Here is a 115,343-nt window from a genome sequence, read left to right as displayed (position 1 = left end):
CCACTGGCTTCGATTTGGCGCTTGATGGAAGCCACCGCACGGTCCAATTCAGAACGCATGATGACGTTGTCATCGACCACCGCCACGATTTCATCCAGCAACTGTTGTGCTGGTGCCACTGCGGTGATGAATAAAAATATGAATGATGTCATTTTTTTCATGATTAAAAGACCTCTTGGTATCCTGCTATGGTTTGTTTCAGTATGCGTCTTGGGTTGCGGCCCAGCGAGCCCAAGCCATTGAATTGTATTTCCAGATAGATGCCGTTGTTGGATTGACCGGATTCATCGGTCAAATAATGTCGGCCCATCACCCGAAAGGCCCAACAGCAGTTTTTGCGCTCATAACCAAACAGCGCTTCAATCGTTTTGTGATCGCGGGTGGAATAATTCCATCGCGCAATCAGGCGGTGTTGGTCTTTGATGGGGATCACAAATGAGGTGTCAAACTGTTCCAACTGATTGCGTCGAAACCGATAGGCAAAGTTGAGCACACTGTTGTTGGCCCCTTTGCGTTGCACCCGCAACAAGCCCCGTTCAATCTCTTCGGCCGACTGGTCATAATGCAAACTCAATCCAGCATTCCAATACCGCGTCAAAAAGTGATTGTATTCGATGATCAATGGAGATTTCGTTAAATCCTCAGGCTGATTGATGATTTGCACCAGCTGATCATCGAAATATTTGATTTGACCGATGGTGGCGTTCCAAAGTTCACTGCCATCGGCTGCAAAGCTGCGGTGGGTGATGGCAGCGGCCACTTGATTCATGTCTGATTGTCGGTCGGCACCGGAAAAGCGATTGGTTTGGAACAACAAGGAAGAACCAAAGGTCAGTTCACGGCTGTCGAAGATGGGCATGTCGGTTTGATCCCGCTCTGGCGCATAGACATAGAACAACCGAGGCTCCAATGACTTGAACCCGCCTGACGGCATGGCTTTCTCAAAGCTCATGCCCAGATCCACCGAGGCAATGGGTAGGTTGCGCGACAAGTCCTCGCGGTCGTCATCAAACTGGTAATGGGTGCTGCGGTACTGCAGCTTGGGTTTGATGTAGCCCCAGGCATTGGACCATTGTTTCTCAATCCAAGGCGTGATGTCACTGCGCCACGCACCCACCGAGTCTTCCCGGTAAAAATTCACCAGCTCGGTGCGCACCCCGTAGTTGAGTTGTTGTTGGTAATTGTAATCAAACCAAGAGTATGAGATCTCTGGTAAGGTTTGGTAGGGTTCATTGCTGGCGGTGATGTTTTGGCTCAACACCTGATAGTCATTGATGCCGGCAAAAAAGCGCCAGTTCAAACCGTCTCCACGGACGTTGATGGCACTGCGCAGATAGGGTGTGGAGGCGATGTATGAGCTGTTGGAAAAATCCTCGTAGTACTGCGAATCGGTGACGTGGTTGAGGTCACTGCTGAACAACCAGCGATCGGCAAAGCGGGTTTGGTGGCGGTAATCAATCAAGCCACGATCGCGGTCTCTGCGGTCATCATTGGGCAAATACGTGCCTTCAAAAGTGCCGCGTGAACGGGCCGACAAATAGCGAAACTCCGCGCCCAACATGACGCCGTGCTGTTGCAGGAAACGCGGCACCAAGGTGGCATCCACCTGGGGCGAGATGTTGATGTAGTACGGCAACGACAAATCCAAGCCGGTGTTGTCTGAGTATGAAATGCCGGGCACCAACAGGCCAGTGCGGCGGTCATTGTTCAACGGCAGTTTGGCCCATGGCAGGTACAGAATCGGCACGTCTTTGAAACGCAAGCTGACGCCACGGAACGTGCCCATGCCAGCTTGGTGGTCCAGGTCAGCCGATTTGGCCACAATTTCCCAGTCCCGCTGTTCAGGAGAACAGGTGGAAAAGGTCAAGCGGTTCAATTGTGATTGGTCGTCATTGAGCTGCATGCGGTCTGCTTGCCCATTGAAGTCGGAGTCCATTAAAAAGAAATTGACCCCGCCCAAATCAGCAGTGCGTTGCACTGAATCAAAGTGGATGTTGTCGGCACTGATGCGTTGTGTGCTGTTTTGCAGCAACACCCCGCCCTCACTGTCAAACACCTGTTGTTGTTGAAAGTAATGCAAGCGTGGCGTCATCAAACGGAGGTCGTCTTGCATGATGCACACATCACCATCCAACAAAAACTCACCTTCGCCCAAGCGCGCCGAACGTTTGGCCAACAAGCCAATTTTACCTGGTGTCACCGTTTGACTGACACAATGGCGTTGTTCCGGGGTCAACAACACATCGACGGCCGGACATGAGGCCACCTGTGCATCGGCCACAACGCAAAACTGTAAACTGAAAATGACGCCGGTCAGCGCCTGCAATGAACGATTCTTCAAACTAGTACCAAGGCAATTGTAAACTTTTATAATATGTGTTTTACATTCTCAATCGCCTATTTTAATATGGTTACAGGCAAATGTCCCCCACGGATATTTATTATTTATACAGTGACCACTGATTGTGACAACAGCCAGCTTTCGGTCACCTCAAACAGAGAGAGTTTTTAATCATGGCAGGAAAATTTTGCATTACAAGAGGTAAAGACGGTAAAGATTATTTTGTGTTGAAAGCAGGCAATGGTGAAGTGATTTTACAATCACAAGGCTACAGCTCGGCTTCTGGTTGCGAAAATGGCATTGAGTCAGTCCGGGCCAACGCCGGTGACGAATCCAAATTTGAATGCCGCGAAGCCAAAGACGGTCGCACCTACTTCGTCCTGAAAGCCAACAACGGCCAGGAAATCGGTCGCTCGCAAATGTACAAGACCGACAGCGGTTGTAAGAATGGCATGGCCTCCGTGGCCAAAAACGCCGCCGATGCCGCGGTGGTCGATGAAAGATAAGCATTGATTCCATTTTGAGACTATCAGAAAAGGCACTTTTTCGTTAAAGTGTCTTTTTTTGTCCAAGCAATTCACCGAGAACACCATGCCCTGGTATGACGACAACCACATGTGGGAAATTTTTTACCCCTGCATGTTCGACGAAGACAGCTTCACCCTGGCCAATCAACAATGCCAACAAATCCTGCAATTGGTGGCACAGCCGGTGGCATCGGTGCTGGACTTGGCTTGCGGTCCCGGACGCCATGTGTTGGGCTTTGCCCGCCAAGGACTGACGGTCACCGGGGTTGATTTGAGCGGATTTCTGCTGAACCAGGCCGCCAATTTGATCGACCAACAAGGCTTGGATGCCAGCCTGGTGCAAGCCGATCTGCTGGCTTTTCAGCCGCAGGACTCGTTCGACCTGATCACCAATCTGTTCACTTCATTCGGTTATTATCCCAAACCAGCAGACAACCAACAGGTGCTGAACAACGCCCACCGATGGCTGAACCCCGGTGGCACCTTGGTGATCGACACCTTTGGCAAAGAACAAGCCGCCCATGCCATCGAACCGGTGCATTGCACCGAGTATGTCAACGGCGACTTGCGTTTTGAGCGGCCAATATTGATCAACGACATGAGCGTCTATGCCAATGAATGGATCCTGGTGCGGGGTGATCAAGCCCACCGCTGGGAATATGAACACTTTGTGTATTCAGCGCATGAATTGACCCAGATGTTACAAACCGCTGGCTTCCAACAGGTCACCATCTTCGGTTCATTGACCGGTGATGACTACGATCTGACCGCCGAGCGCTTGGTGGCGGTGGCCCACAAATAAGCCCCACAAGCAGCTTGCGGGGCTGGTGCCTGGAGGCGGTTGTTTAGCTGGCTTTGTTTTCGTACAGATGCACATCCCGCTGTGGAAATGGGAACGAACAACCACCGGCTTCGATGTTGAGTTTGATTTGTTCCATCAAATCGGCGTGCACCGTCCAATAATCATCGGTGTTGACCCAAGGCCGCACTTTGAAGTTGACGCTGGAATCGGCCAACTCACCCAACTGCACCACCGGTGCCGGATCGGACAGCACCAATTCATGGGCCTTGACGGTGTCTTCCAAAATCTGTTTGGCCTGCTTGATGTCATCGGCATAATCCACCCCAATCACCAAGTCAATCCGGCGCCTGCCTTCAGACGTGTAATTGGTGATCACATCGGCCGTGATTTGACCGTTGGGGATGATCAGCTTTTTGTTGTCAGGGGACAGCAAATACGTACTGAACAATTTGATCTCGGTGACCTTGCCGGAGGTCCCGGCCACGTCCACAAAGTCGCCTTTTTGGAACGGACGGGTGAGCACCAACATCACCCCTGAGGCCAGGTTGGATAAGGAGTCCTTCAAGGCCAAACCAATGGCCAGACCAGCGGCACCCATGACCGCGATCAACGAAGTGGTTTGCACGCCCAATTGACCCAAGGCCATGACGATGACCACCGCCAACAACACGTAATAAATGATGTTTTTGATGAAGTTGACCAGAATCAATTCATTGCCGGTTTTGCTCAGGCCCTTGCCAGTCATGTTGCTGACCAGTTTGGCGATGCGCTTGCCGACCCAAAAGATCAGCAGTGCCAGCAACAAAGACTGGGCCACATCGAGTAACAACTCGGGGTTGGTCATGTATTCTGAGACTTGGTTTTTCAGTTGGGTGATCAGGTTTTCGTTGCCTCCGGCGGCTTCGGCGGCGGCTTGGTCAGTTTGTTGCATGAATGGCTCCCGTAGATATTTAACAGGCACCGATTCTAACAAAGCAAGCAGCCAATGTGGCGTGAATTGTAAGAACGAGAGCAGCGCGGTGGGATCAATCCCGCAAAAAATCCAAGGTATGCTGCAAAGCCTGTTGGTTGCGCAGCAAACCAAAATGATTGCTGTGAATGGTTTGGTGCCGGTCGATCCAGTCGGCCTGGGTTTCATGCAAAGCCACGGTGCCATCACTGGGACCCAGGCGAGGCTCGATAAAGCGGCCCAGACCATAGGGTGAGGTGCCGGCGATCATCAGGGTTTCGCGTTGGTTGACGGCATCGCCCAAACCGACCGTCAACGGTTCGGTGGCGTGGTTCAACAAGCCCTTGTGCCAGCCGATTTGTTTGAGTTTTTTTGCCACTTTCGAGCCTTTGACCGGTGAGCCCAACATCACCAACTTGCCGGCTTTGTGGATTTCTGGCAGGGCCCGCATCGACAACAGGCCACCCATGGAATGGGCCACCAAATGCACGGTGGCCTCTGGGCGTGAATTGACCAAAGCCACCAATTTCATCACCGAGGATTCAAACGGCCGGGCGGTGGTGTGGTAACCGAACAGGTAAACCCGAAACCCGTGGTCTTGCAAAAAACGACGGTAAGTGCGCCAGGCCCAGGGCTTCATGTACAAGCCATGGACCAACACAACGGCGGGCTGCTGATTCTCAGTCATCCGTTTCCGGTGCGATCACCTGGACATGCACTTCGGCCAACTGCGCCGCATCAATCGGCGACGGCGCGGCGGTCAAAGGACAATGCCCGCTGGCCGTTTTCGGGAACGCAATGACTTCACGAATCGATTCTTCGCCGCACAACAAAGCGGCCATGCGGTCGATCCCAAAGGCGATGCCACCATGGGGTGGACAGCCGAATTGCAAAGCTTCCAGCAAGAAACCAAATTTCTCTTGGGCCTGTTGTGCACTGATGCCCAGCAGTTCCAGCACCGTGGATTGCATCTGTTGGTCGTGGATACGGATTGAGCCACCGCCCAATTCCACACCATTCATGACCATGTCATACCCTTTGGACAGGGCCTCACCGGGGTTGTTTTTCAATGCATCGGCGGTGCCAGTGGGGGCGGTGAATGGGTGGTGCAAAGCATCCCAGCGGTCTTCATCGTCGTTGTATTCAAACATCGGGAAATCGACCACCCACAAGGGCTGCCACGTGTCGCTGACTTGACCGATGTCCTGACCCACTTTGAGGCGCAAGGCGCCCATGAATTGGCTGACTTCGTGGTATTTGCCGGCCCCAAAAAACAGCAAGTCGCCGTTTTCAGCTCCGGTGGCCGCCAAAATACCCGACAAGGCATCGTCACTGAGGAACTTCACAATGGGTGATTGCAAGCCCTCTTTCCCGGCTGCTTTGTCATTGACCTTGATCCAGGCCAAGCCTCGAGCACCAAAACGGCGGGCGTATGGCTCGTATTCATCGATTTGCTTGCGGGTGAAGTTGGCCCCGCCTTGGGGCACTTTCAACACCGCCACCCGACCTTGGGGATCGTTGGCTGGGGCCGAGAACACCTTGAAGTCTGAGTCCTTGACCGCTTCGGCCACATCGACCAATTCCAGATCAATCCGCAAATCTGGTTTGTCGGAGCCATAGCGGCGCATGGCTTCGGCATAGGTCATGCGCGGGAAGGGTTGGGCCAGTTCAATGTCCGACACCGCTTTGAAGGTGTCTCGGATCAGATTTTCGGCCATGTTCAACACATCTTCTTGTTCCACAAAGGCCATCTCGATGTCCAGCTGGGTGAACTCCGGTTGGCGGTCGGCGCGCAAATCTTCATCGCGGAAACAGCGGGCAATTTGGTAGTAACGGTCCATGCCAGACATCATCAACAACTGCTTGAACAACTGCGGCGATTGGGGCATGGCATAAAACTGACCGGGATTCATGCGGGAAGGCACCAAAAAGTCACGTGCGCCTTCGGGTGTGGCTTTGGTCAACACCGGGGTTTCAATGTCCAGAAAATCCTGTTGGTGCAGGTGTTGTCTCAGCGCATGAATCAGTTTTGAACGCAAGCGCATGTTGTGTTGCATGTTGTCCCGGCGCAGGTCCAAATAACGGTACTGCAAGCGGATGTTTTCACCGGGGTGTTCATCCAACATGAACGGCAAAGGTTTGGAAGGATTCAACACCTGATACTCATCCACCACCACTTCAATCTGACCGGTGGCCAGCTTGTCATTGTTTTGCCCCTCAGGGCGATTTCTGACCGTGCCGGTGACCCGCAAACAGTATTCATAGCGGGCACTTTCGGCGATGGCAAAAGCGGTCTCATTGTCTGGCTCGACCACCACCTGTAACAGGCCCGTGTGATCCCTGAGATCAATGAAAATAACCCCGCCGTGGTCGCGGCGGTTGCCGACCCAGCCGCAGACTTCAACTTGTTGATCCAGGTATTTTTCCGTGACCTGACCACAAAACTCGTTGCGCATGATGTTCAAACCTTCAAGATTCGTTAAAAAAGCAGGCAATTTTACCTTAACCCACACTTCAGATAACACCCATTTATGGCGATAAATGGCCAAAACAGGCGATTTAAAAGTGATCTGCTTCACAATTCTTGGGTTTTTGGGTTAAGCTCATATTCAAACCACATGACTACACTGTAGGTTCGAAAAAATAAAACCGCGTGGGTCGGTGTGGGATAACATTATGTCGGAAACAGAAATGAAGAAGAAATTTGGTCATTATGAAGTCGTGTCGGAATTGGGCCGAGGCGGCATGGGCGTGGTATATAAAGCCTGGGAACCTTCATTGAACAGGCACGTGGCGATCAAAGCCCTGGGCGAACATTTGTTGGGCGATGAGGGCTTGATTGAGCGCTTCACCCGCGAAGCCAAAAGCATGGCCGCCATCAACCACCCGAACGTCATTCAGGTGTTTTTCATTGGCATGGAAGACAACCAACCGTACTTCGCCATGGAGTTCATCGAGGGCATATCCTTGGATGATCTGCTGCGTGGCAACCACGTGTTGACCGTACCCCACGCCAAAGAAATATTGCGCCAAGCCTGTGCCGGTCTGGCGGTGGCCCATGACCGCGAATTGGTGCACCGTGACATCAAACCCGCCAACCTGATGCTGTGTGATGACGGCACCGTAAAAGTGGTCGATTTCGGCATCGCCCAAACCCGCGAATATGGCGACAAACTGACCAACACCGGTGAGTTCGTCGGCACCCCAGGCTACCTGTCACCGGAAGTGTGCACCGGCAAAGAAGTCGATGCGCGGTCGGACATTTTTGCCCTGGGCATCGTGTTTTATGAGATGTTGGCTGGCAAAGTGCCGTTTGAAAACGACAGCCCCCTGGGCTTGATGTTGGAAGTGGTGCAAGCCGACATTCCGGACATCCGCCAAGTGAATAAAAAAGTCGACAAAAAGACTTCATACATCTTGGAAAAAATGATTGCCAAGAACCCCGAAGAGCGGTTCCAGTCCTGTCAGGACGTGATCAAACATTTGGGCCCTTCTACCATTGAATTGAATCTGGACGAAGTCAAAAAACAAGCCGTGTCGGTGGTGCCTGAAAAGAAACCCGTCGGCAACCTGTCACAGCAAGTGACCATGCAGGCCGCGACCACCTTAGAAACCGTGGTGCCCACCAGCAAGAAAAAATCCAACAAAGCCGTGTGGGGCGCCTTGGCCTTGTTTTTGGCCGTGGGCGTGGGTGCCGTGGGCATGTATGAAGGCTTCATCCCCAACCCATTCAAAGGCGAGCAACCGGTGGACAACAGTTTGACCATGAGCACGCAGGCCATGAGCCTGTTGGGCAACAACGACGACCGCCAACTGGATGACGTAAAACTCAAATCCAAGGCCGAGTTACAACTGCTCAGCCAGGACATGAATGACCAGCTGGCGGCCAACCAAGACGCGGTTGATGCCAACAGCGGCGACGCCACCATGGCGGCCAATGACAACATCAATTCCGCATCGGCCCCAGGTGCCGTGACCACCCAAACCAACACTGAGCCCGAGCCAAACCTGGCCAACAATGCCAACAATGACGGCGCCATCAACCAAGCCAAAATTGATCAACAACAACAAACCACCACCAATGCCACCACCGTGGCGGCGGTGGACAACACCACCAAGTCGGTGGATGATTTTGTGGCGAAACAAAGCACCCCGGTGGTCAGAAAACCCAAAATGGTGAAAAAAGACAAAGGCATTGCGGTGCTGGTATTCGGCGATCCGGCGGTGGCCAACCCCATCGAAAAAATCCTTGAATCAGAACTGCGGCGCGACAACATCAAGGTGTTGAACGAACAATTCGTACCGGGTCTGGCGCAAGTGATGGCCCAGGGCATTGACCTGGCCGCCATCAAAAGCAAACTCGACGCCTATGGCGGCGAAGCCATGATCATCGCCAATGTCAACCACGTCGGCGAACAAACCCTGGAATACTACGGTCGTTCATCGATCATGTACAGCGCCCAGTTGGACGTCGACAGCTATGACCTGGCCAGTGGTGATTCGATCGGCAATGGCTATGGTTCTGAGCTGCAATACACCAGTTTGAATGCCACCGAAACCGCGCAGGATGCGGTGATGACATTTGTTGATCGACTCAAAGCTGACATCAAGAACAAGTGACCTTGACCACAAACTGAAGGCAGCCAGGTGACCAGCCCCTTGAGGATTTTGCTCCTGTCTGCCTACGATGCCAGCTCGCATCGACATTGGCGCCAACAACTGGTGCAGCGCTTTGGTCAACACCAATGGCAGGTCCTGACCCTGAAACCCCGACACTTTGCCTGGCGCATGGCTGGCAATGCGCTGAACTTCCAAGCCAAATACGACGAACTGCTCCTGCAGCCCTATGATCGGCTGTTGGCCACGTCAATGACCGACTTGAGCACCCTGCGGGGCCTGTATCCCCATTTGGGACAAATCCCCAACACCCTGTACTTCCACGAAAATCAATTTGCCTACCCGGTCAATCGGCAGCAACAAGGGCTGGTGGCGCTGCAGTTGCGCAGCCTGTTGGCCGGCGCGGTGGCCGATCGCCTGGTGTTCAACTCAGCTTACAATCGAGACAGTTATTGGCAGGGTGTGGCCGACTTCTGCCAGCGCATGCCAGATGGCATCCCGACCGAGCTGCTGTCACAACTGCAGCGCAAAAGCACCGTGCTGCCGGTGCCGCTGGCCACCGACTGTGGGGAGGATCAAACCACCAACCGGGCGCAGAACGCACCCATCGAAGTGGTGTGGAATCACCGCTGGGAACACGACAAGGGCCCCGAAACCTTGCTTGAACTTTTGCGCCTGTGTCAAGCGCGGACCCCGGCACAACCGGCTTTGCGGTTTCATGTGTTGGGCCAACAGTTTCGCCAACAACCGGCCGCCTTCGATGCCATCACCCAAGACCACGCGGACCAGTGTTTGCATCTGGGCCATGTGGCATCGCGGGCCGAATACCTGGCCATCTTGCGTCGGGCCGATGTGGTGTTGTCCACTGCCCACCATGATTTCCAGGGCCTGGCCATGCTGGAAGCGGTGGCCTGTGGTTGTCGGCCATTGGCCCCCAACCGCTTGGTGTATCCCGAGCTGTACCCCAGCCCCAACCTGTACCCATCAACCCCCGATGACCCCAGTCAAGAAGCCCGGGCCATCCTCGCGCAACTGGATCAGGTGTTGGCCGTTCCCCTGCCCCCCGTTCATTGTCACTGGTCCCATTTACAACGGGACTATGAGTGCCTGCTGCAACATGAAGGGCTGGACTGAACACCGCCACTTTTGGCTGCGATTCATCGGCTGGCTGATGGTCGCGGGCGTGGTGGTGCTGTCTTTGATCCGCTTGCCGGCCACGCCCTTGGCGGTGAGTGGTGGTGACAAGCTGCTGCACCTGGGCACTTATGCTATACTGACTTATTGGTTTTTGCACACCCACCCCGCCCGACCGCTGGCCATTGTGCTGGGTTTTATGGGCCTGGGCACCGCCTTGGAAGGGTTGCAGACTTTGACCGGATATCGGTATTTGGAGGTCATGGATTGGCTGATGAATGTGACGGGCGTGGTGCTGGCTTGGCTGGTGTTTTATGGGCTGCGCTGGCGCATCAAATACCTGATGCCGTGACCCAGCCCACAGCCGCCCCTCCCAGGGCCGCGTGATTGACTGCCAGCTGGCATATTGACAAACAAGCTGAGCAAATTGCTGGCGGTTTGGTTAAAATACCCCCTTTTACACCACCATGCCCATGCCATCTGTTGACATCATCGTCCCAGTCTTCAATGAACAAGAGGTGCTGCCATTGTTCCAGGAACGCATCCAAGCGGTCATGCAAAGCTGCGATGTGGACTGGCGGGTGATCTTCGTCGACGACGGATCCAGCGATGAATCACGCGAGGTGATGCGGCAAATTCACGATGCCGATGGGCGCTTTGGTTTTGTGGCTTTGAGCCGCAATTTCGGCAAAGAATATGCCCTCACTGCTGGCCTGGATCACGCCAGCGCCGATGCCGCTGTGGTCATCGATGTTGACCTGCAGGACCCACCAGAATTGATTCCAGACATGATTGCGGCCTGGCACAGCGGCTACGATGTGGTGTATGCCACCCGCAAAGTCCGGCACGGTGAATCGGCCACCAAAAAGGCCACCGCCAATTTGTTCTACCGCGCGATCAACGCCATGAGCAAAATCGACATCCCCAAGGACACCGGTGATTACCGCCTGATGTCGAAAAAAGCCTACACCGCTGTCAACAAACTGCGTGAACGCAACCGCTTCATGAAAGGCTTGTTCGCCTGGGTGGGCTTCAAACAAAAACAGTTGTTGTTCGAGCGCGAACCCCGCGCCGCTGGCCAAACCAAATGGAACTACGGTAAATTGTGGCGCTTTGCCCTGGATGGCATCACCTCATTCAGTTATGTGCCTTTGCGTTTTGCCACCTGGATTGGCATGACGGTGGCCATCTTCGCCTTCTTTTATGGCGCCGTGATCATTGCCAAAACCCTGATCCTCGGCAACGACGTGCCGGGCTACCCCTCACTGATGGTGGTGATCTTGTTCCTCGGCGGCATCCAGTTGACCGCTTTGGGCATCATCGGTGAATATTTGGGCCGCATGTTCGATGAAAGCAAACAACGCCCGATCTATTTGGTGGAAGAGTACCAACCACCCACCGATTCCTGACCAACCAGGGTGTTGCCTACGGTGCCCACGGAACCCCAAAATCACCCCCTCGGGTAATTTTTTCCCGTATAATCACCAAACTGTCACACGATTGTGCTAACGAAAACACCAGCCCAGCGTGCGGCCACCACCCTGCATGTTTCATCGATGGAATTTGAATGAAAAAAACTTTTTCTTGGCTCGTTTTGGTGTCGTTGTTTCTGCTGATCTTTGCAGAATCCAACTACTTGAACAACAAAAACATCCTGTTCAAGGACTTGCATTTGGCTGAGTTGATATTGGGCTCCTTGGGGTTGGCCTTGTTTTTGGTGTTTTTTCCTCGGCCCAAACAACCGATGTGGTTGCGGGTCTGCATCACTGCTTTCAAAGTTTTGTTGGTTTCAACAACCCTGTTCATATTATTTGTTGAAGCGTCAATCGTCGATTTTTCTGGCATGACCTTTGGCCCTGAAGTCATCTTTCACTTCAATTGGGATGCCTTTGTTTTGGGCGTCAAAGAGTACCTACTGCCCATGTTTTTGATTTTGCTGTTCATTGCCTTAACCAATTGGGCTTTATTCATCGCCGAAGGGGTCTTCACCCGGCTGCAACAAACTGTGGCCTTTTTTGCGTCGCTGGTGTTGTTGTTGGTGTTGTTCAAACAAACCATCTTTGGGCGGTTGTACGACGGCTATGTTGAATACCGCACCTTGATGAATGTTCGGGGTGTTTATGAAAACGAAATCAAAGACATGGCCTTTTTGGGCATCAACCATTTGGCCACCGATAAAAGCAACATCGCCGCCCAAGCCACACAAGACAAAAATTTGATCGTGGTTTATTTGGAGTCTTTCAGCAATGCCTTCATTGGCCACCCCAAATACCCCGGCATCACCCCCAAATTGGAAGCCATGATTGACCAACACGGTCAACTTTCGCCGTACATCGCCACCGGCAACTTCACCATGGACGGCCTGATCGCGGCGCATTGCGGTTTCATTCCCAACATGTTGATGGGCAACAACACCTTGGCCTCGGGTGAAAAATACTATTTCAATATCCCCTGTTTCACCGATGTGTTAAGCAAGGCCGGCTATCGACAAGAATTCATGGGCGGGGCCAAAAAGTCATTCGCTGGCAAAGGTGAATTCTTGTTGGACCATGGTTATGATGCGGTTTGGGGTCATGAAGATTATGACACCAGTCAAGCAGAAAACTTCAGTTGGTGGGGCTTGAATGACGATGTGTTGTTTACCAAAGCCAAAGAAAAAATTGCTGAATTGGCGGCCCGACCAGAACCCTTCCATTTGAGCTTGTTGACTTTGGGGACCCACTTGAAAGGATATCCCTCACCTGGGTGTCCGGTCTACCCACACTCTGATGACAAGTTCATTCAAGCCATCCACTGCACTGACTACCTGCTGGGTTCTTTGTACCAGCACCTCAAAGACCAAAACCTGCTGTCAAACACCACCCTGATCATTACCGCAGACCACACGGTGTTCAACACCGGCTACACCCAAGATCTGTTCGGTGCCGACATCACCAGCAGTGAGATTTTTGGCATGATCATCGATCCTGATCACCAGCAACCCATGCATCCCATGGGCTTGTATGATTTGGGCACCACCGCCCTTGCATTGCTGGGCGTGGAACACAATGTCAAGTTCATCCTCGGTGATGCTTTTGGGGGCAACGAACAGCGCCCCTTATTGACCCGCAACCACCTCTATCAAGGCGGACAGCTCGTCGATCTGAGCCACGATTGTCAGTTTGATTTGAACAAAACCATTCAGCCGAAAGATTCGATAGATCTGTGCGACCACCGGGCCATTGTGCACAAATTGTATGGCTACACCGAAAAGTTCAATGTGCAGTCAGGCATCAAGTTCAAAGCCGACTTTGAGGTGGCCATCGAGTTCACTGAAGACCAACAAAAAATCACCGACATCACCCTGAACGCCAACAGCCTGAAGCAACAATTCAGACACCAAGGGTTCACCCTGGAACCTGAGCGGTTCATCAGAACCGGTGTTTTCATCATGCAATTTAATTGGGCACGCAAAGAAATCAGCCAATTGATCCTGATCACCGAACCGACTGAATTGGTGCAGTATTTCAAACAGCGGACCGATCAAGCTGCCAGTGGCTATGTGTTGTTCGGCATCCACAACGAACAGAATCAAGCATTCATGAACCAATTGCAAGACTTGAACCTGTCCATCCAATGCCAGCAACCACATGTGTGTGCTGTGAACGACAACGACAACAGCCGCCTGACCATTGAAGGATCTGGGTCCCAGTTCCGCATCCACTTGACCGAAGCCGCTGAATGATTGTCCATATCATCAAAGGAGTAAGCAAGATTCGTAATTTTTGCAACAGAACACTGAATTTTTAACAGCGATCAGGTTAATATGTGCCCTTTAGCAAATTCTCACCCACATGAACAATTTCCTGAGTCAGGTTTTTAAAGCTTTTCGAAAACCCGAACCCACGCCCGAACCCGATCCGGGCTATGAAGAAAAAATTGCCAATGAAATTGAGTTCTATGCCGAATGTGAAAACGTGCATGACTTACCTGACATCTTTCATTATTGGTCCAACAAGTATTTGCTGCCCATGCAACAGCGGTTTGGATTCAACAGCCCCGATGACTTCTTCAGAACCCAAGTTCAATCTCACTGTGCCGCCAACAATAATGCCACACACCACATCGTCAGCATCGGTTCTGGCAACGGTGAATTGGAAGTCAGTGTGGCCGAGTACTTGCTTGACAACGACATCAATAACTTCAGCATAGAGTGTGTTGACATCAATCCGCACATGCTGGAAAGAACCCAACAATTGGCCGCCGAAAAAGGCGTGGCAGAACACATTTTGGTGCAAGTGAGCGACTTCAATCAATGGCAAGGCAAACGCAATCATTACGACATCGTCATGGCCAATCAAAGTTTGCATCACGTGATGAATTTAGAAGGCTTGTTTGCCGCCATCAAAAAATCCATGAAGCAAACAGCGATTTTCATCACTTCTGACATGATCGGCCGCAATGGCCACCAGCGCTGGCCTGAAGCCTTGGATTTACTGCAACCATTTTGGTCCGAGCTGCCCGATCAATACCGCTTCAATCAACTGCTGAAGCGGCACGAAGAAAGCTACATCAACCACGACTGTTCGGACACTGGTTTCGAAGGCATCCGGGCCCAGGACATCTTGCCCTTGTTGGTCAAAGACTTTCAATTTGAACTGTTCATCCCTTTTGCCAACATCATCATGGTGTTCATTGACCGTCCGTTTGGTCACAACTTCGATGCCACTGCTGACTGGGACATGGATTTCATCGACCGGGTTCATGCTGCTGATGAACAAGCCATCATGGACGGCACCATCAAACCCACGCAAATGCTGGCAGTGATGAAAAAACAATCGGTCAAAGCACCCCAACTAAGGCATGAACTATTGACCCCTGAGTACTGTATTCGCCCAGTTAAGTGATTCTCACACGACCCAAAAGCTTGGGTCGTGTGAAAAAATTCCTCAGTAAGAAAGCTGTATAATGTGGCTATTGAACCGCAATCACCACTTCTTCATCCAGCAAGGGTGCGTTGTTCAATAAAGACATCATGTTATCGGGCCAACCCGGGTCTTGAGTCGGGTAGTCATCATGAGCCCGCAATTGCATGGTGTGGCCATTTACATTGGTCCAGGTCCAATCCCGACTCCAACTGTCGTCTGCCAAACAAGTCACCACACCCACATCCGGAGCTGTTTTCCACAAACAGGCAATGGGCGTGTCTTGCTTGATCACATTGATGGTCACAGTGCACCTGGTTTCTGTGTCTGTCAATGTGCATGGGCTGTTGCTGGTCAATGAACCACTGGGACCTGAGGTGGCAGGCAATGCCACAACTTGAGTTTGATCAAGTAAAGGGGCCGCATTCAATTGAGTCAACATATTCCCCGGCCAACCTGGATCTTGAGTTGGGTAATCATCATGAGCCCGCAATTGCATGGTGTGGCCATTGACATTGGTCCAAGTCCAGTCACGATTCCAGCTGTTGGCCGCCAAACAAGTCACCAAACCGACATCAGGGGCTGTCTTCCATATACAGGAGATTGGTGTGTTCTGTTTTTGAACATTCAAGGATACCGTACAGGTGCTGTTGTTACCAGTCAATGTACAAGGACTGTTTGAAGTCAAAGTGCCTGTCGCACTGGGGGCGGCTGCCTGAGCCACGACATCGATTTGATCCAACAAAGGCGCATTGTTCAACAATGTCTGCATGTTCCCGGGCCAGCCTGGGTCATTTGATGGGTAATTGTCATGAGCCCTGAGTTGCACGGTGTGTCCATTGACATTGGTCCAAGTCCAGTCTCGACTCCAGCTGCTTGCCGCCAAACAAGTCACCAAACCAACATCCGGTGCAGTTTTCCACAAACACGAGATGGGTGTGTTTTGCTTGGTAACATCAATGGTCACGGTGCATGTGGTGTTGGAACCAGTCAATGTACATGGGCTGTCACTTGACAAGGACCCTGTCGGTGTGACATTGACATTTTCTGACAATGAAGGCGATTGAAACACCACATTGTGCGCCACTGGCTGTACGTCTTTATTGGACACAAATACCACATGTGAAATTTGTCCGGTGAATTGCTCACCCGCGTTAATCGTGTATGTCTTATAAGCCGTACCGGAATAATCATTGTGTTGTTGGTTGCCCCACGATTGGGTGCCGTGTAATTGCCAGAATCTGGAGGGGCTCATGTTGGTCTGCCCATTCATGATAAAGCCGACTCCAGCAAACTCGACTTCACTCAAGGTGGACCTGAATTGGAACTCCAACTCGGTGTTGGCTGTGACGTTGTAATTCATCGGTAATTTTTTCCAAGAATTACCCCAGATTTTCAGCATCGTGCCACCGGCTTTTACGATATAAGACTCTGGATGAATGTCTTGTGTTTGGTTGCTGTCATGGTAGGACTGCAAAAAGGCTCCAGCAAAAGCGGGTTGTGAAGATGTGTTGGGTCGTTCATAACACACCTCATCATTACTGGGCAAAGTCCCATTAATTACCTTGAAACACAAACCATTGCCATTGAACTTGTTTTGGCGATTCACATCCACGATCGGAAAGCGAATGAAGTTTTTACCACTTGAGTTGGTGCCATAATTATGGAAATACGCCGAACTGTACTCTTTCAGTACCGGGCTGCCATTTTTATTTTCTCTGACACTCACAATTGGGTTGGTACCAAAGTTTTCACCTATCAGCTCAACCTTGTAATTGTTGGTGCTGATGGTGCCAACTGACTCAATAACTGGCAATGGCGTGGTGTCTGCGGCAATGGCTTGAACCGAAATGGGCCCGGCCATGATTCCTCTTGGCGCTTGGATATACCTAACCCCTCTACCAGGATTGCCATTTTCATCTTGGCCTCTGACATCGCGGGCATACTGAAATACAGCAAACTCAACTCCATTGGTATCTACAATGTTTCCTGTCTGATAAGATCCATTTCGCTCTGAAATTAATTTTAATAACTCCCATTCTGCCGTTGGTTCACTTCGATAAAAAATTCCTGCGTCTGGCGCAAAATACAGGTCTTCCCAAATAATGTTGGTTGAACATTTTTGCGCTGTGTTTGCGACTTCACAATCTTCTATTTCGTAAACGAAAATTTCAGAATTTACCAAAGGGATTGGGTGTTGATAAGTACGGTACTCAGCAGGATCAAACAAGTCTTCAAGTATATAGTTCAACTCAAAATTGACCAGGTTGTCATCTGAGTGTAACCATGTATAAAATTTAAAATCATAGGTGGTGTAATCAGTTAAGCACCTGGGGAACGGGTCCAGATAAACTGGAATATTTGTGTCATCATTTGGACTTACCAAGTTATCACCTCGGTCTCTTGCACTTCTGTTGCCGTGGTTATAAGAATGGTTAATACACCGATACCTATACAAGCTGTACTTCGTACTCAATAAACAAGGGTTGTTGTCATGGCCAATTGACCTTGGACAAGGGTAAGGATGAAAATTATCGGCTTCAGTAGTGATCACCTGATCAACCACGAAAAATGATGAAGTGCCATCACCATAAACATCATCTCCAGGTTGTCCAATTGACACTGTGAGCTGGTGTTCTCCAGCAGATAAACCTGTGACATATCTGTTATTTCCGCGAGCCTCGACAATTTCACCATCTATTGAGGATGTCCAAATTAATTGGTGTTCCATTGCTTTTATTTCTTCATCAGTGAAAGATGATCTTGAGCTTCCAAAAGGAACAAGGTCGGCTGAAAACAAAGTTGGTTCATTTGCAATCACAACCGTAGAAATACCTGGAGACTGAATATTGATATCGACTGTATATTGAGATGGATATCGATCCCTTAAGTTTCTCCAATCTCTAGGATTAATATGTTTAGATGTGCACTTAGGTATATTCCCAAACATAACATTTCTTGAGTCTAAGCTTGAATATTTGTCGAGCAAACCAAACGCATGCCCTATTTCATGCTTCAATATCGTTGGAGCATGATATCTATTTGCACAATTATTGGTGTCCAAAGTCCATAAAATATTCGGATTCATATACACATCAGATTCGATAATTCTATATACTTTAGTATTCGGAAAACCCGGCGTGTTTGTGTTGTATTCTCTGGTAGCAAACCGAAAATTGTAACCTGCGGTATCAGCACCAAATTCAGATCGATCCCAGGCATAAAACTTAATTTCATTCAGTCCATTATTCACTCTATCAACTGAATTGCTGACTTGGCCAATTTGGACATTAAAAAAATCATAATTGAAGCTTGGGTCTAGATTCCACTCATTGATTGCATCAAATAAATTAATTCTTGAAGATTGAGAATTAGGAATTCCGGGAGGAATATTCACAGAATCCATAATGATGGTAAACTCAAGATCTTGCAAGAACCATGCCTGCAACTCATTGTTTCCGGAATAACTGTTTTCACAATACATATACAACAGAGTTGCTGCCAGTAACAAAAACTTATTTTGGTTCCTATAGAAATCAATCATTTTGAGTACTTCCTTTTACGTGGTTTAAAACCTGTTCCCTTAGATTGTTTAAAGTCAAGTAATGAGCTTCTTTTAATGCTTCCAAGGCGCTTTTGTTTTCATTGCTGGGCTCATTCTCACCCAAATACAATATGTCATTCTTGCCCACCTTATATGCTGAGTTGAAAGCAGCATATGAAAAATAATTTCCGCTGGTTTTATCATATTTCAGAAAAAGCACACCCTCTTCATTTATTTTGTAGTCATAGCCAATGCTAAGTGTTGCACATATGTCTCGATAGCAACCTCCAGACATCTTTACTTCTAAAGTCACTGCATCAAGTATTCCACTCATCACCTCAATGATTTCTAATGTATAAGTGGTGTAAATTCCTTTGGATATCATTTCCTTTTGAACAACTTTACCATCCTCAATCATTGAAAAATTCTTAAGCATGGATTCTTCTGTTGAAGTCTTATCAAGCAGCCTAAAGTGTACAATCAAATCCGATTTTTCAATGTATGTTTTTAGATTTGTGTTCGAATCAGATGAGGCGAAAACATCTTGAGAGAAAATTAAGTGAAATATAAATAGCAGCAATGTTGTAATTCTTGGTTCCATATTTAAACTAGTCCGATAGTATTTAAGAAGAAAGATGACAGATAAAAATCCATTTATAATGACTCCATATTTTGCGCCTGTTAGTAATATATTAAACAGGGCACAATGAATTGTACATCTATGTCTCTGAGAGTTTCAACACTAATTTGATGTGTGGAATTGACCCTTTCATTTTAATAGTTAATGTTTGAATACTTTTCTGATGCTTAGTCAGTATTTCATTTTGACTTCATCGGTTGTGCTAAAATAGCCACAAACAATAATAATGAATCAGGTAAGAACCATGTCTAAATCTCAAACTTTACAAGACCCTTTTTTGAATGCCTTGCGCAAAGACCGCATCCCGGTTTCAGTGTTTCTGATGAATGGCATCAAATTACAGGGCACGGTCGAATCATTCGATCAATTCGTGATTGTGTTGAACAACACCACCAATCAATTGGTTTACAAGCACGCGATCTCCACCATCGTGCCGGCGAAAAACGTCAGCACCTATAAAATCCAACAGGACGGTGACGACTGATTGCTGAGCATTCTGTCTTGCTGATGAAGCAGTTTCACGCTTGAAACTGCTTTTTTTATGGGCCCATGAACACACCTTTGAAGCCAATCATGCCATCGACACCTGACCGAACGCGGGGGATTGACCATGTTTGAGCGGTCCGAACGCGGTGACCGCGCGGTGCTGTTGTGCCCGACCCCCATGCAACGGGATTTGCGCGGTGAGCAACCCGACCGCATCGAAGAATTCAAAGAACTGGTGACCACCGCCGGGGCGGAGATTTTTGACGTCATCACCAGCACCAAACAATCGATCGATCCGAAGTATTACATCGGCTCGGGCAAAGCCCAAGAATTACAGCACGCCGTGCAAGTGCATGAGGCCGATGTGGTGATCGTGGATGCCGCTTTGAGCCCGGTGCAAGAGCGCAACCTGGAGGCCCTGGTCAAAGCCCGGGTGTTGGATCGACGCACCTTGATTCTGGATATCTTTGCGCAACGGGCCCGCTCTTATGAAGGTCAGCTGCAAGTCGAGTTGGCTCAACTGAAGCACATGTCGACCCGCTTGGTGCGGGGCTGGACCCACTTAGAGCGACAAAAAGGTGGGATTGGCATGCGTGGTCCCGGTGAAACCCAGCTGGAAACCGATCGCCGCTTGTTGAATGCGCGGGTCAAATCACTGAATGCCAAATTGGACAAAGTCATGCGGCAGCGTGAACAGGGGCGTAAGCAACGAAAAAAATCAGGCACCAAAATGTTGGCCCTGGTCGGTTATACCAATGCCGGCAAGTCCACCTTGTTCAACCTGTTGACCGACGCCGGGGTGTATGCCGAAGATCAATTGTTTGCCACCTTGGACCCCACCGTCAGACAACTGACGGTGATTCCCGGTTGTCAAGCGGTGATCAGTGACACCGTGGGCTTTGTGCGTGACTTACCGCATGAGCTGGTGGCGGCGTTTCGGGCCACCTTGCAAGAAGCGCTGGATGCCGACGTGTTGTTGCATGTGATTGATGACAGCAACCTGGAACACCGGGACCACATGGCCGAGGTTTATAAGGTGTTGGATGACTTGGACATCGGCGCGGTGCCGATGATCGAAATATTCAACAAGATTGACCAATCCGGGGCCCAGCCCCAGTTGCGCTTGAACGAAACCAAAGGCCCCGATCAGGTGTGGATTTCCGCCCACCAAAACAAAGGCATCAATTTATTGCTCAAAGCCATTGAAGAACGCTTGCATCGTACCCATTTATCCCTGGAATTCGCTTTGCCCATGTCGCTGGCCAAGCTGCGGGCGCAGTTTTTTGCGCAGGATGCGGTGCGTGATGAACAAGTCGATGACGCCGGACAGTGGCTGCTTAGGGTAGAATTGCCCTTAGAGAAATGGCGACAATTGGCCAAAGGTGATGACCCCAGTGCTGACTTCATCAGCCAACTGCTGGTCAGTCAACAAATCGAAATCAAAGAAAACCCACAAGACTGGTAAATTACAGGAGAACATGCATGCCTTGGAATGAACCTGGCAATCAACAACCGGGCGGCAACCGGCCCAACAACGGCCCCAACCGACCCGGTGGCAACAAACCACCTGAGTTTGATCAAATCCTCAGTGATTTGTTCAACTCCATCAAACGTGCCTTGGGCATGGGCGGCTCAGGCAACAACAAAAGCTCATCGGGACCGGTGCTGGCTTTGATCATCGGTTTGTTGGTGCTGGCCTTGTACAGCGCCGCCTATCAGATTCAACAAGCCGAACGCGGCGTGGTGCTGGTGTTTGGGAAATACTCTCACACCATGCAACCGGGCTTGCGCTTCACCCTGCCCCGACCCTTTGCCGAAGTGTATCGGGTGAACGTCGAAACCATCCGCCAAGAAGACAATTCCGGGCAGATGTTGACCGAAGACAAAAACCTGATTGAAATCGATTATTCAATCCAATACCGCATCGATGAAGAGCGGGTCAATGACTATCTGTTCAGTGTGGCCAGTCCGCAAAACACCGTGCGCCAAGTGGCCGAAAGTGTGATGCGCCAAGTGGCCGGTACCCGCACCTTGGACTTCATCATCAACGAAAACCGCACCGCGGTGAACCAACAAGCCAGGGACGAGATCCAGCAAATGCTGAATGACTACAAAACCGGCATTGAATTGACCCAAGTGAACATCACCGAAGTGCATCCGCCGATCAACGTCAAAGAAGCCTTTGATGACGTGGTCAAAGCCCGTGAGGACCAAAAAACCTTCATCAACCAAGCCAACGAGTATACCAATGACCGCATTCCAGAGGCCGAAGGTCGGGTGCTGAAAATCATCCAGGAAGCCGAAGCCTACAAAGAAGCCATCATCGCTGAGGCCGCCGGTAAAGCCGATCGCTTTAATCTGCTGCGCGAACAGTATGAGCTGGCCCCAGAGGTGACCCGCCAACGCCTGTTCCTGGAAACCATGGAAAGCGTCCTGGGCGACACCTCCAAAGTCATCATGGACCAAGATTCAGGCAACAGCATGATGTATTTGCCGTTGGACCAATTGATGAAGAACCAACCCCGAATCACCGACAACCGACCATTGGATCTGGGCACCACCGTGGTCACACCTGACATGTCGCAACTGCCTGCCGGTGGCAACAACCAATCCAACCGCAACACCCGCCGTGGGAGGGGCCGATAACCATGAATAAAATGATTGCTCTGCTCATCACCTTATTGGTCATGGCCTTCTTGGCCAGCCTGTTTTTGTTCGCCATCAACGAACGAGAAACGGCGGTTAAACTGCGCTTTGGTGAGGTGGTCCAAGCCGGCTACGAGCCTGGTCTGCATGTGAAAATGCCGATCGTCAACAACATCGTTAAATTCGACAGCCGCATCCAAACCCTGGACAATGCCCCAGAACGCGTGTTCAACACCGACAACGAATACCTGATGGTGGATTACTACGTGAAGTGGAAGATCCAAGACGTCAAGCAGTTCTATACCTCGAATGGCGGCTTGATTGCCAAAGCCAATGCCAACTTGACCGGCGTGATCAAAAACGCCCTGCAAGAAGAGTTTTCTGTCCGCACCCTGGACCAAGCCATTTCGACCCAACGGATCGAACTGATGGAAAATTTGCGCAGCCAAATGAAAACCCGTTCGGCGCCTTATGGGGTGGAAATTGTGGATGTGAGAATCAAACAAATCAACCTGGATCAGTCGGTCAATGAATCGGTTTACAACCGCATGCGCTCCGAACGGTTGGTGGAAGCGGCCGAACACCGCTCCAATGGGCGCAAAGAGGCCATCAACATCCGCGCCAACACCGACAAACGCATTCAAATCATGATTGCCGATGCCGAGCAAAGGGCCGCCGTGATGCGAGGTGAGGGCGATGCCGAAGCCACCAAATTGTTTGCCGAAAGCCACAACCAGAATCCCGAGTTTTACGCCTTTGTCAGAAGTTTGGAGGCTTATGCCAACAGTTTCCGCCATGGGACTGGCAATGTGATGGTGTTGGACCCCAACTCAGAATTCTTTAAATATTTCCGCGAGAAAAACCCCAATTGATTGAACACCCAATCATTGCGGCCATCGCTTTGGTGATGATCTTTGAAGGCATCATGCCATTCATCGCTCCCAAAGCCTGGAAAAACCTGTTATTACAATTGGCGCAAATGGAAGACCATCATTTGCGCCTTTTTGGTGCCATCATGTTGGTGGCGGGCGCGATCACTTTTAATTACATACAGTCATGAAAAAATCTGTCGTTGTACTGGGCACCCAATGGGGTGATGAAGGCAAAGGAAAAATTGTCGACTTATTAACCGAACGGGCCGATGCGGTGGTTCGTTATCAGGGCGGCCACAATGCCGGCCACACGCTGATCATCAACGAGCAAAAAACCGTGTTGCACTTGATCCCTTCAGGCATCTTGCGGGACGGGGTGAAATGCTACATTGGCAACGGCGTGGTGATTGAGCCCACGGCCTTGATCAAAGAGATCAAGAACCTGGAAGCCTCAGGCGTTGATGTGCAGTCGCGCTTATACATTTCCAAAGCAGCGCCCGTGATCATGCCGTACCACATCAAATTGGACCAATTGCGGGAACTGAAAAAAGGCAAGCAGGCCATTGGCACCACCGGCCGCGGCATCGGCCCGGCTTATGAAGACAAAGTGGCCCGACGCGGCATCCGCATCGGCGATTTGTTGGATCCTGAACTGCTCAAAGACAAGCTGACTCAGGTGCTGGCCTACCACAATTTTGTGATTGAACATTTTCATCAGGCTGAGCCCCTGGCTTTTGACGAGGTCTATCAGACGGCCTTACAACAAGCCGACTTTTTGCGGGGCATGTGTTCCGATGTGACCGGCCAATTACACCAACACCTGGCCAACGAGGACCGCTTGTTGATGGAGGGTGCACAAGGCACGCTGTTGGACATTGACCACGGCACCTACCCCTTTGTCACCTCGTCCAACACCACTTCGGGTTCGGCCGCCACCGGCTCGGGGCTGGGAGCCACCCAAATCGACTACGTACTGGGCATCACCAAAGCCTATACCACGCGGGTCGGCGGTGGGCCATTCCCCACCGAGCTGTTCGATGATGACGGTGCCGAACTGGCCAAACGCGGGGTCGAGTTTGGGGCCACCACCGGCCGTCCTCGACGCTGTGGCTGGCTCGACCTGGTGGCCTTGAAAAGGGCCGTCCAAGTCAATGGCGTGACCGGCTTGTGTGTCACCAAACTGGACGTGTTGGATACCTTCGAAACCATCAAAATGTGCACCAGTTATGGTGATCAGGCCTTCCCTGAATCGGCGCAGGAATGGGCCCAGGTGAAGCCCATCTATGAAGAGTTCGCTGGCTGGCAATCATCGACCAAAGGTTTGACCGAGATGGCCGACCTACCGGCCTCAGCCAAAGCGCTGATTGCACACATTGAACAGTTCACTGGCGCACCGGTACACATGATTTCCACCGGCCCAGACCGTTGTGAGAACATCTTGTTGGTTGATCCGATGCAATGAAACACACACCGTTGATCACCGGCTGAGTTTCACTTGGCCACAAAAAAACCCCAGTCGAAACTGGGGTTTTTTTATGGGGTCACGTTGACCCCAAGAGTGGCTCTGATTCAGGGTGTTTGCACACACTGGAAGCCATTGAACCAGATCACGTCTGGATCACCAACCGGAGGCGCTGGATCACAAGGATCTTCCACCGATGGAATCAAACACAGTGAGGTCAACTGTCCGGTGTCAAAGCCGGCGTTGTCATTGGCATTCAAGGTCCAAGTACCACCGATGTCTTCACCGATGAAGGCTGACAAGGCTTGTTGGGGTTGAACCACACCGCCAATGGCTGGTGGTGTCGCCGCACATTCACTTTCAACTGGCAAACCACTGGCGTCATCAAAGATGGCATCTACGTTGTCGTTACCACAACCGAAGCCGGTGCCGGTAAAGCCAGGTCGATCCATCAAGGTCACCGCAGTACCGGTGTCTTCATGGGTCAAAGTGAAGATCAAATCGCCCACCCAAGTGTGATCGGCTTTGACTTCAACCAACAGGTCCAAAATGTTGCCGGCATCGCCCACCACCAACTGCATGTCGACCCCAGCAGGATCATTGTCAGGGATGGAGAAGTTTTGTACCAAACAAATTTCATTGGCCGATGTAAATGAGAAGGCCGCTGACGTGACCCCTGAACCACACAAGTTCACAGTGGTCACCCGCCAGAAGTATTGGGTGTTGCTCATCAAGCCATTGGTCAACTGATAAGACGTGCTGGAGACCGTTGCTGACTCAACCACATTGGTGAAGGCCGCATCGGTGGCCACTTCAACAAAGTACTCGGTCACCGAACTGCCACCATCGGCCCATGACAACACCGCACCGCTGGTGGCTATGCCATTGGCGCCATCGGCTGGTGCAGTCAAGGTGGTGCCCACTTGTGGCACGTCATCATAAATCGACACATCGAAGGCCAACTGACCGGTCAACATGCCACTGGTGCCTTCCACGATCAGGGTGTAGTCGCCTGGGGCGGCTGAAGCCGAGGAAATGTCGATGTTGGCATCGGTGCTGTTACCTGGTGTGACGGGGTTGGTCACGAACGAGCCTGAGAAACCGGTTGGCAAAGCGGGGTTGAATGCCAGAGTCACAGGATCAACAAATCCATTGACTGACAACACATCAATTTGTGGATCGAAATCCACATCACCACCCAAGGTACAAAATGCTTGGTCGCCAGCCAATGATGACAAGGCAAAGCCAGGTTCACCACAAGCGGCAAACTTGAATGAAGCCACGCGGGTTGACCAGTTGCCAGAGGTGTTGTACTGGGCGGTATACCAGAAGGTACAGCCGTCTACCGGATCCACGCTGATGGACGTGTAGTCACCATAACGACCGGATGAATTGGAGGCGCTGCCCTCAATGATGGAGTTTTCACCACGGGGCATGGTGCCCGCGGGATCGGTGAACAGCCGTCCGGCATAGCGCATGCCGGCATACACGTCAGCAGCTGAGTTGTTGTTGCCAGTGACTGCTGAGGTGTTGTAACCAATGGCCAAATTACCTGACGAATCCATGGCCGCAGAAGCCATCCAGCGGTGTACACCATCCCCAGTGGTGATGCCATCACCTGAGGTGTAGGTGCCTTCATCAGACAACACCCAATCAGCACCACTGATTGAAGCTTCTGGACGTTCCAGCACCCACCAGCGGACACCGTGGTAGTCATTGCCATTCACATCGGTGGTCATGTTACCCACCAAATATTGTTTACCCAAAATGGTCTGGTGTTGAACCCGCCACATCAAAGGCTGCTTCAGTGGGAACAGGTTGGTGGCGCCATCGGGTTGTGGTACCGACAGGTCACCGAAGTTGGTACCACCCAGGTTGGTGTCAAAATCGGACACATCGATGTTGATCGGTCCGGTGATGGCACTGTTGGCTGGGGTATCAAAGTCGGTGGTGAACTCCCAAATTTCCAAGCGGTCAGGGGTGCCACCTGGATCACCATGGTATTGGGCATCGCGGTGGCGCATGAATATTCCGGGCGCACCGGCTGGCGGCAAGGTGTTGCCGTCACCATCTGCAGGCATCAAGTGCTGGAATCCAAAGCCAGGCAAACCAACGGTGGCAAACACCTGGTAACCACGGGCCGGGGCACCGTTGATCATGTTGTCACGGTCAAACGCATATTGACGATTGCTTTCATTGGCACCCATGTAATAGGCATCACGCCACACCCCAAATTTGGGGTAATCAGGCAAACCACCAGAATCTGAGATGAACTCATACAAATACCAAGTACTCAAATCGGTTGGTCCAATGGGATCGTGGGTTTGTGAAATGTAAATACACAGTGAGTTGCCGGTGAATTCGGTCAACACCCAACGACCGATGGGGTTGCCCACTCCGTTGTCAACGAATTGATCGTACATGATGATGGGGTCACCCGTACCCGCGCCACAACCGGTGCCGGAACCCGCCGCAATGTCATCCAGCACAAAGGAAGCTGCGGTGGTGCCATCGGCTTTGTTCAAAATCAAAATACCGGAACTGGAGCCGTTGTTGATGGATTGGATGTAGTGATCAATACCGATGTCACCATTGGTGTCAGAAGGGTTCACCCCGGTGAAGCCCAAGCCATCGACGTTGACAATGGTGCTGTCAAAAATGGCCCCTTCGGTGTTCTCTTGTTGAACACTCCACTGTTTCACGGCCAATGGATCGACGCCAAATCCACGGTCTTTGGCGGCTGGCCGCTCCCAATCTTTGGGCCGACGAAAACGCAAGGGGATCTCTTTGATCGGATCACCTGGTTGCCAGACATTGGGCTTGGTGCCATTTTTCAGGTTGACGGTGACGGTGACGGGATACACCACATCACCCACGGAGTCTGCGCCATAGCGCGTGACCGGTTCGGCCCCGGCAAGCTGACTGCCCAACAAGCAAGTCAAGCCGACCAAGGCGGTTTTTAAGTTGGTTTTATGTTTCAAAATTACTTCCTCTCTTTTTGGTTGCTGTTAATGGGCCAAATCAATCAGACTGATTTGGCCGGTGTCGGTTTTCACCGACAAATGATGGTTGTTATTGATGTCACCATAATAGGCAGTCCGTTGTTGGGTGCTCAAGCTTTGTAACACCGGCACTGAATTGCTGGTGACATGACTGCCTGTGTTGATTTCAAACCGCGGCAAGTCATCATAAAAAATCACACTGACCACACCCTGGTGGGTTTGAATTTGACTTTGGATTTTGCTGGTCACCGGTTTGATGGACAACTCGATGGCCCCTTGTTTCGTGTATAAGTCCACCGGTCCAGAGGTTTTGACCTGCAAATCGGCGCTGTCAGATCGCACCCTGACGGCGCTGCCCAATCCTTTGGTGCTGAGTTTGCCATTTTCAATTTCGATGTCCAAGGCCACCAGCGGGGGTACCACCAGGGCCAAATCAAAACGGTCCAATTGGTTGGTGTTGGCCGGATCGCTGTACTGCACCGTGAACACCGTCAGGTCTTTGTCTTGCTGGACATCCAGACTGACTTGTTGGCTGGCTTGCGCTTGGGCCACACCATGAAAGATGAATTGATCGTCATCGGCTTTGCGGATGCGGATGTCGCCGTAATGGTTGATGATTTTGATTTGGGTGGCTTGCTGTATGGTGATGTTTTTGGTGAACCGTTCCAGCGGCTTGGCCGCCGGTTCTTCAGCCTGCGCCAAGCCAGCCATGAATAAGGTCAATACCAGTATGAGGGTGTTTTTAGTCATGTAATTTGGCCAATTTTTTCAATGCAATTTTTCGTTTTAAAACCGACAAGTGATCGAGGAACACTATGCCCTTCAAATGATCCAGTTCGTGTTGAATACACACCGCCAACAAACCTTCGGTTTGCAATTCTTGCCATTGCCCATCGAGGTCTTGGTATTTGATCATCACCTGATCCGCGCGTTTGACTTTGGCGTAGATGCCCGGCACCGACAAGCAACCTTCTTCGTGGGTTTGGATGCCAGCCCGTTCGATGATTTCGGGATTGATCAAGACCAAGGGTTCTGATTTGTCTTCAGACACATCGATGACCACCATTTGGATGTGGCGATCGACTTGGGTGGCGGCCAAACCAATGCCTGGTGCCGCATACATGGTTTCTAACATGTCCGCAGCCAACTGTCTGATTTCATCCGTCACTTGTGGGATCGGTTGGGCAACGGTTTTTAATCTTGAGTCAGGCAGGGTCAAGATGTTCAGTTGAGTCATTATTATAGAAACAGTGGTTGTTCGCAATGCAATGTGAGTGGCACATCTTATAGTTTTCTGGCTCAGATGGAAATAAATTGGCGGTTTTTTCCTGTGAAATTTAAACTTTTTTGCTGTGTTGGCGGCGAAAATTGCTGGATACAAATGAATCAATCAAGGGTAAAATCCACTTTTTTGCGGCAATTTGCCGTTTGAATCACATTTTTTGTTTAATTTTATTCTTAAAATGGCTAAACTAAAGTTTTAGGAAAATCAAGGGTTTGCCGATGATGTTTAAAAAACAACATTTAATTATAGCGTTACTGCTCGGGTTGGTTTTGTCTGCCCAGGCTCAAGAAGTTGAACTGAATCCTGCTCATCCAGACACCTATGTGGTCCAAAAAGGGGACACCTTATGGGACATTTCTGCGGTGTTTTTGCAATCGCCTTGGTTGTGGCCAGAAATCTGGCATGCCAACCCTCAAATTGAAAACCCCCATTTGATTTATCCGGGAGATCAGCTCAATTTGGTTTACCTGAATGGTCAGCCAGCCATCACCGTCAACCGCGCCCACCCGACCGTAAAGCTGGGTCCCCAGGTTCGGGAGCTGGACAAGAATAAAGCGGTTGAAACCATCCCCCTGAAAGACATCGAGCCCTTTTTGCGCAAGCTGCGCATATTGAACAAAGAAGACATCGACTTGGCACCTTATGTGGTGGCTGCTGAAGAAGACCGCAACGTCTCTGCCACCAGTGATTTGGTTTATGTGCGCAATTTGAAAAATGCCCGTCAGGGCGACCGACTGGCGATTGTGCGGCCCACCGTGATTTATCGCGAAGTGCCCACCGATTACCCTTGGGAAACTTCCAAGACCCATGAAATCGAGTCCATTGATTGGCACAAATCATCCGACCACACCACCTCCGCCGTATTGTCCCGGTTTTGGAAGAAGTACATCGATCGCACCTACTGGGAAAACGTCAAAATCTTGGGCTATGAAGTGGCCGATACCGGGGTGGCAGAAGTGGTCCGTGTCGGCACCGACGACATCAACACCTTGCGCATCATTGAGGTGGATACCGAAGTCAAAAAAGGCGATTTGATCCTGCCGCTTGACGACTTCAACTTTGATCCTTATTTCATGCCCAAAGGCGCCACCGTCAATGACGACAACATCCGGGTCGTGGCCCTCAACAATGCCCTGTTTGGCAGTGGACGGCGGCAAGTGATTGCCATCAGCAATGGTTCGGCACAAGGCGTATCTGTGGGCGATGTGTTCTCAGTATACAGTCCAGAGCGCACCATTCGCGATGATGTAATGCATCCGAAGGAAGACCTGAAAACTTTGTTCAAGCCTTCCAAAGCCATGGTCACTTTACCCATGGAATACGCTGGCCACATCATGGTGTTCAAAACCTTTGAGAACATCAGCTATGCCATCATCACCGAAGGCAACCGTCCGATCAAAATGTACGACTACGTCAAGCTGCCGTAAGTCATACCCATATATAATGACAGGGAATGTCTGAACTTAACAACATCAAGTCCTGGTTGCACTTACAACGTGCACCTGGACTTGGTTGGGTTAAAATCCAGCCACTGCTGGAGGCCTGTGGTGATGCCGAAGCCGTGTGTCAACTGCACAACCTGCCCTCAGATGCGGTCCTGCCCGCCGCCGCCAAATCGTATCTCAGACAAGCCAATGACCAAGACTTGGAGGCCGAACTGACGTGGTTGTCGAAACCAAACAACCACATCCTGACGGTGGATGACCCACTGTATCCCCCGCAGCTGCGACTGATCAATGACCCACCTTTGTTGTTGTATGTGAAAGGCAACCCAGCGGTTTTGTTGTTGCCCCAACTGGCGGTGGTGGGCTCCAGAAACGCCAGCCAGGCGGGCTTGAACAACACCCAGGATTTCTGCCATGATTTGGCCCGGCAGGGTTTGGTGATCACCAGTGGGCTGGCCATTGGCGTAGACACCCAAGCCCATCAGGCGGCGGTGGCTGCCGGCGGTCAAACGGTGGCGGTGATGGGCACCGGCATCAACAGCATCTACCCCAAACAGAACAAAGCCCTGGCCCAAACCATCACCAACCATGGCGCGGTGGTGTCTGAACTGCCTTTGGACACCCCGCCCCATGCCCACCATTTTCCCCGCCGCAATCGCATCATCGCGGGTTTGTCGATGGGCACCCTGGTGGTTGAAGCGGCGCAAAAAAGTGGCACCCTGATAACCGCCCGTTTGAGCATGGAATACAACCGGCCGGTGATGGCCATTCCAGGCAGCATTCACAACCCCTTGGCCAAAGGCTGTCATGCCTTGATCAAACAAGGGGCCAAATTGGTGGAGACCGCACCGGACATCTTGCAGGAAATCGAACCGGGCATCCACATGCTGTCCGACCAACTGAGCAGCAAACTGCACGAATCAAGCCTTGAAAAAAGCACCGGCACACCCGATATCAAGCTTTCCGAATCGCAACAGCACATTTTAAGGCATTTAGACTATCATCCCACCGCATTTGATGATATCGTTGAAGGAACTCAATTAACCAGTGGTGATGTGGCTTCTGATTTATTGATCATGGAGCTCGCTGGTGTGATTGAAAAACTACCGGGTGCGAACTATCAAAAAATATGAATGAAAACATCATTGACGTCTTGGTTTATTTATTTGAGAATTATTTGTCAGAGCAAGCCAACCTCCAAGAACAATACACCAAGAACAGCATCTATGATGGCCTCGAACAAGCCGGCTTTGAGCAAAGCACCATCGACCATGCTTTTGACTGGTTGTTGAGCATACACGACAAGACCCACCAACCGGTTGAGCAATCGGCCGATGCGATTCGAATCTACACCAACGCCGAATTGGAATTGCTCGACGAAGAAGGCATCAATTTCATCCATTACCTCGAATCCTCAGGTATCCTAACCCCCAATACCCGGGAACTGCTGATCAATGGTTTGCTCAATCTAAATGCTGACAACATTGATGTTGATGATTTACAATGGCTCGCTTTGATAATTTTATTTTCACAACCGGATGAGGAACAAGCCTTTGCATCAATGGAAAGTTTGATGTTTGATCCACCGGTCGATCATGAACATTAGCCCATGGCAGACAACTTACTGATTGTAGAATCACCTGCAAAAGCAAAAACCATTGAAAAATACCTCGGCAAAGGACACAAAGTATTGGCATCATATGGACATGTGCGAGATCTTTTGGCCAAATCAGGTGCGGTAGACCCGGACAACGACTTCGAACTCAAATACGTCGATGTGGAAAAAAACAAGAAGCACATCGACGCCATCGTCAAAGCCGCCAAAAAAGCACACACCATCTATCTGGCCACGGATTTGGACCGCGAAGGAGAGGCCATATCCTGGCACGTGGTGGAAATCCTCAAAGACCGCAACCTGCTCAAAGACAAAGACATCAAACGGGTGGTGTTCTCAGAAATCACCAAATCAGCCATTCAGGAAGCGGTGGCCAACCCCCGCCAAATTTCCGATGAATTGGTGGATGCCCAGCAAGCCCGTCGGGCACTGGACTACCTGGTGGGTTTCAACCTGTCGCCCTTGTTGTGGAAAAAAGTGCGGCGGGGCTTATCGGCCGGTCGGGTGCAATCCCCTGCCCTGCGCTTGATCGTGCAGCGCGAAGATGAAATCGCCGCCTTCATCAAAGAAGAATATTGGACCATCCATGGACAATTGGCCAAAGGAGCCGCCGGCTTTGAGTCCAACCTGAACATCTACGCCGGCAACAAACTGAAAAAGTTTGACATCAACAACCAGCAAAAGGCCGATGAGGCACTGAAAACATTGCGCAGCCAAGCCGGAACCGAACTGACGGTGACTGAGCTGACCCAGCGGGAACGCAAACGCAAACCCGCACCGCCTTTCATCACCTCTACCATGCAACAAGAGGCGGCCAGAAAACTGGGGTTCACCGCGCGCAAAACCATGCAAATCGCCCAACAATTGTATGAGGGCATGGAGATCAATGGACAAAGCCAAGGTTTGATCACTTACATGCGGACCGACTCATTGAACCTGGCCAACGATGCCATCGAAGACATTCGGGGCGTCATTCGAGACAAGTATGGGGCCAAGCAAGTCCCTGACAAACCCAACCATTACAAAAGCAAATCGAAAAACGCCCAAGAGGCCCATGAGGCGATTCGTGCGGTGTCGGCCCAGTTGATACCGGCCGAAATCAAGTCATTCTTGGATCGCGACCAATTCCGTTTGTATGATTTGATCTGGAAACGCACCCTGGCTTCACAAATGATCAACGCCACCATCGGCACTGTGTCGGCTGATTTCACCTTCGGTGATGGCCACAACCTGCGGGCTTCTGGCTCCACCATCCTGGAAAAAGGCTTTCTGGCAGTTTATGAAGAAGGCATGGACGACGTCAAAAAAGACCAAAAAGAAAACCACTTGCCCAACCTGAAAAAAGGCGATGTGGTGGCGGTCAAATCGATTGAAGGGGTGCAGCACTTCACCGAACCACCACCGCGGTATTCTGAAGCCACGCTGGTTAAGGCGCTGGAAGAATTCGGCATCGGTCGGCCCTCGACCTATGCCAGCATCATCTCCACTTTGTTGAACCGAGACTATGTGGAATTGGAAAGCAAACGCTTCATCCCCACCGACGTCGGTAAAGTGGTGGCCCGGTTCCTGGAATCCCACTTCAAAGACTATGTGGACTATGAGTTCACCGCCCGGCTGGAAGACGCCTTGGACGCGGTGTCACGCGGGGAAAAATCCTGGAAACCATTGATGAAAAAGTTCTGGGACCCTTTCATCAAACTGGTGGAAGAAAAAGAAGAATCCGTGTCCCGCGACGAAGCGCAGTACAAAAGAGAACTGGGCACCGACCCCAAAACCGGCAAACCGGTCTCAGTGCGCATCGGCAAGTACGGTACATTCGTACAGATAGGCACCCGTGATGATGAAGACAAACCCAATTTTGCGGGCTTGTTGCCCGGACAAAAACTGGACACCATCACCTTCGATGAGGCCATGGCCTTGTTTGCCTTGCCCCGACATTTGGGCGAAACCTCAGAGGGTGAAAAAGTGTCGGCCAACATCGGTCGCTTTGGGCCCTATGTGCGTTATGACAATAAATTCGTCAGCATCAAAGACGGCGACCCATACTCCATCACCTTGGAAGAGGCGCTGGTGCTGATCACCGAGAAAAAGATTGCCGATGCCAACAAAATCATCCAAACTTTTGATGATGGCATTCAAGTGCTGAATGGCCGCTGGGGTCCTTACGTGACCGACGGCAACAAAAACGGCAAGATTGCCAAAGACCAGGATCCGAAAGCCCTGACCCATGAACAGTGCATCGAAATCCTGGCCAATGCACCCGACAAAAAGCGCCGTGGCAAGAAGAAAACCAGCAAGAAAAAAGTGACCAAGAAGAAGACCACCAAGAAAAAGGTGGCGAAGAAAAAAGTCGTCAAAAAAGCCACGAAAAAAAAGACCACTAAGAAAAAAGCAGCAAAGAAATCGACTGCCAAATAACCATGGCTGAATTGGGGACTTCCATCAAGCAAGCAGCTGACTCTGTGCGACAGGGCGGGGTGTTGGTGTATCCCACTGAAGGGGTTTTTGGCATCGGTTGTGATTACCGCGATGAAGCCGCGGTGCAGCGCATCCTCCAACTCAAACGACGGCCTGTGAACATGGGTCTGATCCTCATCGCCAGCCACCTGCAACAACTGTTGCCATTGATCCAACCGGCTGACCCGTTCGATTTGGCCCGGGCCTTAAAAACCTGGCCAGGCCATCACACCTGGGTATTTCCAGCCACCGCGCTGACGCCCCGTTGGATCACCGGCGACCATGACACCGTGGCGGTGCGGCTGACCGACCACCCGGCGGTCAAAACCTTGTGCGATGAGCTGGGTCATGCCTTGGTTTCCACCAGCGCCAACCTCAGTGGCCAACCCACCCCAAACTCCTGTGCCGAGATTGCCGCCATTTGGGGCGATCAGGTGGATCATTATTTGGATTTGCCATTGGGCCAACAAGCTGGGCCTTCGGCCATGCGCTTGGCCAGCTCCGGCCAGGTGTTGCGATGAAACTCGAACTGCGCTCCCGCTTTTACTCCTTGGTAACCACCTTGCTGACGCCATTGGTGCTGATCAGGCTGGCCACCCGAGGGATCAAAACCAAAGCCTATTTACAGCGCTGGCATGAACGGTTTGGCTGGTTCAAATCTCCCAAGTTCAAGAACCAGTCCATTTGGGTGCATGCGGTGTCGGTCGGTGAAGTGAATGCCGCCATCCCCTTAATCAAAGCCTTGATGGAAAAATACCAAGACCACTCTTTTGTGCTGACCACCATCACCCCCACCGGCTCTGACCGGGTGCAACAAATATTCGGTGATCAGGTGTTTCATGTGTACCTGCCTTATGATTTGCCCGGTGCAGTGAAACGGTTTCTGCGCAAAACCAAGCCCGATTTGGCGGTGATCATGGAAACCGAAATCTGGCCCAATTTGTTCCGTTTTTGCAAAAAGAAAAACATCCCCATCGTGGTGGCCAATGCCCGCTTGTCAGAAGTCTCCATGAAAGGTTATCGCTGGGTGGAATCGTTGGCCGCCAAAGCCTTCAATGACACCGCTTATGTCGCCGCCCAAACGGTTACCGATGCCCAGCGCATGATTCAGCTGGGCTGTTATCCGGAGAAGATATTCGTGGTTGGCAGTCTCAAGTTTGACATCATCGTCGAAAACCACATCATCGAAAAAGGCCAGGAAATCAGGGACCATTACCAAAACAGCCGCCTGGTATGGATAGCCGCCAGCACCCACCAAGAAGATGAAATAGAGGTGTTGGACGCTTATGCCGTGTTGAAACAACGACACCCCAAATTGATGCTGGTCATCGTCCCCCGCCACCCCGAGCGCTTCCAAAGCACCACCCAAGCTTGTCGCAACAAAGGCTTCAACACCCAACTGCGCAGTGAAATAGGCTTGGTCGACATCGAAGGCGATGTCTTCGTGGTCGACACCATGGGTGAAATGTTGGAGTTTTATGCCTCCTCAGACATCGCTTTTGTGGGTGGTTCGATTGCCAACATCGGTGGCCACAACGTGCTGGAAGCCGCGGTCTTTTCCTTGCCGGTGTTGGTTGGGCCCAACACCCATAACTTCACCGAAATCACCCAATTGTTGAATGACTGTGACGGTTCACAAACCGTACATGATGCCAATGACATCATCCGCTCGATGGAATATTTGATTGAAAACGAAGCCGCCCGTCTGGCCATGGGCCAGGCGGCCAAAGAAATGGTACAAAGACACCGCGGCGCGGTAAACTTGACCATGCACCTGATTGAGTCCGCCATGGAGACCAAACCCTTGGGCGACACCATCAAAGCCAAACATTTTCCGAGGATCCGCCATGAAAAAAATCTTTGAGTCCAGCCGCTGTTGGGCGCCCATCTTGACCTGTGCTTGTTTGCTGGCCTGCAGCCAAGACCCGGCCGATCACAGTGACATGGCCGATTTTCACAAACCCGTGCGCGGTGATTATTGGGCGACCCGTTACAGTTATCCCACCTTTCAATACCGCCAAGAGTGGTTGGTCGATGCGCGCACGTCGCACCAACAGGTCCGCCAACAAACCCCCAGGCGAAAATTCAAACAGGCCGATCAGTTCAATGGCATCGATCCCAATGCCTTCACCGCTTTGGGGCCTTTGCCTTTGGGTGATCCAGCCAGCACCGCCTTCTCAGGGCGGGTGAATGTCATTGTGGCCCACCCCAGCGACCCAACCATTGCTTATGCCGGTGTGGACGGTGGCGGGGTGTGGAAAACCACCGACTGCTGTGACGAACAAACCACTTGGACCAACGTCACTGACCAAACCGGCATCAATGGGGCCGCCATTGGTGATTTACACCTGGACCCCAATGATCCCAATGTGATTTATGCCGGTACCGGTGACTTGCGTTACGGTTCTTACTCATTCGGCAGTGCCGGATTGCTGCGCTCGGTCGATGCCGGGGCCAATTGGGCGGTGTTGGGCGAAGTCGAATTCGCGCCCTACCGAGACCAACCGGCTGGCGAGTTCCCCCAGTATCAGGCCATTGGTCGGGTGCGCACCAACCCCTTGAATTCAAGTCACCTGGTGGTGGGCACCAAAACCGGCCTGTTCTTTTCATTCAATGACGGGGTTGATTGGACCGAGGCCTGCCTGACCAATGCTTTTGACACCCAACGCCAAGACGTGACCGGCATGGAGGTCAATGCCGCCGGGGACATTTACGTGGCCATTGGCACCCGCGGCCACAACACCACGGTGCAACCTGATTTGAATCAAAACGGCGCCAACGGCATTTACAAAGCCGCGTTTCCCAGCAGCGCGTGTCCGAGTTGGACCTTGGTGTCGACCAGCAGCAACGGCTGGCCCAGTGGCACCGGCGAAGGCACGCCCTTTCCAACCAACAGTTTGGGCCGCATTGATCTGACCATGGCCCCATCTGACCACGACGTTTTGTATGCGCAAGTGGCTGACGTCACCACCCGCGCCGTGCGTGGGGTGTGGAAAACCACCAACGGCGGCGACAGCTGGACCCAGGTCGCTGACACCAATGATTTCCTTGGCTGTGATGACAGCGGCACGCAGGCCTGGTACGACATGGGCATGAGCGTGTCGCCAACCGATCCAGACGTGTTGTTTTTGTCGGCCGTCGACCTGTTCCGTTCGACCAACGGCGGTGACACCTTCACCAACAGCACCTGTGGCTACGCCGGCGGGCCCAATTTTGGCGACTACGTGCACGTCGACCAACACGCCCGGGCTTATGTGAATGGCGATCCCACCCGCTTGTTGGTGGGGAATGATGGCGGGGTTTATTACACCGGCAACGCCGATGCCACCGATCCCCGTGACATCGAATACATCCAATTGAACAACACCATCAACACCATCGAATTTTACTCCGGAGACATCAGTGCTGATTTCGTCAACAGCACCAATCGGGTGGCGGTGGGCGGGGCCCAGGACAACGGTTCTTCGGTCGCCCTGTGGGACACCAACAGCGAATCCTTCACCGCCAAACCGTGGACCCGGGTCAATGGTGGCGATGGCATTTATGCCACCATTGAACCGATCAATGGCCAGCGGGTTTATGTGGAATCGCAGTTTGGCAACATGCGCATCAGCACCACGGGCCCCTTGGGCAGTTACAACTCATTCGCCAACCCCTGGTCAGGTGACAACCGGGTGCCGTTTATCTTTCCTTTTCATTTGAACAAACATGACTGTGTGGGAGTTTGTGGTCAATTGATGGCCGGCACCTACCGCATCTGGGAAACCACCACCGGTGGTCTCAACAACGGCGCTTGGTACATCAACAGCCCGGACCTCACCAAAGGGGTGTTGGGTAACCGCTCCATCATCAACCAAATGCACTACGGCATCAGCGACGCCCAAGTGGCCATTGTTGGCACCAATGACGGCAATGTGTATTATGGGTTTGGTTTGGGACAAGGCAGCAGCAACTCAGCCACCTGGGTTGATGTCACCGATGGCAACAGCGTGTTGCCCAACCGACCAATCCTTGATGTGGTCACCCATGGCACCATCGCCACCACCGGTTACGCGGCGGTGGGAGGCTTCGATCAAAACACCCCCAGCACCCCTGGGCACTTGTTTGAAGTGACCTGCAACAGCGATTGTTCCAGTTTTGAGTGGCGCAACAAATCCGGCAACCTGCCCAACATCCCGGTGGACAGCGTGATGGTCAATCCCAACATCCCCGGCATGGTGTTTGCTGGCACCGATTGGGGCCTGTATTACACCGAAGACGTGACCGTGGCCGAGCCCGAATGGTTTCGCTTCACCGCCGGTCTGCCATCGGTCATGATCTGGGACATGACGATCGACCGCGGTGCCACCACCCTGGCGGTGTTCACCCGTTCCCGGGGTGCCTATGTGTGGCCCCTGCCGCTGGTACTGGATGATGATTTGATTTTTGCCGATGACTTTGAGTGACGAATCGTTTCAATGCCGAACATTTTCGGCCTTGAACATCACTGAGTTGTATCAGATCTTACAACTGCGCAACGCCGTCTTTGTGCTGGAGCAAAACTGTCCTTACCTGGACATCGACAACCTGGACCAAGCGGCCTGGCACCTGTTCCAAGCCACCGACCAGGTGGTGGCCTACGCCCGCATCTTGCCGCCCGATCAAGCCCCTGGGAGCCCCTGCAGCATCGGTCGGGTGGTGGTTGACCCCGAATTCAGAGCGCACCAATTGGGCCGGCGCTTGATGCAAGCCGCCATCGAAGTCTGTCAGCAACAATTCCCTGAGCACCCCATCAAAATCTCGGCCCAGTCCTATTTGTCGCGGTTTTATCAAAGCTTGGGTTTTGTCGTCACCGGCGCTTATTATCTGGAAGACCAGATCCCGCACCAGGAAATGATTTACCAACCCAGTTGATCCGCTCAATTGATGACTGAAGTTTGGTGTTGACGGTCGATATTCCCCACAGCCTTCAGTATAATCATTGTGGAATCCATTGCATAAACCCATCATGACTCACCACATCAGCACCACCCACAAAGGACCCAGTATTCCTGTGATGCCCATCATCAAGGACACATTCGACACTTGGTTTGACGCGCAAAATGAATACCTACAACGCGCCGCCGAACAACAAAAATTGGGTGATCAGGTGGGCAACTTCCTGATCGATCGCAAAGCCGATGGCCATCTGGCCAAAATATATCTGGTGGTTGCCGATGACCTCAACCCATACAGTTTTTGTCATGCCTTCAAAAACTTTCCGGTGGCACACTACCACGTGGCTTGTGAATCGGCCGATGTGGCCTCAGCCATGGTTTTGTCTTGGGGATTTGGCACCTATCAGTTCAACCGCTACCAACAACCCAAAGCCTGCGCCACTTTGGTGCTGCCAGACCCGCAGGCTTTTGCGTCAGAACTGTCGACCATTCACGCCACCGCTTTGGTGCGGGACTTGATCAACACCCCGGCTGACGACATGGGCCCGACCGAGATGTCGGCCATGGCCGAAGCCTTTGCCGAGAAACACCACGCCACATTCACCGAAATCATAGGCGATGCGCTGTTGACCGAAAATTTTCCGGCCATACACCTGGTCGGTCGGGCCAGCCACAAACCGCCCAGATTGATCGAATTGAATTGGGGCGATGAAGCCCACCCGAAAATTTCTTTGGTCGGCAAAGGGGTCTGTTTTGACACCGGCGGCAACAACATGAAATCCGCGCAATTCATGCGCTGGATGAAAAAGGACATGGGTGGTGGCGCCCATGTGTTGGGTTTGGCACAAATGATCATCGACCACCAATTGCCGGTGTGTTTACAGGTTTTGATCCCCACAGTAGAAAATGCCGTTGCTGGCAGCGCTTATCGCCAGGGTGATGTGGTCAAAACCCGCTCCGGCAAAACCATTGAAATTGGCCACACCGATGCCGAGGGCCGGGTGATCTTGTCCGATGCCCTGACCTATGCCGGCGAATCCAATCCGGAATTGATCATCGATTTTGCCACCCTTACCGGCGCCGCGCGGGTGGCCATGGGACCCACGGTGACGCCGTTTTTCACCAACCGCAAGTCCATCAGTGACGGCCTCTTTGCCAGTGGCCAAATCACCCACGATGAAACCTGGCCTTTGCCATTGCAGCAAAGCTATCAAAAATACATCAAATCCACCATTGCCGACATCTCCAACACCGGCTCCATACCACAAGCCGGCTGCATCACCGCGGCCTTGTTTTTGGAGCATTTTGTGGACGCCAACACCCCTTGGGTGCATGTCGACACCTACGGCTGGAACTTCGGCGACCGCACCGGCGGCACCGAGGGCGGCGAGGCCCTGGGCATGACCGCGGTGTTCAACTGGCTGCATGGCCAATATACCAAGGATTGATGCCATGACCACAGAATCGAAATTTTTGCATTTTGGACAGGGTGAAAAACCGGCCAAAATCTTGGGCCATTTCGCCAACCGCCATGGCCTGATCACCGGCGCCACCGGCACCGGCAAGACCGTCACCCTGCAAGTGCTGGCAGAAAACTTTTCAGAGCTGGGGGTGCCGGTGTTTGTGACCGACATCAAAGGCGATGTGTCGGGCTTGTCACAAGCCGGCGAACAGAAGCCTTTTTTGGACAAGCGGGCCGCGGAACTGCAGATCAAAAACCACCGCTATGCCGGATCGCCCACCGTGTTTTGGGATATTTTCAAACAATACGGTCACCCGGTGCGCACCACCATTGCGGAAATTGGTCCCATGTACCTCAGCCGTTTGCTGGAGTTGTCCGATGTGCAAGAAGGCGTGATCGCCGTGGCCTTCCGCTATGCCGAAGACCAACAAATGCCCTTGCTGGATTTGCAAGACCTGAAATCTTTGCTGCAGTTTTTGGGTGAAAACCACCAAGCCATTTCCGCCGAATATGGGCGCATCACCAACGCCTCCATTGGCGCCATACAGCGCCGCTTGTTGAATTTGGAATCACAAAGTGCCGATCAATTGTTTGGTGAACCGGCCCTGGCGCTGGCTGACCTGATGCGTCAAGACATGTCCGGTAACGGCATCATCAGTGTCATGGAATCCCGTGAATTGATGATGAAGCCGCAGCTGTATGCCTCGTTTTTGTTGTGGTTGATGACCGAATTATTTGAAACCTTGCCAGAAGTGGGTGATCAACCGCTGCCCAAGTTGATCCTGTTTTTTGATGAGGCCCATTTGATTTTTGAAGACTCACCCAAAGAAGTGCTTAAGCGCATTGAACAGGTGGCCCGCTTGATCCGCTCCAAAGGGGTCGGGGTTTACTTTTGTACCCAGTCACCCGGGGACATCCCAGAGGACATCCTGGGCCAACTGGGCAACAAAATCCAGCATGCGCTGCGGGCATACACTCCCAAAGACAAAAAGGTCATCCGCGCGGTGGCCGATTCATTCCGCCCCAACCCCAATTTCAAAACCGCCGATGTGATCACCGAACTGGGTGTCGGCGAAGCCCTGGTCTCCACCTTGGAAGAAAAAGGCGCTCCCTCGGTGGTGGACCGGGTCAAAATCGCCCCACCACGTTGTCGCATGGGACCGGCCACCGATGCCGAACGCCAGGTGGTGATGGAACGCTCACCGGTCAAAGGCAAATACGACACCGATCTGAATCGCGAATCGGCGCATGAAAAACTGCTCAAACGCAAACAAGAAATGGCCGCTCAAAAAACCCAGGAGCAAGCCCGCTTGGCCGAGGAAGAACGCCGCGCGGAAATGAACCGGCCGAAACGCCGGCCGGGCCGACCCGCCGATTCCTTCATGACCAAGTTGGGTAAGTCGGTGCAACGCCGCTTGACCACCAAAGCGGTCAATGCCATCTGGAAAACCTTGTTTGGCAAACGCCGTTGATCCACAGGGCTGATTGACATGCTGACCAGCTGGCTGTTGTTGGTGATGTTGGGTTTGGTGGTCGGTTTTTTCGCCGGATTGTTGGGCATTGGTGGCGGAGCCATCATGGTGCCTGCCCTGACCAGTTATTTTTTGTGGCGGGGATTCAGCCCCGATTTGGTGGTGCATCTGGCGCTGGCCACTTCGATGTCTTGCATCGTGATCAATGCGCTGATCAGCACCCGCACCCACCAACAACATCAAGCCATCCGCTGGCCCATCACCTGGAAAATGACCCCCACCGTGCTGTTGGGCAGTGCGGTGGCGACGGTATGGGTGATTCAGATTGAGGCGCAAACCATTGCCTTGGTGTTTTTGCTGTTGATGGTGGCCGTGGCCGGACAACTGGTTTGGGGGCAACCCGGATCCGGTGGCGCCCAATTAACTTGGGGTCGGCTGCTGCCTGGTGGTTTGGTGATTGGTTTTTTGTCTGCCATGATCGCCATCGGCGGCGGCTCATTGAGCGTGCCTTTTTTAACCCACCACCAAATCAACATCAAACAAGCCATCGCCACCGCCGCCAGCATCGGCCTGCCCTTGTCCTTGGTCGCTTGCATGATATACCTGCTGCAGACCGCTCCCGAACATGGCACCAGTGGGCACACCTGGGGCTTCATTCACTGGCCAGCCACGGTGGCCATCACCGCCGGCAGCTTGCTCACCACGCCCATGGGCGCGCACTTGACCCACCGTTTGCCGGTGCTGACCCTGAAGCGATTGTTCGCCGCCGTGATCCTGATTTTGGCGATAAAAATGTACCTTTCAGTGCAATGAAACTTCGGCGCTTCAGTTATCCACAAATCCTGTGGATAACTTTGTATATAACTTTCATTTTTGGGGTCAGGTTGCCAGCCAAACTTAAACCCGAGACCCTTTGGTTAAATTTTAACCAGAAGGCTGAATCCTTATATATCAACAACTTACGCCTTTTTTTGAAAGTATGAAACAAATGTGGCTGGCTAAGGGGTTGTTTTCTGACATTTCCATTTCACATTGTGTATAAGAGTCCGCTAATCCACAGCCCTCACGGGCAGAAAGGTCGGCAAAAAGACCCGGCATTCCCTGGCCCAGCAACACGGCAGCCAAGCGACCGAATCCTCAGTGGGCCTCGTCCCAATTGTTGCCAATGCCATAATCAACCACCAATGGCACCGCCAACTCAACCACGTTTTCCATCAATTCTTTGATGCGATCCGCCCAACTTTGGGCGACATCTTTTTGCACTTCAAACACCAGTTCATCGTGCACTTGCATGATGAGTTTGATGTCTTTGGCGCCTTGCACCTCGGCATACACCGCCAACATGGCTTGTTTGATGATGTCGGCGGCAGTGCCTTGCATTGGCGCGTTGATGGCGGCGCGTTCGGCTCCGGCGCGCACCCGCGCATTGCGGTTGTTGATTTCCGGAAAATACAAGCGTCGGCCCAACAAGGTGTCCAAATACCCTTGTTCAGCCGCTCGGGCTTTGACCTCATCAATGAAACCTTTGACTTTGGGGTATTGGGCGAAATACTGTTTCATGTATTGGCTGGCCTCTTTGCGAGCGATGTGCAGTTGTTTGCTCAAACCGAAGGCACTCATGCCATACATCAAGCCAAAGTTGATCGCCTTGGCCGCCCGCCGCTGTTCACCACTGACGGCATCCAGTGGCGTGTCAAACACCTGTGATGCGGTTTGGCTGTGGACATCGACCCCGTCATTGAATGCCTGGAGCAGCTGTTCGTCTTGCGACAGGTGGGCCATGATGCGCAATTCAATTTGCGAATAGTCGGCCGCCATGATTTGCCAGCCATCCGGGGCGGTGAAGGCTTTGCGCACTTTGCGGCCTTCTTCGGTGCGGATCGGGATGTTCTGTAAATTGGGGTTGGCGGAGGACAAGCGGCCGGTGATCGCCACCGCTTGGTGATAAGACGTGTGCACCCGACCGGTTTTGGCATTGATCTCCAACGGCAGTTTATCGGTGTAGGTGCTTTTCAGTTTACTCAAGGAGCGGTATTGCAAGATCACGGCCGGCAGTTCGTAGTCGGCAGACAAATCTTGCAGCACATCTTCGGCAGTCGACGCCTGACCGGTGGCGGTTTTCTTCAACACCGGCAGGCCCTGTTCTTCGAACAGGATTTCTTGCAATTGTTTGGGCGATCCCAGGTTGAATTCTTTGCCTGCCAAAGCAAAGGCCTGACTTTGCAGGTCATCCATTTGTTGTTGCAGGTGTTCGCTTTGTTGTTGCAGTTCATCGCGATCAATTTGTACCCCACACTGTTCCATCGCCGCCAACACCGCCACCAACGGCATTTCCATGCCGGTGAACACGCGGGCTTGCGGCTCGTCCTGCAGCTTCTGCCACAGCACTTGATGCAATTGCCAGGTGATGTCGGCATCTTCAGCCGCGTAATGGGTGGCATCGGCCAAAGACACCTGGGCGAAGGGGATTTGTTTGGCCCCTTTGCCACAAATGTCTTCGTATTTGACGGTTTTCTTCTGCAAATGCAAAGCAGCCAGGGTGTCCATGTCATGTCGCGATGCCGCCGCATTCAACACATAAGATTCCAACATGGTGTCATACTTGAGGCTGTCAACAGTCACCCCATAATTGGACAACACATTGAGGTCATATTTGAAATGTTGGCCAATCACTTCGACCTGTTGCAACACCGGAATCAAAGCCGCCAACACCGCCGCCAAGTCCAGCTGCGGTTCCTCGGTTTCGTGTGCAATGGGCACATAGGCCGCGGCTTCGGCCGCGCAGGCAAAGGACATGCCAACGATTTGGGCGCCGATTGGATTCAATGAATCGGTCTCCAAATCAAAGGCCACTTGGCCGGCTTGTTCGATGCGCGCCAGCCATTGTTGTAAGGTATCCATGTCCTGGATACAGGTGTAGTCCAGTTTGGCCACGGGTTCCGGCTCGGCATCGTCTTCGGTCAAGTCAGCAAAACGGCGCATGTTGTATTGTTCACCGATGGCCTTCAAGGTGGGGATGTCTTTGGCATGTAAAGCGAAATCACCCGGCTGGTAGTCCACCTCACAATCTTGTTTGATCACCACCAGTTCCCGCGACAATTTCAGTTGTTCAATGCCTTCACGCAAGTACTCACCCACTTTGCCTTTGAAGTCATCGGCATGGGCGATGATGTTGTCCACCGTGTCATATTCATGCAGCCACTTCACCGCTGTTTTGGGCCCCACTTTATTGACCCCGGGGATGTTGTCAGAGGAGTCGCCAATCAGGGCCAGATAGTCGATGATTTGATCGGGTCGCACGCCAAATTTATTCATCACCCCCGCTTCATCCATCACCTCGTCGGACATGGTGTTGACCAAGGTCACGTGATCAGAAACCAATTGGGCCAGGTCCTTGTCACTGGTGGAGACCAAGGTTTCGACGCCCAAGGCTTCGGCTTTTTTGACCAAGGTACCGATCACGTCATCGGCTTCCACATGGGGAATTTCCAGCATTGGAATGCCCAGGGCCTGAATCAGGTCTTTGGTCGGCTGCAACTGCATGCGCAACTCATCAGGCATTGGCGGCCGGTTGGCTTTGTACTCGGCATACATGTCATGACGAAAGGTTTTGCCTTTGGCATCAAACACCACCACCATGTGCTCGGGGTCGTATTCATCCAGCATCCTTTTGAGCATGTTGGTCACCCCATACATGACCCCAGTGGGGTGGCCATCTTGGCTGCGCAAACGGTTCAGCCCGGGCGAAAAAAAGGCCCGAAACAGGTAAGAAGATCCATCAACGAGGTACAGGGTTTTGTTCATTGTCTCTCTCAAATTAGCGGTGGTGGCTGGGCACAACGCATGGCCCGTGTGAGCATGATATCACGACCCGTTCAGGACCACAGGCCGCCATCACATGGCGAGGGTTTTTGGCAGCTGCTTGTTTTGCGGTCAGCACTTGAAAGGGCCGCCAGTAATTGGTTGCAGCGGCAGCCGTTGTTTCAGCCACTGGTATTGGGCGCTGGCTTTTTCTTCATCGACCGTCACGTGATCCAAAAAATCGGGGTGTTGAAACCACTTATGGTAGTGAACATGCACCAATTCAGACAGCGCACAACGCCGCTGGGCTGGCATCATGGGGCGAAATGGCAAATGATAGTTATAGGGCACGGGCAGCTCTTTGCGGTGCTGATCATGGCGGGCCACGGTGACCGCCAAGGCCACTTGATCCAGGCAACGGAAATTGTTGCCATCTTTTGAAACGAAACCAGGTGGCACCAAACCGGCTTGGTGCAATCGCTTGAAGTCTGCCAGCCATTGTTGAAAAAAACCATCGAGCTGGTTGGCCCAAATGTACCCCGCATTGTAATACCCCCTGATGGGAATCAACTCGATGGTGGTCTGCACATCAACCGCGGGCATGGGCAAATCAAACAAGGCAAAGACCTGTTGCCAGTACGTGTCCATGGGATCCTGTGCACCGGAGGTGCCGGGGCCCTTGTGCCCGACCGGTTTCAAATACAGCCCTGGCTCAGCATGCAGATGGCCGATGGGGTTCAGCCACACGGTGTCGGTATCGGTGAACAAATAGGACGCATACTCTGGGTGATGCTTTTCCACATGGGCACAACACAAGAGTTTGTTGGCGATGGGATAGTCCAGGAAATCCTGATTCAAAGCTTGGGTCATGTGAATGACCCCAGCGGCTTGTAATTCGGCCGCCATCTCTGGGGTTGGCCGATTGTCAGGTCGCGGCGAACAGGCGATCAAGTCAATGTTGGGATCTTGGGCAAACTGTTGATAAGACTGCAGCAACAAACGGCATTGGTCTTCCAAAAAGCCTTTTTCCACACAAAATATGATGGCATGCTTCATGCTTGATGGGTGATTTTCAACCAACGTTGGGCGTTGTCCAAATCAAACAGTGCTTGGTCCATGCTGGTCACCTTAAGACCGCGGTCTTGACAGGCCGCTTCAATCCAGTGCATGCTGTGTTTGACCACGCCAGCGGTGTCCGACTCGTGACTCTTGCCAACCCAGTCATTACCCCAATACTCTTCTGACTCATTGGTCGCCTCAAGGTAAGAGGTGAAAAAGGCCGCATCGTCATGGGTCCATTTGGCAAAGGCATCCAACATCATGGTGATTTGTTTTTTGGCGGCATGGGTCCAAATGGAGCGGGCCAAAAAGTAATCGAATTGTTGTTCAAACTCACTGGGGTCGAATGCCGTGTTGTGGACAAAACGCGGTTGTTTTTGGGCCAACATGTCGGCACTGAACAAAGCCTCCAAACCGGCCTGCAACATGGCCCGGTTGGGCTCAATCCCATGGTAACCACCGCTTTGCAAAAAGTGAATGAACCAATAACCACCACGCAAACAACCACAACCCAAATCCAGCACTTTGGACTCAGGTTCCAACCCTTCGGACAACAACAGCATCAGCATTTTCCTGCCCGCCAGCTCAAACAAATCTTTGGGCCCACCCAAAAAGACCCCCCGGTCTTCAATCAATTTTATTTTTTGGCTCAATGATGACATGATGAACTGATCCATTAAAACCGGCCATTTTACCTGCACCATGGGCCTTTTAAAACCTTTGTGCGGTGATTCAAGCAGTGAAACGGTGCACGCCGGATCGGGTGGCCTCCGCCGACCGAACAGCACAAACCCTAAACCTGGGGTGTTGCGGGATCGATCACCGCATGAGAACCACCACGCATGTGGGTGGCTGGTCGCCAACCAAGCGGTCTGCAAGGCTGCCGGAGCTGGTGGCCTCGCGGCCATGGACAGGAGGAGTCAATCAAACAAAGCACCAGGGTCTGTTAACACCAACTGCAAGGCAACTGGTAGATCGTATTTTTAAGCCATCAAGGCATCAGTCGTGAGGTGTGGTCACTCCACATGAACGAATGAATAACGCTGAGGGATGGAAAACACGACCCAGCCCCATGGGTTCAAACTGCAAAGGCCACACCCGGCGTTGCTCATCGTTCGATTGGAATGACCAAACCACGCGATTCGCGCCTTGATTGTGACCTTTGCAGCCTGAACAGTGGTCTTTCAGTTGGTGTTAACAGGCCCTAATTGGTGGCCAGGCATTTTATTTGAAATGGACAACTTGTATACTATCCCGACCTTTTCAAGCTGAACACCATGATACATGTCCTCACCATCCACTGGAAATCTGCAGACTGGATTGATATTCAGATTGAGTACCTGAAAAAACACATCAAACAACCCTTCCGCATTTACACCTTTTTAAACCACATCCCGGAAGTGAACCAGCACCGCCACAAATTTTTTTACAGCAGCACCGAAGACATCCGCTTGCATCCGGTGAAATTGAATTTGTTGGCTGACATCGCCGGCTTTGCCGCAGACAGTGAAGAGGACTATTTGTTGTTCATCGATGGTGATGCCTTTCCCATTGCGTCGGTGGATGAATTCATCGATCAGACCCTCGAACAATATCCGATTGCCGCAGTCCAACGCACCGAGAACAATGGCGACATACAACCACACCCCTGTTTCTGTGTGATGAAAATCAAAACCTGGAAAGAAATCGAAGGTGACTGGAAGCACGGTCAAGTGTTGTGGAAGGATGTGTTTGGTAAAGACGTGTGGGATGTGGGGGGCAAGATGCTGAAAATTCTCAATGAACGGAACATGGATTGGTACAAAATGCACCGATCCAACCACCACGACATGCACCCCTTGTTGTTTGGCGTGTATGATCAGTTGGTTTACCACCACGGTGCTGCGTTTCGCAACCCCGGGACCCGCATTGACCGCAACCAAGTGGCCCATTTTGAAGAAAAATTGGCCCGCTTCAGAAAAGCCAAGAAGTACTTACCCTTGTGGTTGGCACGCTGGCTATTCAACCCATTGAAGTATGAAGTGGCGGTGAATCGGGAAAACAGCAAAAAGGTGTTTGAGATGCTCAAACAAGACCCCAATTTCCATCAAAAGTTGAACCAGCATGACTGACGCTTTCATCATCCTTGGCATGCACCGCAGCGGCACCAGTTGTTTGACCGGTTGTCTGGCTGCCTACGGCCTGAACTTGGGCAATGTGTCGACCTTCAACCAATACAACCAGAAAGGCAACCAGGAAAACCATTGGGTGTTCCGCCTCAATGAGGCCATTCTGAAAGCCCATGGCGGCAGTTGGAACCAGCCACCCAGCAGCCCCCTGGCGCTGTCTGCTGAACATCAGAACCGCTTGTTGGAGGTGCTGGCCAAATATGACCAGTTACCCAAACCTTGGGGCATCAAAGACCCCCGCATGGTGCTGACTTACCCCTTGTGGCAACCGCATTTACCCGCCCACCAACTGATGGGCACGTTCCGTCACCCCTTGGCAGTGGCTGAATCGTTGTTGTCACGAGACGCTTTTCCGGTGCCATTGGAACAAGGGCTGGCCTTGTGGTCGATTTACAATCAGCGCTTGTTGGAGACCCATGCCAAGCAAGCCTTTCCCATCATCAACTTTGATGAAGATGAAACCGCTTACAACCAAAAGATCGCCAGCATGGCTGAACAGTTTGGTCTTGCGTTGAATGAATCGGCACCCTTCTTCGAAGCCGCTTTGCGCAACCAAAGCCAATACGGATGGGCCGAATGTCCCGATGCTTTGAAACCCCTTTACCGGCAACTGCTGGACCAGGCGATTTGACGATGCCAGTGAAAAACGTCGTCTTCTATCAGCATTTTGGCCGACCCGGAGTGGTCCGTGGCGCGCACCACAAAACCCATGACTTCTTCGGCCATGTGCAGACCATTGCAGGCTACCAACCACACATCTTTTTTGACGCCGAAAGCCTGTGGGATGAACACATCCCCTGGTTCCATGAATTTGACCGGATGCCGACCCTGGATGACCTGGATTTTGAACCGGATGTGTTGTTTTTGAATTCAGGCAAAGACTGGATCCGTTACGCTGCCAACCGGACCATTCCCGCCACCACACCGATCATTTCACCGGTGAACAACTTCCGGGCCACGCGCCCAGGCCACCCGTCATTTGATTTTTTGCCGCGCAATGCCATCAGGCTGTGCCCCAGCCCAGAACTGTTTCATGCCGTGCGCAACCACCCCAACACCGACGGGGTGACCATATACATGCCCAATGGGGTGGGCATTTGTCCCACCGCGGCACAAGCCGCTCAACAAAAAACCATCGATGTGTTGGTGGTGGGCAACAAAAACCCATGCGCCGCCCGGGCCATCCATGAACAAATCAAATCATTCGCCGGACGGGTACAGGTGATTGATGGCTGGATTGAAAAAACCGAGTTCCAACGCCTGCTGGCCCGCAGCAAGGTCTCGTTGCACTTGCCCAAACAGGTTGAGGAACACTACATCCCTGGCATCGAAGCGATGATGTTGGAATCTTTTTTGATCATCCCTGACTGCATAGGCAACCGGTCTTACTCATTGGATCCGGCCTGTTGTCGGGTCACGACCTATGACAACGACGCCTTGGTCCAAACCCTGAAGTCGGTGTTGGCACTGCCGCCTGCCGAATTCGAGGCGGTGATCCAAGCCGCCAAGTCCTCCACTGCGGTGTATGCCATAGAGGCCGAACGGGTGGCTTTGATGAATGCGTTCAACCTGATCAGCACCACGTTTTGAGCGGGTCCTGAAAAAAAATGAAAAAAAGCAAAAAAAAAGTGACCGACATCAAAAGCCCCTTGCGTTATAATCAATGAACTTGAACTATAATTCGGAGAAACAATGAATAAATTCACTAAATTAATTGCGGGATTGGGCATGACAGTTGTCGGTTCAGCCGCCTTAGCTGCACCATCGTGTGACAACAGCAACTTGTCTGCTTGGACTTCAGTGACCAACCCCCTAACCAAATTGAACGTGACCACTGGCGCTGCCATGGATGGTGCTTGTGGTTTGGAAGTGGAAGTGGTTCCACAAACCGGTGGCCAAAACACCCGTCACTTCGTACAAGACAGCTCGCCCAACAACGAAACCCGTTTCCGCGCAGCCATGTGTATTGATCCCAACACCGTTGGCATGCCTACCACTGGCCCCAACCGCCGAGTGAAATTCCACCAAGCCCAATGTGCTGGCGGCCTGTGTGAAAGTGGTGACGTGATGCAGTTCAAACTGCAAAACACCGACACCGGTTATGAGTTGGATCTGTGGGTTCGTGACAAAAACATCTCCACTTGGAGAAACCGTCACTTCATCCCCATCAATGACGAGCCTACCCGTGTTGAGTATGACTTGGACTTGACTGCCGCGACTTTGAAAGTATGGGTTAACGCCACCAGCGAAGCCGATACCCCAGTGGTGGACCTGTCTGGTTTGGACATTGCTGACTGGCCGGTCATCACCCGTGCTCGTTTGGGCTCCATGGACCGCAGTACCCGTGTGACCGAAGGTGACACCTACTTCTTGGATGAGTATGAGTCTCGTCGTCAGACCTTCATCGGTGGCCCTTGTAGTTCACCAGCGCCATAATGAATTGATTTAATTCGAATCAAATCAAACAAAGCCTCGATTCCGATCGGGGCTTTTTTTCATGTCAAAGAATCTCCTCATCACCGGCCTTCCCAGATCTGGAACCAGCTTGATCACCTCACTGCTGGCGACCAATTTGTCGGCCGTGGCCTTCAGCGAACCGCTGTGGATGAAACAAGTCCGCGACCAGTCTCCGGACGCCGATGCCTTCCAACGACAGCTGCAACAGCAGATCGATGACTTGCGCCGAGACATCCAATCCGGTCAGCCGGTACCCATCAAACAAAGCCGATTCAAATCCGGGGTGCCAGACAATTACTACCACCGCAGCCAAGACGGCCAGATCATTGTTGACAAGCAGGAAGTGTTTGAGCACTTGCCCAAGCATTTGGCCGATGCCACTTTCATCATCAAAGCCAACGCCCAATTCACCGCTTGTTTGGCTGCCTTGCTGCGCAACCCAAACAATCAAATCATCGCCGTGGTGCGCAACCCGGTTTCGGTGTTGATGTCATGGCGCTCATTGGACATTCCGGTCAGTCATGGCAAGATGCTGGTGGCCGAAAAGTACCACCCTGAATTCGCCAGTGACACCCAGGCCGATGATTTGCTGGGCCGCCAAATTTTGATTTTGGATTGGTTTTTCAAACAATATGCCCGCCACCAAGACCGCATCACTCTGGTGCGCTATGAATCTTTGATCAGCGACCCACAGGCCGTGCTCCGGGGCATCACGGGCCAATCCAGCCATCAACTGCCTGCGTTGCGCTCCAAAAATAAAAACCAAGCCTATGACCAAAGTGAACTCGCTGTGCTGCAGCAGCGCCTGCAGGCCATCGGACAGCATCACCAAGCGGTTTACCCCACCGCCGCCGCTTGATCATGTCAAACCCGCCTCATCCGCTTAACACCCAGCCATGAAAAGCAACGCCACCGTCAGTGAGTTGAAAGTTCTGAACACCATTCGCGGCTTGGCGGCTTTGATGGTGCTGGTCAGCCACTACAGCAACTCTTCTAAAATCTTTGATCGCTTGTTGGGCCAGGGTGGTGGCCAAGTGGGGGTCATGGTGTTTTTTGTGCTCAGCGGCTTTTTGATTGCATACATCTACTTTCACCGCGAAATCAACTCGCTTGAAAGCAAAAAATACTTGCTGGCCCGGGCCGCCAGGGTGGTGCCTTTGTATTACTTGGTGAGCATCACCTCGTTCATCGCGGTGACCGGCTTTGACAGCCGTTTCACATTCCAAGTTGATTCCGTCAGTGACCTGGCCATTCACCTGTTTTTTTTACACGGTAAGTCACTGCTGTGGACCATCCCAGTCGAAATTCAGTTTTATCTGTTGGCTTTGCTGTTGTGGTATTTGATGCAACACCGCACCACCTTGTTTTGGCTGTTGGTGGTGACAGTCCTCCTGGTGGTTTTTGTCTGGCAGCCCAGCCTGTCAGTCAATTGGGGCCCACATGATTTGACCTTTGCCATCATCAAGTCCTTGCCATTTTTTGTGGCCGGTGCGGTGCTGGGTGCCCATTACCACCGCTTGATCCATTGGCCCAAAAGCCATTGGTGGTTGCTGAGTATGCTGTTATTGCCGTTGATGTATCCCAATATTTTCACGGCAGTCACTGGCTCTCAAAACACCTTGTGGTACTCGGTCACCACCTGGTCAGCGGTGTTGGTGTTCTTTGTCTCTTGGGTGTTTTTATTGCCGGCCAGTAACCGTTGGGTCAACAACAAGGTGGGGGACTTTTTGGGACAGATTTCATACTCCATGTACTTGCTGCATTACCCCATCATCCTGCTCATGAAACCCCACTTGGTGGCGGCCCCGCTGCTGATGTTTCCGGTGTTTTTGGCCGTGGTACTTGGTTTGTCCTGGCTGGTCTTTCATGGCTTCGAAAAGCCGGCTCAGGATTGGCTGAAGAGGCGTTTTAGACCGACTTCGTGAAACACACCATGGATTGTCCGCGGGGGTGGTCAAATGACGGTTCATGCGCCGCTTGAAACCCAATGTGTTGGGCCATCATCTGAATTTCCGCCATCGAATAATGAAACGGATCCATTTCAAAGTGGGTGATGATGTTCCCAGGGGTGTCATCAACCGGCCGTTCTTGAACATCTTCTTGGGCAATGAAAAATGTGGCGTAAAAGCGGCCATCATCATGTAAACATTGGTGGGCATGTTTCAAGCATTGCAGAATCAGGTTCATGTGCAAATGCGTGAACAGTGAAAAAGCGATCATGCGGTCAAAGGTGGTGTTGAATTCACCAAAGCCAAAACAATTGCTGACTTGCAACTGCGGCATTTTGTCTTGTAAGTTGGCCTCTGCCACTTCAATTTTGCCGGCTTCGATCAGTGACTCATTGATGTCCGACCCATGGTAATGCCCGGCTTGCAGGTAATCGATGAATTTGAGTCCACCGCGCAAACAACCACAACCGATGTCCAACAGGCGGTGCTCAGCGCGCAAACCCTTGGCTTTCATGAAATCCATTTGCAGTTGACCCAATTCTTCCCAAAAGCCACCAATCTTGTCGCGGTGGTGTTTGTTTTCGATCTGTTCCTTGGTGAGGTTGCCGATGTAGTTGTTGACCCGAGAGATGGGGCTTTTGTCTTGTTTGTTCATGCGCTTATAGGTTCAGTTTTACTTTCCGATGTACGGGCCTCACTTGATGGCCCAACAACAAATCAAAGCCGGTGCCGATGTCCACAGCCACGCCGCCTCTGCGTTTGATCCAACCACAATAGAATTCGGACCACGGGCCCGCCCCCACCAAAGTCAAGGTGCCTTTCATACAAGGTGGCAGTTGGCTCATCACATTATACAAGAAGTCTGGCTCAGTGTTCACCAAAGGACGGGGTGAAATGGGGGTCTGGATCAATGCAAAGTGGCCGTCGGGATGTTGTTTCGACAACAAATCATGCACCGGAGACTGATCGGTGATCAAATAGGTTTTGGCGGCACATGCCAACAACTGGTCCAATTGTTCGATCACCGCAAAATACAGGTGGGCGGGGGCCAACACCCTTTCCTGAAACACCCCTTTCAAAGCCAGTTTCTTGATGTAATCCAAGCCAATCCACTGCCCCCAACGGCCCCGAAAATTCATGTCTATGCTGTCGATGAATTGTTCCATGCTCAAGGGACCTGGCCGCCACAAACCCAACACGCCAATGAGATCAGACTCCAACATGGCGGTATGCATCATTTCTTCCAGCAGGTACAACCAAGTGCGGCTGGTTTTGAAACTGTGTTGCCGTTTGTTGACGGTCTCCACCGCCGTTTTGAAACTGACTTCAGGCACCTCAGGATACTTTGAATAGGCCAACAGGTTCATTTCACCATCTCCCAGACGAATCACTGAGTAGGCTTGTTCCTGGCGCAGGGCGGTTTGAATCAACCGACCAATGTCCGGTGATTGCGGGTCACTGATCACCTGTTTTGCCAGCGGTTTTAAGGCCGCCAACAATGCACGCGAGCTCAGCAACTCTGGCTGGGCCCTGACCATTTGTTCAAACCGAGCTTTTTCTGACTCCGGAATATTTAAGTCTTTCATCTTGGGTGATTTTTGTTATATTGTCGTTTCTGAAACCGCGAATTCAATTGTCTTTATGAATGTTTTTGTCCTCTGCACCGGCCGGTGTGGATCAACCACCTTTGCAAAAGCGTGTCAACACATCCACAATTTCACCGCCGCGCACGAGTCACGAACTGGGTTGTTGGGTGCCGACCGTTTTGCTTACCCGCCCAACCACATCGAAGTTGACAATAGGTTAGCATGGCTGCTGGGGCGATTGGACAAAAAGTACGGCAACGATGCGTTTTACGTGCATTTGACCCGCAACGAAGAAGACACCTGCAACAGCCTGGTCAAACGCATCAACCAAGGCATCATGCGTGCTTACAAAACCCCTGGTGTGTTGTTAAAGATGGACAAAACCACCGATCCCCAGGTGATCGCCCGCGACTACTGTCACACCATCAACGAGAACATCCGCATGTTTTTGAAAGACAAAACCAAGCAGATGGACTTCTCCCTGGAAAACTGGGCACAGGATTTCAGCCAATTTTGTGCCGCCATCGATGCCGAGGTCAACCTACAGGCCGCCTTGGGTGAATTCAACATCAAACACAACGCCAGCCTTTAACGGTCGGGGTCGGTGAGGTCCATGTAGTGGTTGTTGCCATGCAACACATCGTATTGGATCATTTCGTAGTCCATTAACAAGGCATCCCGTTCCTCAGCCCCTGGAAGGGTTCGACCCACCGCAGGGAACCGGTCACGCAGTGCATCCAACAATTCATAGAAGGGCGGCTTCGGCACCGCCACCGTGTCCAATAACAGGGACGGTAAAAAATTCATGCTTGTGTTGATGCGTTGGGGCGCTGTTGCTTGGTTGCTCCAGATGAAATAAGGCACTTGGTGGTTCAACAAATAGAATTCATTATCGGCTTTGAGCGCTTTGGTGCGAATCGCCCGACGCAGGGCCTTTCTGTTGTCAAAAGTGAAACCGGGATCCAGTTTCTGCAACAATTTCACCGCCGCTTCCTGTCTGAATTCAGGCAGACCGGGCTGGTGGTCTCCCAACACCAGAATGACCGCGGGGTGATCGGCTTGGCGATAATGATCAATCAGTTCCCCGATGGCCTGATCCGCCGCATGAATGGCGTTGATGTACGTTTTCAAATGATTCTGACCGCCTTCCAGCGCCACATCAACCACATCCAGTGACGAATCCAAGTAATGGTCATAATCCCACAAACCATGGGTGGAATTGGGAAATGAAAAGATGAATTGAGGCGAATCAGCCTGGGTGGTTTTATCAATGATGGCCGCCACCAAAGCACTTTCCGACGGAAACCGATTGATGGGGTCCATGGCCACCCCGGCTTGCCCATACAAAGTCATGACCTCATCAAAACCCAAGAGCGCATAGGCCTTGCGGTAATTGAAAAAGGCCAAACTTGCCACATGCATGGCTGTTGCATGGTAGCCGTGCTGTTGCAACACCCGCACCACGCTGGGCACCGGTTGGTGGAGGTGGTCAATGTAGGGAATGGATCCATCTGGAACAAAGCGCATGCTCATTCCGGTCAGCAGCTCAAACTCAGGATTGGCTGATTTACCTCCCAGCTCAGGTGACAACACATCACCGTGAATTGATTCAGCCTGCATGGACCTGAAATTAGGGATCGGATCACGTGTGGTCTTGATGTCCATGGCCCATGGGTCGGCAAAACCTTCGATGAAAAAAATGATGACGTGGGGTTTGACCGCACTGTCGTCAACGGCATCACTGGGGTGTTGGTTGATGATGTCACGAATGGCTTGGTCACCATAACCGGGCGGCAGCTTGATGGGCTGCTGCTTCAACAACTGGTAGTAAAAGCTGAATAAAAAGCCTTGGTATTCTGAAAAAATCAATGGCACCGACTGACCCTTCATGTTGAACTGCTGGCGAAACAGCCCCGTCACTTCGTCACGCAAAGCATGCACCGAAACCAGGGTCACCACAAAGATGGCGATCAATTTCAACCGGTGCCGTTTGATCCATTGATTGGCCGGTGCTTTTGAGATGCGATACAGCAACCAACCAGCCACCACCAAGGTCAACAAAAGCAGGTGCCAAAAGCTGTATAAGACCTCTTTTGCCAGCAACAATTGGAACGCATATTTGAGGTCATAAGGCGACAACACCGTGCCAAAAATTTGGGTCATCTGGATGTTGATCAGCATGAACGAGACATACAAAAACACCAACAACAAAAATCCGTGGAAGATCCTGGCACACAGCACAACCAGCAACGCCCAAGACAACAGCAGCGCCAAGGGCTCAAACCAAAAGGCATTGATTGCAGAGCTCAGTGGGCTGATAGACCCGAACTTTTCAACCAAACCATTGACCACCAAGAACAAGGCGGTCACAGCCAAAACGGCCAGCAGCACTGAGCCGATCACTTGCGCAGACCTGGGCCATGAACGGAACTCAAAGGTGGCTGATGGCATCATTCACATGGATTTGAAAACGGCATGATATTCTGGCTTGCAAGCAACCACGGTTAACCAGTTCATGCCTTTGTTGTATTCACCCACCCGGGTCTCAACATCCATGATCACAGTCAAATTCAACTGCGCCAGCATGCGCTTGATGGCCTCCACCGAAAACGACCACAAATGCACCGGATCTGGTTGGTTGTCTTCAATCAGATCGGTTTTCTGACACAAGGGTGTGGCGATGACCATGACTTTGAACGCTTGCTCAGCAATTTGTTTCAACAGCGCAAATGGGTCGGCAAAATGTTCGCAAAACTCGAACATGCTCACCACATCATAAGCGTCCTCTTTGGTCTGGTTGGCTTGCAAGGTGTCCAGCACATTTTGCTGATAAAAGTGCCGGTTCTTACAAGCCCGGTTTTGCGCGATTTTGATTTTATTTGATTGCAAATCACAACCATAAATCTGCCATTCTTTGGCCCCGTGTTTTTTGGCATGTACGGCGTTGGCGATCAGGCCGTTGCCACAGCCAATGTCCAACCACTTGCGGTTGATTTCGAGGTCACTGGACTCCAGCACCGCCATCATGGTTTCGATCACATTGACCGCATGAGATTTGCGGATGCAATGATCGAAATGTCGATTCAAAACCAAGGGTTGATAGGGTTTCAGGCGATTCAGTGGACGGCGATTTTTACCCACCCTTTGGCCCACTTTGGCATTTTGTGTTTCATAAAACCGCTGGTAATCTGCATCACTGTGGCGGATGTGGGGCTTGATCGTTGATGCCGGCAAGATGTGGTCTTGAATCAGGCCAATGGTTTGGTTGGCAGCGTCATCCCAGTGATGGAAGTAAGCCATCCTTTGCCCCATGGTTTGCAAAGCCGCTGTGGCTTGTTGGTGACTGGTTTGATCAGCCCCCAACACCCGCACCAAATCCCGCAAATAGGCATAAAGAAATGGGTCTTGCTCAATGATTTGGCACAGCGAGGTCCGTTGCTCTGTGCTCACTTCAGTCATCGACTCGCATGACTTCAGTGCCTGATTCAATTCTTGTGCTGGGGTGTTGTGCATATGGGTTTTGGGAGTTCTTGCGATCAGTATTTGGCAGTGGTGGATGGCGTCAACCCAAAGTGGCGTGGCCAGCCCCATTAGGAGATCCGCGCTCAATTATAATCACTGGCTGGCAATTATCCCAGATAATTATCCAGCGGTCATGGGATTTCAAAGCCGTCCTGATAAATCAAGTCGACCAAGGTCATGCGAAACACCACATTTTCAGCCGCTGTGATGTTGCTTTGTTCGAACAAGGGTCCGCCATTATCCACCACCGGCCTGATGCGATAAACCATGTTGGTTTCGATGCTTTCAGGAAAACTCTTGGCAAACAAAAACTGGTTGGCCACGGCACCATTGGTGTTGAGTTTTTTGGGTGTGATGATGGATGTGATGAATGGGGCTTGATCAAATCCGCCGTGCAATCGCTGCAGTAATTGGATCACGGTGTTGCCACCAGTCACGGCCACCAACAAATCCATCAAGCCGTCCTCATTCAAATCCACCGGGGTGGTCGAATCAACCCGATTCAAGCCAACCGCCACTGGTTCGGCAGCAAACAGACCACCGCCCAGGTTGTAATACACATACAGTTCATTGGAAAAAGTGTAAGGAACCACCAAATCCAGCCCGCCATCCTGGTCGATGTCGAGCGCTTTGACTTCATTGGGCGCATCGCCTTGGTTATCGATCAAATGGGCCGTGAAATTCATGCCATTGCGATCAAACCAGCGCACCGAATCATCACTGCCCGAAGTGCCAATGACGTCCAATTGACCATCCAAATTGATGTCACCCACCGCCAGGCCGTTGGCAAAGCGCGCATTGTCATATATCACCAGGGTGTTGAATTGTCCGGCACTTATTTGCCGGTGCCAATAAAAACGGTTGGCAAAAGAAGCCGCTGACAACACATCAACAAAGCCATCTTGGTCCAGGTCAACCGCCACCACTTTGGCGGCCCCATCAATGTCCTCGGCAATGATGTGGTGCGCACGGGTCAGCCCATCGTACCATTGCACCCGGTCGTCGCGAAAACTGGCCACCACCCAGTCCTTCACACCATCACCATTGAGGTCGGCTTCCACCACGTCATTTGGGCCGTCGGGAAAGTCCTGCCAAACCACAATCTCTTTGTTGGTTGAACCCGGTGCGTACAGCAGGTTTCTGTCCTCGAAATAGGCCGGCGATAAAATGTACGGATTGACGCCGTCAAAGCGCCCCACATCAATGGCCACATATCCGTCCCGCTGATTGGCCACCAAATGGGAATTGGGCGACCCATTCAGCTCATGGGTTTCCACCAAGCCGGTGGGGCCGGCCAGGGTGATCAGCTCCTGATCGCCATCGTCATCCAAGTCATGGCACTTCAGGTCATTGGGCCCGACCACCGTGGCAAACAAAAACCGTTCGGCAAATGACCAATTGCCTTGATTGGTGAACAACGCCACTTTATTGGCGGCATTGGCTGACGCAACAAAATCAACCATCGCATCGCCATTGATGTCACAGGTGGCGACAAATCGACCCGACTCCATGCGATCACTGATCAACCGGGCTCTGAATTTGGTGTTGCCCAAATTTTCTAAAATTCGCACCGCATTGTCACCCGAAGAAATCACCAGAATGTCATCCAGACCATCGCCATTGAAGTCAGCCACACTCAGTTTTCTGGGGTCGCTGATGCCATCAGCCAAGACTGTGGTGACAAACCCGCCTGCAGGCAGCTGTCGGTGCCTGAGTACCAAGTTTTCTTCAAACGACAGACTCACCAAATCCATCAAGCCGTCGTTGTTGAAGTCAATGGGGCTGACGTCGGTGGGTAACAACACCCCTTCGGCGATGATTTGCTTTTGATGGCCATCGGGGTGGTGCATCAAAGCGATGATTTGTTGGGTGAAAATGGACGGAATGACAAAATCAATGCCCCCGTCATCATTCAAATCGGTGGCCACCAAACGGAAAGCCCCGGGCACATTGGTGGCAATGATCTGTTGTTCGAACCGGTATTCGCCTTGGTTGATGTATGCCCGCAAATGACCATCATCCAGAGAAACCGACACCACATCGACCCGACCATCATTGTTGAAGTCCAGGGCCAAGCCGTCGGCAATGCCCGACTGTGATGGACCATGGATGGGATCCTCCTGCCACCCGGACACCAAGCCCTGGCTGGATGCTTCCAACGCCAGACCCATCATCAACAGCAGCCAGCAGATCCTGAAAGGGGCAATCTTCATGTGATTAAAATAGCATGTCCAGGCTTAAATATTCGTGAATTCATGGCCCAGTATCTGCCTCAATGTTTTGCAAAAATTGCACGGCCGCAGACAAATCATGGGTGACCGGCATGTCTGGCAATGAATTCAAAAACATCGGGCCATAGCCTTTGCTGATCAGCCGCCGATCACAGATCACCAACACCCCACGGTCTTGTTCCCCACGAATCAAGCGCCCAGCGCCTTGTTTCAAGGCAATGATGGCTTTGGGCACCTGCAGGTCAAAAAAGGCCTTACCGCCGTGTTTATTGATGTGTTCAATCCGGGCTTTGAGCACCGGGTCGCTGGGATGCGCAAAGGGCAATTTATCAATGATCACACAAGACAAACTGGTGCCCGACACATCGACCCCTTCCCAAAAACTGGCGGCACCCAACAGCAAGCCATTACCGGCCTGGCGAAATGAATCCAGCATCTGGTTGCGATCGGCGGTGCCCTGTACAAACAGCGGCTTGTTGGTTTTGTCCTGAAAAAACCGCGCCGCCATCTGCAACGAGCGGTGTGAAGTGAACAAGAAAAACACCCCACCTTGGGCCTGTTCCAACAACGGCAACACATAGTCAAACATGGCTGGGTTGAACTCAAAGTCATTCGGCTCTGGCAGGTTCTTCGGCAACAACAGCAAAGCCTGCTGCGGGTAATCAAACGGACTGTCCAACAACAAGGTGCGGGCGTCTTCAAAACCGGTTTGCTGTTGAAAGTGGGCAAAGCTTTGGTTCACCGTCAAGGTCGCAGAGGTCAACACCCAAGCCGTGTCAAAAGCGGCTCGAAAGGCTTGCAAAGGGTCGGCAATGTCCAGTGGCGACTTGTGCAAGGCAAAATACTTGTCTCGGGCCTCAAACCAATACACGTGATTGGCATCGGCTTGGCTTTGCATGTCCGACAACAAATCCAGCATGGCGGTCAGCCGCAAATAGGTGTTTTGTAAGCCTGGGCTTTGCACCACCAGCGGCTCAAGTGCTGCCGCCAGTTGTTGCATGTGGTGTGACAACAAGTCAAACGCCTCGATGATCATTGGGGTCTTGAACAGGCGATGGGTGCTTTCCCGATCCGGCATCTGACTCATGGCCAACAATGCATCGCGCAGGGCCCGTTTCAGGTGCTCATGTGGCTCACTGATGGCGGCAAAGGCGGCATCCACCTCACCGGCTTCAGCCAACAGGTCACTGAGCAATTCATGACACTGTCGGGAGCTGAACAATTGACTGAAAAAGCGCCCGGCGATTTCCGGAATCTGGTGCGACTCATCCAACACCAACACATCAGCAGATGGCAACAGTTCACCAAAACCACCTTGTTTGATGGCCATGTCGGCAAACAACAAATGGTGGTTGATGACCAACAAATCGGCATCCAGTGCCCGACGTCTGGCGCGGTACACAAAACAGTCTTGGTAGTGGTCGCATTCGGCCCCCAGACAATTTTCAGCCGTTGAGGTGATGTTGGCCAACAGCATGTGGTTTTCTATGTACTCAACCACTTCGGCCAACTCACCATGCTGGGTTTGGTGAATCCATTGTTTCAGGTGCGCAAACAAGGGCTTGTTTTCCGGAAAGCGGCTGACCGGCTGCAATGTGGCTTTGTGGTAACGGTCCAGACACAGGTAATTGTTGCGACCTTTGAGCAAGCGCACTTTGGGTCGGATGCCCAGCAGCTTCAACAACAGGGGGATGTCTTTGGTATACAGCTGATCCTGCAGTGTTTTGGTGCCGGTTGAAACAATGATTTTTTGCCCCGAAATCAGCGCCGGTAACAAATAAGCGAAGGTTTTGCCGGTGCCGGTGCCGGCCTCAACAATCAACACCTGTTGCTCAGCCATGACCTCGGCGATGGTCTCAGCCATCAACATTTGTTGTTCGCGGGGCTGAAAAGAGTCCAGTTGTTGGGCCAACAGCCCATCGGCGCCCAATAAGTCCCTGACCGAATCCATCAAAAGCGGTTGGGCCGTTGGGTCGAGCAACTGGCTATCGACTCCAAAGCCTGGGCTTGAATGGCCACTTCTTGCAGCAGCTCAGCCGCCAGGGCTTGGGTGCGACGCGAACGTTCGCACAAGGTCCCTTGGTCTGGGCCCTGATTGACCACCAGGGTGGACCAATACATGGCTTGTTGATACTGCCCGTCTGCCAGGTAGGCTTCGGCCAAGTGCTGTTGGACCAGCGAAGACCCCGGCACAATCGACAGGCCCCGCTGGATGGTGAGGATGGCTTCGGCCAAATCACCGGCTTCGCGCAATGCATCGGCTTCTTGCAACAAATCATGCACCGCTGCCGGCACCAGGGGGTTGACCTGGATCAAAGAGGCGTTGCCGGCTGCAGGATCGCGGATTTCTTGGTCGACATCAACACGGCGTTGGGTACAGTGGGTCAACAGCAACAGCAGCAACAGGCAGCCCAAGCTGCGCAGCCAGAGAATGGGTGGGTGACTGAACATAGCGCTTAATCTTAACTTTTGCCTTTGATTAATCAAGACTTCAAGCGCAAGAAGTGGAAAAAAAACGCCGGCGGCGGCCGTTCAAGTTCGGCAGCGGTCGATCACAGGTTTTTAAACAGGTGTCCCCACAGCACCAAAGCACCGTTGCTGCCAGAGTATGGGGTCGGCTGGTTGTCGTCGCGGCCAACCCACACCGTGGCCAGGTATTGGTGATTGAATCCAGCAAACCAACTGTCTCGACCTTGGTTGGTGGTGCCGGTTTTGCCAAACAAGGGTCCGGTCAGCTGGAAAGCCGTGGTCAGTTTGCTGGCGGTGCCGGTGGTGGTGATTTGGTGCAAGGCCCAATTGATGGTGTCGATGTGGTCTTGGTTCAAGTGGTGGTTCATGGCCTGTTTGGACCGGCCCAAAATGCGGTTGTCTTGATCGGTCACATAGCGGATGGAATTGATGAATTGATTGGCCCCACGGGAGGCAAACAAGCCAAACAGGTGCTGCACTTCGAACGGCGTCAATTCGGTGGCACCCAGGAACAAAGCCGGGTGGTTGTTGCGTTGTACCTGCAACCCCAGTTGTTGCAAAAACCCGACCAACCGCGCCAACCCAATTTGTTGGCCCAAGTCCACCGTGGCTTGGTTGCGGGATTGGATCAAGGCGGTGGCGGCGGTGATCTCGCCCATGCTTTTGCGGTCCCAATTGTTGGGCTGCCAAGTCTGCTGATCGGCGGTTTTGATGGTCAATGGTTCATCACGCAAGGTCGATTCCAGAGAAAACGCCGGATTCAGCTCCAATGCCGCCAAATACACCAGTGGTTTGATCAATGAACCGATTTGGCGCTTGGCCAACAAGGCCCGGTTGTATTGGGACGCCGCCGTTTTGGATCCGGTGACGGCCAACAACTCACCGTTTTTGGCGCCACTGACCAAAATGACACTTTCCACCTCCGTGGACAACCACTCGCTGGTGCGGCGGGCGGTTTGGGTGGTCTTGTACTGCACATAGGGATCCATGCTGGTGAACACCCGCAAGCCCTGACTTTTCAGATCCTGTAAAGAAAATTGTTTCCTGATTTGACTGCTGACCACATCCATGTAGTCGGCAAAATCGGTTTTCAGCTGCCGGTTGTTGGACAGCGCCAAGGGGCTGGCTTTGGCTTGTTGATGTTGGGTGGGGTTGATCACCCCGGTATCCAGCCACACTTGCAACACCACGTTGCGCCGTTGCAAGGCCCGCTCGGGTTGGCGGTAGGGGTTGTACCAAGAGGGCCCTTTGATGATGCCGATCAACAAAGCCTGTTCGGCCAAGGTCAGTCGGGCCACCGGTTTGGCAAAATAATATTGGGCCGCTTCCACCACCCCATGCACCGCCACTTTGCCTTCCTGGCCCCAGTACACTTCATTGAAATAGGTTTCCAGGATTTCGCCTTTGCTCATTTTGCGTTCCAACAAGGTGGCCGCCAAAGCTTCGTGTAATTTTCGCAACAAGCTGTTTTCACTGTAGTGCAGCTTGTTTTTGATCAACTGTTGGGTGATGGTGCTGCCGCCTTGCACCACTTCACCAGCCAGCAGGTTTTTCACCGCCGCACGCAGGATACCCAACCAGGAAACCCCATGGTGGTTCTTGAAATCCCGGTCTTCCACCGCTTGCAAACCGCGAATCATGCTGTCAGGAATCTGTGGCAACTGAATCGGCTGCCGGTTTTCAAAATCGGCGGTGTAAAAACGGCCGATGATCGGGGGCTCCAAGCGGGCCAAAGCCGGCGTCATGGATTGGATGGATTGGGCCCCCAATTGCAGCTGGATGCGTTGCGGTTGGGTGGCGGCTTCTGGAAACACAAATCCCTTGCTGTGGATGGTGTACTGCTGGCCCTGGCGCCGATATTGCCCCGGTTTGGGTTCACCGGCGGTGACCTGATACCCCAGCAGGTCCAACTCAAAGCTCAGGGCTTTGGCGGTCAATGACTGACCTTGGTACAGTTCCAAAGGGCGGGCATAGACCACCGAGGGGATGTCCCAACGGTCTTGAATGATGGTGTCGGTGATGTAATTGATGTAGAAATACCAGGGCACAGACAAACCAAACATCAAACCAAAGACAAATATCAGGCCCTTGAACAAGATGCTTCGCACACGTTTGGGTTGGTTTTTTTTGCTGGGCAAGGGGCTCTTGACGCGGTTCACAAAATCAAAGTCAGCATGTTAACATGAGATTCAAAGTAAATGCCTACAATGGGCAACTGCCATTCATATCCAGAGGACCACCATGAAATCAAAGCCATTGTTTTTGGCCTTCGCTGCCTGCAGCGGCCTGGCCCACGCCGACACCACCCTGACTTACCATGATGCCAATGGGCAAACCAGCAGCGTCATCTACCTCAGCGACGGCATGAGCAAAATCACCAACCAAAGTGAAACCAGCACCGACTTGATTTTCAACGCCCAAACCAACACCTTCACGGTGGTCAATCACCCCGAGCAAAGTTACCTGCTGTTTGGCGTCAAGGAGATTGCTGCCTTGTCCGATGTGTCGGCCATGGTGGACAAAATGCTGGCGGAACAATTGGCCCAATTACCGGCCGGCCAACGCGAACAAATGCGTGGCATGATGGAAAACATGATCAAACAACAGATGCCCAAAGCAGCCCCGGTGCCAGAATACAGTCGGTCAGGCCAACAAGCCAGTCACAACGGTTTTGCTTGTGAGACCATCATCAAAACCGTGAATGGCCAAGCCAGCGGTGATTTTTGTGTCACTGATTACAGCGCTTTGGGGGTGTCGACAGCGGAATACCAAGCCATCAGTGCCTTCATGAAAACCGCCGAAAAAATGGCCGCCCAATTCGGTCAAGACCAAAGCATGAATTTTGCCTCAATTGGCCAGGTGTTGCCGGTGTACTACCGCATGGGTTCAGAACAAGCCTATCTGGTGGCGGTCGATCACGGCACCTTGGGCGCCCAGACCTTTCAAGTGCCCGAGGGGTATCAACAACAAGCCTTGCCGACTGAAATGCTGCAGTGATTCACCGCGCCGCGGCCCATGATCGGTGGCAGCAACCGACTGCATTAGACAGCCCGGGGGGGGATGAATTTTGGTAGAATGCGCGGATGCCAAAAAATGTTCACATCGTTCATTACAACAGCCAACAGGATCAGCAGTCTGATTTTGCGTTGTACAGCACCCTGCCTTCATTCAATGATGACCTGAGGCAGCTGATTGAACAACAGGTGCCGGCCGACCGCATGGTGGTGCTGGTCAATGAGCAGGCTGTCTTACCGCCCCATTGGCTGACCCGCTTGTGTCAACCGCTGCTGGACAATCCCGAGGTGAACCAGGTTTCAGCCCTGAGCTTACAACACCCGGAGCTGTCTCCCATCCGGCACCCTTTTGCCGGCGACTTGCCAAGCCTGGACCAGGCCATTTACTTGCTGCAAGATCCGGGCTTTTTCAGCATCCAGGTGACCAACCCCCATGGCATGGCCTGGCGTCACAAGGCCGCCATGGCAAGCCCTGGCTGGTCGGTGGCGGTGAACAACCTGGTGCTTGATGTGCCACCGGCCAAAGGCCCATTGTCACCCCCGGAAGCCATTGACGTCGGTGACCAACACCCCTTACCGGCCCATCCGCTGGCCGCGGTGCAAGCGGCTTTGGCCAATTGGGCCGTTGACCATGGAGCGGCTGGCTATCCCGGACTGGACCCCACCAACACCGTGTTGCATGTGGTCATGGACTGGGGTGGCGGGGTGCATCGCTGGACCAATGATTTCATCAACAACCACCCAGAATTCAACCATTGGGTGCTCATCAGCGCCGGCGAGTTTTTTCGGCAGCGCCAAGGCGAACGCTGTTTGCTGTATTGGGGCCACACCGATGGCCTGCTGGTGCAAGAGTTTCACTTCAGTGATCCGATCGCCGCCACCGCCACCGAGCACCCAGAATACGCGCAAATGATGCGTCACTTGGTGTCGCGGTACTCGGTGGATTTGGTGGTGGTGTCGTCCTTGATTGGCCATGCCATGGACTGTTTGCGCACCGGCCTACCAACCTGGCGGGTGTTGCACGATTATTTTCCCCATTGGCCCAGCCTCAATGCCCAGTTGGATCAAGCCAAGGTGACCGAAGACGACCTGCAACTGGCTATGGACCGCAGCGCCGATGAACCCTTTGGCCGCATAGACCGCGACACCTTGGATCACTGGCAACAGGCCCACAACGACTGTTTGGCGGCCAGCAATGTGACCGTCATCGCACCGGATGTGTCGGTCAAAACCAACCACCTGAAACTGCCCCATGCCAGCAGTTTTGCCAAAACCCAGATCATCCCCCACGCCGCGACCGAATTGCCGGCAATCCGGTACCAAGCCACGGCCAAACCCTTCAAAATATTGGTGTTGGGTCGCATCAGCCAACCCAAAGGAGAGGCCTTGTTGCGCCAATGTGTGGACCAACTGGCCGATGCCTTGCACTGGCAATTCATCTTGTTGGGTGCCGGCAAGCATGGCAAGCTGATGGCCGATTTGCCCAACACCCAAGTGATCGAACAATACGACATGGCTGACCTGGGTCGCTTGGTCAATGAGCTGTCACCGCAATTGGCGTTGCTGACTTCCATCACTGCTGAAACCTTCAGCTACACCCTGTCTGAATTACTGAGCCTGGGGGTGCCGGTGTTGGCCACCGCAGTGGGCGCTTTTGTCAGCCGCATTGAAGACGATCACAACGGTTGGTTGGTACCCGCAGAGGCCACGGCCATGGTCGACAAGATCCAAACCCTGAGCACACAACCTGACGCCTTGGAACGGGTCCACCAACAGGCTTTACAAACCACCTTACCGACCACCGATACCGTGGTCTTGGCCTATCAGAACTTGCTCAAAGATTTGGCTCCCAAATCGCCTGAGTACCACAGCATCGGGTTGTTGGACCCAGCGGCCAAAACCGCACTTTGGGGCCAAAGCCGGCTCGATGTGGCCCAACAAAAGCAACGCATTGGGTCACTGGAACAAGATTTGTCCACCAAGATCAGCTGGGCCGAACAATTGGACGAGCACAACCAACACCTGACCGAAAATCTGGCGCTCGAACGCACACAAAACGACCATTTAACCCAGGTCACCACCGAACAAACCGAAGCCATCCAACAGTTGGAACAGGCGGTCAATGCCTTCAAAGGCGAAATCAATGGCTTGCAACAGGAACTGCAAGAAGCCCGCACGCACAACCAACATTTGGACCAACAAATCGACCAATTGCACGCTGCAAACAGCACGATTCAGGGCCAACTGCAAGAGACCCTCAACAGCCGATCCTGGCGGTACACCGCCCCATTGCGGCGCTTCACCACCTATGCCAGACACAAACGCAACGCCGTGAAATTCCGTTTCAAACAGCTGCGATCATTGCCCCGTCGGGTGATCAACAGCCTCAAAACCCGCGGTCTCAAACAAACCGCGCAACTGGCCAAAAACAAGCTTAAAAAACCGCCCGCTGCGGTTCCAGTCACGGCCCACAACTTGCCACAGGACTTTCAGCCCTTCAGTGTGCCGCGCGCCGAACAACCTGTGGTCAGTGTGGTGATCCCGGTTTACAACCACTTTCAACACACCAATCACTGCTTGCAATCCCTGTCGCGACTGGCCGATGAAACACCATTTGAAGTGATTGTGGTGGATGATTGTTCCAGTGATGAAACCGCCACAGCCTGCCCACAAATCGACGGCATTCGCTACCACCGACAAGCCGAAAATGGCGGCTTCATCGAAGCTTGTAACACCGGCGCGGCCATGGCTGCAGGCCAGTATGTGTTGTTTTTGAACAATGACACCGAGGTGCTCGATGGTTGGTTGGACAACCTGGTCAAAACCTTTGCCGCACAACCACAGGCCGGACTGGTCGGCAGCCAGCTGTTGTATCCAGATGGCCGTTTGCAAGAAGCCGGCGGCATCGTCTTCAGTGACGCCTCTGGCTGGAACTATGGGCGGCTGGACTCTCCCGATGCGCCGGAATACCAACACCTGCGCGAAGTGAGCTACATCAGTGGTGCCAGCATCATGATCAGCCGGGACTTGTTTGAACAGCTGGGTCGGTTTGATCAACGCTACAAACCGGCTTACTATGAGGACACCGACTTGGCTTTTGCCGTGCGCCAAGCCGGCTTGAAAGTCTATTACCAACCCCTCAGTCGGGTGATCCACTTCGAAGGCATTTCTTCGGGCACCGACCTCAACTCAGGGACCAAAAAATACCAGGTCATCAACCAACAAAAATTCCTCGACAAATGGGCAACGGCCCTGTCCCAACAACCCCAACCGGGCACCGACATTGAACTGGCCCGTTTTCAACAGCAGCCACCCCGGGTGTTGATCCTGGATGCCTGCACCCCCACGCCGGACCAGGATTCGGGTTCCTTGCGCATGATGAACCTGATGCAAATCTATTCGGAATTGGGCCATCACGTCAGCTTCATGCCGGAGAACATGGCCTTTTTTGATGCCTACACCCAAGACCTGCAAAGGCTGGGCGTGGCCTGTATCTATGCCCCCAAATACGGCTCTGCGGTGGATTATTTACAAGCCAAAGGCCGGTATTACGATTTGGTGATCCTCAGCCGTTACTATGTGGCAGAACCGGTGATGCCGATGATTCGCAGCTACTGCCCCAAAGCCCAAATCTGGTTTGACACGGTGGACCTGCATTACCTGCGCGAAGGGCGCATGGCGGAAATGGCGGGCGATGCAGCGGCGGTCAAAGCGGCGGCCACCACCAAACAAAAAGAATACGCCGTGGCCCAAGCTTGTGATTTGACCCTGGTGGTCAGCCCCTATGAAAAACAAGTGATGCACGAAGAAAACCCCGACATCGAGGTGGCGGTGTTGTCCAACATCCATGCCATCCATGGGGGTCATGTGGGGTATGAACAAAGCCGCGACATCATGTTCATAGGTGGTTACCAACACACCCCCAATGTCGACGGTATTTTGTGGTTTGTTGAAGACATTCTGCCCACCATTTGTCAGTCAATTCCAGCCTTGAAACTGCACATCATTGGCTCCAAAGCACCACCCGAAGTCGTGCAACTCGGCGACCACCCCAATGTGGAGTTTCACGGCTTTGTGGCTGACATTGAACCGCTGATGCGCGGCATCAGATTGGCCGTGGCACCCTTGCGCTTTGGCGCCGGGGTCAAAGGCAAAGTGAACATGAGCATGAGTTATGGTCAACCCGTGGTCGGCACCCATGTGGCCGTGGAAGGCATGTATACCCAACACCGCCATGACGTGATGATGGCTGATGACGCCGCGGCTTTTGCCGCAGCGGTGACCGAGCTTTACCAATCGCAAACGCTGTGGGAACAATTGTCCAAAGGCGGCCTGGAAAACGTTGAAAAGTGGTTTTCTTTTGCAGCCGCGAAAAACACCATTGCCGATTTGATGCCGAACAAAGGTGGTGTTTGAGCCCAAAAAAGCACCCGGATTCAACCAATTAGGTCACATTCCTTGAAATGTGGTTAAAAAAAACTTTAGACCTGATTGATATTTGGCTACAATCATATACCTTGACACCTAAAAAACACACAACACATGCCGCTGTGTGCGGTGGCTGGCCACTTCCCGAACCAGCCAGAGAATCAGAGGGTAGGATGAGATGGGTGAGTTAAAAAACAAAAAATTGCTGCTGAGCGTGCTGACATTGCTGATGTTTCTGTTGGCATGGGTCGAAGGCGCCCAATTATCAATTCCCTTGTTGCTGTTGGTGATCACCATGGCAGCCGGTTGGGGCTACACCTTTCCAGTCATCAAAGACCGTTTTGATGAAGACTTTGCCAACAAAGTTAATTGGATCGTGCCGGTGGTGGGCAGTTTGTGGTTGTCTTTGGGGTTTTGGCTGATTGATCCGGTGCATGTGCCGCTGTTCGTGGCTTTGTTGATGACCTGGGTGACCGGGGTGTTGCTGTTCAGCGATTTGAACCTGGAAAAGACCGCCATGGCCTTGGGTTTACCGGTGCTCAGTGTGTTGGCCTTGCTGCTGTTGCAACCAGCCAATCAGTTGGGCTTATCCCATCCTTTGGTGTTCGCCTTGTTGCTGTTGATCACTGCGGCCTTTATGGTGACCGCCACTCGCTGGTTATTGCGACCGGATAAAGAACAACGGAAAAAGAACGAACCCTTGCCAGCCAGCCTGGCCAAGCAAGTGAAAAAAGCCGAAGACGCTTTACACGAAATTAAAGTGTTGAAAGAACAAATCAAAAACCTGCAGGTCGACTTGTCGGCAGCAGAAATGGCCAAAATGGAGTTCCTGGCCACCATGAGCCACGAAATCCGCACCCCATTGAATGGCATCGTGCCGTTGATTGACATCGTTATGGACACGGAGTTGAATGCCTTCCAAAAAGATTATTTGACCACCGCCCACACCTCAGCCACCCAAATGCAGAAGTTGATCGACGACTTGCTGGATTACTCCAAAGTTGAAGCGGGTAAACTGACCACCGAAGTCACCGGTCTGAAGGTGCGCAAGGTGGTGGAAGAAGTGCTGGATTCATTGGGCTCATCGGCCGAACGCAAAGGCCTGGAAATTTCGGTCAACATCGATGACCAGATCAATCCCCTGTTGCGCGGTGATCCAATTCGGGTCCGACAGGTGTTGACCAACATCCTTTCCAATGCCATCAAGTTTTCCGACCATGGCAAAATCAAGGTCGATGTGAAGAAGGTCAAAAACTTCACCACCAAGGAATTGATTCGTTTTTCGGTCAAAGACCAAGGCATCGGCATCGCACCGGATCAAGTGGAAAAATTGTTCAACGCTTTCACCCAAGGGGACAATTCATCGACCCGCAAATTCGGCGGCACCGGATTGGGCTTGGCCATCAGCAAAAAAATCGTTGAATTGCTCAAAGGACAAATGGGTGTGGAATCGAAAAAAGGGGTGGGCAGCACCTTTTGGTTTGAAATTCCGTTCACCAAATCGGCCGGTGATGCCTTGCACGGTGGCACCGAAGTCCACCAACATCAGGCGGTGTTGTTGAACACCAACCCGGTGTTGTTCAAACGCATTCAAGCCTCCTTGGAAAAAGCCCTGTTACCGGTACAAACGTCGTTGAACTACCAACATGCCTTGTCTCGAATTCAAGCCGCCCGCGGCATCCAGGATGGCAAAACCACCTTGCTGTTCATTGATTTCGACACCAATGCCAAAACCCTGCGACAAATATTGTTGTTGGTTGAAAAAGGTGAGTTGGATGATGTCTGGATCTGTGCCATCACCACCGGTGGGCACATCGCTGGCATCAAACAATACAAAAACATCCAGATCATGCACCCTGACAAGGAAATTGAACTGGTCATAGGCGAATTTGAACGGCGCTATTATCCCGAAGAAGTTATGGAGCTGGACGAAGCCCCTGACAGTGATGACGAATCGTATGAAACCGAGGCCAAAGATCCTGCGGAAGAAGCCGCACCGGCCGCCAAAGAACCGGTGGATGTCAGCGACATTTCAGACACCATTTTGTTGGTTGAGGACAATGAAGTGAACCTCAAGGTGGCACAAAAGCTGATTGACTACATCGGCTTCCCCTTTGATGTTGCAGAAAACGGCATGGTGGCCCTGAATAAGGCCAAGAAAACCCGCTACCGTTTGATATTGATGGATTGTCAGATGCCGGTGATGGACGGCTACTTCTGCACCAAGCGCATTCGCAAATACGAAGCCAACAACAACCTCAACCACACACCGATCATTGCCATGACGGCCAATGCCATGCTGGGCGACAAAGAAAAATGTTTGGATGCGGGGATGGACGACTACATGTCCAAACCACTGAACCGCTACATTTTGGAAAAAACCCTGAAAAAATGGGACCCATTGGCGGCACAAAAATCGGCCCCCAAAGGCACCGATCAAGAACAAAGCCCAAAGCCCATGGCCAACGACAAGGTCAATTCCAAGTGGCTCAGCACCCGGGCCTTGTCTGAAATCCGCTCCTTCATGGGCGATGAAACCAATTCCTTGTTGGATTTGTTCCAACAAGAATCTCCCGGTATGTTGAACCAACTCAACACCTTCAACCAAACCCAAGATTTTGCCGCCGCCCGACAAATCGCCCACACTTTGAAGTCGACCGGGGCCAACATCGGCGCCACCGGCTTCAGCCATTATTGCAAGAAAGTGGAAGCCGCTGCCATTGAAGAACTGGAGCAGGAAGTGATCGACAACATCCAAAATGCCCGCAAGGCTTATGTGTTGACGGTGAACGAGATCAGGAAGTACCAAAAACAACTGCAAGAAACCGCCTGAAACCGACCGCCCAACCCGGTTTCGTTCAGCTTCTGTTCAGATAACTGCCCTGTTTTCATTAGGCGGCAAATGATTACCTTTGGTTGGTTGATATTGCCATTCTCCCATAGTAAATTACCCTCCCTTTGACCGCAAAATACCTGATGAAATTTCGTTACCTTTTGTTGTTTGTGACTGGCTCCAGCTGGGGGGTGCAAGACAACCCCGAGACCCACACGCCCGCACCGGATGAGGACCAGATCGAAAACCTGGCACCGCTGCAAGTCACCGCCAGCAAAACCGCCACCACCACCAACGACAGTGCTGTGGCCGTGTCGGTGGTGACCCGCGATGAAATCAAGAACAAACCCAACACCTTGTTGCCCGATTTGTTGCGCCAGGAATCCGGCGTTTACATCCAACAAACCACCCCGGGTCAAGGCATCCCTTTCATCCGTGGTTTGAAAGGTTCAGGCAATGTGCATTTGGTCGATGGCATGCGGGTCAACACCGCCTTCTTCCGCAACGCGCCAAATCAATACCTGGCCTTGGTGGATTCCTTCATGACCTCACAGATTGAAGTGGTCAGAGGCCCCAGTTCGGTGCTGTACGGTGGTGATGCATTGGGTGGTGTGGTCAATGTCCTGACCCACACCCCCGAATTTTACAGCCCAGACTGGGAAATGACCGGTCAGGTATTCAGCTCCTGGGACAGTGCCGATGAAAAATGGATTTCACATGTCGGTGGTGACATTGGCAACAACAAAATCGCCAGCACCTTTGGCCTCAGCTACCAAGACATTGGCCAACGCACCACCGGTTCTGGCCAAACCATTCCTTTCACCGCTTACACCGCCCGCTCATTCAACAACAAATGGGTGCTCAACACCTCCAACAGCTCACATTGGGTGTTTGACATTCAATACACCCACCAACCGGCCACGCCCCGGGTGGATAATCTGGTGGCTGGCTTTGGCGAGACCGAACCCGAATCAGCGGTTTACCTGTTTCAACCCAATGAGCGCCAATTTGCCCATTTGAAACACACCACTGCTGAACCAACCCGCTGGTATGACATGGCCAATTACCACCTGGCATTCCAGAAAATCACCGACAACCGGTTCAGCATGCCACGGTCAGAAAGCCGCACCGACACCGAACAAAACCACAGTGACTTGTTCACTTTTCAGGCTGACTGGAACCGCGCCATGAGTGATGAAAGCATGTTGGTGTACGGCATTGACACCTACCACGACACCATCACCAGCGCGCGCCAACGGGTGCTGGCAGACGGCACCGAAGTGCCCCGAGACCCGCGTTATCCTGATGGCTCAAGCATGCGACAAATCGCGGTGTTTGCCGATTGGCACCAATACCTGGGTGACCATGAGTTTTCCACCGGACTGCGTTTCAGTGATTACGACATCGATCTCAACAGCCCCGATATTGACAACGACCGCCTGAGCCTGACCGATTTGACCTGGCATGCCAGCTGGCTGTACCGACTGAATGACCAGGACCGCCTGTTTGCCAATGTCGGCCGCGGTTTCAGACCACCCAACATCTTTGACTTGGGCCAAGTCGGCGAACGTTCGGGCAACCGCTTCAACATCATCAACCCGGATCTGGAACCGGAATCGGTGATCTCTTTGGACCTGGGCTACAAACACGCCGGCAACGGCTGGCAAGCCGAAGTGGTGGCTTTCGTCTCCCGCTATCAGGACGTGATCGCCTCGGTGGAGACCGGTGCGGTGACTGACGATGGTTTGGCTGTGGTGCAATCGCAAAACATCAACGAGGTGGACATCTATGGTTTGGAGGCTGAACTGAATTACTATTTCGACAACGGCGGCCATTTGTTCACCAACTTAACCTACACCCACGGCACCGAAGAAACCACCGATGGCGAAGGACCGGCTGACCGCATCCCACCTGCCTTTGGGGTGGTTGGCTATCAACAAGACCTCAGTGATGAGTGGGTGGTGCGCTCACAGGTGCGCTATGCCAACACCCAAGACCGCTTGAGCGCCCGGGATTTGACCGACCCACGCATCAATCCATTTGGCACCGGTGGTTTTGTGGTATATGATACGCACTTCACCTGGCGCCACAGCATCAATGGTCAGGTGAGACTGGGTGTGGAAAACATTTTTGACAAAAAATACCGCGAACACGCGTCGGGATTGGATGCCCCAGGCAGAAACTACCACGTTTCCTTTTATTATGATTTTTAGGCAATGAATCATGTTGATATTTGACAAGTCCAAACCAGGTCGCACAGCGACCGCCCAATCCCCCAACGAAGTTGATGTGTCCCACCTGATCCCCGAGGCTTATCAACGCGGCTCCCGTTTGGGCATGCCCCAAGCCAGTGAGTTGGATGTGGTGCGTCATTACACCCAACTGAGCCAAAAGAATTTTGCCATCGACACCAACTTCTATCCCTTGGGCTCATGCACCATGAAATACAACCCACGGGCGTGTAATTCATTGGCCATGAAGGACGAGTTTTTGGCCCGTCACCCCTTGGCCCACGTCAGCTTGTCCCAAGGCTATCTGGCTTGCATGTATCATTTGCAACAGATCCTGCAAGCCGTGACCAACATGAAAGGCGTGTCTTTAACGCCCATGGCCGGCGCCCAAGGCGAGTTCTCCGGGGTGGCCATGATCAAGGCGTATCACGACGATCGCCAGGATTTTGCGCGCAAGGAGATCATCGTGCCGGATGCGGCGCATGGCACCAACCCCGCCACCGCCATCATGTGTGGCTACCGCGTCAAAGAAATCCGCACCGATGAAAACGGCAACGTCGATATGAACGCACTGGATGCGGCACTGGGCCCCCAAACGGCCGGCATCATGCTGACCAACCCATCGACCCTGGGGGTGTTCGAAAGCCAGATCAAAGTGATTGCCGAGAAAGTCCACGCCGCCGGCGGCCTGTTGTACTACGACGGCGCCAACCTCAATGCCATTTTGGGTAAAACCAATCCCGGCATCATGGGCTTTGATGTGATCCATATGAACCTGCACAAAACCTTCTCCACCCCACACGGTGGCGGCGGCCCGGGTTCGGGCGCCATTGGCGTGAGTGAACGTTTGTTGCCCTTCATGCCGGTGCCATTCGTCGGCAAAACCGACGACCAATACCATTTTGTAACCGCCCAAGACCGACCCAAATCCATTGGTCAGTTGTCGACTTTTGCCGGCAATGCCGGGGTCAACCTCAGGGCTTATGTCTATGCCCTGCTCAATGGCCGCGAAGGCATGCAGCGCATCTCTGAGTTCGCCACCTTGAATGCCAATTACCTGATGAAACGCTTGCAAGCAGTGGGATTTGATTTGGCCTTCAAAAACCGTCGGGCCAGCCATGAATTCATTGTGACTTTGAAAAAACAAGCCAAGGATCTGGGTCTGACCGCCAGCGACCTGGCCAAGGCTTTGTTGGACGAAGACATGCACGCACCCACCGTTTACTTCCCCTTGTTGGTGGCCGAATGCCTGCTGATCGAACCAACCGAAACCGAATCCAAACAATCCATCGATGCCTTTGTCGAAGCCATGGCCAAGATCTTACAGCAAGCCAAAGACGACATCGGCGTGTTGAAAGCCGCACCCTACACCACCCCGCGTCGCCGTTTGGACGAGGTGAAAGCGGTGAAACAACCCAACGTGGTGCACAAGATCCATGCCTGATTCAGGCTTTCGTGGACCGAAGGAAATCTACCGGGCTTTCCAGTGGTCCATGCAAGGCCTGAAAGCGGCCTACCGGGCCGAAGCCTCCTTTCGCATGGAAGTCTACCTGTGCGCCATTTTGATCCCCGCGGCTTTTTTCCTGGCCGCCACTGGCTTGCAACTGATCCTGTTGATCGGCTCTTGTTTATTGGTGCTGTTGGTGGAAATCCTGAATTCAGCGATCGAAGCCGTGGTTGACATGGTCTGTGGTGATGAGCACCATGAATTGGCCGGGCGGGCCAAAGACATGGGTTCGGCAGCGGTATTCATCGCGCTGCTGATGGTGGCCTTAACCTGGGGCGTGATCGGTTACCAAAATTTATTGGCCTAAGGCCATTTTACAACCCCTGACATTCACCACTTGCCCTGATTCTCCATCGACTGCCACGGCTCTTGCAGGGGCAAGGCTTCACCCTGCTGCAGCAACTCAATCGAGATGTTGTCCGGGCTGCGGATGAAGGCCATGCGCCCATCGCGTGGCGGGCGGTTGATCACCACCCCTTGATCCATCAACTGTTGACACAGTGCATAGATGTTTGCCACCGAGTAAGCCAGGTGGCCAAAGTTGCGGCCCTCACTGTAGCCCTCGGTTTCGTCCCAATTGAAGGTCAACTCTACCATGGCCGATTCATCCCCCGGCGCATGCAAAAACACCAAAGTGAAACGACCTGCTGGCACCTCTTTGCGGTGGTGCTCGACCAACCCCAGTTTGTTGACAAAAAAATCAAGCGATTCATCCAGGTCTCTAACCCGGATCATGGTGTGCAGGTATTTCATTGTGCAGTTTTTCCAAAAGCAACCATGATAATGAATCAAACCAAGCAGCACAATCATTTTCCAAGCAATCAAATCGATGCTGATGTCAATCCAGTTATTTTGAACAATCATTCAACAATGGGGTCTGTCGTTTTACGATGATCTTGGTATTTTGGACTTAATTAATAACACAAAGGAGCTTCATATGTACAAACACCTGACTTTGATCCTGGCAATGCTGTGGGTGGCAACACCCAGCGCGTTCACCTTGAATCAAAAACTCGACCCCAGCCAATCTCAAATCTACTTGGTACCCAATTCGACTGAGTTGTTGGGAGACCGGCTGATTTACTCGCACACTTTCTTTCTGATCAATCAGGCGGAACCCGGACTATACGCTTGGGACCTTGACAGCCAAGAAATAGAAAAATTGGTGGCCGGTGAGCTGGTGCAGTCAAATGACAGCCCCACTTACTTCAAACAAGACAACACCTTGTTTTTTCTGCACAAAGAGGCCGGAGAAACCAAACTGTGGCAGACCGACGGCACCCCCGCTGGATCAGCCTTGGTTTACCCGGAAGTAGTTTATCCCGAATTCAATACCAGCAATGATTTGCTTTACATGGTGGAAGCCATCAACAACCGGTATGTGGTCACCGATGGACAACAGGCCGTGGTTCACGAAGTGGCTCTGGTCGGAAACTCAATCAATGACCTTTGTGCCTACACCACAAACCACATCATTGGCGTGAGTCTGGTCAATGACGTTTTGGTGTTGGTTCGTTCCGATCAAGGGGGCACTTCCACCATTGATCTCGTTATTCCTGATGACGCCGATGACGCCACCATCCGTTTGGTGGGTGACGAAACGGCCTGTTATGCCATGGTGCCCAATTTCGATGATGGGACTGACTTGTGGCGGATTGCTGCATCCGGTGAAATCACTTCACTGAATGACCTGTTGGGAGCCAATTTTACCCACGATTTATTGATGCACGAAGGGCGTTTGTATGTCAGGCAATCCGGTGGCCAAGCAGCCGGGTATGAAATCAAACGCCTCAACCAAGCTGGTGATGCTGTGGATGCCACATTTGTTGATTTTGATGACCCATCCTTGGTCATCACAGACTGGTATTCTGTGGGGCCTTATATTGCCATTGACACCACCCGTCCAGATGACTCAGATGCCTTGGTCACCACGCGCTTACTGGCCCGCCAGCTGCCAGATTTACCTTTGGCTCTATATCATTCACGCACCAAGCCACTCACTGCACGATCAACCAATTCTGCGTCACTGCTGACCAACACCTATGCCCAAGCCAACGGTCTGATCACAACCAACGTTTTGCTGAACCCCTTTGCAGCGGACACCCTGTTTTTGTCACTGCCATTGGGACCTGATGCACGGGTTCTGGCTGACGGCCAATCCGATCGAATTGTGGTCGCCACCAACAACATGATTTATGAGATCGAAGACACGCCCGATATTGGCACCATCACCAAGGGTGCATGGATTGACCCCACCTTAGAAAACCAAGGCTTGGTGATTCAAGTGGCTCAACGCAACAACGGCTCTGAATATGTCTTTGTAACGGGGTACACGTTTTTGGATGGCCAGCCATTTTGGTTTGCTGGCAATGCCGAATTGAACAGGCCCATCAGCACTTTATCCGTTGATGTCTTTCAATACGATGGGATTGGTTTATTCGCCGCCGATGCCACCCCCAACCAGACCCCTTTTGCCAACTTGGAGCTTACCATGACGGCTTGTGACCGGCTGTCGGCCAACATCGTAACCAGCACCGATACCTATGACCTTGATTTGTACCGCGTGGATGACAGATCACACAATCAATTGTGTCAAAACCCGCGTGGTTTGACCAAGTAGTTGATCGGGTGCTCAGCGCGGGCCTGTTTGACCATGTCCCGAACCTTTTGCAGTAAGGTCGGGGCGTGGTGCGGGATGCCCTCTTTGATCGTCCAAGTGATGCCACCGGTGGTCTCATCGCCGGTCAGTGGTGGGATGTTTCGAGGCAACAGCACCGACAAGTCAGCCAAAGGGTTGCCATTGACTACGACCAAATCAGCCACATAGCCTATGCGCACCTGGCCCAAGCGGTCTCCCAAGCCCAATACCTGCGCTGAATTCATGGTGGCGTGTTTGATCACTTCCAAGGGGTGAAAACCCGCTTCTTGGTGCAGCTGCAGTTCGCGCAAATAGCCAAAGCCAAACAATTGATAAATGTAGCCGCCGTCTTCACCGGTGGTGATGATGCCACCCTTGTCAGCGAAGTCGCGCAAGGCTTGGAACCAGATTTGGTAGTTTTCTTTCCAAAACACTTCGTCGGTGCTGGTCCAGCCCCAAAAAAATGAACCATGTGATTCAGGATCCGGCTGAAAGAATTTTTCCAGCCCTGGGTGCAAGTAATCCTGAAACCAAGGTGAGGTAATGGCCCGCTGCAGGTCTCTGGAAGCTTCATAGATCACCAGTGTTGGGTCCCAAGACACCCCCGCATCCACCAAGCCTTGCAACACCCGATCCAGCTTGTCTGGATCGGCTTCACGCCACAGCCGCCCGGCATAGCGAAAGCGGTGCAATTCATTGGAATAATTCATGTCCGCAGGGAATTTTTGCACCCCTTTCAAGGCCGCATCAGGCACCCCATACCAATGTTCGATGCTGGTGGTACCGGCGCTCATGTTGTCCCAGGCCGTCATGTCTTCCACCCCCACATGGTTGGCCACCGGCAGCCCGTGTTTTTTGGCCAATGCCGAGGCGGCCATAAAGGTTTGTCGATCCATCATGCCAAATTTCAAACCATCCACGCCTTGTTTTTTATAACCTTTGATGATTTTTTGCAGTTCTGCTTCACGGTGGTTGCCCCAAATCCCAGGATACACCAAGATGCGCGGTGCGATGATGCGGTGTTGGGCACTGAGTTGGCGGTGCCCTAAGGTGGTTTCCAAATCACTGCCCAAATCCCGTATGGTGGTGATGCCACTGGCCAACCACAGGTAATGTTGATACGGTTGCGGCATGTCAATATCGGCCCGTTCGGTCATGCTGTGGGCGTGCATGTTGATGAATCCGGGCAGCACATAGCCGCCCCGGGCATCCAATTCCTGGATCCCTTGTTGGCGGATTTCGGCATCGACTTTGGACCGGCTTAAAGCCTCGATCAGGCCATCTTTGAGGTGGATGTCATAAGGGCCTTCAGCGGGTGTGCCCACCCCAACCACCACCATGGCATTGGTGATCAACAGTTCTTCATGCTGTTGTTGATGCAGTGAAACATCGGCCGACAACAACTGGGTCCAAAAAAGTGTTAAGGTCAAAAAGGTTTTCATGGGTGGCTCTTGGCTGGGAAATGACCTTGATTGTAGCAATCCGGGTGGCTTTTCTCCAGACCCAGTCGAATACCACGGCCCTGCCAAGCTTAACGCTGTCTGAACAGAAATCAGCGATTCAGTTTCGATTCAGTCGCCACCCTTAAATTGGATTCCACAGTAACAACAGGAGATTCAATCATGAAATCTTTGCAATCCTTGCTCTTGGTAACCGCTCTGGCATTCAGTGCTTCGGCTTTGGCAGATCGCTCCAGAGATGGCGGTCATCGGGGCCACAACAACAAACATCAACACCACAATCAACAGCAAAACAAACAACAGCGCTCACACAAGCACAACAACCAACACCAGCGTGGGGGTTACCGCGACCACAGCCCCAAGGGTGCCCATGGTTCACGGCACGAAGCCCATCAGCGCAAGCACCACAAAAACAAGCATGACCAAGCTCGACACGGTCATGGAAACCAGCATGCCCATGGCCAACACCATTCAAATCGCCAAGGCCACCGCGGTTTCAATGGTGATTACCGCAGCAACCGGCATTTTGATGACCGCAACCACCATTACCATGACCGCGGTTACAATCGCCACAACCGCTATGACCGGTATGATCGCGGTGGTTACATTGCGCACAACTACTACAAGCCCAAACGGCACTACAAAAAGTGGAAAAAGCGCATGAAGAAATACCGCAAGCACTTGCGCAACCATTACCGCCACCTGTATCACTACAATGTGTACTATGATGATTATTACCGCTATCGCCCCTTGCGGGGACTGGGCCATTATTTCGACCGGCCGGGTTATGGCTACGGTCACTGGCATGAAGGCATGTGGTGCATGGACTACCATGATGAATGGTTTTACCGCAATTACTACACCTACTATCCCTATCACGACGGCTGGCGTCATGGCGATGGTGACTTCGGTATCTGGTTCAGTTTTAACTTTTGATCAAACCCCCTTATCAGGATGATCCAAAGGGCCCCACCGGGCCCTTTTTTTATGGCCAGTCCAACTGGTGTTTTGCCAACAAGGCCTTGACGGTGCCATCCACCATGTCATTGCTCTTGGCCAATTCATAGAGCGCTTTGGCCTCGGCCCATCGTTGCAGCTGCAGTTTGGTCACCAACAAAGTGTGGGCATAGTATTTGTTGTTGGGCTCGGCTTCATGTACTGGTTGCAACAAGGCATCCACGGCCGCAAACTGGGCCTGGGCCTCGGCAGTTTGTCCCAGTTGTTGTTGTAAATCAGCCACCAGCAACAAGTCCACCGCCAAGTCATTGGCGGCTGAATAATTCAAGGGGTCCGCAGCGTACAATTCTTGGGTGGTGGCCAAAGTGAATTGGTAATACCGCAAGGCCGCGTCCAAATCGCCCAATTGCTGAGAAATTTCACCCGCCGTGCCGTAAGAATAGGCATGTTCGCGCTCATACTCTTGGTTGAACGGGGCTTTGAGTTTCAGGGCATCACCCAATTCAATGGCTTGCAACACCGCCTGTTGGGCTGGCTCCAACTGTTGGTCTTCCAAATAGAAAAAGCCCAATTGGTTGTACAAAATGCGTTGGTTGTGTTGTTTTTTCAGGTCTTCTGGGTCCAACGCCATGCTGGCTTGGGCGTGTTCGATGGCCAACAGCAGGTCGGTGATGCCCTGACTCAACTCGCCATAATCCAATTCATACCAGGCTTTCATTTGTAAACTTTGGGAGCTGGCATACAACCAATTGGCATCCTCAGGGTTGTTGGCCAGTTGGCGCTGCGTGATGGCCACGGTGTTGGCCACTTGGGCCGCCGACTCATCCCGGGCATACTCCATGTAATGATAACCCAACTCCATACTGGCTTCCCACAACGGCAGTTGCGAACTGCTTGGGTCCAACAACAGCAGTTGCTGCATGGCCAAAATCGATTCATTCAGCACCCGCTCGGTGGCTTGCTCTTGCCCGGCAGATACCAATACCTGGCTCTCATAGACCTTTAAGTTGGCCAGCAAAGGCAGGTGGTCCAAGGGGTCGGCCCCGGCCTCCAAAGCCTGTTGTAAATGTTTTTCGGCCTTCCGAAACATGCTTTGCGCTTGCTCTGATTGTTCCAGGTAGTCGAACACGCGACCGGTGTTGGCGTAAGCCTTGGCTGCTTGCAAATGGCCGGCCTGGTCCAAGGTCAGCGGATCCTGTTTGCCCAAATGGTCGACACTTTGGTTGACCACACTCTGCAACACATCGATGCGACCAATGCGCTCCAGGTTCTCATACAGGTCATCAAGCATGAAATTCATCAATTCATCGGTGGCATTTTTTTCGGCAATGGTCAGCTGTTGTAAGTGGTGGGTATCGCGGGTGTATTTGATGGTGAAAAACACCGCTGAAACCAGCGCCATCACCAGCCCCAAAGTGACCCAGGGATGGCGCTTAACCGATTTGGCCACCACCGCTGTCAACTTGTGGTTATCGAAACTCAAGGGGAACCCTTGTTGCCACAGGCTCAGGTCTGAGCGCAGGGCATCGGCACTGGGATAACGTTTGGCCGGGTCGACAGCGGTCAGTTTGCTGATCACCCGGCGCAAATCTTTGGGCACATCGGCCGCCACCATCGCCTGTCGCAAGTCATCGGCATGTGTCAGCGCCGTGGCTTGGCCTTGACGGGTCAGCAACAAATGCCCAAACAACACGCCCAAGGCATACAAATCGGTGCGCTGGTCCACCGTTTGGCCTTTGATTTGTTCCGGCGCGCTGTACCCGCGGGTGCCAAAATTCATGGCCACCTGATCACCTTGCTGCATGGCGATGCCAAAATCTATCAACACCGGATAGGGCACGTCATTGATGTTGTTGACCAACACATTGCCGGGTTTCAAGTCTTTGTGAAACACCTGGCGGTTGTGTACAAACTGCAAGGTCTCACACAAGTCCATCATCAACTTGACCACCCCTTCGGTGTTCAAACCATGCCGTTTCACGTGTTGATCTATGTGTAAGCCATCGATGTGGTCCAACACCAGCCAGGGTTTTCCCTGCGCCGTGATGTTGCCATCAATGATGGTCACCACCCCCGGGTGGCGCAAGTCCGCCAACAACTGCATTTCCTGCAAAAATTGTTGTTTCAAGGAGGGGTGGTCAAATTGACCGGAAATGAACTTGATGACCACCGTTTGTTGATACACCCCATCAGACCGAGCGGCCAAGTAAATGTCACTTTGCCCACCGGAGTCAATTTGTTGAATGATTTTGTATTTGTTGTGCAGTTGCTGATCGTGCAAATCGGCATCCAGGAAAGTGTGGTTGATCAGGTTGGGGGTATGGTCGCTCAAAGCGTTCAGTTCAACGCGGGAACAACCTTTGTTGCGCAAATAGGCATCCAGCTCAATGTCCTCATCCTGATCCAATTCCGCATTGATTTGTTGCCACAATTGTTCGAGGTCTTTTGGCGTCATGTCAAAGATCTGATGGTGGGATTCATTGCATGGCCACGGCCAACATGGCGCGGGCTTTTTTCCAGTTACGGAACACCGTTCGCTCACTGACCTGCATCACCTCAGCGATGTCAGCAAACTCCATGTCACCAAAGAATTTGTAAGTGAACACCTGTTCCAGCTTTTCATCAAAGGCTTTGAGCCGCTGCAGTTGCTTTTCCAAGTCCAACAAGTAACTGGATTCTTTGAACACCGGCTGGTGCAGCTGGTCGGTTTCTTCCACATAGGTGATCAACTGATTTTTCTTGGCTTCATTCAACAGGATGTGCCGCATCGCCAATGCCGAATAAGCGAAGAAGTGGTTGCGGTCATTGAAGGTCTTGGCTTGTTTTTGACTTTTTAGCCAGGCTTCATTGACCAAGGCGGTGGTGTTGATGCCGGTGCCTTTGACTTTGAACCGTTGGGTGCGGGCTATTTCTTTCAACCGTTGGTAGACCGCTTCAATGTCCTTGTGCTGGTCTTGGGTCAAAGCGGATTGGTCGTTGTTTAATAGCTGGGTTAAGTTGGCTGAGTCCATGTGAAACGCACGCTGTCATTGCCAATTAGCCTATCAAAACAGCGGTTATATTGCAATCACAAGCCATACAGCAAAAAAACTGTCAGTGTCCCAGCACCTGACTTGTTTATCTCAGTAAGCAAATAAATTCCAAGAGGAGCACAACATGAACACCCGAAAACTTTTTGCCTTGATCGCAGCCACCGTATTACTCAGCGCCTGTGGTGAAAGCGGCACCCCTCAAGAGCGGGTGGAAAACAACCTGTCAAAACTGGTTAAGGCCTGTTCTGACCAAGGCGGAGACTACAGCGACGCCGCTGGCCTGGTGGTCTACAATGGCTCCGATCGAGACCGCAAATTCAAAGACTTGGCCTCGGCCGAAGGCGAAGACCGCAGTGTCTTGAACTCAACCTGCTATCAATTGAGCAAGTTGATGAATGGTAAAAACAGCTATGTGCTGACCCAGTTTGCCGAAGAGCCCGAGAGTGAAGGCACTTGGTACATCCAAACCGTCAAATTTGATGGTGATCGCACCGCGCAACTGGCATTCTTGGACATCAATGGCACCATGGCTTTGGGCGACATCGACTGATCACGCTCCAGGTATGATCCGAACCACCGCTCGGCCACGGAGCGGCGAATACCAGGTCGACCACAGCGGGCCGAAGTGATCACCATGCACAATTGACCAATGAAGATGACTTGTTTATTGAATCCTTTGACGGCATCATTTGTGATTAACCAACCTGTGAGCCACCATCATGAACACCACACATCAACTGCTGCGCTGGACCGCCATTGGCTGCCTCATGGCGGCCTTGCTGGCCTGTCAAAGTGAAACCACCTCAGCCAACAACAAGCCAGTCGTGAACTTGGCCCCGGATCAAACCCAGGCTTTGCAACAATGGATGCAAGTCAACGGCTGGTCCGAAGATGAGTTCCAATTTGGCACCGATCACCACCAAGGCGCTTATTCGGTCCTCACCGAACATCAGCAGGTGGTGGCCATCAAGGCCAAAGGGGTCACCGCCACCGCTGGACTGGATGCCTTAACATCCTTGCGATCATTGGAGCTGTCGCTGCAAGCACAAACCCAGTTATCGACCTGTCCTGAGCAATTGCAGCATTTGCGGATCAATGGCCAGCCCGCTGCGCCTTTGGCTTTGGGGTTTTTGACCACATGCCCCCAGCTGACCGAGCTGGCGCTGTATTATGCCCCCATCAAAGACTGGCAAGGCTTGGCCGGACTGTCAAATCTGCAGTCCCTGACCTTGCGTCACACTGACCTGACTGCCATCGATTTCGGGCATTCCTGGCCCCAATTATCGCGGCTGGACATCCGTGACAACCAATTGCAAACCGTGTCTTTTGCGGTACCACTGACACAATTAAAAGAACTGTTCTTGAGTCACAACCAGCTGCGGGTTTTGCCCGATTTATCAGCCTTAACGGCGTTGACAACCTTGAGCGTGGATGACAACCCATTGATGACCATGGCTGCCGACCACCTGCCACCACAGCTCAAAACCCTCGATCTGCGAAACACCACCATTATCGATCTGGCCCCACTGGTGGGTTTGCCTGATTTGCACAGGGTACAGTTCCAACGCCGCCCCAAAATCCTGCCAACCGCGCTGGATGACAAAGTCTTTGCCGCCATCGATGAAGACAGCCAACTGGCCATCGCCGAGGGCTTGATGGCACAATACATGGCTGGCGTCCAATTCACCGAACAACTGCCCAAATTGGTGAATGGCAAGGCTTTGGGCTTGCACAAACAATCGTCTCAACACTTCAGCCTGTCTGGCACCTCTGATCTCAGTGGCCACATCCGCATCGACGAAATTCAGGGCTTGATGCGCATCCCTTTGGCCCAGACCGATGACCTGTTGTATCAGCAACGCCAAGTGACCATCACCGGTCAAGCACAGGTGAACGACGGCACTTTCATGGTCTACAGCCCGGTCAAACTCGACTTTTGGCAAATGGCCGCCATTTTCGTCGACCACCCGCAACCCGAGCCACCAACCCAGGCTGATTTACAAAGGCATGGATACCTGGTGTACCAAGCCTTACCTGGTCAACCGGTGACATTCACGGCCAACTTGATACCCATGGCCGATCGCTATTTGTTGTTGGTCGGCAGTGATGTTGCCACCGGCGTTTCCATCACCTATGACTGACTGTTTGTTTTTATCAACACCCAACCGGAGAATAATCATGCAACACCGAAAATCCAACATGATCTTAGCCGCCTGCACCTTGATCGGCTTGGCCGCTGCGGCCCAAGCCATGGATCAAGATCACATACACAACATGCCAGCAGATGCCGATTTCAGCCAGTATTACCTGCCCAATGAGCAACAACCAGCGAAAGGCGCGGTGGCCGATGCCGCTCAATGCATGAAAGCCTGTGAGGCCGCCCAAGCCTGTGTGGTGTGGAGCTTCAAACCGGGTCGCTTTGGCAGCCCAGCATCCTGCAAACTTTCACCCCAACTGATGCTGGAAAACGGTGAGAAAACCGCCTATGCCGGCGGCGCCACTGGGGTCATTGAGTCGCGTTGACCGCACTGTAACTCATGGTTCAAACCCTGCACAAAAGACCAACTCGCTGCTGGTCTCGACGGTGACTGAACCGGGAATGATGGCAAAATTATTGCCGGTCCAACCAAAACCATTGGCCCAAAACAACGGCTCGGGGGTGGACAGCAAATTCAATGCCGTCATCGCCTCGGGTCGACACTTGGCCTGAAAACGCAAAGTGAACACCACGTCACCCAAGTTCAAGTTGGGGCCGACGGTGATCAAAGAGGCCCATTCAAAAGTGATGGCATGACCGGCATCTTGAAACAGGGCCTGGCTTGGATCTGTCAAACCCCAAAACACCACCACCGGTTGGTCAATGATTGACTCGTCAAAACCCAAAGTGCCCCTGAGTTCGGTGATGTTGAGCCAGTTGCTGCCGGCCCGCACCGAGATCTCAACCCATGCGGATGGGGCAGCGTTGACTTGATCCAGGCTGATTTCCAGCGGCGGAAACTGGGCCCAAAGGGAACCGCTGAACAGGCACAGCCATGACATGACCAATCTTCTCATGAATTTCATGTTACACCTGGTCTGGGATTGACGCAAAACAAACCGCCGGCAATTGATCCCCGGCATGGTGGTTGTCTTCTGGCTTGGGCTGCCGCTACAATAAGGTCACATGCCAAGCCACCCTTTTCAAATCGATGCCCAACTCCTGGCCGACAGCCACCCACTCGGTCATTGGCAACAACTGCATCTGCGCTTACACCGCAATGCGGCTTTGCCGTGGGTGCTGATCATCCCTGAAACCGAGGTGCTTGAATATTGTGACCTCAGCCAGACCATGCAACAAAACATCAGCCTTCTGGGAGCGGCCTTGGGCCAACATTACAAGCGACATTGGGCCAGCACCAAAATCAATTTTGCGGCCATCGGCAATGTGGTGCAACAACTGCACATTCATGTCATCGGTCGCCATGAAAACGACCCCTTGTGGCCCGATGTGGTGTGGGGCAACCCCTTGCCAAAGCGGTCTTACAGCGATGACGATTTAAGCCAATGGCAACACAAGCTGGCTCAGCTATTGGAGACTCTGACATGATTGTTTGGGCCACACTGATCAACATTTTCGTGGTCTCATTGTGTGTGATCATCCACTATGAGTTCTTGTTCCTGTTGTCCAAACGGATCAATCAAATGCGGCTCAAGCCCCGGTTCAAAATTGTCTTTGGGGTGTTTGGTGCGCTGTTGGCCCATTCCATTGAGGTTTGGATATTTGCCGTGGCTTATTATCAAAAGCTCAAAAGTGGCTGGTTTGGCCACTTTCAAGGCAACTTTGACGGCAGCCTGCTGGATTGTGTGTATTTCTCCTTCACCTCTTTTACCACTCTGGGCTTTGGTGACATCGAACCCATTGGCCACATCCGCTTTCTCACCGGCATTGAGTCCCTCACCGGCTTGGTTTTGATCACCTGGTCGGCCTCCTTTTTGTTCTTCGAAATGCAGCGGTATTGGAAGGTCAAATAAGCCACTGATCCGCCATTACTGAGGCACTTCTGAGGTGCAGCGAAGCCTTCAGTAGGCAAAAACATTTGTGCATTTTGTGATTTTTTCCGCAAACCCGGTTCTACTTTTGGACTGAAAGCAGAAAAGTGTTATGGGATTGCGGTTTAAATTCAATTTGGTTTTTTTCGGCATTTTGCTGATCATGGCGGTGCTGGTGTTTGTTGCTTTCCGATCTCACCGGGCCTTGCTCAACACCCTGGAAACTGAACACAAAGCGGCGCTGGTGTTTCAAGCGGCCGAGTCGATTCGCCATTACAACCAAGCCGAGTTGGTGCCTTTGTTGTCACAATTGGATGGCGGCTTCCTGCCACAATCCGTCGGCTCTTATGCCGCCACCCAGGTGTTCAAAAACTTACATGAACACTTTCCCTACTACCAATACCACGTGGTCATCCAAGATGCGGCCGCGCCCTTGTATCAACCGAATGTGTGGCAAAGTCAACTGATCGATCATTTCACCCTAAACCCCGAGTTACCCCTGTACACCCAGCAACTGGCCGATGCACGGGGGCCTTTTTTGGCCTATGCCAAACCCATCAAAGACCAACAACAGGTCACCGGCGCCAAAATTGTGCGGGTCGATTTGGGCGCCCAGGAAGCCGCCACTCACAACAGCCTGCGACAATTTGCGGTGATATTGTTGTCACTGGTGGTGGCGGCCATGGTGTTGTTGAATGTGGTGCTGCACCTGTGGCTGATCAAACCGCTCCAACGCATGGCCAAAGCGGCCGAACAAATCAGTCATGGCCAAGCCGAAGTGGATGAAATCGAAGTCCACGGCAGCGATGAAATCAGCCAATTTGGTCACGCTTTCAACCGCCTTCAACGCAGCTTGAAAGCCGCCATGAGCCTGTTGAGCTGACCATGGGTGAGGCGTTGCCAAAAGCCATCAGCAAATACCCCATCAAAGGGGTGTTGGGTCAAGGCGCCATGGGCATTGTGTACTTGGGTTATGACCCACAAATCGAACGACAGGTGGCGATCAAAACCATCGCCGCCAATACCGACGCCAGCCACAGCGAACAGGATTTCATTGAGCGCTTCGTGCAGGAAGCCCGTTTGTTGGCGAAATGCAACCACCCCAACATTGTCACCATTTTGGAGTTTGGCCAACAAGACCAAATGGCTTTCATGGTGATGGAATACATCCAAGGACCCAGCCTCAAACAGCGCTTACAACGCCAACAGAAACTGCCCCTGATGACGGCACTGGCGATGTTTGTGCAGCTGCTCAAAGCCTTATACGTGGCCCACCAAAACGGCATCATCCACCGTGATTTGAAACCCGAAAACATCTTGTTGGAGCAAGGCAAAACCCTGAAACTGACAGACTTTGGCGTGGCCAAAAGTCACGACCAACACAACCTGACCCAAATCGGCGTGGCCGTTGGCACCCCCAGATACATGGCACCGGAACAAATGTATGGTTCTGATGAAGTGGGGCCATACACCGATGTCTACAGCTTGTTCGTGATTTTGTATGAGCTGATGCAGCACGTGACCGACCTGGATCATTTCAACGCCGCCCCGCTGCCGCTGCTGCACCAAATGGCCCGGCACAACCGTTTCCGTGAGGATACCGCCGTGCCGCTGGTCATGCATGAGTTCATGAACCAAGGCTTGGCGGTGGCCGTCAACGACCGCTTTGAATCCATACCCGCGGTGGTCAAAGCGTTCAAGCCGGTGTATCAACAACTGAAACAGGCCCAAGACCCGCAAGCCGATGACCCGGAGGCAGCGGCAGACGAAACCTCTGGCTTTTTCACCACCGGCACCGTGATCACCCAGTCCAATCATGATTGGGTGGTCGACGATGCGGACTTTGCGGCCATGCGTGTGCACCTGGCTGATCTGATTGGGCCCATGGCCGATTTTATTTTGACCCATGCCCTCAAACAAAGCCAAACACAGGACCAGTTCATCATGCACATCGCAGAAAAACTGGACAACCACAAAATCCGAGACGCCTTCATTGACCGATGGCGCACTCCATAACACAGGTATACCCATGACATTCGGATTGAAACAAAAACTCCTCAGCGCCGTCACCCTGGCCTTGGTGGTGATCAGCCTGATCCTCTGGTTCAGCAATCAAAACATCGCCCAATTATCGGCAGACATCAACTTGTCAAAAGATTTGAGCAAACTGGAGCAGCTGATTGATTTGATGCAAGAACAGTCCACCCAGTATGACCAAAATGCCCCGCGCGATTATGAATCTTACAACCGCGACTTGAAGGTGTTCTACACCCAGCTGCAAGAGAACCTGGCCTCCATGCGCCAAATGATCAATCAATCGGCGCACCACTACTACAACCGCAACAGCACCACCAACGTGTTACTCGACTCCATGTTGTTGGAGCAGAACAACCAGGCTTTTCAACAAATGGAACAGGCTTTGGGCACCTTTACCCAGGGCTTTGCCGAACAAATTGGCGATGACCCCGAAGAACCCCGTCTGGAGTGGGGCAATGATTACATTTTGGCTGACACCGCGGGTTTGTTTGGTCAGATTGAAACCACCCACAGGGTGTTTGAAGACTTGGTCCAGGCCCAACAAAAGGCCACGGTTCGTTTCAACTGGTTGGCGGTGGGCTTGGTCGCTTTGTTGCTGTTGCTGCTGTATGTCTGGTTCAATCAATCAATTGTCAAGCGCATCATCCGGGTGGCCAAAGCGTGTCGAGAGGTGTCGCTGGGCAATTACGGCCTGAAAATCAAAGACGCCAGTGAGGATGAAATCGGCCAATTGGTGGCCGATTTCAACCAACTGTCCGGACGCTCTCAAAGCATTTTGTCGTTGCTCAAACAACTGCATGCGGCACCCAGCCAACAACACGCCATGGAAGTGATCAAGACCGAAACCCAAGCCATCGTGAATGTATCCAATGCCTATTTTTTGACCCCTAAAAAAGACAGTTATGCGGTGCAGCTGATCGCTTCCAACCAAGCCCAAAAAGGGCTGCTGGGCAAAACCCTGGTGCCGATTGACAGCACCATTGATGGCATCGAACAACAAGACCACATCCACATTGAAGATGTGCTGGCCCACACCATTGCCAACCAACAAGCCCATTTCGCCAAATATTTGCTGAATCAAGTCAATGCCAATGCCATTTTGGTGATCAAAATCAAACAACAACACCAGACCGGCTTGTTGTTGTTCACCAAAAAAAGCAAACGCGGCTTTGATGAAAGTCACATCCAAACCCTGCTGTCCCTCGGCCCCTTGTTTGCCAATGCCTTGTTATAGCCTGGATGTGACCTGGTAACTGACGGGCCTGCAGGCGGTTTCGCCCACGCCAGACTTGTATCTGGTGCAGCAACCGGGTTTAATGGTGTCATGATTCGATTGCTTTTGATGTGCTTGTTGTGGTCGCTGAACAGCGTGGCTGAAGAGGCCATTGTTGACTTCCACAGTGACATCGTGATTGCCGAACACGGGCAAATCACGGTGACCGAACAGATCCGGGTGATGGCTGAAAACATCGACATCAAGCGCGGCATTTATCGGGACTTTCCGACCCAATACCTGGGTCCAATGATGACCCAGCGATCGGTTGGCTTTGAGGTGGTTTCGGTGACCCGCAACGGCCTGCCAGAACCCTTTCACACCGCTCCCATGAAAAACGGCATCCGCATCTATATCGGCTCTGCCGAGGTCTTTTTGGACCGGGGCGAACACCAATACCAATTGGTGTATCGCACCGACCGCCAACTGGGTTATTTCGAGGCCCATGATGAGTTTTATTGGAACGTCACCGGCACCGGCTGGGCCTTCCCCATCCTCACTGCTTCTGTGGACATCACCTTACCAGCCGGTGGCCGCGAACAGGTGCTGGACCAGTCGGCTTGGACCGGCTATCAGGGCCAACAAAACCAGGCTTTCAAGATCATCAACACCGAACACACGCTGGGCTTTGCCACCACCGAACGCCTGGCTCCAAACCAAGGATTGACGGTGGGCATACAGGTGCCCAAAGGGGTGTTCATGCCGCCGCCCTTTTCCTGGCTGGACTGGTTTTTGGACAACGGCGTTTGGTTGTTGGCGGTGTTGACCTTGTTGTTTTACTTGGGCTTTTACCTGACCGCCTGGCATCGCCATGGGCGCGATCCAGAGCCTGGCATCATTTTTGCCCGCTATCAACCACCCAAAGATTTGTCGCCGGCCGCAGTTCATTACATCGAAAACCAGGGGGCCAACAACAAAACCCTGGTGGCGGCACTGGTCAGCATGGCGGTCAAAGGGCACTTGACCATCACCCAACTGAAGAAACAATACCGCATCAAGCACCGCAAAGGCCGCATCAAAGCACCCCTGTCCAAAGGCGAACGGGCGGTGAAAAACCAGCTGTTTTCCGGTCGACAAAGCCACGTCACCATAGGCAAACAATACAATTCTTACGTGAAAAATGCCAACGGCACGTTGCAGACCCGGTTGCAAACTGAATTCCAAGACCGTTGTTTCAAAGACAATCGGGTTTATGCCATCTGGGGCTGGGTGATCAGTTTGTTGTGCTTCTTCACCGGAACTTTGTTGCTTTATCAGCACACGCTGGGCGTCACCGAGCTGCTGTCTCTTGCGGTGGTGGTGATCATCGTGGTGGTCATGTCCATCGCCTTCTTGTTCGCGGCACCCATCATCATGGGCATGCTGTTGTTGGCGCTCTTGGCCGCCCATTATGTGGACCTGTTCCATTGGCTGTTGGCACACAAGGCGTGGCTGTTTTTTGTGCTGGGTTTGCTCACCGTCAATGTGCTGTTCACCCATCTGTTGCGGGCACCGACCCCGTTTGGTCGCCACCTCAAAGACCAAATTGAAGGCTTGAAACTGTACATGAAAGCGGCCGAAGAACACCGGCTCAATGTGATGAACCCCCCAGACAAAACCTTGGCACATTATGAAGAGCTGCTGCCCTATGCGGTGGCCTTGGGCTTGGAAAATCAATGGGCCAGCCAATTCACCAAAGTGTTGCAAAACCTGGATCAACAAGCAACCAACAACGAACCGGCCTGGCAACCGCAATGGTTCCACAGCGAAGTGGGTGGCGGCAGTACCCGCGACTTCAGTCACGCGATCAGCAGCCTCAGCCACGCCATGCAACGCCGGGTCAGCAGCGCATCCACCATCCCCAGCGCCCCCAGCAGCCCTTCATCCAGCTCCTATTCTTCCAGTTCTTCCTCCAGCAGCTATTCTTCGGGCGGATCTTCTGGCGGTTCATCCGGTGGCGGCGGTGGCGGTGGCGGTGGCGGCGGTTGGTAAGTGGTATGGCGACCCCTTGATTGACCGTCTGGTTGATTTCTGGCTTCAGTCGTTGCTTGGGGGGGTCACTTGATAGACCATGCCTGGGGCTTGTGCCGAGCGCACCACAAAGCCACGGCGTTCATAAAACGGGACTTTGCCATGGGCGGAGAACAGCTGGATGGCACGGATGTTGGCCTGTTGGCAGGCGGCGATCAACCGGTTCAACAGCTGCGAACCCAGGCCCTGGTTTTGAAAATCAGGGTGCACGATCAAGTCATAAATCATGGCGTATAAAACCCCATCGGACAACACCCGACCAAAGCCAATCAATTCACCGTTTTGATAGGCACTGGCGGTGTACCAGCTGTCATGCAAGGCTTGCTCCAAGTCTTGCGGTGTGGCTTGGTACGCCTGGTTCCAGCCGGTGGTTTGAAACAAGGCAAAGAAGTCCATGGCCGCCGGAATGTCGTGCTTGATGTGGACCTCACCCATCACAACCACCGCCGCACTTGTAGTTGGTAATCGAGGTACTGTTGGCCGAACCGTTCGCTCAAGGCCGCTTCCTCGGGTTGGATTTGGAAGCGGGTCAGGTAGGCCACAAACAACGGCACCATGACCGCGGTCAAAGGATTGGCCAACTTGCAAGCGAAGGCCGAAATCAGCAGGGCAAAACCCAAGTACATGGGGTTGCGGGTGTAACGAAAGATGCCGCTGGTGACCACCGACGAAGCCCGCTCTGGTCGGGTGGGATCCACCGTGGTCTGGGCCCGTTGAAAACCGATCACCCCAGCCACCACACACAACAAAGCCAGACCGGACAGGCCCAGTGACGCCCATTGGGACCAGGTTCCAGAGATCCGAAACCCGGGCCAGCCTTGATCAATCAGCCACATCAAAGCAGCCGTCAACAACACCAACACCGCCGGTGGTATTTTCAGCTCAAGCGCCCGCATGGGTGGCCTGCAGTTGGTTGATGGCGTCAATCAGACTGGCTTTGGGTTGGACCTTTTGGCCGCTGTTGTAATCCACCATCACGATGCGACCGGTGCCCACTGTGGTCACGGCCTGTTGTTGCAGGCTGTAGACCCCGTATTGCATCAAAAACCCATAAGCATGGTGTTCCAAAACATTGGCCCCAGTCAGCACCTCATCAGGAAACACCAGGGGCCGTTTGAATTGGGCTTGGGTTTCGGCCAAGATGGGGCCCAACTGGGCTTGTTGCATGTCGGCCATCACCCCCACGGCATCGAAATAGGCCAGCCGGGCGGTTTCGAAATACTTGAAGTAGACGGTGTTGTTGACGTGGCCAAAGGCATCCATGTCGCCCCACTGCACGGGCAACTTCACTTGCACCGGGAAAGCTTGGTCAAAATCTTGTTGGGTTCTCATGTTGGGTTTTTGGTGATGATTTGCTTGGTCAAAGGAAAGTCATTATACAACGCTTGGTGGGCCGCTTCGGAAAACTCGTCGCGGCGCTGTTCATAGTCCGCGATCCATTGCAGCAACATCGGCAAATTGGCGTCCTGCTCGGCTTGACTGGCATATTTGTGTGGCTCCCATGGGCGCTGACGGGCATTGGCCTGGCACAAAGCCATCGGTAACTTCATGAAAATGGCCTGGTTGGCTTGTGGGCTGACGTGTTGTAACAAGTCGGCGTAACAACCTTCGATCACCCAAGCGGGGTGTTGTCGAATGAAGTCATCAATGGCCTGGGTGGACTCGGCCAGCGGTCGCCGGCTGGGTGGATCCGTCGCCGCCCAAGCCAAGGTGTCCAGATCCAGATGGGCCAGTTGGTGGTGCCGTTGCCACTGTTTGGCCAAGGTCGATTTACCGGACCCAGAATTACCAAAAATGATGATTTTATGCATGGTTGGGATCGTTGTTGTCGGAGGTTGGAATCTGCAAGCCGGCCAACAGGGTGCGAAATGGCTCGGCATCCTGGTGCAACACAATGATTCTGGGCTGAATGGCGCGGTTTGATTTGAACAACACCGTGGCGTGTTCCGCCGTGCCGGCAAACCCAGCCAAGGTGCGGTTCCACACAAACAACCACCGCTCGGCTTGGTCTTCGTTTGCCGGTTGTTTGCGGTGGTAACTGATTTGATCCCCTTTGATGTCGTATTGGGCCAAGAACGGCACCATGCCAGCGGCTTGTTTGACGCATTTTTTGGCCAACTTTCGACAACTTTTTTGACTCACCCGCTCGGTCCAAGCGCGGGCCTTTGTTTCCCAATGTGGCAGGTGCCAGAAAAACCACCCCAACAACAAAAACACCACCAGCGCGGCCCACAATGGCCATGCCCGGTGGTCCCAAGCCAGGCCCAAACCCAGCGAGGTTGCCACAATCAAGAGCCCAAGCAAGCACAACAACAGCCCCACATAACGCAACACCACCTTGACCCGGTTCATGGTGTGGTTGGACTGCCAGCGGTGGTTGAATTGGCGACGCTGTGACAACAAAATAGCCAAAATGTCTTGTTCCGCACGGCGGATGAAGTCGGCATCAATGTGGCTGCTTAATTGGTGTTCTTGTGGGGTGTTGCCTGGGGCCATGAAATTGCCGATGGTGCGTCACAGTGGCTGCAGTTGGTCGCTGATTGATTTGGTCAGATCAGCCTGCACTTGCCCGGTGTGTAAGGTGGATTTTTTTTCAAACAACAACACCGTGCACTCCTCTTGGGCCACCGGGTTGTGCATCACCCCCTTGGGCACCACATAAAACTCACCGGCATTGATGGTCACCGTGTGGTCTTCCATGTGGATGGTGAGTTGACCCTCAAGCACCATGAAAAACTCATCTTCCTGGTGGTCGTGCCAGGTGAACTCACCTTTGACCTTGGCGATCTTGACATAACTGTCATCCACTTCACCGACCACGCGTGGTGACCAGTGCTCGGTGATTTTGGCGGCTGTTGCCAATAAATTAACTGCTGTTTTTTTCATGTTTGATCAAACCGTCCTTCGGCCTCCATGTCGGCCACCAGTTGTTCGATGCGACTCAACCGTTTTTTTGCCACCGCCACCGCGACGACAAATATGATGGGCACCAAAAAATAATACAACAGGCGGTAATTGAAGTAATACAGACAAGCCAAATGCACCACACTGGCAATCAAACCAACCGCCAACCGATGTTTGATGGCATGGACTTGCCCGGTGAACTGGGCCGCCAAGCCAATGATGGCCGGCGGAATCATGATAAAGACGTACAAAATGGCACCCATGTGCACAAAAAAAGCATAAATGGCAATGGCTGGGACCGCACCCATCAAAGCGCCAACAATCGCCCCAATGGGGCTCGCTTGCTGGGTCATGGCTTGGTGTGTCTCGGCCAGTTCTGTGGGTGAAAATTTCATGCTGCTCCGGTGCTCCCTGTTCATTAATCGGTATTCATCCCTGATGGCTCATGGGGTCATGGCCCCTGGGTTGTTACCGTCAGTCGTTGGTAGCCACAAACACGCTGGTTTGGTTGGCCCCTTGTTGTTTGGCCTGATACAAGGCTTGCTCGGCTTGTTGAATCCAGTCCCGACAAGACACCATGTCTTGACTCAACGATGCCAGGCCCACCGAACAGGTCACTTTGTTGGTTTTTTGGCCATAGAACATGTCTGTGTCCGCCACTTTTTGACGCACCTCATCGGCCAACGATGTGGCTGGTTTGATCGAGGTGTCTCGCAAACAAACCAAAAAGGCCTCTTCGGCAAAACGGCCACACAGATCGGTGGTTCTGACCCGCGCTTGGATGATGTCTGCAATGGTTTGCACCACCAAATCGCCGGCGGCATGACCAAAGGTGTCGGTCAAATCATCGAATTGGTCGACTTCCACCATCATCAACACACTGTTGGCATCGGGGTTGCGCAAATGCACCTCAAAATCTTCATACAGCCGCTTTTCCAGATATCGGCGGTTCAACAATTGAGTCAAATCATCGGTGCGGCTCAGGCGGGTGAGTTCGGTTTCCAACAATGTCAGGTTGTTACCGTAACTCCGGACCTTGACCACCAAAAATACGATCAAGGCAAACAACACCACGAACAAAGCCAAGATCCAAGGGTTGGTGATTGGGTTGGCACCTCCGGCGGCAGCCAGCCCTACGCGGTACTGAACCAGGCCAGTCAACAAGACCATGATTTTTGTCTGACAAAAACTCTTCATACGCAGCAAGACCTGAAAGGCTTGTTTAACGATTATAAAACGAAATCGGGGTGTTTGGCAGAATTATTCTGGCTCAGTCGGAACCTGGGGCGGTGACAAGGAGCCACCCTGTAAGCCGCCGGTGTGGATCAGCAGTGGCCGATCTTGGATCCCGATGCGCCCAGCTTGAATCATTTGGGCCAAGGCATAAAACGACTTGATGTTGTAAATTTTATCCAACGGCACCCCGGTTTGTTGGCTGAAGGTCACCCCAAAACGCAGCATCTCATCACTCAGCTTGGCATAGCCGCCGCCATGGAATTCCGTCAGCAGCTCCCACTGGACCTGGGCCGTGTCAGGGCCCACCCACCGGCGGATGTCTGCAGCCAAAGACCGCATGCCTTTGAGCACCACCACCCCACCCAGCCAGGTGCGCCAGTCCATGGCCTGGGCTCCCTTGACCAAGCCGGCCAACGTACCACCGGTGCCCACCGGGCACAACACATGGGTGGGCGGCTCAGCCAAATGCGCGGCCCAGCCTTGCAGCCAGTCGGCCACGCCTTGTACAGCCAATTGATTGCTGCCGCCTTCGGGGATGAGGTAAGCCGTTGGTTTGGCTTGACGCAAGGCTTGTACCACGGGTGCCGCTTGTTTGAGCCGGTAATCAGCGCGGCTGATGAAAACCAATTGCATGCCCAGTTGTTGGCATTGATGCAGGGTTTCGGACCAAACCGCCGGACGGTCTTGCAGTTCATGTCCACGCACCACACCCAGCACCGACAACCCGGCTTGGTGGGCCGCATGGGCGGTGGCCAGCAGGTGATTGGAGTGGGCGCCACCAAAAGTGATGACCACCTCGGCATTTTTTTGCTGGGCGGCTTGGATGTTGTGTTTGAGCTTCCACCGCTTGTTTCCCTGCTGCAGTGGGTGGTTCAAATCCGCTCGGGCCACCACCACCGAAACCCCCAGCACATCAATCGTTTGTGCGGGGGTGCCGTCACCCATGTTGGGTCAAATTACCTGGATCGGTCACCAATTGATCGCGGCCTTGTTGCTTGGCCTGATACAAAAAATCATCGGCCCGTTTCAAGCTCTGGGCAAAGGTTTGGGTGCTGCGGTGGTTGACAAAACCGATGCTGACGGTGATCGGTTTGAATTGGTCTTGGTCGGTGACAATCGACAGGTGACGAAAGCGTTGCAAGATGCGTTCGGTACAAGCCAGGTTTTGCGCATCCGAGCCTTCTTGCAACACCAACAAAAACTCTTCCCCACCGAAACGGGCCACGGCCGAATTGGGCCCCACTGTTTCGGTCAACAGCTCGGCACTGTTTTGAATCACTTCGTCGCCCACGTCATGGCCGTATTCATCGTTGATCTGCTTAAAATGGTCCAAATCGAGCATCGCCAGCGAGATCGGCTCATAGGACTGCCCTGTGAACAGCTTGTTTGATTCAATCCAATCGAAGATGCCATGGCGGTTCAGGACTTTGGTCAATTCATCGTGTTGTGAACGCCAATGCAAGTCTTTGGCCAATTGGTAATTTTCTTCGGCTGATTGCTTGATTTTTGCCACCGTGATCAGGGTGAAAATGACGATGGCGGTCATGTGTGGAAACACCTGACGCACATAATCGTTGTCTTGGATATAAAAGAACCCAGCCCAGTAATACACCAATGTCCCACCCAAAAAAGCCAGGATCAGTTGTTGGATCTTGAACAAGGGTGCCATGGCCAGAATAACCAATATATAAAACACCGGCACCAACACCACGATGTTCCTTTTGCCAGGAATGGTTAAGTTGAGGAACAGAAAAAAGCCAAAGGAGACCAAGCCCAAAATCAACATGAACATGGGAATCTGCGGCAACAGCTGGGGTCGGTTCATGAGACTGATCAAATACATCAATGGCACCGCCGCCATCAAACGCAACCCCACGATCGGCTGAAACTGCTCGGGATACTTCAGCACATCGATCAAACCAAAACCCAACAAGTAAATCACACTGAAAACCAGCAACATTTTGGCCACTGGTAACAAGCGATCACATTGGTACTTGAGGTAGGAAGGAAACTGTTGTGAACGCCGGCCCTCCACCCGTGCATTTGTCATGAGCAAAGATTATAGCAGAAGCTTGGCCGGCACTTGGATTATGAATGCCTGGCCTGGCGGGCGTTTTGGGTGGCGGCTTTGGTTTGGGTCTTGGGTGCCAACAGCTTGACCAAAGAACCCTTTTCCCCACACCGATCAAAATCAAGCTGTAAGGCGTTCATCAACGCCAACGGTTCGATGCCCAACACCGTTGGTAACAATTGATGCAACAACACAAACTGCCGCCGCAAAGCGATTTTCCAGGTGCTTTGGGCCGAGGCATACAAGGCATCTGATAAGCGCAAAAAGCGCTTGAATGGTGCCTCACCCATGATCAATGGCAGGGTGTGTTTGAACCGCCCTTGGTTGCCCAACATGTCCCAATATCGGGCAAAACGCCCGACCCGCTGCAGCTCGGCAAAGGTGATGTCTTTGGTTTGTAACACAGTGTAAGGCGGTGCCGGGCTGTATTTCATTTGATACGCCTCGGTGTGGCGGTTGATCGGCGCACCACGCAAGCGTTTGAGGATCCCCAGTTGTATTTCTTGAGGGCCCAAGTCATACAACTGATCAAAGCTGTGGGCAAAACCAGCCAGGGTGTCTCCGGGCAGTCCAAAGATCAAGTCGGCATGGATGTGTGCTTGGGTGTGTTGGCGCAACCAACGGAGGTTGGCTTGGGTTTGTGCGTTGTCTTGCCGGCGGCTGATCAGGGCTTGCACTTCAGGGTCAAAGGTTTGCACCCCCACTTCAAACTGCAACGAGTTGGCTGGAAACTTCACCAACAATGCTTTCAGGGCACCTGGTAAGCGGTCAGGAATCACTTCAAAATGCACCATCAGCTGACCCTCGGCCGCTGCCAAGCGGTCCAAAAAGAACTGCAAAATGGCGGTTGAATGGGCCATTTTTAAATTGAATGTGCGGTCGATGAATTTAAAGTGCCGGGCACCCAACTGAAACAAACGGTCCATTTCAGCCAAAAACCGGTCCAGCGTGAAGGTCTTGGAGGTGCGGTCCAGTGCCGACAAACAAAACTCACATTTGAACGGACAACCCCGCGATGCTTCGACATAGATGATGCGGTTGCGGATGTCTTCGGCGTCATACAAATGGTATGGCATGACCAATTCTTCCAAAGCCTGCGGGACCCCGGCTATGATCGCTGTGGCGGGCGGTTGTTGATTCAACAGCTGCTCACACAAGGCTTTGAAACTGCTTTCTCCAGGTCCTTTGATCACATAATCGGCCAAGCTGACCACCTCGGGCTGGTCCGGCACATGGCTCACTTCAGGCCCGCCCAACACCACAGTGACATCAGCAGCCACGGTTTTCAACAGCCTGACGACTTCGGTGATTTCCACCACGTTCCAGATATACACACTGAAACCGATGATTTTCGGTGACCTGGCCAGCAGTTTTTCCACCACATCGATGGGCCGATCATGGATGGTGAACTCGGCGATGCCGGCTTGTGCTTGCCACTCACCCAGGTTGGCCAACAAATAACGCAGGCTGAATGAGGCGTGGATGTAGCGACTGTTCAAGGTGGTCAACACGATGTCCTGTTGCGGCACCGCGGTCGGAGTCGAAGGCCTGCTCACAGGTGCTGCTCCAAAAACGGCTGCATGGCCTGGACCACCCCGGCAGGATGCTCCAAAGGCAACAGGTGACCATAATCTGGGAATGCGGCAAATTGGTGATGGGGGTTGATCGGCCATTGGCGCCAAAATGCCGCTGATATGGTGTCAGAATGGCCCCCTCGCATGCCCAACACCGGCAGCGTTGAGGTTTTCAGTTGACGCCTAAAATACGTGGCGGTGGCATACACCCGCGCTTCCCATTCACGGGGATAGGTCAATTCATAGGCGCCATTGACCGGGTGCACCCCGGCGTTGATGTAGTGCCACAGGTTGGCATCATCAAGTCGTTGAAACGCCCTGGCTTTGCGATGAAAATCAAACGCGGCTTGCCTCGATTCAAACCGGTTGGGCCGGCGCAGCGCCTTCTGGATGATGCTGACCCGTCGTTTCACCAAGCCGGGAAAGACCCGGGTCAAAAAACAAGCCAACCATGGCAGCGCCACCGGCTCAATCATGACCAAAGCTTTGATCAAGTCGGGTCGTTTTTGGGCCGCCATAAAAGCCGTCACCGAACCCAAAGAGTGGCCGACCGCCACCACATTGCGCAACCTTTGTTGATCGAAAAATCGGATCACGTCATCGGCCAGTTGCTGCCAATGGTGAAGATCTTTGGGCTCGGGTGTGGGTTGCCACAAGGGCCGTTGGTGGTAAGCAACCACCGGGCGGTAAGCCAACAGGGCATCGATGATCGATTGGTAACTCCCTGGCGGGTAGCCATTGGCATGGGCAAAATAGATCGGTGTGTCTGAACTGGGTTCACCCCAAGTTGTGAATGGCAGTGGGTTCATGGATGTCAAGTCAGCGGCTGACCTAGGCACCTTCGGGGTATTTCTTGGCCATGAAGGCCAACTCTTCGGTGATCAGTTGTTCCAACACGCGCAACTTGATGTCGCTGAGTTTGTTGACATACAAACAGGATTTGCCGGTTTTGTGCTTGCCCAGTTGGTCCAACAATTCTTGGTGTTGCTCAAAGCCTGCAATGATGTACAACGAAATGTTGGCTTTGCGGGGTGAGAAGCCGATGCGCATGAAGTCCCCCTCACGGCCCGAATCATAGCGGTAATGGTATTGCCCAAAGCCAACGATGCTGGGACCCCACATTTGGGCTTGGTAACCCGACAAGCGTTCCATCATCTCCAACAAGGTGAACGCGTCCTGGCGCTTTTGTTCCGGTGTCACCCCGGTGAGGAATTTGACCACACTGGCATCGGTGGGCTGGGTTTTGTTGGTAGACATGGGTACTCCTGCTGCAATGACTCCGTGATTATCGCACAATCCACCTGACGGGAACCACACCAGCCGTTTACCTGCTTGGTTGAACACGAATGAAAGTGATTCTTATTGCTTTTTAAGTTGTTGAAATTAAACGTTTTTTTGACACAGCGTGTGAGACCATATACAATCTTAATATTCAACCAAAATCGATAACCATGAACCAAACAAGTACGCACCCCACCCTCAACGGCGTCCTGACCAGCAAGTTGACCTCCATCAACCAGTTTTTTCTGCATGCACGTATGGCCAAAGATTGGGGCTTGTATGAACTGGATGAGGTGTTTTACAAAAAGTCCATCAAAGACATGAAACAAGCCGATGACTTGATGGAACGCATCTTCCTGTTAGGCGGTTTGCCCAACCTCCAACAATTGGGGCGCTTACATATTGGCGAAAACACCGCCGAAGTGCTCGCTTGTAACCACCGCTTTTTGAGCCAACAACACGCCGTCATCAAACAAGCCATTGAGGCATGTGAACAGGCCCAGGACTACGTCAGTCGCGACTTGTTGAGCCAAATCCTCAGCCACGAAGAAGACATCATCGACTGGCACGAGACCCAAGAATCGCTGATCAACGACGTCGGCATTCAAAACTACAACCAATCACAAATGGGAGCAGACGCATGAAAGGCAACCCGGAAATCATCAACAAATTGAATGAATTGTTGGTTTATGAACTGACCGCCATGGATCAATATTTTGTCCACTCCCGCATGTATGAAGACATGGGCCTGACCAAACTGTATGAACGCATTGATCATGAGTTTGATGACGAAAAAGGCCATGCCGCCGTGCTCATTGAGCGCATCCTGTTCCTCGAGGGCAAACCCGATTTATCCAAGCGCGATGGCCTCAACATCGGGGCCACCGTGCCGGAGATGCTGCAAAGCGATCTGGACATCGAATATGCGGTGCAAAAGGCGTTGAAAGACGTCATGGCCCTGTGTGAGCGGGAACAAGACTACGTCACCCGCGATCAACTGCTGGTGCTGTTGGACGACACCGAGACCGACCACGCCTACTGGCTGGAGAAACAATTGCGCTTGATCAAACTGACTGGCCTGGAAAATTACTTACAATCACAAATGTGATGCCAAAAGCCCTGACACCATGGAGTGTTGGCTGTCGGGCTTGAGTGACAACCTTTAGGCTGTTTCTACCGTGAAAATGAGGCCATGATGTTGCCGTCGATTGGTTACAATGGAGCCTTTGTCACCTGTCGACCCCATGGAACTTGCCACCATCATGACCACCGATCAAGTCCGCTTGCAAGCCGAAGTGTATGGCGAAGCGGGCCAAAGAACGCTGGTGATCAACCCGGCGATCGGGGTGAAGCGGCGTTTGTACCGGCCCTTGGCTGAATATTTCACCACCCAAGGCATCACCACCGTGTTGTACAACTACCGGGGCATGGAAGATGGGCTGGCTGAGCTGCCCGCAGGCGTGGACTTGAGCACCTTGGCCTGGGGCCGATTGGATCAGTCGGCGGTGTTGGCTTGGACCCAACAACAACTTCAACCAGCAAAACTGGTGCTGTTGGGGCACAGCATCGGCGGGCAGTTGCCGGGTTTTGCAACCAACATCCAAGCACTGGATGGTTTGATCCATGTGGCGGCGCAAAAGGGTGACAAGCGGTTGTGGCCCACGGGTGGTTATCTGAAATTGTTTTTGTTGTGGCATGTGTTGATCCCATTGTTGGCGCGGGGCCACACCTTCAACGCCAAAGTCCTGGGCTTGGGTGGCTACCCTTGGCCAGCGGCCGCGGCGCTACAATGGGCGGCTTGGGGCCGCCAACGGGAATACTTATTCAACCCGGCTTTTGGCTATGATTTGCGACCCTGGCACCAGTTTGATCGACCCCTGTTAAGCTGGGGTTTCAGTGATGATCACATGGCCCCAGAACCGGCCATCGATGGCTTGCTGCAAGAATTCAAAACCGCCCATGACCATGGGCACATTGCAAAACACTTCATTGAGCCGCACAGTATGGGTCTCAAGCACATCGGACATTTTGGCTTTTTCAAGCCGGAGGCAAAGGCGTTATGGCAAACCACCGCGACATGGATACTACAACTTTGAAGACATCGGCAGACCCCGACCAAGCCACCCCCAAAGCCTCCTTGAACCACCTGCGTTTGATCAAGCCGTTGGTCACCCCCTACAAAAAACACATCCTGTTGGCGCTGTTGTTGCTGTTTCTCGGTGCCGCCGCCAATTTGGCCATCCCCGTGGCGTTCAAACAGATGATTGACCTCGGCTTTGCCGCCGAAAACCAAGACACCTTATCCTATTATTTTGTGTGGGTGTTTGTGGTGTCGTCTTTGATGATTTTGTTCACCTCGTTGCGTTACTTTTGGGTCTCCTGGATTGGTCAAAAAGTGGTCACCGATTTGCGCAAACAGGTTTATGGCCAAGTCATGACCCAATCGCAGGAATTCTTTGAGAAAACCAAAACCGGCGAAATCCTCTCTCGCATCAACACCGACACCACCTTGGTCGAAACCGTGGTGGGCAGCACCTTTTCCATTGCCTTGCGCAGTGCCGTGACCTTCATCGGTGCCTTGATCATGATGGTGGTCTCCAGTCCCAAACTGGCGATGTACATGGGATTTTTGATTCCCCTGGTGGTGGTCCCCATCGTCCTGACCGGTCGCCGCATACAACAGTTGTCCAAGGCCGAACAAGACCGCATTGCCGACTCCTCAGCACTGGCCACCGAAACCATCAATGCCATGCACACGGTGCAGGCGTTTGCCCAGGAACAACGCGAAAACAACAAATTCATCACCGCCATCAACAACGCTTTCAAAGCCGCGGTGGCCTCCATTCGCATGACCACCATCATGTCGCTGTTGGTTGGCTTCGTGGTGTTTGGCGGCATCGTGTTTGTGTTGTGGCTGGGCGCGCGGGATGTGATCAGTGGGGTCATGACCGCCGGCACCTTGAGCCAGTTTGTGATGTATGCCATCATGGCCGCCACCGCCGTCGGCGCCTTGTCCACGGTGTGGAGCGAACTGAAAAAAGCGGCCGGTGCCTTGGAGCGCATCATCGAATTGATGAACACCGAATCGACCATTCAGGAAAGCAGCCAACCCCGGCCATTACCGCCTCAGGTATTGGGTAACTTGAGCCTGTCTGGGGTTAACTTTGCCTACCCTTCTCGACCTGATTTGAACGTGTTGTCCGACGTGTCTTTTGAAGTCATTCCCGGCCAAACGGTGGCTTTGGTCGGTCCTTCGGGTTCCGGCAAGTCCACCTTGTTTCAACTGCTGATGCGCTTTTATGAGCCGCAATCTGGCAGCATCAAACTGGACGGTCAAGCGATTGACCAACTCAGCTTAAATGACTTGCGGTCCCAGTTTTCGCTGGTGGCCCAAGACGTGACCATATTCTCCACCACCGCCAAAGAAAACATTGCCTACGGCCGACCTGAAGCCAGCCTGGATGCGATTCAAGCCGCCGCCCGTTTGGCCCATGCCGAGGAATTCATTGAAAACCTGGACCAAGGCTATGACACTTATTTGGGTGAACGGGGGGTGCGCTTGTCTGGCGGTCAAGCCCAACGCCTGTCGATTGCCCGGGCGCTGTTGACCGATCCGCCGGTGTTGTTGTTGGATGAGGCCACCAGTGCGCTGGATGCCAGCAGTGAAAAGCTGGTGCAAGAAGCCTTGCAATCGATCATGCAAAATCGCACCACCTTGGTCATCGCCCACCGCTTGGCGACCATCCGCAAAGCCGATCAAATCATCGTCATGGACCAGGGTCGAATTGTGGCCCAGGGCAAACACGAGCAATTGATCCGGCACAATGCCCTGTATGCCGAATTGGCCAAGCTGCAGTTCACCGACAACGAAGCTTGATCAACTGGGTGCATCCTTTTTGGGTCACCATGCAGCCACTCACCTGATTTCTTTGCTCGAAGAAGCGGGCTGTTTCAGGGTACAATCATTCCTACGTTTTGTTTAGTAGATTGGAGATGAATACATGAATGCTTGCAAATGGTTGCTGATACTTGGGTGTTTGTTTGGCTTGGCTGGCTGTCACAGCGTGTTCAAACACCCGCCCTCCCATCCCGTGGTCGGCGCCTGGGAAGTGCAGTCCATCACCTGGTCTGATGGCACCCAGTCCCAGTCCATCAACCCCGCTCAGCCTGGCATGTTCATCTTTAACCCCAACCACTATGCCTTGATGTGGAGCCCCAAACAAACCGCCCGCATCCCATTTGAGCACTTGGCCCAACCCACAGACGAAGAGGTGTTGCGCGGCTTCAAATCCATTGTTTTCAATGCCGGCGCCTATCAGATCAGTGGGGACGAATTGGTGGCCACTGCGCGGGTGGCCAAGGTCCCTGGCTTTGCCGGTGGGCGCTTGTTTTACCGATTTGAATTTCAGGGCCGTCAGCTGTTGTTGACCTTGTATGATGAGATTTATCCCGATGGCAGTCGCCCAGCCTGGGCTGGAAAATGGACCACCACCTTCACCCTGGCACCGGCCACCTAAAACCGGCTGTCAATCTTCTGGTGGCGCTTGTTCTTGTTGCAGAATTTGGCGTTGCAAGCGCTTCAGTTTGCGCTGACGTTGGTGATTACCCTCATACCAAGGGTACAGGCCATAGACCACGGGCGCGGCACCAAAACTGATGATCATTGCCACCATCATGGGGTTTCACCTGCCACCAACTCATGGCTGTGGGTGATGTTGACGCTGGCTTGCAGCATGTGTGACACCGAACAGTATTTGTCGGCCGACAATTGAATGGCCCGCGCCACTTGTTTGGCCGACAGGTCGGTACCGGTGACCACGAAATGCAAATTGATGTCGGTGTACACCCGCGGGATTGCTTGCCGCCTTTGGGCCGTGGCTTGCACCTGGATGTCACTGAAGTTTTGCTTGGCCTTGCTCAGGATTAATTTCACATCAATGCCGGCACAGGCGCTCAAACCCATCAACACCACATCCATCGGTGATGGCGCCTTGGCTTCACCATCCTGGGAAGTGGGCGAATCCATCACGATGCTTTGGTTCTGCTGGTTGGTGCTGACAAAGGTGTAGTCTTTGACCCATTGGGTGGTAACGCTGTTTTGACTCATGGTTCACTCGGTAGTTGGCTTGGGTGGGTATAACCACATCATGCCTTGGCGAAAGGCCGCCGGTACTGAGCTCATGTGGTTGTGTCCAGGCACTGTAATCACCTGTTGTCGCCAATGGTGGGGGTGTTGTTGCCAATAGTCAAGCCATTGTTGTCTGGCTTGTTGATATCGGGGGTCATCGCCGTCGGCTTGCACCACCACCAATTTGGGTTGAGACTGGGTGGCTGGTGGGGATTGCATGAATGATGCGGTGTTGTTGTGGATGGCGGGGTTGCTGGCAATGATGCCGGCAAAGGTGTCCGGCTTAAACATGGCACAATACAAAGCAAACTGGCCACCCAAAGAATGCCCAAACAACAACCGCTGGTTGGGGTCAGCCGGGTATGTTCGTTCCACCCAGGGCATCAATTCTTCGGTCAAAAACCGATGGAACAAGGCCGCCCCGCCGTAGTGGTCTCGCCCCTCCGCGGGCAAGGTGTAGTCGGTCGACCGGCGGTTGCCTTGGCGCCAATCATCGGTGCCATATGAAATCCCCACCAAGATCATCTCCGGCGTGTCACCGGGCCAATTCAGGTATTTGTGGTAACTGGCCAGCATCGGAAAGGTGTTGCCACCATCCAACAAATAGATCACCGGCCAGCGGCTTTTTGTCCCTGTCGTGGCGCTTTTGGGCAGCTGCACAAAAATATGGTAGTCATGATCTATGATCTGGCTGTGAATGGTTTCATATTGGGACCCAACCAGCGCCGTCATGCGTTGCACGTTGGCTTGGGCTTGGCTGCAAAAAAACAACAGGGCTAACAAGATTTTCATGGGGCCTCCAGGGTTTGTTGACTTGCTGTCTTACAACATCCGATTGCATGAAGCAAGTCGGTTTCGATCACTGGCCTGCCCGCTGCGGTGAGCCGAGTCTTGGGTCACGACCCTGGACACCACCCCATCAATCCCGACTGGCCAGCACCATTTGGTTTTTGCCCGCCGCCTTGGCTTGATACAAAGCGTCATCAGCCAAACTCATCAAGCCTTCCAAAGTATCCGCTGAACTGCTGGCTCCAACATAACCACCACTGATGGTGACCCCCACAGTTTGTTCGGACATGGCGATCTGTAGACCAGCCACATGCGTCCTGGCTGCATCCAACAATTGGCTGAATACATCAAACGAGCTGTTGGGCCCCATCAAGACAAATTCTTCACCACCGATGCGGCCCAACAGCGGCCCGCCTTCGGCGTGTTGTCGCAACACCTGAACCACCGCCTTAATCACCTGATCACCCATCACGTGACCGTACTGGTCATTGATTTGTTTGAAATTGTCGATGTCGATGATGGCCAAGTAAAAGGCTTGTTTTTGCTCCTGACTGCGTTTCAATGCCTGGTGTCCGAGCGCCATGATGTGGCGCCGGTTGGCGATTTTGGTCAAGGGGTCGGTGCGCGATAAATCCAGGTATTTGTGGCGAGAGCGGTAAACCAGCCAAAACGCCAACAACAAGCCCAACAAGCCGATGCTGATGAGGGTCAGAATCAGTTGGTTGATTTTGTTTTCTTTGATTTGTTTGTCCAACTCCAATTGGTTGATTTGGCTTTGTTTGGTTTGTTTTTCCAGCTCCAGCTGTTGGATGGTCAATTGATCGGCCAGCGCTTGTTGTTGAAACGGGATGATTTTTTGATCAAAAGTGACCGATTCCAAGGCCACGGCATTTTTCACAAACTCATGTTTGGACTGAGCCGCTTGGTCCAGTAACGACCACAAATGGCTCAGGGCTTGGCCATATTCACCGGCTTGGTGGGCCTCGACCACCTGCAGCTTGGTCAGCAATTCTTGCAAGGAGGCTTGGTCCCCAATTTCCTGTTTGGCCTCGGCCACGTATTCAGCGGCGGTGTTGAATTCACCCAAGCGAAAATAAGCCACCACCCGCAACCCTTTGAGCACTTTCACAAAATAGGTTTCAGGCGTGGTATCGGCCAGCTCCTGGGCCATTTCGATCGATTCGATGGCTGGCAAGAATTGGTTTTGGGCATAAGTCACCTGCGCTTGGTTGTAAAAAGCAAAAAAGGTGAAATCCCTGAAATCCGGGTGTTCTTCAGCCATTTGGAACAGCTGATTGACGTGACCATCGGCCTGTTCCCAAGCCCCTGTCTTGATGCTTTCAGCAACCATGTTGTGCAGCATGTTGAACATGTCTTGCACGTCTTCTTTGAGGCCCTGCAAGGCCCAAGCCTGGTAGGCTTTGGCATAATATTCGTAGGCCTTGTCATGGATGTTTTTGGAGCGATACAGATTGGCCGTGGCGTTGTGGATCATGCCGGTCATGGATCCGGCCAATTGGTTTTCCTGGGCGATGCGGGCCGCTTCATCCAACACCTGTAAGCCGATTTTGAAACCCTCCACCCCCTCCTGGTAACAAAAGGCCAGGCGCACCAGAGCACGGGCCAAGGCTTTGGCCTCGCCCAACTTTCTGGCCACGGCAACCGCGGCCTTGCGGTCCGGGCAGTAAACCTTGGGGTCGTTGGTCAGTAAGTAGTCCATGTAGGAGCGGTCAAACAAACTGCTGACCCAATGCTCATTGGGCGTGCCATCCTTTTCATAGATCTCGATGGCTTGGGTGAAGGCTTGTTTAGCGGCCTCTATCTGATCATTGATTTCCAACACCAAGCCTTTTTGGTGGTGGAAGCGGCCCTGGTCAATGACCCCCCAATTGGCCACTTCAGGCTCGGTTTCTTGCACCAGCAGCAGTTTGGCTTTTTCGGTTTGGGTGGCGTTCAGCGCCTCCTGAAAAACCTTGAAATCAGCGAGTGCCGACGCTGAGAACAGGCCCAGACACAGACACAGCCAAAACCTGTTTTTAAGCTTAATCATTGGTTTGCACATGACCCGAGACTGAAGACCAATCAGTATAGTGGAACAGCCATTGAGTCAGCAACTGCAGCGTGGCTTTTGTCTGTGTTGGATGGCCGCATTCATGGTTTTTTCAGGTAATCACTTTGGTTTTCAATGTAGTCGTTCAGGTTGTCAATGAACATCTCTTTGAATCGCAAGGTGAAGTAGTCAATGATTTCGGCTTTGTCGGCTTGCACGTCTTTGGCATGGGCGGTGGCCTCAAAAGCCGCATAGCGCGCCGCCGCAAAAGCAAAGGATTCGCAGGTATCGGCAATTGAGCCTGGGAAGTCATTGGCCTGATTGATGAGGCCGTCGGCCAAGTCAAAAAAAGCCTGGGTGTCGGGATTTTCTGGCACATAAGTGATGTCCATGGCAGCCGGGTTCAACAACATTTGCTGGTCTTTGAGGTCATCAAAACAGGACCGACACACCGTTTTGAACCCCGCCTGTTGGGACAACAGTTCATTCCACTGGTTACCGGCTTTGATTAATTTATTGTCACAAGCTTGACACCAGGCCTCATAGGCATGTGTGTCGCGGTCTTCATCCAAATCAATGAAGGATTGATAAAACCCCACCGCCTCATCATCCCCGGCGGCCAGCAGGTGCTGACACACATGGGCCATGGGTGAGCGCCCATGTTGATCACAGTCAACTGTTTGACCGTCTTGGCTCATCGCAAGATCGGTGACCAGTTGGGTTCACGCACATGGCCATTGGACAGCACCAAATCGTTGGAGGTCTGGCCATCGGTGGAAACCGCCTTCAACAAGCCCTGACCGGCGGAGTTTTTGGTGGCGAACAACACCATCGCACCATTGGGGGCGAAACTCGGGGTTTCATCCAAGGAACCATGGCTGATCATTTGCATGGTATTTGACGGCCGGTGGTACAACGCAATCTGATAGCGGTTGTTGTTGCCGTGCACCATGGCGATGTATTTGCCATCCGGTGACAGACTGGGCCGGGCGTTGTAATCGCCTTCAAAGGTGATGCGTTTGGCTTGTTTGTTGATCAGATCGGTTTGATAGATTTGTGGTTTGCCGCCCCGGTCCGAAGTGAAAAACAGGGTTTGTCCATCCGGTGACCACTCCGGTTCGGTGTCAATCGCCCAGTGGTTGGTGATTTGCGTCAATTGTTTATCAAACACATTCAGCACATAAATTTCCGGGTTGCCGGATTTGGACAAGGTGATGGCCAGGCGTTGGCCATTGGGGGAAAACTTGGGCGCGCCGTTGATGCCTTCAAAATTACTCATCAAGGTTCTCGATCCGGTGCTCAGGTCTTGGATGTAAATCGCCGAATTGCCCTGTTCAAAAGACACATAAGCCAGTTTTTTGCCATCGGGTGACCAAGACGGTGACAACAAGGGTTCATTGGACGTGACCAGAGACTGGGGGCCATAACCATCGGAGTCGGCCACGATCAGTTGGTACTTGATGCCATTGCCTGAGTCGGTGGCAGTGACATAAGCCAGCTTGGTGGAAAACACCCCGGGCACGCCCAAAATTTCTTCATAAATGCGGTCGGCGATGTAATGCGCACCAGCGCGGGCTTGCGATCTGTTCAGCGGCAGGGTCAAAGCCAACAGCTGTTTCTGATCGGCCACCGATGCCAAGCGAAAGCGCACTTCCATGCGGCCAGCATCCAGGTACGTGATGTCGCCATACGAGATGTATTCAGAGCCCAACAAGCGCCAGGTGCCAAAGTTGAGGTCGGCATCAGAACCCGGTTGATCGACGATCAGGCTGTTGTCCAGCGGTTTGAATTGTCCGGATCGGGCCAGGTCATTGCGGATCACCTCGGCCATGTTGGTGGCCAGCGGGTCGCCGGGATTGACAAAATCCACCACCGCAATCGGCAGCGCCGAAACATTCTCACCTTGAATGGTGATGTTCAACTGCGCCCAGCTGGTTTGGCTGCAGATCAAAATCAGTAAAAACAGGCTGCGTTTCATGCATCAGTCTCCTTGGTATTGAAAAATAAAATTAATGCGGCGCTCAAACACCGACTCAAACCCGGCATAGGGCAAGGGGTCAGCCTTTTTCACCGCATTGATGATGGTGTTGCGCACCACCGCACTGGCATTACAGGGGCTGCCGATGGACACATCGATCACCCCACCGCCGGGGATTTGGTTGACCTTGATTTGACACTGCAAACCCGCGGGTGTGCCACTGGGCCGAGCCCATTGTCGGGTCACCGCCGACTGGATGGCACCAATGTATTGGGTCAGTAGGGTGCGCCGTTGGTCCTCGGCCCCGTTTTCCACCCCCACCGGTGCTTGGGTTTCAGGGGCATCATCGGGTGGGTTTTCGCTGGGTTTGACTTCGGGTTGTTGGGCGGCTTGTTGCTCGGCTTCTTGACGTTTTCGACGCAACTCTTCCAGGCGCTTTTGGCGCTCGGTTTTTTCTTGACGCTTGACCGGATCCACCTGCGGTTTTACCACCGGCTGTTCCACCGGCTTGGATGGTTCTGGCTTGGGTTGTTCAATCTTTGGTTCAGGCTTGGGAGGCTCTGGCTTGGGCGGTTCGGGTTTCGGCTTGGGTGGTTCTGGCTTGGTTTGCTGGGGTTTGGGTTGGTTGTTCATGAATTGTTCCAAGTCCATGATTTCGGCTTGAATCGCCACCCCTTTGGGCGGTGTGATGCTGGTTTGGTGGGTGGAGAACAACAACAAAAACACCAATCCCAGGTGCAGGCCCACCGAATAAATCAGGCCTTGGCGTTGTTCAGCAGCAATACTCATGGGCTTATTGTTTGGGCTTCACCGGATCACTGATCAAGCCCACTTTTTTGGCCCCGGCCTGTTGCACGATGGCCATGGCTTGATACACCTGACCATAACTGACCGATTCATCGGCGCCAATCATGATCGGTAACTCGTCATTGACTTTGACAAAAGCCGTGAGTTTTTGGGTCAAGGTTTCCGCATCAATCAGCTCATATTCACCGCCGATACTCAAGTACAGATCACCGTTGGCGGTGACATTGACCACCGCCGGCTCGGTCTCGATGGTGAT

101 protein-coding genes (2 of these 101 running past the window's edge) are annotated in these 115,343 nt (G+C 52.5%); 54 read left to right on the top strand and 47 right to left on the bottom strand.

Annotated features, from left to right (window positions below; genetic code table 11):
- Together K7G70_RS02280 and K7G70_RS02275 are read right to left on the bottom strand one after the other, a co-directional pair.
- On the bottom strand, nucleotides 1–161 hold the start of the coding sequence (locus K7G70_RS02280; RefSeq protein WP_223786972.1) for a peptidylprolyl isomerase. The gene continues 1,099 nt to the left of window position 1, outside the view; 161 of the gene's 1,260 nt are visible here — the first part of the coding sequence; its start codon is at nucleotides 159–161; the stop codon falls past the left edge of the window.
- Between the two features lie 2 nt (nucleotides 162–163).
- On the bottom strand, nucleotides 164–2,341 hold the full coding sequence (locus tag K7G70_RS02275) for an LPS-assembly protein LptD (protein ID WP_223786971.1): 2,178 nt from the start codon (nucleotides 2,339–2,341) through the stop codon (nucleotides 164–166).
- A 173-nt stretch (nucleotides 2,342–2,514) separates the two neighbouring features.
- Between K7G70_RS02275 and K7G70_RS02270 the strand changes: the two genes are divergently transcribed.
- Together K7G70_RS02270 and K7G70_RS02265 are read left to right on the top strand one after the other, a co-directional pair.
- Entirely contained in the window at nucleotides 2,515–2,847 is a 333-nt protein-coding gene (locus K7G70_RS02270; RefSeq protein ID WP_223786970.1) for a YegP family protein, read from the top strand.
- A 58-nt stretch (nucleotides 2,848–2,905) separates the two neighbouring features.
- Nucleotides 2,906–3,670 (top strand): class I SAM-dependent methyltransferase, encoded by a 765-nt coding sequence (locus tag K7G70_RS02265; protein WP_223786969.1) that lies wholly within the window; start codon nucleotides 2,906–2,908, stop codon nucleotides 3,668–3,670.
- A 43-nt stretch (nucleotides 3,671–3,713) separates the two neighbouring features.
- Here the strand turns inward: K7G70_RS02265 and K7G70_RS02260 are convergent, their stop codons facing one another.
- From K7G70_RS02260 to aspS, 3 genes are all read right to left on the bottom strand, one after another.
- Entirely contained in the window at nucleotides 3,714–4,601 is an 888-nt protein-coding gene (locus K7G70_RS02260) for a mechanosensitive ion channel family protein (RefSeq protein WP_223786968.1), read from the bottom strand.
- Nucleotides 4,602–4,695: 94 nt separating this feature from the next.
- Nucleotides 4,696–5,307 (bottom strand): esterase/lipase family protein, encoded by a 612-nt coding sequence (locus tag K7G70_RS02255; protein WP_223786967.1) that lies wholly within the window; start codon nucleotides 5,305–5,307, stop codon nucleotides 4,696–4,698.
- On the bottom strand, nucleotides 5,300–7,075 hold the full coding sequence (gene aspS / locus K7G70_RS02250; protein WP_223787007.1) for an aspartate--tRNA ligase: 1,776 nt from the start codon (nucleotides 7,073–7,075) through the stop codon (nucleotides 5,300–5,302). Before aspS ends, K7G70_RS02255 begins: the two co-directional genes overlap by 8 nt.
- Nucleotides 7,076–7,310: 235 nt before the next feature.
- On the opposite strand from aspS, the gene K7G70_RS02245 reads away from it, so the two are divergent.
- The 6 genes from K7G70_RS02245 to K7G70_RS02220 all read left to right on the top strand — a co-directional run bounded on the left by K7G70_RS02245 (nucleotide 7,311) and on the right by K7G70_RS02220 (nucleotide 15,256).
- Nucleotides 7,311–9,239, top strand: coding sequence for a serine/threonine protein kinase (locus tag K7G70_RS02245; RefSeq protein ID WP_223786966.1), 1,929 nt, complete (start codon nucleotides 7,311–7,313; stop codon nucleotides 9,237–9,239).
- A gap of 39 nt (nucleotides 9,240–9,278) precedes the next feature.
- Nucleotides 9,279–10,370 (top strand): tRNA-queuosine alpha-mannosyltransferase domain-containing protein, encoded by a 1,092-nt coding sequence (locus K7G70_RS02240; protein ID WP_223786965.1) that lies wholly within the window; start codon nucleotides 9,279–9,281, stop codon nucleotides 10,368–10,370.
- A complete protein-coding gene (locus K7G70_RS02235; protein ID WP_223786964.1) occupies nucleotides 10,354–10,722 on the top strand; it encodes a VanZ family protein in 369 nt (122 codons plus the stop codon). Before K7G70_RS02240 ends, K7G70_RS02235 begins: the two co-directional genes overlap by 17 nt.
- Nucleotides 10,723–10,843: 121 nt before the next feature.
- Nucleotides 10,844–11,779 carry a glycosyltransferase family 2 protein gene (locus K7G70_RS02230; RefSeq protein WP_223786963.1) on the top strand — a complete coding sequence of 312 codons (936 nt, stop codon included), beginning with the start codon at nucleotides 10,844–10,846 and terminating at the stop codon, nucleotides 11,777–11,779.
- 158 nt (nucleotides 11,780–11,937) lie between these two features.
- Nucleotides 11,938–14,094 (top strand): LTA synthase family protein, encoded by a 2,157-nt coding sequence (locus K7G70_RS02225; protein WP_223786962.1) that lies wholly within the window; start codon nucleotides 11,938–11,940, stop codon nucleotides 14,092–14,094.
- Between the two features lie 109 nt (nucleotides 14,095–14,203).
- A complete protein-coding gene (locus tag K7G70_RS02220) occupies nucleotides 14,204–15,256 on the top strand; it encodes a class I SAM-dependent methyltransferase (protein WP_223786961.1) in 1,053 nt (350 codons plus the stop codon).
- 67 nt (nucleotides 15,257–15,323) lie between these two features.
- Here the strand turns inward: K7G70_RS02220 and K7G70_RS02215 are convergent, their stop codons facing one another.
- Both K7G70_RS02215 and K7G70_RS02210 read right to left on the bottom strand, forming a co-directional pair.
- The gene (locus K7G70_RS02215; RefSeq protein WP_223786960.1) at nucleotides 15,324–18,818 is read right to left on the bottom strand and encodes a DUF4932 domain-containing protein; all 3,495 of its coding nucleotides are present in this window, start codon (nucleotides 18,816–18,818) and stop codon (nucleotides 15,324–15,326) included.
- Complete coding sequence (locus K7G70_RS02210; protein WP_223786959.1) at nucleotides 18,811–19,419, bottom strand: hypothetical protein; 609 nt, start codon at nucleotides 19,417–19,419, stop codon at nucleotides 18,811–18,813. The genes K7G70_RS02215 and K7G70_RS02210 overlap by 8 nt, the downstream gene beginning before the upstream one ends.
- Before the next feature lie 283 nt (nucleotides 19,420–19,702).
- Between K7G70_RS02210 and hfq the strand changes: the two genes are divergently transcribed.
- The 6 genes from hfq (at nucleotide 19,703) to K7G70_RS02180 (ending at nucleotide 24,924) form a co-directional block, all read left to right on the top strand.
- Nucleotides 19,703–19,942 (top strand): RNA chaperone Hfq, encoded by a 240-nt coding sequence (hfq, locus tag K7G70_RS02205; protein WP_223786958.1) that lies wholly within the window; start codon nucleotides 19,703–19,705, stop codon nucleotides 19,940–19,942.
- A 126-nt stretch (nucleotides 19,943–20,068) separates the two neighbouring features.
- Entirely contained in the window at nucleotides 20,069–21,409 is a 1,341-nt protein-coding gene (hflX, locus tag K7G70_RS02200) for a ribosome rescue GTPase HflX (RefSeq protein ID WP_223786957.1), read from the top strand.
- Nucleotides 21,410–21,426: 17 nt separating this feature from the next.
- Complete coding sequence (gene hflK, locus K7G70_RS02195; RefSeq protein ID WP_223786956.1) at nucleotides 21,427–22,590, top strand: FtsH protease activity modulator HflK; 1,164 nt, start codon at nucleotides 21,427–21,429, stop codon at nucleotides 22,588–22,590.
- A gap of 2 nt (nucleotides 22,591–22,592) precedes the next feature.
- Nucleotides 22,593–23,462 carry a protease modulator HflC gene (hflC, locus tag K7G70_RS02190; RefSeq protein WP_223786955.1) on the top strand — a complete coding sequence of 290 codons (870 nt, stop codon included), beginning with the start codon at nucleotides 22,593–22,595 and terminating at the stop codon, nucleotides 23,460–23,462.
- Entirely contained in the window at nucleotides 23,459–23,650 is a 192-nt protein-coding gene (locus K7G70_RS02185) for a DUF2065 domain-containing protein (RefSeq protein ID WP_223786954.1), read from the top strand. The genes hflC and K7G70_RS02185 overlap by 4 nt, the downstream gene beginning before the upstream one ends.
- Nucleotides 23,647–24,924, top strand: coding sequence for an adenylosuccinate synthase (locus tag K7G70_RS02180; RefSeq protein ID WP_223786953.1), 1,278 nt, complete (start codon nucleotides 23,647–23,649; stop codon nucleotides 24,922–24,924). The genes K7G70_RS02185 and K7G70_RS02180 overlap by 4 nt, the downstream gene beginning before the upstream one ends.
- 107 nt (nucleotides 24,925–25,031) lie before the next feature.
- Here the strand turns inward: K7G70_RS02180 and K7G70_RS02175 are convergent, their stop codons facing one another.
- Genes K7G70_RS02175 through def form a run of 3 tightly spaced genes read right to left on the bottom strand, consistent with a single transcriptional unit; the run spans nucleotide 25,032 to nucleotide 29,163 of the window.
- Entirely contained in the window at nucleotides 25,032–27,905 is a 2,874-nt protein-coding gene (locus K7G70_RS02175) for a fibronectin type III domain-containing protein (RefSeq protein WP_223786952.1), read from the bottom strand.
- 27 nt (nucleotides 27,906–27,932) lie between these two features.
- Nucleotides 27,933–28,676 (bottom strand): hypothetical protein, encoded by a 744-nt coding sequence (locus K7G70_RS02170; protein WP_223786951.1) that lies wholly within the window; start codon nucleotides 28,674–28,676, stop codon nucleotides 27,933–27,935.
- The gene (gene def, locus K7G70_RS02165) at nucleotides 28,669–29,163 is read right to left on the bottom strand and encodes a peptide deformylase (RefSeq protein ID WP_223786950.1); all 495 of its coding nucleotides are present in this window, start codon (nucleotides 29,161–29,163) and stop codon (nucleotides 28,669–28,671) included. Before def ends, K7G70_RS02170 begins: the two co-directional genes overlap by 8 nt.
- 317 nt (nucleotides 29,164–29,480) lie before the next feature.
- On the opposite strand from def, the gene K7G70_RS02160 reads away from it, so the two are divergent.
- From K7G70_RS02160 to K7G70_RS02110, 11 genes are all read left to right on the top strand, one after another.
- Nucleotides 29,481–30,638 (top strand): LysM peptidoglycan-binding domain-containing protein, encoded by a 1,158-nt coding sequence (locus K7G70_RS02160; protein WP_223786949.1) that lies wholly within the window; start codon nucleotides 29,481–29,483, stop codon nucleotides 30,636–30,638.
- A 26-nt stretch (nucleotides 30,639–30,664) separates the two neighbouring features.
- The gene (gene dprA / locus K7G70_RS02155) at nucleotides 30,665–31,789 is read left to right on the top strand and encodes a DNA-processing protein DprA (RefSeq protein ID WP_223786948.1); all 1,125 of its coding nucleotides are present in this window, start codon (nucleotides 30,665–30,667) and stop codon (nucleotides 31,787–31,789) included.
- Nucleotides 31,786–32,262 (top strand): Smg family protein, encoded by a 477-nt coding sequence (locus K7G70_RS02150; protein WP_223786947.1) that lies wholly within the window; start codon nucleotides 31,786–31,788, stop codon nucleotides 32,260–32,262. The genes dprA and K7G70_RS02150 overlap by 4 nt, the downstream gene beginning before the upstream one ends.
- A gap of 3 nt (nucleotides 32,263–32,265) precedes the next feature.
- A complete protein-coding gene (locus tag K7G70_RS02145; protein WP_223786946.1) occupies nucleotides 32,266–34,689 on the top strand; it encodes a DNA topoisomerase I in 2,424 nt (807 codons plus the stop codon).
- Nucleotides 34,690–34,691: 2 nt separating this feature from the next.
- Nucleotides 34,692–35,249, top strand: a complete 558-nt coding sequence (gene tsaC, locus K7G70_RS02140; protein WP_223786945.1) for an L-threonylcarbamoyladenylate synthase type 1 TsaC — start codon at nucleotides 34,692–34,694, stop codon at nucleotides 35,247–35,249.
- Nucleotides 35,246–36,592: a lipid IV(A) 3-deoxy-D-manno-octulosonic acid transferase gene (waaA, locus tag K7G70_RS02135; RefSeq protein WP_223786944.1), complete on the top strand. Its 1,347-nt coding sequence runs from the start codon at nucleotides 35,246–35,248 to the stop codon at nucleotides 36,590–36,592. Before tsaC ends, waaA begins: the two co-directional genes overlap by 4 nt.
- Nucleotides 36,576–39,173, top strand: a complete 2,598-nt coding sequence (locus tag K7G70_RS02130; protein WP_223786943.1) for a WD40/YVTN/BNR-like repeat-containing protein — start codon at nucleotides 36,576–36,578, stop codon at nucleotides 39,171–39,173. The genes waaA and K7G70_RS02130 overlap by 17 nt, the downstream gene beginning before the upstream one ends.
- Complete coding sequence (locus K7G70_RS02125; protein ID WP_223786942.1) at nucleotides 39,160–39,621, top strand: GNAT family N-acetyltransferase; 462 nt, start codon at nucleotides 39,160–39,162, stop codon at nucleotides 39,619–39,621. Before K7G70_RS02130 ends, K7G70_RS02125 begins: the two co-directional genes overlap by 14 nt.
- Before the next feature lie 94 nt (nucleotides 39,622–39,715).
- Nucleotides 39,716–41,092 carry a leucyl aminopeptidase family protein gene (locus K7G70_RS02120; protein WP_223786941.1) on the top strand — a complete coding sequence of 459 codons (1,377 nt, stop codon included), beginning with the start codon at nucleotides 39,716–39,718 and terminating at the stop codon, nucleotides 41,090–41,092.
- 4 nt (nucleotides 41,093–41,096) lie between these two features.
- Nucleotides 41,097–42,578, top strand: coding sequence for a helicase HerA-like domain-containing protein (locus tag K7G70_RS02115; RefSeq protein ID WP_223786940.1), 1,482 nt, complete (start codon nucleotides 41,097–41,099; stop codon nucleotides 42,576–42,578).
- Nucleotides 42,579–42,596: 18 nt separating this feature from the next.
- Nucleotides 42,597–43,391, top strand: a complete 795-nt coding sequence (locus K7G70_RS02110; RefSeq protein WP_223786939.1) for a sulfite exporter TauE/SafE family protein — start codon at nucleotides 42,597–42,599, stop codon at nucleotides 43,389–43,391.
- Nucleotides 43,392–43,715: 324 nt separating this feature from the next.
- Here K7G70_RS02110 and polA read toward each other — a convergent pair whose 3' ends face one another.
- The 3 genes from polA to K7G70_RS02095 form a co-directional block, all read right to left on the bottom strand.
- A complete protein-coding gene (gene polA, locus K7G70_RS02105; protein ID WP_223786938.1) occupies nucleotides 43,716–46,382 on the bottom strand; it encodes a DNA polymerase I in 2,667 nt (888 codons plus the stop codon).
- Between the two features lie 129 nt (nucleotides 46,383–46,511).
- On the bottom strand, nucleotides 46,512–47,435 hold the full coding sequence (locus K7G70_RS02100; RefSeq protein ID WP_223786937.1) for a hypothetical protein: 924 nt from the start codon (nucleotides 47,433–47,435) through the stop codon (nucleotides 46,512–46,514).
- A complete protein-coding gene (locus K7G70_RS02095) occupies nucleotides 47,432–48,100 on the bottom strand; it encodes a class I SAM-dependent methyltransferase (RefSeq protein WP_223786936.1) in 669 nt (222 codons plus the stop codon). Before K7G70_RS02095 ends, K7G70_RS02100 begins: the two co-directional genes overlap by 4 nt.
- A 615-nt stretch (nucleotides 48,101–48,715) precedes the next feature.
- Here K7G70_RS02095 and K7G70_RS02090 point away from each other — a divergent pair.
- From K7G70_RS02090 to K7G70_RS02065, 6 genes are all read left to right on the top strand, one after another.
- Nucleotides 48,716–49,549, top strand: coding sequence for a hypothetical protein (locus K7G70_RS02090; RefSeq protein WP_223786935.1), 834 nt, complete (start codon nucleotides 48,716–48,718; stop codon nucleotides 49,547–49,549).
- Nucleotides 49,542–50,237 (top strand): hypothetical protein, encoded by a 696-nt coding sequence (locus tag K7G70_RS02085; protein WP_223786934.1) that lies wholly within the window; start codon nucleotides 49,542–49,544, stop codon nucleotides 50,235–50,237. Before K7G70_RS02090 ends, K7G70_RS02085 begins: the two co-directional genes overlap by 8 nt.
- Before the next feature lie 8 nt (nucleotides 50,238–50,245).
- Nucleotides 50,246–51,196 (top strand): hypothetical protein, encoded by a 951-nt coding sequence (locus K7G70_RS02080; RefSeq protein ID WP_223786933.1) that lies wholly within the window; start codon nucleotides 50,246–50,248, stop codon nucleotides 51,194–51,196.
- A 102-nt stretch (nucleotides 51,197–51,298) separates the two neighbouring features.
- Nucleotides 51,299–52,042 carry a hypothetical protein gene (locus K7G70_RS02075; RefSeq protein WP_223786932.1) on the top strand — a complete coding sequence of 248 codons (744 nt, stop codon included), beginning with the start codon at nucleotides 51,299–51,301 and terminating at the stop codon, nucleotides 52,040–52,042.
- A gap of 61 nt (nucleotides 52,043–52,103) precedes the next feature.
- Nucleotides 52,104–52,922 (top strand): sulfotransferase family protein, encoded by an 819-nt coding sequence (locus K7G70_RS02070; RefSeq protein WP_223786931.1) that lies wholly within the window; start codon nucleotides 52,104–52,106, stop codon nucleotides 52,920–52,922.
- A 37-nt stretch (nucleotides 52,923–52,959) separates the two neighbouring features.
- Nucleotides 52,960–53,988 carry an acyltransferase family protein gene (locus K7G70_RS02065; protein WP_223786930.1) on the top strand — a complete coding sequence of 343 codons (1,029 nt, stop codon included), beginning with the start codon at nucleotides 52,960–52,962 and terminating at the stop codon, nucleotides 53,986–53,988.
- Here the strand turns inward: K7G70_RS02065 and K7G70_RS02060 are convergent.
- Together K7G70_RS02060 and K7G70_RS02055 are read right to left on the bottom strand one after the other, a co-directional pair.
- Nucleotides 53,972–54,667: a class I SAM-dependent methyltransferase gene (locus tag K7G70_RS02060; RefSeq protein WP_223786929.1), complete on the bottom strand. Its 696-nt coding sequence runs from the start codon at nucleotides 54,665–54,667 to the stop codon at nucleotides 53,972–53,974. The genes K7G70_RS02065 and K7G70_RS02060 overlap by 17 nt on opposite strands.
- Before the next feature lie 4 nt (nucleotides 54,668–54,671).
- Nucleotides 54,672–55,598, bottom strand: coding sequence for a hypothetical protein (locus K7G70_RS02055; protein WP_223786928.1), 927 nt, complete (start codon nucleotides 55,596–55,598; stop codon nucleotides 54,672–54,674).
- 55 nt (nucleotides 55,599–55,653) lie between these two features.
- Between K7G70_RS02055 and K7G70_RS02050 the strand changes: the two genes are divergently transcribed.
- Nucleotides 55,654–56,190 (top strand): hypothetical protein, encoded by a 537-nt coding sequence (locus tag K7G70_RS02050; RefSeq protein ID WP_223786927.1) that lies wholly within the window; start codon nucleotides 55,654–55,656, stop codon nucleotides 56,188–56,190.
- Here the strand turns inward: K7G70_RS02050 and K7G70_RS02045 are convergent.
- From K7G70_RS02045 to K7G70_RS02020, 6 genes are all read right to left on the bottom strand, one after another.
- Nucleotides 56,187–58,052, bottom strand: a complete 1,866-nt coding sequence (locus K7G70_RS02045) for an LTA synthase family protein (protein WP_223786926.1) — start codon at nucleotides 58,050–58,052, stop codon at nucleotides 56,187–56,189. The two genes, K7G70_RS02050 and K7G70_RS02045, sit on opposite strands and share 4 nt — an antisense overlap.
- The gene (locus K7G70_RS02040) at nucleotides 58,053–59,111 is read right to left on the bottom strand and encodes a class I SAM-dependent methyltransferase (protein ID WP_223786925.1); all 1,059 of its coding nucleotides are present in this window, start codon (nucleotides 59,109–59,111) and stop codon (nucleotides 58,053–58,055) included. It abuts the gene before it with no gap.
- Between the two features lie 140 nt (nucleotides 59,112–59,251).
- Entirely contained in the window at nucleotides 59,252–61,333 is a 2,082-nt protein-coding gene (locus K7G70_RS02035; protein WP_223786924.1) for an FG-GAP repeat domain-containing protein, read from the bottom strand.
- A gap of 40 nt (nucleotides 61,334–61,373) precedes the next feature.
- Nucleotides 61,374–63,302, bottom strand: a complete 1,929-nt coding sequence (gene yoaA, locus K7G70_RS02030) for a DNA repair helicase YoaA (RefSeq protein ID WP_223786923.1) — start codon at nucleotides 63,300–63,302, stop codon at nucleotides 61,374–61,376.
- A complete protein-coding gene (locus tag K7G70_RS02025; RefSeq protein ID WP_223786922.1) occupies nucleotides 63,302–63,802 on the bottom strand; it encodes a tetratricopeptide repeat protein in 501 nt (166 codons plus the stop codon). Before K7G70_RS02025 ends, yoaA begins: the two co-directional genes overlap by 1 nt.
- A 101-nt stretch (nucleotides 63,803–63,903) precedes the next feature.
- A complete protein-coding gene (locus tag K7G70_RS02020; protein WP_348525066.1) occupies nucleotides 63,904–65,979 on the bottom strand; it encodes a transglycosylase domain-containing protein in 2,076 nt (691 codons plus the stop codon).
- 82 nt (nucleotides 65,980–66,061) lie between these two features.
- Between K7G70_RS02020 and K7G70_RS02015 the strand changes: the two genes are divergently transcribed.
- The 6 genes from K7G70_RS02015 (at nucleotide 66,062) to K7G70_RS01990 (ending at nucleotide 78,140) form a co-directional block, all read left to right on the top strand.
- Complete coding sequence (locus K7G70_RS02015) at nucleotides 66,062–66,817, top strand: hypothetical protein (RefSeq protein WP_223786921.1); 756 nt, start codon at nucleotides 66,062–66,064, stop codon at nucleotides 66,815–66,817.
- Nucleotides 66,818–66,903: 86 nt separating this feature from the next.
- Nucleotides 66,904–71,250, top strand: a complete 4,347-nt coding sequence (locus K7G70_RS02010) for a glycosyltransferase (protein ID WP_223786920.1) — start codon at nucleotides 66,904–66,906, stop codon at nucleotides 71,248–71,250.
- Nucleotides 71,251–71,440: 190 nt separating this feature from the next.
- A complete protein-coding gene (locus tag K7G70_RS02005; protein ID WP_223786919.1) occupies nucleotides 71,441–74,095 on the top strand; it encodes a hybrid sensor histidine kinase/response regulator in 2,655 nt (884 codons plus the stop codon).
- Between the two features lie 143 nt (nucleotides 74,096–74,238).
- On the top strand, nucleotides 74,239–76,308 hold the full coding sequence (locus K7G70_RS02000) for a TonB-dependent receptor plug domain-containing protein (RefSeq protein ID WP_223786918.1): 2,070 nt from the start codon (nucleotides 74,239–74,241) through the stop codon (nucleotides 76,306–76,308).
- 10 nt (nucleotides 76,309–76,318) lie between these two features.
- Nucleotides 76,319–77,770 carry an aminomethyl-transferring glycine dehydrogenase subunit GcvPB gene (gene gcvPB / locus K7G70_RS01995; protein WP_223786917.1) on the top strand — a complete coding sequence of 484 codons (1,452 nt, stop codon included), beginning with the start codon at nucleotides 76,319–76,321 and terminating at the stop codon, nucleotides 77,768–77,770.
- Nucleotides 77,763–78,140 (top strand): diacylglycerol kinase, encoded by a 378-nt coding sequence (locus K7G70_RS01990; RefSeq protein ID WP_223786916.1) that lies wholly within the window; start codon nucleotides 77,763–77,765, stop codon nucleotides 78,138–78,140. Before gcvPB ends, K7G70_RS01990 begins: the two co-directional genes overlap by 8 nt.
- 23 nt (nucleotides 78,141–78,163) lie before the next feature.
- Here K7G70_RS01990 and K7G70_RS01985 read toward each other — a convergent pair whose 3' ends face one another.
- Nucleotides 78,164–78,586, bottom strand: a complete 423-nt coding sequence (locus K7G70_RS01985) for a VOC family protein (RefSeq protein WP_223786915.1) — start codon at nucleotides 78,584–78,586, stop codon at nucleotides 78,164–78,166.
- Between the two features lie 184 nt (nucleotides 78,587–78,770).
- Between K7G70_RS01985 and K7G70_RS01980 the strand changes: the two genes are divergently transcribed.
- The gene (locus K7G70_RS01980) at nucleotides 78,771–80,453 is read left to right on the top strand and encodes a hypothetical protein (RefSeq protein WP_223786914.1); all 1,683 of its coding nucleotides are present in this window, start codon (nucleotides 78,771–78,773) and stop codon (nucleotides 80,451–80,453) included.
- Here K7G70_RS01980 and K7G70_RS01975 read toward each other — a convergent pair.
- Nucleotides 80,426–81,913 (bottom strand): amidohydrolase family protein, encoded by a 1,488-nt coding sequence (locus K7G70_RS01975; protein WP_223786913.1) that lies wholly within the window; start codon nucleotides 81,911–81,913, stop codon nucleotides 80,426–80,428. The two genes, K7G70_RS01980 and K7G70_RS01975, sit on opposite strands and share 28 nt — an antisense overlap.
- Before the next feature lie 180 nt (nucleotides 81,914–82,093).
- On the opposite strand from K7G70_RS01975, the gene K7G70_RS01970 reads away from it, so the two are divergent.
- Nucleotides 82,094–82,867, top strand: a complete 774-nt coding sequence (locus tag K7G70_RS01970; RefSeq protein ID WP_223786912.1) for a hypothetical protein — start codon at nucleotides 82,094–82,096, stop codon at nucleotides 82,865–82,867.
- 49 nt (nucleotides 82,868–82,916) lie between these two features.
- Here the strand turns inward: K7G70_RS01970 and K7G70_RS01965 are convergent, their stop codons facing one another.
- Together K7G70_RS01965 and K7G70_RS01960 are read right to left on the bottom strand one after the other, a co-directional pair.
- The gene (locus tag K7G70_RS01965) at nucleotides 82,917–85,343 is read right to left on the bottom strand and encodes a serine/threonine-protein kinase (RefSeq protein ID WP_223786911.1); all 2,427 of its coding nucleotides are present in this window, start codon (nucleotides 85,341–85,343) and stop codon (nucleotides 82,917–82,919) included.
- A 22-nt stretch (nucleotides 85,344–85,365) separates the two neighbouring features.
- Nucleotides 85,366–85,899 carry an ECF-type sigma factor gene (locus K7G70_RS01960; protein WP_223786910.1) on the bottom strand — a complete coding sequence of 178 codons (534 nt, stop codon included), beginning with the start codon at nucleotides 85,897–85,899 and terminating at the stop codon, nucleotides 85,366–85,368.
- A gap of 145 nt (nucleotides 85,900–86,044) precedes the next feature.
- On the opposite strand from K7G70_RS01960, the gene K7G70_RS01955 reads away from it, so the two are divergent.
- The 3 genes from K7G70_RS01955 to K7G70_RS01945 all read left to right on the top strand — a co-directional run bounded on the left by K7G70_RS01955 (nucleotide 86,045) and on the right by K7G70_RS01945 (nucleotide 88,443).
- Entirely contained in the window at nucleotides 86,045–86,470 is a 426-nt protein-coding gene (locus K7G70_RS01955; RefSeq protein WP_223786909.1) for a hypothetical protein, read from the top strand.
- A 169-nt stretch (nucleotides 86,471–86,639) separates the two neighbouring features.
- Complete coding sequence (locus K7G70_RS01950; protein ID WP_223786908.1) at nucleotides 86,640–88,061, top strand: leucine-rich repeat domain-containing protein; 1,422 nt, start codon at nucleotides 86,640–86,642, stop codon at nucleotides 88,059–88,061.
- A 37-nt stretch (nucleotides 88,062–88,098) separates the two neighbouring features.
- Entirely contained in the window at nucleotides 88,099–88,443 is a 345-nt protein-coding gene (locus tag K7G70_RS01945) for a PAN domain-containing protein (RefSeq protein WP_223786907.1), read from the top strand.
- A gap of 12 nt (nucleotides 88,444–88,455) precedes the next feature.
- Here the strand turns inward: K7G70_RS01945 and K7G70_RS01940 are convergent, their stop codons facing one another.
- Nucleotides 88,456–88,974, bottom strand: coding sequence for a hypothetical protein (locus tag K7G70_RS01940; protein ID WP_223786906.1), 519 nt, complete (start codon nucleotides 88,972–88,974; stop codon nucleotides 88,456–88,458).
- Nucleotides 88,975–89,083: 109 nt separating this feature from the next.
- Between K7G70_RS01940 and K7G70_RS01935 the strand changes: the two genes are divergently transcribed.
- The 6 genes from K7G70_RS01935 (at nucleotide 89,084) to K7G70_RS01910 (ending at nucleotide 95,230) form a co-directional block, all read left to right on the top strand.
- The gene (locus tag K7G70_RS01935) at nucleotides 89,084–89,506 is read left to right on the top strand and encodes an HIT family protein (RefSeq protein ID WP_223786905.1); all 423 of its coding nucleotides are present in this window, start codon (nucleotides 89,084–89,086) and stop codon (nucleotides 89,504–89,506) included.
- A complete protein-coding gene (locus tag K7G70_RS01930) occupies nucleotides 89,503–89,931 on the top strand; it encodes a potassium channel family protein (protein ID WP_223786904.1) in 429 nt (142 codons plus the stop codon). The genes K7G70_RS01935 and K7G70_RS01930 overlap by 4 nt, the downstream gene beginning before the upstream one ends.
- 181 nt (nucleotides 89,932–90,112) lie before the next feature.
- Entirely contained in the window at nucleotides 90,113–90,832 is a 720-nt protein-coding gene (locus K7G70_RS01925; protein WP_223786903.1) for a HAMP domain-containing protein, read from the top strand.
- Between the two features lie 2 nt (nucleotides 90,833–90,834).
- Nucleotides 90,835–91,965 (top strand): serine/threonine protein kinase, encoded by a 1,131-nt coding sequence (locus K7G70_RS01920; RefSeq protein ID WP_223786902.1) that lies wholly within the window; start codon nucleotides 90,835–90,837, stop codon nucleotides 91,963–91,965.
- Between the two features lie 13 nt (nucleotides 91,966–91,978).
- Nucleotides 91,979–93,220, top strand: coding sequence for a HAMP domain-containing protein (locus K7G70_RS01915; protein ID WP_223786901.1), 1,242 nt, complete (start codon nucleotides 91,979–91,981; stop codon nucleotides 93,218–93,220).
- Nucleotides 93,221–93,310: 90 nt separating this feature from the next.
- Nucleotides 93,311–95,230, top strand: coding sequence for a DUF2207 domain-containing protein (locus K7G70_RS01910; protein WP_223786900.1), 1,920 nt, complete (start codon nucleotides 93,311–93,313; stop codon nucleotides 95,228–95,230).
- A gap of 45 nt (nucleotides 95,231–95,275) precedes the next feature.
- On the opposite strand, the gene K7G70_RS01905 is transcribed toward K7G70_RS01910, so the two are convergent.
- The 13 genes from K7G70_RS01905 to K7G70_RS01845 all read right to left on the bottom strand — a co-directional run bounded on the left by K7G70_RS01905 (nucleotide 95,276) and on the right by K7G70_RS01845 (nucleotide 104,311).
- Nucleotides 95,276–95,704, bottom strand: coding sequence for a GNAT family N-acetyltransferase (locus K7G70_RS01905; RefSeq protein WP_223786899.1), 429 nt, complete (start codon nucleotides 95,702–95,704; stop codon nucleotides 95,276–95,278).
- Nucleotides 95,704–96,165, bottom strand: coding sequence for a methyltransferase family protein (locus K7G70_RS01900; protein ID WP_223786898.1), 462 nt, complete (start codon nucleotides 96,163–96,165; stop codon nucleotides 95,704–95,706). The genes K7G70_RS01905 and K7G70_RS01900 overlap by 1 nt, the downstream gene beginning before the upstream one ends.
- A complete protein-coding gene (locus tag K7G70_RS01895; RefSeq protein ID WP_223786897.1) occupies nucleotides 96,152–96,601 on the bottom strand; it encodes an acyl-CoA thioesterase in 450 nt (149 codons plus the stop codon). Before K7G70_RS01895 ends, K7G70_RS01900 begins: the two co-directional genes overlap by 14 nt.
- Complete coding sequence (locus tag K7G70_RS01890) at nucleotides 96,598–97,080, bottom strand: AAA family ATPase (RefSeq protein WP_223786896.1); 483 nt, start codon at nucleotides 97,078–97,080, stop codon at nucleotides 96,598–96,600. The genes K7G70_RS01895 and K7G70_RS01890 overlap by 4 nt, the downstream gene beginning before the upstream one ends.
- The gene (locus tag K7G70_RS01885; RefSeq protein WP_223786895.1) at nucleotides 97,073–97,765 is read right to left on the bottom strand and encodes a hypothetical protein; all 693 of its coding nucleotides are present in this window, start codon (nucleotides 97,763–97,765) and stop codon (nucleotides 97,073–97,075) included. Before K7G70_RS01885 ends, K7G70_RS01890 begins: the two co-directional genes overlap by 8 nt.
- 18 nt (nucleotides 97,766–97,783) lie before the next feature.
- Nucleotides 97,784–98,155, bottom strand: a complete 372-nt coding sequence (locus tag K7G70_RS01880) for a cupin domain-containing protein (RefSeq protein ID WP_223786894.1) — start codon at nucleotides 98,153–98,155, stop codon at nucleotides 97,784–97,786.
- Nucleotides 98,152–98,568 (bottom strand): hypothetical protein, encoded by a 417-nt coding sequence (locus tag K7G70_RS01875; RefSeq protein WP_223786893.1) that lies wholly within the window; start codon nucleotides 98,566–98,568, stop codon nucleotides 98,152–98,154. The genes K7G70_RS01880 and K7G70_RS01875 overlap by 4 nt, the downstream gene beginning before the upstream one ends.
- Before the next feature lie 79 nt (nucleotides 98,569–98,647).
- A complete protein-coding gene (locus K7G70_RS01870; RefSeq protein WP_223786892.1) occupies nucleotides 98,648–99,370 on the bottom strand; it encodes a GGDEF domain-containing protein in 723 nt (240 codons plus the stop codon).
- A 63-nt stretch (nucleotides 99,371–99,433) separates the two neighbouring features.
- Complete coding sequence (locus K7G70_RS01865; RefSeq protein WP_223786891.1) at nucleotides 99,434–100,354, bottom strand: 1-aminocyclopropane-1-carboxylate deaminase/D-cysteine desulfhydrase; 921 nt, start codon at nucleotides 100,352–100,354, stop codon at nucleotides 99,434–99,436.
- On the bottom strand, nucleotides 100,347–101,459 hold the full coding sequence (locus K7G70_RS01860) for a GGDEF domain-containing protein (RefSeq protein WP_223786890.1): 1,113 nt from the start codon (nucleotides 101,457–101,459) through the stop codon (nucleotides 100,347–100,349). The genes K7G70_RS01865 and K7G70_RS01860 overlap by 8 nt, the downstream gene beginning before the upstream one ends.
- 38 nt (nucleotides 101,460–101,497) lie before the next feature.
- Complete coding sequence (locus K7G70_RS01855) at nucleotides 101,498–103,036, bottom strand: B12-binding domain-containing radical SAM protein (protein WP_223786889.1); 1,539 nt, start codon at nucleotides 103,034–103,036, stop codon at nucleotides 101,498–101,500.
- Nucleotides 103,033–103,863: an alpha/beta fold hydrolase gene (locus tag K7G70_RS01850; RefSeq protein ID WP_223786888.1), complete on the bottom strand. Its 831-nt coding sequence runs from the start codon at nucleotides 103,861–103,863 to the stop codon at nucleotides 103,033–103,035. Before K7G70_RS01850 ends, K7G70_RS01855 begins: the two co-directional genes overlap by 4 nt.
- 22 nt (nucleotides 103,864–103,885) lie before the next feature.
- The gene (locus tag K7G70_RS01845; RefSeq protein ID WP_223786887.1) at nucleotides 103,886–104,311 is read right to left on the bottom strand and encodes a DUF1801 domain-containing protein; all 426 of its coding nucleotides are present in this window, start codon (nucleotides 104,309–104,311) and stop codon (nucleotides 103,886–103,888) included.
- A gap of 194 nt (nucleotides 104,312–104,505) precedes the next feature.
- On the opposite strand from K7G70_RS01845, the gene bfr (K7G70_RS01840) reads away from it, so the two are divergent.
- From bfr (K7G70_RS01840) to K7G70_RS01820, 5 genes are all read left to right on the top strand, one after another.
- A complete protein-coding gene (bfr, locus tag K7G70_RS01840) occupies nucleotides 104,506–104,979 on the top strand; it encodes a bacterioferritin (protein WP_223786886.1) in 474 nt (157 codons plus the stop codon).
- Nucleotides 104,976–105,443: a bacterioferritin gene (bfr, locus tag K7G70_RS01835; protein ID WP_223786885.1), complete on the top strand. Its 468-nt coding sequence runs from the start codon at nucleotides 104,976–104,978 to the stop codon at nucleotides 105,441–105,443. Before bfr (K7G70_RS01840) ends, bfr (K7G70_RS01835) begins: the two co-directional genes overlap by 4 nt.
- A 136-nt stretch (nucleotides 105,444–105,579) precedes the next feature.
- Nucleotides 105,580–106,431 carry an alpha/beta hydrolase family protein gene (locus tag K7G70_RS01830; RefSeq protein ID WP_223786884.1) on the top strand — a complete coding sequence of 284 codons (852 nt, stop codon included), beginning with the start codon at nucleotides 105,580–105,582 and terminating at the stop codon, nucleotides 106,429–106,431.
- The gene (locus K7G70_RS01825; protein WP_223786883.1) at nucleotides 106,395–108,212 is read left to right on the top strand and encodes an ABC transporter transmembrane domain-containing protein; all 1,818 of its coding nucleotides are present in this window, start codon (nucleotides 106,395–106,397) and stop codon (nucleotides 108,210–108,212) included. The genes K7G70_RS01830 and K7G70_RS01825 overlap by 37 nt, the downstream gene beginning before the upstream one ends.
- Before the next feature lie 124 nt (nucleotides 108,213–108,336).
- Nucleotides 108,337–108,852, top strand: a complete 516-nt coding sequence (locus K7G70_RS01820) for a lipocalin-like domain-containing protein (RefSeq protein WP_223786882.1) — start codon at nucleotides 108,337–108,339, stop codon at nucleotides 108,850–108,852.
- Nucleotides 108,853–108,861: 9 nt separating this feature from the next.
- Here K7G70_RS01820 and K7G70_RS01815 read toward each other — a convergent pair whose 3' ends face one another.
- The 8 genes from K7G70_RS01815 to K7G70_RS01780 all read right to left on the bottom strand — a co-directional run.
- Entirely contained in the window at nucleotides 108,862–109,011 is a 150-nt protein-coding gene (locus K7G70_RS01815; RefSeq protein WP_223786881.1) for a hypothetical protein, read from the bottom strand.
- A complete protein-coding gene (locus K7G70_RS01810) occupies nucleotides 109,008–109,442 on the bottom strand; it encodes an OsmC family protein (protein WP_223786880.1) in 435 nt (144 codons plus the stop codon). The genes K7G70_RS01815 and K7G70_RS01810 overlap by 4 nt, the downstream gene beginning before the upstream one ends.
- A gap of 3 nt (nucleotides 109,443–109,445) precedes the next feature.
- On the bottom strand, nucleotides 109,446–110,255 hold the full coding sequence (locus tag K7G70_RS01805; RefSeq protein WP_223786879.1) for an alpha/beta hydrolase: 810 nt from the start codon (nucleotides 110,253–110,255) through the stop codon (nucleotides 109,446–109,448).
- 127 nt (nucleotides 110,256–110,382) lie between these two features.
- Nucleotides 110,383–112,302: a tetratricopeptide repeat-containing diguanylate cyclase gene (locus K7G70_RS01800; protein ID WP_223786878.1), complete on the bottom strand. Its 1,920-nt coding sequence runs from the start codon at nucleotides 112,300–112,302 to the stop codon at nucleotides 110,383–110,385.
- A 101-nt stretch (nucleotides 112,303–112,403) separates the two neighbouring features.
- The gene (locus tag K7G70_RS01795; RefSeq protein WP_223786877.1) at nucleotides 112,404–112,949 is read right to left on the bottom strand and encodes a DUF3144 domain-containing protein; all 546 of its coding nucleotides are present in this window, start codon (nucleotides 112,947–112,949) and stop codon (nucleotides 112,404–112,406) included.
- A gap of 47 nt (nucleotides 112,950–112,996) precedes the next feature.
- On the bottom strand, nucleotides 112,997–114,280 hold the full coding sequence (tolB, locus tag K7G70_RS01790; protein ID WP_223786876.1) for a Tol-Pal system beta propeller repeat protein TolB: 1,284 nt from the start codon (nucleotides 114,278–114,280) through the stop codon (nucleotides 112,997–112,999).
- Nucleotides 114,281–114,283: 3 nt separating this feature from the next.
- On the bottom strand, nucleotides 114,284–115,069 hold the full coding sequence (locus K7G70_RS01785; protein ID WP_223786875.1) for a TonB C-terminal domain-containing protein: 786 nt from the start codon (nucleotides 115,067–115,069) through the stop codon (nucleotides 114,284–114,286).
- Nucleotides 115,070–115,073: 4 nt separating this feature from the next.
- A protein-coding gene (locus tag K7G70_RS01780; RefSeq protein ID WP_223786874.1) for an ExbD/TolR family protein crosses the window boundary here: on the bottom strand, nucleotides 115,074–115,343 show its 3' portion. The gene runs 147 nt beyond the window's last position; the window shows 270 of its 417 coding nt (coding positions 148–417); its start codon lies beyond the right edge, outside the window; it ends in the stop codon at nucleotides 115,074–115,076.

It is taken from the genome of Marinicella meishanensis, assembly GCF_019931145.1.
Classification (GTDB): Bacteria; Pseudomonadota; Gammaproteobacteria; order Xanthomonadales; family Marinicellaceae; genus Marinicella; species Marinicella meishanensis.
The sequence above is the reverse complement of the archived record's forward strand: the minus strand, read 5'-3'. Positions and strand labels throughout refer to the sequence as shown.

What these genes read in the sequence shown, in the direction of transcription:
- K7G70_RS02070 (WP_223786931.1), top strand. Translation starts at nt 52,104, where the DNA reads ATGTCAAAGAATCTCCTCATCACCGGCCTTCCCAGATCTGGAACCAGC.
- hflK (WP_223786956.1), top strand. Translation starts at nt 21,427, where the DNA reads ATGCCTTGGAATGAACCTGGCAATCAACAACCGGGCGGCAACCGGCCC.
- K7G70_RS01885 (WP_223786895.1), bottom strand. Translation starts at nt 97,765, where the DNA reads ATGGCCCCAGGCAACACCCCACAAGAACACCAATTAAGCAGCCACATT.
- K7G70_RS01810 (WP_223786880.1), bottom strand. Translation starts at nt 109,442, where the DNA reads ATGAGTCAAAACAGCGTTACCACCCAATGGGTCAAAGACTACACCTTT.
- polA (WP_223786938.1), bottom strand. Translation starts at nt 46,382, where the DNA reads ATGAACAAAACCCTGTACCTCGTTGATGGATCTTCTTACCTGTTTCGG.
- K7G70_RS01935 (WP_223786905.1), top strand. Translation starts at nt 89,084, where the DNA reads ATGCCAAGCCACCCTTTTCAAATCGATGCCCAACTCCTGGCCGACAGC.
- K7G70_RS02110 (WP_223786939.1), top strand. Translation starts at nt 42,597, where the DNA reads ATGCTGACCAGCTGGCTGTTGTTGGTGATGTTGGGTTTGGTGGTCGGT.
- K7G70_RS01830 (WP_223786884.1), top strand. Translation starts at nt 105,580, where the DNA reads ATGGAACTTGCCACCATCATGACCACCGATCAAGTCCGCTTGCAAGCC.
- K7G70_RS02085 (WP_223786934.1), top strand. Translation starts at nt 49,542, where the DNA reads ATGACTGACGCTTTCATCATCCTTGGCATGCACCGCAGCGGCACCAGT.
- K7G70_RS02010 (WP_223786920.1), top strand. Translation starts at nt 66,904, where the DNA reads ATGCCAAAAAATGTTCACATCGTTCATTACAACAGCCAACAGGATCAG.
- K7G70_RS02235 (WP_223786964.1), top strand. Translation starts at nt 10,354, where the DNA reads ATGAAGGGCTGGACTGAACACCGCCACTTTTGGCTGCGATTCATCGGC.
- K7G70_RS02060 (WP_223786929.1), bottom strand. Translation starts at nt 54,667, where the DNA reads ATGAACAAACAAGACAAAAGCCCCATCTCTCGGGTCAACAACTACATC.
- K7G70_RS02245 (WP_223786966.1), top strand. Translation starts at nt 7,311, where the DNA reads ATGAAGAAGAAATTTGGTCATTATGAAGTCGTGTCGGAATTGGGCCGA.
- K7G70_RS02005 (WP_223786919.1), top strand. Translation starts at nt 71,441, where the DNA reads ATGGGTGAGTTAAAAAACAAAAAATTGCTGCTGAGCGTGCTGACATTG.
- K7G70_RS01795 (WP_223786877.1), bottom strand. Translation starts at nt 112,949, where the DNA reads ATGGCCCATGTGTGTCAGCACCTGCTGGCCGCCGGGGATGATGAGGCG.
- K7G70_RS01985 (WP_223786915.1), bottom strand. Translation starts at nt 78,586, where the DNA reads ATGAAATACCTGCACACCATGATCCGGGTTAGAGACCTGGATGAATCG.
- waaA (WP_223786944.1), top strand. Translation starts at nt 35,246, where the DNA reads ATGAAACTCGAACTGCGCTCCCGCTTTTACTCCTTGGTAACCACCTTG.
- K7G70_RS02260 (WP_223786968.1), bottom strand. Translation starts at nt 4,601, where the DNA reads ATGCAACAAACTGACCAAGCCGCCGCCGAAGCCGCCGGAGGCAACGAA.
- gcvPB (WP_223786917.1), top strand. Translation starts at nt 76,319, where the DNA reads ATGTTGATATTTGACAAGTCCAAACCAGGTCGCACAGCGACCGCCCAA.
- K7G70_RS01910 (WP_223786900.1), top strand. Translation starts at nt 93,311, where the DNA reads ATGATTCGATTGCTTTTGATGTGCTTGTTGTGGTCGCTGAACAGCGTG.
- K7G70_RS01875 (WP_223786893.1), bottom strand. Translation starts at nt 98,568, where the DNA reads ATGAAATTTTCACCCACAGAACTGGCCGAGACACACCAAGCCATGACC.
- K7G70_RS02145 (WP_223786946.1), top strand. Translation starts at nt 32,266, where the DNA reads ATGGCAGACAACTTACTGATTGTAGAATCACCTGCAAAAGCAAAAACC.
- K7G70_RS02075 (WP_223786932.1), top strand. Translation starts at nt 51,299, where the DNA reads ATGAATAAATTCACTAAATTAATTGCGGGATTGGGCATGACAGTTGTC.
- K7G70_RS02100 (WP_223786937.1), bottom strand. Translation starts at nt 47,435, where the DNA reads ATGAAGCATGCCATCATATTTTGTGTGGAAAAAGGCTTTTTGGAAGAC.
- K7G70_RS02270 (WP_223786970.1), top strand. Translation starts at nt 2,515, where the DNA reads ATGGCAGGAAAATTTTGCATTACAAGAGGTAAAGACGGTAAAGATTAT.
- K7G70_RS01800 (WP_223786878.1), bottom strand. Translation starts at nt 112,302, where the DNA reads ATGATTAAGCTTAAAAACAGGTTTTGGCTGTGTCTGTGTCTGGGCCTG.
- K7G70_RS01920 (WP_223786902.1), top strand. Translation starts at nt 90,835, where the DNA reads ATGGGTGAGGCGTTGCCAAAAGCCATCAGCAAATACCCCATCAAAGGG.
- K7G70_RS02040 (WP_223786925.1), bottom strand. Translation starts at nt 59,111, where the DNA reads ATGCACAACACCCCAGCACAAGAATTGAATCAGGCACTGAAGTCATGC.
- K7G70_RS01955 (WP_223786909.1), top strand. Translation starts at nt 86,045, where the DNA reads ATGAACACCCGAAAACTTTTTGCCTTGATCGCAGCCACCGTATTACTC.
- K7G70_RS02115 (WP_223786940.1), top strand. Translation starts at nt 41,097, where the DNA reads ATGACCACAGAATCGAAATTTTTGCATTTTGGACAGGGTGAAAAACCG.
- K7G70_RS01820 (WP_223786882.1), top strand. Translation starts at nt 108,337, where the DNA reads ATGAATGCTTGCAAATGGTTGCTGATACTTGGGTGTTTGTTTGGCTTG.
- K7G70_RS02095 (WP_223786936.1), bottom strand. Translation starts at nt 48,100, where the DNA reads ATGTCATCATTGAGCCAAAAAATAAAATTGATTGAAGACCGGGGGGTC.
- aspS (WP_223787007.1), bottom strand. Translation starts at nt 7,075, where the DNA reads ATGCGCAACGAGTTTTGTGGTCAGGTCACGGAAAAATACCTGGATCAA.
- def (WP_223786950.1), bottom strand. Translation starts at nt 29,163, where the DNA reads ATGACTCAACTGAACATCTTGACCCTGCCTGACTCAAGATTAAAAACC.
- hfq (WP_223786958.1), top strand. Translation starts at nt 19,703, where the DNA reads ATGTCTAAATCTCAAACTTTACAAGACCCTTTTTTGAATGCCTTGCGC.
- K7G70_RS01990 (WP_223786916.1), top strand. Translation starts at nt 77,763, where the DNA reads ATGCCTGATTCAGGCTTTCGTGGACCGAAGGAAATCTACCGGGCTTTC.
- K7G70_RS01890 (WP_223786896.1), bottom strand. Translation starts at nt 97,080, where the DNA reads ATGCATAAAATCATCATTTTTGGTAATTCTGGGTCCGGTAAATCGACC.
- K7G70_RS01940 (WP_223786906.1), bottom strand. Translation starts at nt 88,974, where the DNA reads ATGAGAAGATTGGTCATGTCATGGCTGTGCCTGTTCAGCGGTTCCCTT.
- K7G70_RS01815 (WP_223786881.1), bottom strand. Translation starts at nt 109,011, where the DNA reads ATGATGGTGGCAATGATCATCAGTTTTGGTGCCGCGCCCGTGGTCTAT.
- K7G70_RS02045 (WP_223786926.1), bottom strand. Translation starts at nt 58,052, where the DNA reads ATGATGCCATCAGCCACCTTTGAGTTCCGTTCATGGCCCAGGTCTGCG.
- K7G70_RS01895 (WP_223786897.1), bottom strand. Translation starts at nt 96,601, where the DNA reads ATGAGAACCCAACAAGATTTTGACCAAGCTTTCCCGGTGCAAGTGAAG.
- yoaA (WP_223786923.1), bottom strand. Translation starts at nt 63,302, where the DNA reads ATGGATTCGGTCAGGGACTTATTGGGCGCCGATGGGCTGTTGGCCCAA.
- K7G70_RS02015 (WP_223786921.1), top strand. Translation starts at nt 66,062, where the DNA reads ATGAAATCAAAGCCATTGTTTTTGGCCTTCGCTGCCTGCAGCGGCCTG.
- K7G70_RS02215 (WP_223786960.1), bottom strand. Translation starts at nt 18,818, where the DNA reads ATGATTGATTTCTATAGGAACCAAAATAAGTTTTTGTTACTGGCAGCA.
- K7G70_RS02025 (WP_223786922.1), bottom strand. Translation starts at nt 63,802, where the DNA reads ATGTTCAGTCACCCACCCATTCTCTGGCTGCGCAGCTTGGGCTGCCTG.
- K7G70_RS02150 (WP_223786947.1), top strand. Translation starts at nt 31,786, where the DNA reads ATGAATGAAAACATCATTGACGTCTTGGTTTATTTATTTGAGAATTAT.
- K7G70_RS02000 (WP_223786918.1), top strand. Translation starts at nt 74,239, where the DNA reads ATGAAATTTCGTTACCTTTTGTTGTTTGTGACTGGCTCCAGCTGGGGG.
- dprA (WP_223786948.1), top strand. Translation starts at nt 30,665, where the DNA reads ATGTCTGAACTTAACAACATCAAGTCCTGGTTGCACTTACAACGTGCA.
- K7G70_RS02130 (WP_223786943.1), top strand. Translation starts at nt 36,576, where the DNA reads ATGAAAAAAATCTTTGAGTCCAGCCGCTGTTGGGCGCCCATCTTGACC.
- K7G70_RS02180 (WP_223786953.1), top strand. Translation starts at nt 23,647, where the DNA reads ATGAAAAAATCTGTCGTTGTACTGGGCACCCAATGGGGTGATGAAGGC.
- K7G70_RS01825 (WP_223786883.1), top strand. Translation starts at nt 106,395, where the DNA reads ATGGCAAACCACCGCGACATGGATACTACAACTTTGAAGACATCGGCA.
- K7G70_RS02220 (WP_223786961.1), top strand. Translation starts at nt 14,204, where the DNA reads ATGAACAATTTCCTGAGTCAGGTTTTTAAAGCTTTTCGAAAACCCGAA.
- K7G70_RS01950 (WP_223786908.1), top strand. Translation starts at nt 86,640, where the DNA reads ATGAACACCACACATCAACTGCTGCGCTGGACCGCCATTGGCTGCCTC.
- K7G70_RS01850 (WP_223786888.1), bottom strand. Translation starts at nt 103,863, where the DNA reads ATGAACCCACTGCCATTCACAACTTGGGGTGAACCCAGTTCAGACACA.
- K7G70_RS01845 (WP_223786887.1), bottom strand. Translation starts at nt 104,311, where the DNA reads ATGTCTACCAACAAAACCCAGCCCACCGATGCCAGTGTGGTCAAATTC.
- K7G70_RS01965 (WP_223786911.1), bottom strand. Translation starts at nt 85,343, where the DNA reads ATGACGCCAAAAGACCTCGAACAATTGTGGCAACAAATCAATGCGGAA.
- K7G70_RS01980 (WP_223786914.1), top strand. Translation starts at nt 78,771, where the DNA reads ATGTACAAACACCTGACTTTGATCCTGGCAATGCTGTGGGTGGCAACA.
- K7G70_RS02120 (WP_223786941.1), top strand. Translation starts at nt 39,716, where the DNA reads ATGACTCACCACATCAGCACCACCCACAAAGGACCCAGTATTCCTGTG.
- K7G70_RS02230 (WP_223786963.1), top strand. Translation starts at nt 10,844, where the DNA reads ATGCCATCTGTTGACATCATCGTCCCAGTCTTCAATGAACAAGAGGTG.
- hflC (WP_223786955.1), top strand. Translation starts at nt 22,593, where the DNA reads ATGAATAAAATGATTGCTCTGCTCATCACCTTATTGGTCATGGCCTTC.
- K7G70_RS02090 (WP_223786935.1), top strand. Translation starts at nt 48,716, where the DNA reads ATGATACATGTCCTCACCATCCACTGGAAATCTGCAGACTGGATTGAT.
- K7G70_RS02065 (WP_223786930.1), top strand. Translation starts at nt 52,960, where the DNA reads ATGAAAAGCAACGCCACCGTCAGTGAGTTGAAAGTTCTGAACACCATT.
- K7G70_RS02050 (WP_223786927.1), top strand. Translation starts at nt 55,654, where the DNA reads ATGAATGTTTTTGTCCTCTGCACCGGCCGGTGTGGATCAACCACCTTT.
- hflX (WP_223786957.1), top strand. Translation starts at nt 20,069, where the DNA reads ATGTTTGAGCGGTCCGAACGCGGTGACCGCGCGGTGCTGTTGTGCCCG.
- K7G70_RS01945 (WP_223786907.1), top strand. Translation starts at nt 88,099, where the DNA reads ATGCAACACCGAAAATCCAACATGATCTTAGCCGCCTGCACCTTGATC.
- bfr (WP_223786886.1), top strand. Translation starts at nt 104,506, where the DNA reads ATGAACCAAACAAGTACGCACCCCACCCTCAACGGCGTCCTGACCAGC.
- K7G70_RS01930 (WP_223786904.1), top strand. Translation starts at nt 89,503, where the DNA reads ATGATTGTTTGGGCCACACTGATCAACATTTTCGTGGTCTCATTGTGT.
- K7G70_RS01970 (WP_223786912.1), top strand. Translation starts at nt 82,094, where the DNA reads ATGAAATCTTTGCAATCCTTGCTCTTGGTAACCGCTCTGGCATTCAGT.
- K7G70_RS01925 (WP_223786903.1), top strand. Translation starts at nt 90,113, where the DNA reads ATGGCGGTGCTGGTGTTTGTTGCTTTCCGATCTCACCGGGCCTTGCTC.
- tsaC (WP_223786945.1), top strand. Translation starts at nt 34,692, where the DNA reads ATGGCTGAATTGGGGACTTCCATCAAGCAAGCAGCTGACTCTGTGCGA.
- K7G70_RS01975 (WP_223786913.1), bottom strand. Translation starts at nt 81,913, where the DNA reads ATGAAAACCTTTTTGACCTTAACACTTTTTTGGACCCAGTTGTTGTCG.
- K7G70_RS02170 (WP_223786951.1), bottom strand. Translation starts at nt 28,676, where the DNA reads ATGACTAAAAACACCCTCATACTGGTATTGACCTTATTCATGGCTGGC.
- K7G70_RS02035 (WP_223786924.1), bottom strand. Translation starts at nt 61,333, where the DNA reads ATGAAGATTGCCCCTTTCAGGATCTGCTGGCTGCTGTTGATGATGGGT.
- K7G70_RS02210 (WP_223786959.1), bottom strand. Translation starts at nt 19,419, where the DNA reads ATGGAACCAAGAATTACAACATTGCTGCTATTTATATTTCACTTAATT.
- K7G70_RS01880 (WP_223786894.1), bottom strand. Translation starts at nt 98,155, where the DNA reads ATGAAAAAAACAGCAGTTAATTTATTGGCAACAGCCGCCAAAATCACC.
- K7G70_RS02225 (WP_223786962.1), top strand. Translation starts at nt 11,938, where the DNA reads ATGAAAAAAACTTTTTCTTGGCTCGTTTTGGTGTCGTTGTTTCTGCTG.
- K7G70_RS01785 (WP_223786875.1), bottom strand. Translation starts at nt 115,069, where the DNA reads ATGAGTATTGCTGCTGAACAACGCCAAGGCCTGATTTATTCGGTGGGC.
- tolB (WP_223786876.1), bottom strand. Translation starts at nt 114,280, where the DNA reads ATGAAACGCAGCCTGTTTTTACTGATTTTGATCTGCAGCCAAACCAGC.
- K7G70_RS02255 (WP_223786967.1), bottom strand. Translation starts at nt 5,307, where the DNA reads ATGACTGAGAATCAGCAGCCCGCCGTTGTGTTGGTCCATGGCTTGTAC.
- K7G70_RS01870 (WP_223786892.1), bottom strand. Translation starts at nt 99,370, where the DNA reads ATGAAGAGTTTTTGTCAGACAAAAATCATGGTCTTGTTGACTGGCCTG.
- K7G70_RS01805 (WP_223786879.1), bottom strand. Translation starts at nt 110,255, where the DNA reads ATGAAAATCTTGTTAGCCCTGTTGTTTTTTTGCAGCCAAGCCCAAGCC.
- K7G70_RS01865 (WP_223786891.1), bottom strand. Translation starts at nt 100,354, where the DNA reads ATGGGTGACGGCACCCCCGCACAAACGATTGATGTGCTGGGGGTTTCG.
- K7G70_RS01905 (WP_223786899.1), bottom strand. Translation starts at nt 95,704, where the DNA reads ATGGGTGAGGTCCACATCAAGCACGACATTCCGGCGGCCATGGACTTC.
- K7G70_RS02125 (WP_223786942.1), top strand. Translation starts at nt 39,160, where the DNA reads ATGACTTTGAGTGACGAATCGTTTCAATGCCGAACATTTTCGGCCTTG.
- K7G70_RS01960 (WP_223786910.1), bottom strand. Translation starts at nt 85,899, where the DNA reads ATGGACTCAGCCAACTTAACCCAGCTATTAAACAACGACCAATCCGCT.
- K7G70_RS01915 (WP_223786901.1), top strand. Translation starts at nt 91,979, where the DNA reads ATGACATTCGGATTGAAACAAAAACTCCTCAGCGCCGTCACCCTGGCC.
- K7G70_RS01900 (WP_223786898.1), bottom strand. Translation starts at nt 96,165, where the DNA reads ATGCGGGCGCTTGAGCTGAAAATACCACCGGCGGTGTTGGTGTTGTTG.
- bfr (WP_223786885.1), top strand. Translation starts at nt 104,976, where the DNA reads ATGAAAGGCAACCCGGAAATCATCAACAAATTGAATGAATTGTTGGTT.
- K7G70_RS02055 (WP_223786928.1), bottom strand. Translation starts at nt 55,598, where the DNA reads ATGAAAGACTTAAATATTCCGGAGTCAGAAAAAGCTCGGTTTGAACAA.
- K7G70_RS01860 (WP_223786890.1), bottom strand. Translation starts at nt 101,459, where the DNA reads ATGACAAATGCACGGGTGGAGGGCCGGCGTTCACAACAGTTTCCTTCC.